105 protein-coding genes and 1 pseudogene (1 of these 106 only partly in view) are annotated in these 115,056 nt (G+C 72.5%); 37 read left to right on the top strand and 69 right to left on the bottom strand.

Annotated elements, in window-relative coordinates:
* Both QSK30_RS03065 and QSK30_RS03060 read left to right on the top strand, forming a co-directional pair.
* Positions 1-421, top strand: partial view of a lycopene cyclase family protein gene (locus QSK30_RS03065; RefSeq protein ID WP_285499316.1) — the final stretch only. Its footprint begins 698 nt before the window's first position; the window shows 421 of its 1,119 coding nt (coding positions 699-1,119); its start codon lies off the left edge, out of view; it ends in the stop codon at positions 419-421.
* 108 nt (positions 422-529) lie between these two features.
* Positions 530-2,227: an EAL domain-containing protein gene (locus QSK30_RS03060; RefSeq protein WP_285499315.1), complete on the top strand. Its 1,698-nt coding sequence runs from the start codon at positions 530-532 to the stop codon at positions 2,225-2,227.
* A 272-nt stretch (positions 2,228-2,499) separates the two neighbouring features.
* On the opposite strand, the gene QSK30_RS03055 is transcribed toward QSK30_RS03060, so the two are convergent.
* The 14 genes from QSK30_RS03055 to QSK30_RS02990 all read right to left on the bottom strand — a co-directional run bounded on the left by QSK30_RS03055 (position 2,500) and on the right by QSK30_RS02990 (position 19,597).
* Positions 2,500-5,181 (bottom strand): ATP-binding protein, encoded by a 2,682-nt coding sequence (locus tag QSK30_RS03055; RefSeq protein ID WP_285499313.1) that lies wholly within the window; start codon positions 5,179-5,181, stop codon positions 2,500-2,502.
* Between the two features lie 95 nt (positions 5,182-5,276).
* Positions 5,277-7,406, bottom strand: coding sequence for a M4 family metallopeptidase (locus QSK30_RS03050; protein WP_285499311.1), 2,130 nt, complete (start codon positions 7,404-7,406; stop codon positions 5,277-5,279).
* Positions 7,407-7,558: 152 nt separating this feature from the next.
* Positions 7,559-9,388: a glutamine--fructose-6-phosphate transaminase (isomerizing) gene (gene glmS / locus QSK30_RS03045; RefSeq protein ID WP_285499309.1), complete on the bottom strand. Its 1,830-nt coding sequence runs from the start codon at positions 9,386-9,388 to the stop codon at positions 7,559-7,561.
* 24 nt (positions 9,389-9,412) lie between these two features.
* Positions 9,413-9,682, bottom strand: a complete 270-nt coding sequence (locus QSK30_RS03040; protein ID WP_285499308.1) for a hypothetical protein — start codon at positions 9,680-9,682, stop codon at positions 9,413-9,415.
* A 60-nt stretch (positions 9,683-9,742) separates the two neighbouring features.
* Positions 9,743-10,282 (bottom strand): G/U mismatch-specific DNA glycosylase, encoded by a 540-nt coding sequence (gene mug / locus QSK30_RS03035; RefSeq protein WP_285499306.1) that lies wholly within the window; start codon positions 10,280-10,282, stop codon positions 9,743-9,745.
* A gap of 657 nt (positions 10,283-10,939) precedes the next feature.
* On the bottom strand, positions 10,940-11,281 hold the full coding sequence (locus QSK30_RS03030; RefSeq protein WP_285499372.1) for a metal-sulfur cluster assembly factor: 342 nt from the start codon (positions 11,279-11,281) through the stop codon (positions 10,940-10,942).
* Positions 11,282-11,619: 338 nt separating this feature from the next.
* Positions 11,620-12,063 (bottom strand): Fe-S cluster assembly sulfur transfer protein SufU, encoded by a 444-nt coding sequence (sufU, locus tag QSK30_RS03025; protein ID WP_285499305.1) that lies wholly within the window; start codon positions 12,061-12,063, stop codon positions 11,620-11,622.
* The gene (locus tag QSK30_RS03020) at positions 12,063-13,340 is read right to left on the bottom strand and encodes a cysteine desulfurase (protein WP_285499303.1); all 1,278 of its coding nucleotides are present in this window, start codon (positions 13,338-13,340) and stop codon (positions 12,063-12,065) included. Before QSK30_RS03020 ends, sufU begins: the two co-directional genes overlap by 1 nt.
* A 51-nt stretch (positions 13,341-13,391) precedes the next feature.
* On the bottom strand, positions 13,392-14,159 hold the full coding sequence (gene sufC, locus QSK30_RS03015) for a Fe-S cluster assembly ATPase SufC (protein ID WP_285499301.1): 768 nt from the start codon (positions 14,157-14,159) through the stop codon (positions 13,392-13,394).
* A gap of 65 nt (positions 14,160-14,224) precedes the next feature.
* A complete protein-coding gene (locus tag QSK30_RS03010; RefSeq protein ID WP_285499300.1) occupies positions 14,225-14,539 on the bottom strand; it encodes a non-heme iron oxygenase ferredoxin subunit in 315 nt (104 codons plus the stop codon).
* Positions 14,536-15,714, bottom strand: coding sequence for a Fe-S cluster assembly protein SufD (sufD, locus tag QSK30_RS03005; RefSeq protein ID WP_285499298.1), 1,179 nt, complete (start codon positions 15,712-15,714; stop codon positions 14,536-14,538). The genes QSK30_RS03010 and sufD overlap by 4 nt, the downstream gene beginning before the upstream one ends.
* Positions 15,715-17,160 (bottom strand): Fe-S cluster assembly protein SufB, encoded by a 1,446-nt coding sequence (gene sufB / locus QSK30_RS03000; protein WP_285499296.1) that lies wholly within the window; start codon positions 17,158-17,160, stop codon positions 15,715-15,717. It abuts the gene before it with no gap.
* Complete coding sequence (locus tag QSK30_RS02995) at positions 17,157-17,909, bottom strand: helix-turn-helix transcriptional regulator (protein ID WP_285499294.1); 753 nt, start codon at positions 17,907-17,909, stop codon at positions 17,157-17,159. The genes sufB and QSK30_RS02995 overlap by 4 nt, the downstream gene beginning before the upstream one ends.
* A 14-nt stretch (positions 17,910-17,923) precedes the next feature.
* Positions 17,924-19,597, bottom strand: coding sequence for a hypothetical protein (locus QSK30_RS02990; RefSeq protein WP_285499292.1), 1,674 nt, complete (start codon positions 19,595-19,597; stop codon positions 17,924-17,926).
* A 125-nt stretch (positions 19,598-19,722) separates the two neighbouring features.
* On the opposite strand from QSK30_RS02990, the gene mptB reads away from it, so the two are divergent.
* The 3 genes from mptB to QSK30_RS02975 are packed head-to-tail and all read left to right on the top strand — an operon-like array spanning position 19,723 to position 23,050.
* On the top strand, positions 19,723-21,336 hold the full coding sequence (gene mptB, locus QSK30_RS02985; RefSeq protein ID WP_285499290.1) for a polyprenol phosphomannose-dependent alpha 1,6 mannosyltransferase MptB: 1,614 nt from the start codon (positions 19,723-19,725) through the stop codon (positions 21,334-21,336).
* An 11-nt stretch (positions 21,337-21,347) separates the two neighbouring features.
* Positions 21,348-22,274, top strand: a complete 927-nt coding sequence (locus tag QSK30_RS02980; RefSeq protein ID WP_285499289.1) for an ABC transporter ATP-binding protein — start codon at positions 21,348-21,350, stop codon at positions 22,272-22,274.
* A 59-nt stretch (positions 22,275-22,333) separates the two neighbouring features.
* Complete coding sequence (locus QSK30_RS02975) at positions 22,334-23,050, top strand: ABC transporter permease (RefSeq protein WP_285499370.1); 717 nt, start codon at positions 22,334-22,336, stop codon at positions 23,048-23,050.
* Positions 23,051-23,148: 98 nt separating this feature from the next.
* Here QSK30_RS02975 and QSK30_RS02970 read toward each other — a convergent pair whose 3' ends face one another.
* Genes QSK30_RS02970 through QSK30_RS02960 form a run of 3 tightly spaced genes read right to left on the bottom strand, consistent with a single transcriptional unit; the run spans position 23,149 to position 25,203 of the window.
* Positions 23,149-24,255: an MAB_1171c family putative transporter gene (locus tag QSK30_RS02970; protein WP_285499288.1), complete on the bottom strand. Its 1,107-nt coding sequence runs from the start codon at positions 24,253-24,255 to the stop codon at positions 23,149-23,151.
* Positions 24,245-24,784 (bottom strand): ImmA/IrrE family metallo-endopeptidase, encoded by a 540-nt coding sequence (locus QSK30_RS02965; RefSeq protein WP_285499287.1) that lies wholly within the window; start codon positions 24,782-24,784, stop codon positions 24,245-24,247. Before QSK30_RS02965 ends, QSK30_RS02970 begins: the two co-directional genes overlap by 11 nt.
* A complete protein-coding gene (locus QSK30_RS02960) occupies positions 24,781-25,203 on the bottom strand; it encodes a helix-turn-helix domain-containing protein (protein ID WP_285499285.1) in 423 nt (140 codons plus the stop codon). Before QSK30_RS02960 ends, QSK30_RS02965 begins: the two co-directional genes overlap by 4 nt.
* A gap of 339 nt (positions 25,204-25,542) precedes the next feature.
* Here QSK30_RS02960 and QSK30_RS02955 point away from each other — a divergent pair, with 339 nt between their 5' ends.
* Complete coding sequence (locus tag QSK30_RS02955) at positions 25,543-26,511, top strand: COX15/CtaA family protein (protein WP_285499284.1); 969 nt, start codon at positions 25,543-25,545, stop codon at positions 26,509-26,511.
* A gap of 357 nt (positions 26,512-26,868) precedes the next feature.
* Here QSK30_RS02955 and QSK30_RS02950 read toward each other — a convergent pair whose 3' ends face one another.
* Positions 26,869-27,177: a hypothetical protein gene (locus tag QSK30_RS02950; protein ID WP_285499282.1), complete on the bottom strand. Its 309-nt coding sequence runs from the start codon at positions 27,175-27,177 to the stop codon at positions 26,869-26,871.
* A 151-nt stretch (positions 27,178-27,328) separates the two neighbouring features.
* Between QSK30_RS02950 and QSK30_RS02945 the strand changes: the two genes are divergently transcribed.
* Positions 27,329-28,300: a quinone oxidoreductase family protein gene (locus tag QSK30_RS02945; protein ID WP_285499280.1), complete on the top strand. Its 972-nt coding sequence runs from the start codon at positions 27,329-27,331 to the stop codon at positions 28,298-28,300.
* A 17-nt stretch (positions 28,301-28,317) separates the two neighbouring features.
* Here the strand turns inward: QSK30_RS02945 and QSK30_RS02940 are convergent, their stop codons facing one another.
* Entirely contained in the window at positions 28,318-28,785 is a 468-nt protein-coding gene (locus QSK30_RS02940; protein ID WP_285499278.1) for a MarR family winged helix-turn-helix transcriptional regulator, read from the bottom strand.
* A gap of 91 nt (positions 28,786-28,876) precedes the next feature.
* Here QSK30_RS02940 and QSK30_RS02935 point away from each other — a divergent pair, with 91 nt between their 5' ends.
* Positions 28,877-30,961: an MMPL family transporter gene (locus QSK30_RS02935; RefSeq protein ID WP_285499276.1), complete on the top strand. Its 2,085-nt coding sequence runs from the start codon at positions 28,877-28,879 to the stop codon at positions 30,959-30,961.
* Between the two features lie 102 nt (positions 30,962-31,063).
* Here the strand turns inward: QSK30_RS02935 and QSK30_RS02930 are convergent, their stop codons facing one another.
* Entirely contained in the window at positions 31,064-31,672 is a 609-nt protein-coding gene (locus QSK30_RS02930; protein WP_285499275.1) for an FKBP-type peptidyl-prolyl cis-trans isomerase, read from the bottom strand.
* 173 nt (positions 31,673-31,845) lie between these two features.
* Here QSK30_RS02930 and QSK30_RS02925 point away from each other — a divergent pair, with 173 nt between their 5' ends.
* The 3 genes from QSK30_RS02925 to QSK30_RS02915 all read left to right on the top strand — a co-directional run bounded on the left by QSK30_RS02925 (position 31,846) and on the right by QSK30_RS02915 (position 34,212).
* Entirely contained in the window at positions 31,846-32,850 is a 1,005-nt protein-coding gene (locus QSK30_RS02925) for a hypothetical protein (protein ID WP_285499273.1), read from the top strand.
* A gap of 5 nt (positions 32,851-32,855) precedes the next feature.
* A complete protein-coding gene (locus tag QSK30_RS02920; protein ID WP_502871782.1) occupies positions 32,856-33,491 on the top strand; it encodes a hypothetical protein in 636 nt (211 codons plus the stop codon).
* Between the two features lie 67 nt (positions 33,492-33,558).
* Positions 33,559-34,212, top strand: coding sequence for an HD family phosphohydrolase (locus tag QSK30_RS02915; RefSeq protein WP_285499269.1), 654 nt, complete (start codon positions 33,559-33,561; stop codon positions 34,210-34,212).
* Between the two features lie 58 nt (positions 34,213-34,270).
* Here QSK30_RS02915 and QSK30_RS02910 read toward each other — a convergent pair whose 3' ends face one another.
* Together QSK30_RS02910 and QSK30_RS02905 are read right to left on the bottom strand one after the other, a co-directional pair.
* The gene (locus QSK30_RS02910) at positions 34,271-34,882 is read right to left on the bottom strand and encodes a peptidoglycan-binding domain-containing protein (protein ID WP_285499268.1); all 612 of its coding nucleotides are present in this window, start codon (positions 34,880-34,882) and stop codon (positions 34,271-34,273) included.
* 317 nt (positions 34,883-35,199) lie between these two features.
* Positions 35,200-36,147, bottom strand: a complete 948-nt coding sequence (locus QSK30_RS02905) for a heme o synthase (RefSeq protein WP_285499267.1) — start codon at positions 36,145-36,147, stop codon at positions 35,200-35,202.
* A 306-nt stretch (positions 36,148-36,453) separates the two neighbouring features.
* On the opposite strand from QSK30_RS02905, the gene tkt reads away from it, so the two are divergent.
* The 10 genes from tkt to QSK30_RS02855 all read left to right on the top strand — a co-directional run bounded on the left by tkt (position 36,454) and on the right by QSK30_RS02855 (position 46,523).
* The gene (gene tkt, locus QSK30_RS02900; protein WP_502871781.1) at positions 36,454-38,571 is read left to right on the top strand and encodes a transketolase; all 2,118 of its coding nucleotides are present in this window, start codon (positions 36,454-36,456) and stop codon (positions 38,569-38,571) included.
* Complete coding sequence (tal, locus tag QSK30_RS02895) at positions 38,568-39,677, top strand: transaldolase (protein WP_285499265.1); 1,110 nt, start codon at positions 38,568-38,570, stop codon at positions 39,675-39,677. The genes tkt and tal overlap by 4 nt, the downstream gene beginning before the upstream one ends.
* A gap of 30 nt (positions 39,678-39,707) precedes the next feature.
* Complete coding sequence (locus QSK30_RS02890; RefSeq protein ID WP_285499263.1) at positions 39,708-41,333, top strand: phosphoglucose isomerase-related protein; 1,626 nt, start codon at positions 39,708-39,710, stop codon at positions 41,331-41,333.
* Positions 41,330-42,862 carry a glucose-6-phosphate dehydrogenase gene (zwf, locus tag QSK30_RS02885; RefSeq protein WP_285499262.1) on the top strand — a complete coding sequence of 511 codons (1,533 nt, stop codon included), beginning with the start codon at positions 41,330-41,332 and terminating at the stop codon, positions 42,860-42,862. The genes QSK30_RS02890 and zwf overlap by 4 nt, the downstream gene beginning before the upstream one ends.
* On the top strand, positions 42,859-44,085 hold the full coding sequence (gene opcA, locus QSK30_RS02880) for a glucose-6-phosphate dehydrogenase assembly protein OpcA (protein WP_285499260.1): 1,227 nt from the start codon (positions 42,859-42,861) through the stop codon (positions 44,083-44,085). The genes zwf and opcA overlap by 4 nt, the downstream gene beginning before the upstream one ends.
* Entirely contained in the window at positions 44,082-44,810 is a 729-nt protein-coding gene (gene pgl, locus QSK30_RS02875) for a 6-phosphogluconolactonase (protein ID WP_285499258.1), read from the top strand. Before opcA ends, pgl begins: the two co-directional genes overlap by 4 nt.
* 206 nt (positions 44,811-45,016) lie before the next feature.
* Positions 45,017-45,403, top strand: a complete 387-nt coding sequence (locus tag QSK30_RS02870) for an STAS domain-containing protein (protein WP_285499256.1) — start codon at positions 45,017-45,019, stop codon at positions 45,401-45,403.
* 108 nt (positions 45,404-45,511) lie between these two features.
* Positions 45,512-45,739: an RGCVC family protein gene (locus tag QSK30_RS02865; RefSeq protein ID WP_285499255.1), complete on the top strand. Its 228-nt coding sequence runs from the start codon at positions 45,512-45,514 to the stop codon at positions 45,737-45,739.
* A gap of 11 nt (positions 45,740-45,750) precedes the next feature.
* Positions 45,751-45,909: a DUF6307 family protein gene (locus tag QSK30_RS02860; protein WP_285499253.1), complete on the top strand. Its 159-nt coding sequence runs from the start codon at positions 45,751-45,753 to the stop codon at positions 45,907-45,909.
* Positions 45,910-46,043: 134 nt separating this feature from the next.
* Positions 46,044-46,523: a DUF5994 family protein gene (locus QSK30_RS02855; protein WP_285499252.1), complete on the top strand. Its 480-nt coding sequence runs from the start codon at positions 46,044-46,046 to the stop codon at positions 46,521-46,523.
* A gap of 874 nt (positions 46,524-47,397) precedes the next feature.
* On the opposite strand, the gene QSK30_RS02850 is transcribed toward QSK30_RS02855, so the two are convergent.
* The 5 genes from QSK30_RS02850 to QSK30_RS02830 form a co-directional block, all read right to left on the bottom strand.
* Positions 47,398-48,870, bottom strand: a complete 1,473-nt coding sequence (locus QSK30_RS02850; RefSeq protein WP_285499250.1) for a glycoside hydrolase family 130 protein — start codon at positions 48,868-48,870, stop codon at positions 47,398-47,400.
* Positions 48,855-49,880, bottom strand: a complete 1,026-nt coding sequence (locus QSK30_RS02845; protein ID WP_285499249.1) for a hypothetical protein — start codon at positions 49,878-49,880, stop codon at positions 48,855-48,857. The genes QSK30_RS02850 and QSK30_RS02845 overlap by 16 nt, the downstream gene beginning before the upstream one ends.
* Positions 49,877-51,010 carry a glycosyltransferase gene (locus tag QSK30_RS02840; protein WP_285499247.1) on the bottom strand — a complete coding sequence of 378 codons (1,134 nt, stop codon included), beginning with the start codon at positions 51,008-51,010 and terminating at the stop codon, positions 49,877-49,879. The genes QSK30_RS02845 and QSK30_RS02840 overlap by 4 nt, the downstream gene beginning before the upstream one ends.
* 196 nt (positions 51,011-51,206) lie before the next feature.
* Positions 51,207-51,770: a GNAT family N-acetyltransferase gene (locus QSK30_RS02835; RefSeq protein ID WP_285499245.1), complete on the bottom strand. Its 564-nt coding sequence runs from the start codon at positions 51,768-51,770 to the stop codon at positions 51,207-51,209.
* Positions 51,770-52,699: an acyl-CoA desaturase gene (locus tag QSK30_RS02830; protein ID WP_285499243.1), complete on the bottom strand. Its 930-nt coding sequence runs from the start codon at positions 52,697-52,699 to the stop codon at positions 51,770-51,772. Before QSK30_RS02830 ends, QSK30_RS02835 begins: the two co-directional genes overlap by 1 nt.
* A 575-nt stretch (positions 52,700-53,274) precedes the next feature.
* Between QSK30_RS02830 and QSK30_RS02825 the strand changes: the two genes are divergently transcribed.
* Together QSK30_RS02825 and QSK30_RS02820 are read left to right on the top strand one after the other, a co-directional pair.
* Positions 53,275-53,994 (top strand): hypothetical protein, encoded by a 720-nt coding sequence (locus QSK30_RS02825; protein ID WP_285499241.1) that lies wholly within the window; start codon positions 53,275-53,277, stop codon positions 53,992-53,994.
* 211 nt (positions 53,995-54,205) lie between these two features.
* A complete protein-coding gene (locus QSK30_RS02820) occupies positions 54,206-54,583 on the top strand; it encodes a VOC family protein (protein ID WP_285499239.1) in 378 nt (125 codons plus the stop codon).
* Positions 54,584-54,593: 10 nt separating this feature from the next.
* On the opposite strand, the gene QSK30_RS02815 is transcribed toward QSK30_RS02820, so the two are convergent.
* Entirely contained in the window at positions 54,594-55,424 is an 831-nt protein-coding gene (locus QSK30_RS02815; RefSeq protein ID WP_285499237.1) for a patatin-like phospholipase family protein, read from the bottom strand.
* A gap of 357 nt (positions 55,425-55,781) precedes the next feature.
* The gene (gene lexA, locus QSK30_RS02810) at positions 55,782-56,444 is read right to left on the bottom strand and encodes a transcriptional repressor LexA (RefSeq protein WP_285499235.1); all 663 of its coding nucleotides are present in this window, start codon (positions 56,442-56,444) and stop codon (positions 55,782-55,784) included.
* 141 nt (positions 56,445-56,585) lie between these two features.
* On the opposite strand from lexA, the gene QSK30_RS02805 reads away from it, so the two are divergent.
* A complete protein-coding gene (locus QSK30_RS02805; RefSeq protein WP_285499233.1) occupies positions 56,586-58,988 on the top strand; it encodes a Xaa-Pro dipeptidyl-peptidase in 2,403 nt (800 codons plus the stop codon).
* A 67-nt stretch (positions 58,989-59,055) separates the two neighbouring features.
* On the opposite strand, the gene QSK30_RS02800 is transcribed toward QSK30_RS02805, so the two are convergent.
* Together QSK30_RS02800 and QSK30_RS02795 are read right to left on the bottom strand one after the other, a co-directional pair.
* Positions 59,056-60,759 (bottom strand): carboxypeptidase-like regulatory domain-containing protein, encoded by a 1,704-nt coding sequence (locus QSK30_RS02800; protein WP_285499231.1) that lies wholly within the window; start codon positions 60,757-60,759, stop codon positions 59,056-59,058.
* A gap of 184 nt (positions 60,760-60,943) precedes the next feature.
* The gene (locus QSK30_RS02795; RefSeq protein WP_285499229.1) at positions 60,944-61,825 is read right to left on the bottom strand and encodes a DUF4394 domain-containing protein; all 882 of its coding nucleotides are present in this window, start codon (positions 61,823-61,825) and stop codon (positions 60,944-60,946) included.
* Positions 61,826-62,141: 316 nt separating this feature from the next.
* Here QSK30_RS02795 and QSK30_RS02790 point away from each other — a divergent pair, with 316 nt between their 5' ends.
* Together QSK30_RS02790 and QSK30_RS02785 are read left to right on the top strand one after the other, a co-directional pair.
* A complete protein-coding gene (locus QSK30_RS02790; RefSeq protein ID WP_285499227.1) occupies positions 62,142-62,639 on the top strand; it encodes a hypothetical protein in 498 nt (165 codons plus the stop codon).
* Positions 62,623-64,599: a M48 family metalloprotease gene (locus QSK30_RS02785; protein WP_285499225.1), complete on the top strand. Its 1,977-nt coding sequence runs from the start codon at positions 62,623-62,625 to the stop codon at positions 64,597-64,599. Before QSK30_RS02790 ends, QSK30_RS02785 begins: the two co-directional genes overlap by 17 nt.
* A gap of 27 nt (positions 64,600-64,626) precedes the next feature.
* Here QSK30_RS02785 and QSK30_RS02780 read toward each other — a convergent pair whose 3' ends face one another.
* The 3 genes from QSK30_RS02780 to QSK30_RS02770 form a co-directional block, all read right to left on the bottom strand.
* A complete protein-coding gene (locus QSK30_RS02780; protein ID WP_285499224.1) occupies positions 64,627-65,091 on the bottom strand; it encodes a thioredoxin family protein in 465 nt (154 codons plus the stop codon).
* Positions 65,092-65,234: 143 nt separating this feature from the next.
* A complete protein-coding gene (locus QSK30_RS02775; RefSeq protein WP_285499222.1) occupies positions 65,235-65,594 on the bottom strand; it encodes a rhodanese-like domain-containing protein in 360 nt (119 codons plus the stop codon).
* A gap of 92 nt (positions 65,595-65,686) precedes the next feature.
* Positions 65,687-66,637 (bottom strand): LysR family transcriptional regulator, encoded by a 951-nt coding sequence (locus QSK30_RS02770; protein ID WP_285499220.1) that lies wholly within the window; start codon positions 66,635-66,637, stop codon positions 65,687-65,689.
* A 246-nt stretch (positions 66,638-66,883) separates the two neighbouring features.
* Here QSK30_RS02770 and QSK30_RS02765 point away from each other — a divergent pair, with 246 nt between their 5' ends.
* Genes QSK30_RS02765 through QSK30_RS02755 form a run of 3 tightly spaced genes read left to right on the top strand, consistent with a single transcriptional unit; the run spans position 66,884 to position 69,798 of the window.
* On the top strand, positions 66,884-67,558 hold the full coding sequence (locus QSK30_RS02765) for a tRNA-dependent cyclodipeptide synthase (protein WP_285499219.1): 675 nt from the start codon (positions 66,884-66,886) through the stop codon (positions 67,556-67,558).
* Complete coding sequence (locus tag QSK30_RS02760) at positions 67,555-68,841, top strand: purine-cytosine permease family protein (protein ID WP_285499217.1); 1,287 nt, start codon at positions 67,555-67,557, stop codon at positions 68,839-68,841. The genes QSK30_RS02765 and QSK30_RS02760 overlap by 4 nt, the downstream gene beginning before the upstream one ends.
* Before the next feature lie 9 nt (positions 68,842-68,850).
* The gene (locus QSK30_RS02755) at positions 68,851-69,798 is read left to right on the top strand and encodes a LysR family transcriptional regulator (RefSeq protein WP_285499215.1); all 948 of its coding nucleotides are present in this window, start codon (positions 68,851-68,853) and stop codon (positions 69,796-69,798) included.
* Between the two features lie 193 nt (positions 69,799-69,991).
* On the opposite strand, the gene QSK30_RS02750 is transcribed toward QSK30_RS02755, so the two are convergent.
* Positions 69,992-71,416 (bottom strand): M1 family metallopeptidase, encoded by a 1,425-nt coding sequence (locus tag QSK30_RS02750; protein WP_285499213.1) that lies wholly within the window; start codon positions 71,414-71,416, stop codon positions 69,992-69,994.
* A gap of 170 nt (positions 71,417-71,586) precedes the next feature.
* Here QSK30_RS02750 and trxB point away from each other — a divergent pair, with 170 nt between their 5' ends.
* On the top strand, positions 71,587-72,495 hold the full coding sequence (gene trxB, locus QSK30_RS02745) for a thioredoxin-disulfide reductase (protein WP_285499212.1): 909 nt from the start codon (positions 71,587-71,589) through the stop codon (positions 72,493-72,495).
* A gap of 96 nt (positions 72,496-72,591) precedes the next feature.
* Here the strand turns inward: trxB and QSK30_RS02740 are convergent, their stop codons facing one another.
* The 3 genes and pseudogenes from QSK30_RS02740 to pabB all read right to left on the bottom strand — a co-directional run bounded on the left by QSK30_RS02740 (position 72,592) and on the right by pabB (position 77,544).
* Positions 72,592-73,605, bottom strand: a complete 1,014-nt coding sequence (locus QSK30_RS02740) for a glycerophosphodiester phosphodiesterase family protein (RefSeq protein WP_285499368.1) — start codon at positions 73,603-73,605, stop codon at positions 72,592-72,594.
* A pseudogene (locus tag QSK30_RS02735) lies at positions 73,591-74,646 on the bottom strand (glycerophosphodiester phosphodiesterase family protein); the annotation flags it as partial. The pseudogene QSK30_RS02735 and the gene QSK30_RS02740, both read right to left, overlap by 15 nt.
* Before the next feature lie 825 nt (positions 74,647-75,471).
* Positions 75,472-77,544 carry an aminodeoxychorismate synthase component I gene (gene pabB, locus QSK30_RS02730; RefSeq protein WP_285499210.1) on the bottom strand — a complete coding sequence of 691 codons (2,073 nt, stop codon included), beginning with the start codon at positions 77,542-77,544 and terminating at the stop codon, positions 75,472-75,474.
* A gap of 145 nt (positions 77,545-77,689) precedes the next feature.
* On the opposite strand from pabB, the gene QSK30_RS02725 reads away from it, so the two are divergent.
* The gene (locus QSK30_RS02725) at positions 77,690-79,018 is read left to right on the top strand and encodes a sensor histidine kinase (RefSeq protein ID WP_285499209.1); all 1,329 of its coding nucleotides are present in this window, start codon (positions 77,690-77,692) and stop codon (positions 79,016-79,018) included.
* 844 nt (positions 79,019-79,862) lie between these two features.
* Here the strand turns inward: QSK30_RS02725 and QSK30_RS02720 are convergent.
* The 20 genes from QSK30_RS02720 to QSK30_RS02625 all read right to left on the bottom strand — a co-directional run bounded on the left by QSK30_RS02720 (position 79,863) and on the right by QSK30_RS02625 (position 97,337).
* Entirely contained in the window at positions 79,863-80,204 is a 342-nt protein-coding gene (locus tag QSK30_RS02720; RefSeq protein WP_285499208.1) for an RNA polymerase-binding protein RbpA, read from the bottom strand.
* An 86-nt stretch (positions 80,205-80,290) separates the two neighbouring features.
* Complete coding sequence (gene secG, locus QSK30_RS02715) at positions 80,291-80,524, bottom strand: preprotein translocase subunit SecG (protein WP_285499206.1); 234 nt, start codon at positions 80,522-80,524, stop codon at positions 80,291-80,293.
* Positions 80,525-80,735: 211 nt separating this feature from the next.
* A complete protein-coding gene (gene tpiA / locus QSK30_RS02710) occupies positions 80,736-81,521 on the bottom strand; it encodes a triose-phosphate isomerase (RefSeq protein WP_285499367.1) in 786 nt (261 codons plus the stop codon).
* Complete coding sequence (locus QSK30_RS02705) at positions 81,521-82,708, bottom strand: phosphoglycerate kinase (RefSeq protein ID WP_285499203.1); 1,188 nt, start codon at positions 82,706-82,708, stop codon at positions 81,521-81,523. The genes tpiA and QSK30_RS02705 overlap by 1 nt, the downstream gene beginning before the upstream one ends.
* 14 nt (positions 82,709-82,722) lie before the next feature.
* The gene (gap, locus tag QSK30_RS02700) at positions 82,723-83,727 is read right to left on the bottom strand and encodes a type I glyceraldehyde-3-phosphate dehydrogenase (RefSeq protein ID WP_285499201.1); all 1,005 of its coding nucleotides are present in this window, start codon (positions 83,725-83,727) and stop codon (positions 82,723-82,725) included.
* Between the two features lie 433 nt (positions 83,728-84,160).
* Complete coding sequence (gene whiA, locus QSK30_RS02695; protein ID WP_285499199.1) at positions 84,161-85,147, bottom strand: DNA-binding protein WhiA; 987 nt, start codon at positions 85,145-85,147, stop codon at positions 84,161-84,163.
* 67 nt (positions 85,148-85,214) lie between these two features.
* On the bottom strand, positions 85,215-86,180 hold the full coding sequence (locus tag QSK30_RS02690; protein ID WP_285499197.1) for a gluconeogenesis factor YvcK family protein: 966 nt from the start codon (positions 86,178-86,180) through the stop codon (positions 85,215-85,217).
* Positions 86,177-87,061 carry an RNase adapter RapZ gene (gene rapZ / locus QSK30_RS02685; RefSeq protein WP_285499195.1) on the bottom strand — a complete coding sequence of 295 codons (885 nt, stop codon included), beginning with the start codon at positions 87,059-87,061 and terminating at the stop codon, positions 86,177-86,179. The genes QSK30_RS02690 and rapZ overlap by 4 nt, the downstream gene beginning before the upstream one ends.
* Entirely contained in the window at positions 87,058-89,019 is a 1,962-nt protein-coding gene (uvrC, locus tag QSK30_RS02680) for an excinuclease ABC subunit UvrC (RefSeq protein ID WP_285499194.1), read from the bottom strand. The genes rapZ and uvrC overlap by 4 nt, the downstream gene beginning before the upstream one ends.
* A gap of 158 nt (positions 89,020-89,177) precedes the next feature.
* A complete protein-coding gene (locus tag QSK30_RS02675; RefSeq protein ID WP_285499191.1) occupies positions 89,178-90,242 on the bottom strand; it encodes a GDSL-type esterase/lipase family protein in 1,065 nt (354 codons plus the stop codon).
* Between the two features lie 234 nt (positions 90,243-90,476).
* Positions 90,477-91,007: a Rieske (2Fe-2S) protein gene (locus QSK30_RS02670; RefSeq protein ID WP_285499190.1), complete on the bottom strand. Its 531-nt coding sequence runs from the start codon at positions 91,005-91,007 to the stop codon at positions 90,477-90,479.
* Between the two features lie 109 nt (positions 91,008-91,116).
* Positions 91,117-91,464: a type II toxin-antitoxin system PemK/MazF family toxin gene (locus QSK30_RS02665; protein ID WP_285499188.1), complete on the bottom strand. Its 348-nt coding sequence runs from the start codon at positions 91,462-91,464 to the stop codon at positions 91,117-91,119.
* On the bottom strand, positions 91,451-91,705 hold the full coding sequence (locus QSK30_RS02660) for a DUF8778 family protein (RefSeq protein WP_285499187.1): 255 nt from the start codon (positions 91,703-91,705) through the stop codon (positions 91,451-91,453). Before QSK30_RS02660 ends, QSK30_RS02665 begins: the two co-directional genes overlap by 14 nt.
* A gap of 33 nt (positions 91,706-91,738) precedes the next feature.
* Entirely contained in the window at positions 91,739-92,170 is a 432-nt protein-coding gene (locus tag QSK30_RS02655; RefSeq protein ID WP_285499186.1) for a PH domain-containing protein, read from the bottom strand.
* On the bottom strand, positions 92,167-92,664 hold the full coding sequence (ribH, locus tag QSK30_RS02650) for a 6,7-dimethyl-8-ribityllumazine synthase (protein ID WP_285499185.1): 498 nt from the start codon (positions 92,662-92,664) through the stop codon (positions 92,167-92,169). The genes QSK30_RS02655 and ribH overlap by 4 nt, the downstream gene beginning before the upstream one ends.
* Entirely contained in the window at positions 92,661-93,935 is a 1,275-nt protein-coding gene (locus QSK30_RS02645; RefSeq protein ID WP_285499183.1) for a bifunctional 3,4-dihydroxy-2-butanone-4-phosphate synthase/GTP cyclohydrolase II, read from the bottom strand. The genes ribH and QSK30_RS02645 overlap by 4 nt, the downstream gene beginning before the upstream one ends.
* A complete protein-coding gene (locus QSK30_RS02640) occupies positions 93,928-94,548 on the bottom strand; it encodes a riboflavin synthase (RefSeq protein ID WP_285499182.1) in 621 nt (206 codons plus the stop codon). Before QSK30_RS02640 ends, QSK30_RS02645 begins: the two co-directional genes overlap by 8 nt.
* 13 nt (positions 94,549-94,561) lie before the next feature.
* Positions 94,562-95,590 (bottom strand): bifunctional diaminohydroxyphosphoribosylaminopyrimidine deaminase/5-amino-6-(5-phosphoribosylamino)uracil reductase RibD, encoded by a 1,029-nt coding sequence (gene ribD / locus QSK30_RS02635; RefSeq protein ID WP_285499181.1) that lies wholly within the window; start codon positions 95,588-95,590, stop codon positions 94,562-94,564.
* A gap of 48 nt (positions 95,591-95,638) precedes the next feature.
* On the bottom strand, positions 95,639-96,304 hold the full coding sequence (rpe, locus tag QSK30_RS02630; RefSeq protein WP_285499366.1) for a ribulose-phosphate 3-epimerase: 666 nt from the start codon (positions 96,302-96,304) through the stop codon (positions 95,639-95,641).
* Between the two features lie 103 nt (positions 96,305-96,407).
* Positions 96,408-97,337: an FAD-dependent oxidoreductase gene (locus QSK30_RS02625; protein WP_285499179.1), complete on the bottom strand. Its 930-nt coding sequence runs from the start codon at positions 97,335-97,337 to the stop codon at positions 96,408-96,410.
* Positions 97,338-97,399: 62 nt separating this feature from the next.
* Here QSK30_RS02625 and QSK30_RS02620 point away from each other — a divergent pair, with 62 nt between their 5' ends.
* From QSK30_RS02620 to QSK30_RS02605, 4 genes are all read left to right on the top strand, one after another.
* Positions 97,400-98,059: an MOSC domain-containing protein gene (locus QSK30_RS02620; RefSeq protein WP_285499178.1), complete on the top strand. Its 660-nt coding sequence runs from the start codon at positions 97,400-97,402 to the stop codon at positions 98,057-98,059.
* Entirely contained in the window at positions 98,056-98,520 is a 465-nt protein-coding gene (locus tag QSK30_RS02615; protein WP_285499177.1) for an NUDIX hydrolase, read from the top strand. The genes QSK30_RS02620 and QSK30_RS02615 overlap by 4 nt, the downstream gene beginning before the upstream one ends.
* A 188-nt stretch (positions 98,521-98,708) precedes the next feature.
* On the top strand, positions 98,709-100,358 hold the full coding sequence (locus QSK30_RS02610; protein WP_285499176.1) for a peroxidase family protein: 1,650 nt from the start codon (positions 98,709-98,711) through the stop codon (positions 100,356-100,358).
* Between the two features lie 46 nt (positions 100,359-100,404).
* Positions 100,405-101,103: a DNA alkylation repair protein gene (locus tag QSK30_RS02605; RefSeq protein WP_285499175.1), complete on the top strand. Its 699-nt coding sequence runs from the start codon at positions 100,405-100,407 to the stop codon at positions 101,101-101,103.
* A gap of 61 nt (positions 101,104-101,164) precedes the next feature.
* Here the strand turns inward: QSK30_RS02605 and QSK30_RS02600 are convergent, their stop codons facing one another.
* The 6 genes from QSK30_RS02600 to pheS all read right to left on the bottom strand — a co-directional run bounded on the left by QSK30_RS02600 (position 101,165) and on the right by pheS (position 107,464).
* Positions 101,165-102,799: an alpha/beta hydrolase gene (locus QSK30_RS02600; RefSeq protein ID WP_285499174.1), complete on the bottom strand. Its 1,635-nt coding sequence runs from the start codon at positions 102,797-102,799 to the stop codon at positions 101,165-101,167.
* Between the two features lie 235 nt (positions 102,800-103,034).
* Positions 103,035-103,190, bottom strand: a complete 156-nt coding sequence (locus QSK30_RS02595) for a hypothetical protein (protein ID WP_285499173.1) — start codon at positions 103,188-103,190, stop codon at positions 103,035-103,037.
* Positions 103,145-103,507: a hypothetical protein gene (locus QSK30_RS02590; RefSeq protein ID WP_285499171.1), complete on the bottom strand. Its 363-nt coding sequence runs from the start codon at positions 103,505-103,507 to the stop codon at positions 103,145-103,147. The genes QSK30_RS02595 and QSK30_RS02590 overlap by 46 nt, the downstream gene beginning before the upstream one ends.
* A complete protein-coding gene (locus QSK30_RS02585; protein ID WP_285499169.1) occupies positions 103,459-103,806 on the bottom strand; it encodes a hypothetical protein in 348 nt (115 codons plus the stop codon). The genes QSK30_RS02590 and QSK30_RS02585 overlap by 49 nt, the downstream gene beginning before the upstream one ends.
* A 74-nt stretch (positions 103,807-103,880) precedes the next feature.
* Positions 103,881-106,397, bottom strand: a complete 2,517-nt coding sequence (pheT, locus tag QSK30_RS02580; protein WP_285499167.1) for a phenylalanine--tRNA ligase subunit beta — start codon at positions 106,395-106,397, stop codon at positions 103,881-103,883.
* Complete coding sequence (gene pheS, locus QSK30_RS02575) at positions 106,397-107,464, bottom strand: phenylalanine--tRNA ligase subunit alpha (protein ID WP_285499166.1); 1,068 nt, start codon at positions 107,462-107,464, stop codon at positions 106,397-106,399. Before pheS ends, pheT begins: the two co-directional genes overlap by 1 nt.
* Before the next feature lie 277 nt (positions 107,465-107,741).
* Between pheS and QSK30_RS02570 the strand changes: the two genes are divergently transcribed.
* Entirely contained in the window at positions 107,742-109,538 is a 1,797-nt protein-coding gene (locus QSK30_RS02570) for an HSP90 family protein (RefSeq protein ID WP_285499165.1), read from the top strand.
* Positions 109,539-109,550: 12 nt separating this feature from the next.
* On the top strand, positions 109,551-112,337 hold the full coding sequence (locus QSK30_RS02565; protein ID WP_285499164.1) for a tetratricopeptide repeat protein: 2,787 nt from the start codon (positions 109,551-109,553) through the stop codon (positions 112,335-112,337).
* A gap of 60 nt (positions 112,338-112,397) precedes the next feature.
* Here QSK30_RS02565 and QSK30_RS02560 read toward each other — a convergent pair whose 3' ends face one another.
* From QSK30_RS02560 to infC, 5 genes are all read right to left on the bottom strand, one after another.
* A complete protein-coding gene (locus QSK30_RS02560; protein WP_285499162.1) occupies positions 112,398-112,586 on the bottom strand; it encodes a hypothetical protein in 189 nt (62 codons plus the stop codon).
* Positions 112,587-112,790: 204 nt separating this feature from the next.
* Positions 112,791-113,618 carry a TrmH family RNA methyltransferase gene (locus QSK30_RS02555; protein WP_285499365.1) on the bottom strand — a complete coding sequence of 276 codons (828 nt, stop codon included), beginning with the start codon at positions 113,616-113,618 and terminating at the stop codon, positions 112,791-112,793.
* Complete coding sequence (gene rplT / locus QSK30_RS02550) at positions 113,615-113,998, bottom strand: 50S ribosomal protein L20 (protein WP_285499161.1); 384 nt, start codon at positions 113,996-113,998, stop codon at positions 113,615-113,617. The genes QSK30_RS02555 and rplT overlap by 4 nt, the downstream gene beginning before the upstream one ends.
* Before the next feature lie 68 nt (positions 113,999-114,066).
* Positions 114,067-114,261, bottom strand: coding sequence for a 50S ribosomal protein L35 (rpmI, locus tag QSK30_RS02545; protein ID WP_285499160.1), 195 nt, complete (start codon positions 114,259-114,261; stop codon positions 114,067-114,069).
* 92 nt (positions 114,262-114,353) lie between these two features.
* A complete protein-coding gene (infC, locus tag QSK30_RS02540; protein WP_285499364.1) occupies positions 114,354-114,965 on the bottom strand; it encodes a translation initiation factor IF-3 in 612 nt (203 codons plus the stop codon).
* Positions 114,966-115,056: the final 91 nt, after the last annotated feature.

The raw sequence follows: 115,056 nt of genomic DNA, 5'->3' as shown, positions 1-115,056 counted from the left end.
CGCGACGCCCCGCCTGCACCGGGGCTCGGTGCCCTTCGGCGCGGCGGCCGGGATGGTCCACCCGGCGACCGGATACAGCGTCGGCGACTCGCTGGCCACCGCCCCCGCGGTCGCCCGAGCCCTGGCCGACGCCTGGCCGCGCGGCCCACGGGCGGCCGCGGACGCGGGCCGGGCGGCGGTGTGGAGCCCCGCCGCGCGCACCGTGCACCAGATGCGGTTGCGCGGGCTGCACGCGTTGCTGGCGCTGCCGCCGGAGCACCTGCCGGAGTTCTTCGGGGCGTTCTTCGACCTGCCCGACGAGCAGCAGCACGCCTACCTGAGCGGCCGGGAGGACGTGCGCGGCACGGCCCAGGCGATGCTGGCGATCTTCCGCGCCGCGCCGTGGGGAATTCGCTTGAAGCTCGCCACTTCTCGCCAATAACCACCGGGATGACCGCCGTACGCACTGGCCCCGTTATCCCGAACACACCTTGATGAACAGATGGTGACCAGCCATCACGGAATCGTGGGGACCAGGCACGATGGCGGGGTGACCGTCGCACCGGACGTCAGCTTCGCCTTCCAACCGATGCTCAGCACCCGAACCGGTGAACTCATAGCGGTCGAGGCGCTCGCGCGCCCCCAGGCCGGTGGGATCTACGACCTGCTGCGCGCCGCGGGCAAGGCGGGCAGGCTGGTCGAGACCGACATCTCCCTGGCCAGCCGGGCCGTGCTCGCCGCGCCACGACACCAGCCACCGGTCCCCGTGCACGTCAACATCGTCGCGGCCACCGCCACCACCCCCGACGACCTGATGCGCTTCCTGCGGCCCGCGCTGGCGCAGACCGGCCGCGGCCCGCAGGACATCGTGCTGGAGATCACCCCGCCGTTCAGCCGGGTGCACCGCGCCGAGCTGATCCGCGGCCTGGGCACCCTGCGCGACAACGGGTTCCGAATCGCCTTCGACGCCGTCGGCGACGGCGACCTGCCGCTCTCGCTGCTCGCCGACGTCGGCCCGGACCTGGTCAAGATCGACGCGCACCTGATCGAGGGGCTGCCCGACGACGTGGCCGCGCTCGCCGTGGTCGAGTGCCTGGCCCAGTACTGCACCCGCACCGGCACCCGGCTCGGCGCGGTCGGCGTCGAGTCCGAGGAGCAGCTGCTCTGCCTCAACCGGCTCGGCGTCCGGCTGGCCCAGGGCAACCTGCTGGCCAGGGAGAGCCGCGGCGGCGGGATCGCGCTGCCGCTGCCCCGACCGGTGGCCGAGATCATCGAGCTCAACGCCACCACCGGCGCGTCCTCGATCCCGCTGGTGTCGGACTTCCTGCGGCCCGCCACGGTGATGTCCACCGAGACCACCGCCGAGGACGTCCGGGACACCTTCGCGGGCAACCCCACGATCAGCGGGATCGTGCTGGTCGACGCCGAGGGCAGGCCGACGCACAGCCTGCAGCGCAGCCGGTTCCTGCTCGCGGTCACCGGCCTCTACGGCCACGCGCTCAACGCCCGCAAGCCCGCCGCCCGGCACGCCGACCTGCCGCGCACCATCCGCGCGGACGCGACCTGCCTGCAACTGCTCGACCTGGTCGGCGACACCGAGTGGGACCACCACGGCGACGAGATCGTGGTCGTCGACGCCGACCGCGCCTGCGTGGGCGTGGCCCGGCTCTCCGAGGTCGTGCGCGGGGTCGCCGAGGCCAAGATCGAGCAGGCGGCGGCGCTGAACCCGCTCACCCGGCTGCCGGGCAGCGAGACCGTCGACCGCGAGATCGACCGCCGGATCGAGCGCGCCGAGATGTTCGTGGTGGCCTGGCTGGACGTGGACGCGTTCAAGTCGGTCAACGACACGGTCGGCTTCGCCGCGGGCGACGACCTGATCCGGCACATCGGCCGGGCGCTGTCCGACGCCGAGCGCGAGCTGCCGGGCACCCGGGTGGCCCACGTGGGCGGCGACGACTTCCTGGTCGTGGCCGACCTCGACGAGATCACCAACCTGGCGGCGCGGCTGGTCGACCGGCAGTGGGTCACCGACGGGATGGCGGTCAGCGTGTCGCTGGCGTCGCTGGTCTGCGGGGTCGGCTCGGTGACGTCCTACCGCGACGCCTCCCGACTGCTGGCCCCGCTCAAGCGGGAGGCCAAGGCGGTACCGGGGTCGAGCTGGGTGCTGGGCAGACCGGGCACCGACCGGTTCGAGGTCCTGCGCGGCCACGGCCTCCGGCACCACCCGCAACACGCCAGGGTCAGCTAGCCGGGTCCGATGTGGACGCGGGCAAGAGCACTTCCCTGTCCTCTCCTCCGTTCCTGTCCTCGCCTCCATTCCTCACCTCCGCTCTTGCCCTCTCCTCCGTTGCCGGCTCTTGTCCTTTGGTCTTCGTCCTCTTGGTCTCCGTCCGCCAATCCCCTCCGCCAAACTTTCATTATCTTGATAGCTAATAATTCAAGTCCGATAATGCAGTCAGGAAAAGTCTTCTCCCTGGGAACAGCGCGAAGAGGACTACCGGCTCGCCAGGCTCCGGGAGGTCAGGGCGTGAGGTCGGCGCGGTTGCGGACGCCAAGCTTGCGGTAGAGCCGGGTCAGGTTGGCCTCCACCGCCTTCACTGACAGGTGCAGCGCGGTCGCGATCTGGCGGTTGGTGGCCCCCTCGCGCAGCTGGGCCAGCAACTGCTCCTCCAGTTCGGACAGCGGCGCGTCTGCGGTGTCCAATTTGGACAGTTCGGCCTCGGTGCGCTCGATCCACGGCAGACACCCGGTGGCCGCGAACCGGCGCAGGGCCTCGCGGAGCGCCTCGCGGGCGGCGGCCCGCCTGCGCGCCCGGCGTTCCAGCACGCCCAGGGTGAACCAGGCGCGGGCGGGTTCGAGCGGGTACGGGTGCGCGTCGGGGAGCCGCGCGCGCAGCGTGTCCGCGGCGCCGCGGACGTCACCGGTCACCGCCGTCAACACGGCCTCCGCGCGGTCCAGGCCGAGGGTGACCACCGTCCGGTTCTGCGTCCGGGTGCGCTCGCGGGCGTCGCGCAGCACCTCGGCCGCCCGCTCCGCGCTGCCCGACCAGGCCAGCGCCTCGGCCAGGTCGGCGTCGACGAAGAACTGCGCCGGGTCGGTGTACCCGTTGTCCCGCAACGTCCGCAGGCAGTCCCCCAGGAAGACCGCCGCGGCGGCGTAGTCGCCGCGGATCAGCTCGATCCGGCCGCGCAGGCCGGTCGCGTAGGCCAGCCACTCGCCGTCGCGGGCCTGCGCGTCGGCCGCGACCGCGGTCTCCAGCAGGCTCGCGGCCTCGGCCAGGCTACCGGTGTTCATCTCCGCGATCGCGCGCATGGTCAGGCCGACCCCGGGGTGCTGGTCGACGTCGGCCCGCAGCTGGGCGCCCAGCAGCGCGGTCCGCCGCACGTCGGCGCAGCGGCCGGTGCGCTCGTAGGCGGCGGTGAGCGAGTACAGCACGGTGATCAGGTCGCGGATCCGGCCCGCCGCCTCGGTCTGGTGCCGCATCCGCTCCAGCAGGTCGACCGCGCGCAGGGTCTCGCCGCGGCGCAGGCTCATCACCGCGAGGTACATCCGGGCGAAGACCACCGTCTCCGACAGCGGCTGCCCGCTGGTCAGCCGCTCCAGCCGGGCCAGCAGGTCCGACTCCACCCCGGGCCCGGCGGTGGCGCTGAACGGGATCCGGATCTGCAGCGAGCGGATCGCCAGCGTGGGGTCGTCGGCCCGGCCCGCCAGCCGGTCGGCCTCGTCGAGCTGCACCTGGGCCTCGGCGATGTGCCCCAGGTGGGTGTTCAGCTCGGCCCGGCGCAGCAGCACCGAGGTGCGCAGCGTCGGGTCGTCGCCCGCGTCGGCGTCGATCTCGTCCAGCAGCCCGGCGAAGCGCAGGATGTCCCGGCCGGCCAGGTCGAAGAGCAGCAGCCGGGCCCAGGCCCGGGTCGGCCCGGTCGCGGTGCGCTCGACGGCGCGGCACAGCTCGGCGGCGGTCGCGGTGAGCCCGGCCTCGGTGGCCGCCCGGGCGGCGGCGAGCAGCCGGTCGGCCCGCGGCCCCGGCGCCGGGGTCCGGTGCGCGGCCAGGCGCAGCAGGTCGGCGGCGGTCCCCGGGGCACCGCGGGCGATCGCCAGCGTGGCGGCCTCGACCAGCTCGGCTGCGATGGGCGCGTCCGGCCTGCCGGTGGCCAGCGCGCGGTGCCTGGCCCGCTCGATCCGGTCGGTCACCAGCTCGGCCATCCGGGCGTGCGCGGCGCACCGCTGCCGGGGCGTGGCCGCCGCGGCCACGATCTCGCCGAGCAGCGGGTGGCTGAACCGCAGCGCGCCGTCCCGGTCGGCCACCAGCACCCCGGCCCGCTGCGCGGCGGCCAGGCCGGGGTCGCCCAGCGGCACCAGGTCCAGGCCGGGCCGGATCGCCACGGTCACCAGCCGGAGCACGTCCCAGGCGGCCTCGGGCAGGTCGGCGAGCCGGTCGCTGACCAGCTCGCGCAGCCGCCCCGGCACCGGCAGCGGGTCGTCCGCGGCGACCGAGCCGCCGTGCCGGACCAGCGCCCGGCCCAGTTCCAGGGCGTAGAACGGGTTCCCGCCGCTGGCCTGGGCCACCCGGGCGATGGTCTCCGCGGGCAGTTCGCCGTCGAGCCGGGTGCGCACCAGTTCGGCCACCGCGGCGTCCTCGATGCCGGGGACCTCGATCTCCAGCACCGGCGCGGGCACGAGGTCGGCGCGCTCGGGGGCGCCATCGGTCCGCTCGGCCACCAGCACCCGCACCGGGTGCCCGGCGAGCCTGCGCGCGGCGAAGGCGAGCACCTGCGCGCTGGCCGGGTCCAGCCACTGCGCGTCGTCGACCACCAGCAGCACCGGCTCGCGGGCGGCGAGCGCGCGCACCAGGTCGACCACCGCCAGCCGCAGGGCCAGCGGGTCGACCGGGTGTTCGGGAGCCGCGCGCAGCAGCGCGGTGTCCAGCGCGGCCCGCAGGTGCGGGGCCAGCGTGGTCGCGGGTTCGCCGAGCACCTTGGCGAACAGGTCGAACAGCGCGACGTGCGGCAGGTCGCGGTCGGCGGCGGCCGGGCAGGTGCGCAGCACGAGGTCGATCCCGGAGTCGGCGACCAGCGTGTCCAGCAGCAGCGACTTGCCGATGCCCGCGGGCCCGTACAGCAGCACACCGGTGCCCTCCGCGAGCGCGGCCCGGCACCGGGTGACCACCTGGTCCCGGCCGAGGGCCGGGACGACTCCCGCCATAACTGGGAAACCTACTCGCCCGGGCGGACAGTCGGAGCCCCACGCGGTCCCGCCACCCTCCCGGCGGTGTCGCCCGCCGGGAGGGTGCGGGGCCGTCAGCCGAGGCTGACGTCGTCGAGCAGGAAGTTGGTCGCCAGGTAGGCGTCCTCAACCCCGGAGAACCGCAGGGTCACCGTCTGGCCGCGGTAGGCGGACAGGTCCAGGCTGCGCTGCACGTACGAGGTGCCCGCGTTCGCGTTGGAGTAGGTGACCCGGGTGGTGCCGTTGACCTGCACGCGCAGCACGTCGTACGCGGTGCTCCCGGTCTCGGCGGTGGTGATCTTCAACCAGTACCGCAGCGTGGGCGCCGCGGTGTTCGGCACGGTGACCCGCTGGCTGATCGCCTCGCTGGCGGTGGCGCCGTTGCCGAGCAGCCAGGCGTAGTAGGAGCCCGACCGCGGCGCCTGCTGGGTGCTGTTGGTGACCACGGCCGACTCGCTCCAGCCCGACTGCCCCGACTCGAAGCCGCCGTTGGTGATCGCGTTGCCGCTCGGCGGGTTGGTGGTCGTGGTGGGCGGGTTCGAGGTGGTCGGGTTGCCCGAGGTGGTGCTGGTCGGGCGGGTGGTGCTGGTGGTGGGCGGCGGCAGGGCGGTGCCGACGCTGACCGCGGCCCACGCGACGCTGACGAGGTAGCGCTCCTGGCTGCCGGTGCCGTAGAGGTCCGCGGCGGCCTGCAGGGTCGCGGTGCGCGCCCCGGCGTAGTTGGTCGTCGAGGTCATGTACGTGCTCAGCGCCCGGTAGAAGACCGCCGCCGCCTTGTCCCGGCCGATGCCCGCGAACGTGGTGCTGTTGCAGGTGCCGCCGGTGTGCGACAGACCGCCGATGGTCTTGCTACCGGTGCCCTCGGAGGCCAGGTAGAACCAACGGTTGCCGATGCCCGAGGAGTAGTGCACGTCGACCTGGCCCGCGGTGCTGCGCCAGCAGCCGAGGCTGTTGCCGTCGGCGGCGGGGTTGTCCATCCGGCGGAAGTAGCCGCTGGGCATGCGCAGCTTCTCGCCGATGTAGTAGTCGGCCGGGTCGCTGGCGTTGTTCGCGGAGAACTCGACCATGGTGCCGAAGATGTCGCTGGCGGACTCGTTGAGGCCGCCGGACTCCCCGGAGTAGTTGAGGTTGGCCGTGGCGGCGGTGACGCCGTGGGTCATCTCGTGGCCGACCACGTCGATCTGGGTCAGCGGGGTGTTCTGGTTGGTGGAGCTGCCGTCGCCGAAGACCATGCAGAAGCAGCTGTCGTCGTAGAAGGCGTTGAGCAGGCCCGATCCGATGTGGACGTACATCGTGTGGCCCTGGCCGTTGTTGCGGATGCCGTTGCGGCCGTAGGTGTTCTTGTAGAAGTCCCAGGTCTTGGCCAGGCCGTAGTAGGCGTCCACCGCGATGGTCTGGCGGTTGCTGAGCTGGCCGTTGCCCCACACGTTGTCGGCGTCGGTGTAGGCGGTGGCGCGCGCGGACGGGCTGTTCTCCGAGCCGCCGTTGCCGTCGAGCACCCGGGTGTTGCCGCGGGTGGTGTCGGTCAGCGTGTAGCCGCCGGAGGCGCTGCTGGTGCTGATGTCGACCGTGCCGACGTGGTAGCCGTTGCCGGTCGCGCGGTGGCGCTTCTCGTAGCGGTCGAGCAGTCCACCGGTGCTCGCGTCGGTGACCACGACCTCCGCGCCGCCGCCCTCGACGGTGGTGCGGTAGGCCAGCACGGGCTTGCGGTTGACCGCGTAGACGACCAGCTCGGGCTTGGCCGCGCCGGTCTTGTTCTCCTCGGTCAGCGCCGGGGCCGCGGCCGCCGCGCTCACCGCGGCGATCTTGGGCGTGACCGACGGGACGTCGATCCGCTCGGTGGTCGCCTTGTCGATGGTGGCGATCCGGCCGTCGGCGGCCCGGTGCACGACCAGGTCACCGCCGACCACGGGCAGCTTGTCGAAGGTGCGGTCGTAGCGGACGTGCCGGGTGCCGTCCTGGTCGACGACCACGTCCTTGGCGACCAGCTTCTCCTTGCCGCCCAGCCCGAGGGCCTGGGCGGTAGCGGCTGCCTCGCCGCTCGCCCGGTCCAGCTCGGCCGAGCGCTGCTGCGGCGTCAGTGCCCTCGCACCGCGCGCGGACTGCTCTTGGGCGGCACCGGCCTGGGTCACGGTCACCCCGATGACCACACCCAGCACGGTGACCGCGGCGGTCGCGACGGCGACCACCCTCTTTCGTGACATCTCGTGTCCTCCACCCGGCCCGGGCAGGGGAACCAGCAGTCCACGATGGAGTGAAACCGTGGTTGTCGGGCCGTGCGGCGAAACTAAGAGTCACCTTGTTTAAACTGAATACACCGCGACCAAGGCAAGGGTTGGTCAAGGGTCCGCAAAGGTCACTCCACAGTGACGCTCTTGGCCAGGTTGCGCGGCTTGTCGATGTCGCGGCCCAGCTCGGCGGCGATGTGGTAGGCCAGCAGCTGCAGCGGGACGGTCAGCAGGATCGGGTCCAGCTCCGGCTCACCGCGCGGCACCCGCAGCACCTCGTCGGCGAGGCCGGCGGGCAGCTCGGCGTTGGTCACCGCGATCACCGGGCCGCCGCGGGCCTTGATCTGCTCGATGGTGCCGATGTTCTTGGCCAGCAGGTCGTCGTCGGGCACGAGCACCACGCTGGGCATGTCGGCGTCGATCAGCGCGAGCGGGCCGTGCTTGAGCTCGGCCGCCTGGTAGGCCTCGGCGTGCACGTAGGAGATCTCCTTGAGCTTCTGCGCCCCCTCCCGGGCCACCGGCCAGCCGCGCACCCGCCCCAGGAAGAACATGTGCCGCGCGTGCGCGTAGCGCTTGGCGACCTCGCGGACCCGCTCGTCGTCGGCCAGCACCTCCTCGATGCGCTCGGGCAGCGCGCGCAACCCGGTCACCACGCGCAGACCCGCGGCCGCGCTGAGGTCGCGGACCCGGCCCAGCAGCAGGGCGAGCATCGCGAACGAGACGGTCATGTTGGTCAGCGCCTTGGTCGAGGCCACCGAGACCTCCGGGCCGGCGTGCAGGAACACCCCGCTGCCGCACTCGCGGGCGATCGCGCTGCCCACGACGTTGACCGCGCCGATCACCCGGCCGCCCTTGCGCCGCAGCTCCTGCACGGCGGCCAGGGTGTCCAGTGTCTCGCCGGACTGGCTGATCGCCACGTAGAGGGTGTCCGGGTCGACGACCGGGTCGCGGTAGCGGAACTCCGAGGCGGGCTCGGCATCGGCCGGGATCCGGGCGAGCTCCTCGACCAGCGTCGCGCCCATCTGGCCCGCGTAGTAGGCCGAACCGCAGCCGAGGAACTTGACCCGGCGCACCGCGCGCAGCGCCATCGGGTCCAGCCCGAGGCCACCGAGGTGGGCGGTGGCGAACCGGTCGTCGAGCCGACCGCGCAGGGCGCGCGCGACCGCCTCGGGCTGCTCGGCCATCTCCTTGCGCATGAAGTCGCTGTGGCCGCCGAGCTCGTAGTCGTCGGCGGCCAGCTCGACCGTGGTCGGCTCCTTGCTGGTGCGCCGGGCCTCCAGGGTGGAGGTCCGGTAGCCGCCGGGGTGGACCGTCGCCAGCTCGCCGTCGTCGAGGAAGACGACCCGCTGGGTGTGGTGCACCAGCGCGGCGACGTCGGAGGCGACGAACATCTCGCCGTCGCCGACACCCAGCACGATCGGGCTGCCGTTGCGGGCCACGACCAGCTCGTCCGGGCGGGTCCGGTCGAGCACGACGAGCCCGTAGGTCCCCTCGACGTGGCGCAGCGCGGCGCGCACGGCGTCCTCCAGGGAGTCGGCGGCGGCCAGCTCGGCGGCGATCATGTGGGCGAGCGCCTCGGTGTCGGTCTCGGACACCAGCTCGACGCCGCGGGCGGTGAGCCGGGCGCGCAGCTGCTCGGCGTTCTCGATGATCCCGTTGTGCACCACAGCGATCCGCCCCTCGGTGTCGAGGTGCGGGTGGGCGTTGCGGTCCGAGGGCTCACCGTGGGTGGCCCACCGGGTGTGCGCGATCCCGACCGTCGCGGGGTTCGGCGGCGACTCGGCGAGCCGGTCGCGCAGGTCGCGCACCCGTCCCGCGGTCTTGGTGACCCCGACCTTGCCCCGGCGCAGCACGGCGACCCCGGCGGAGTCGTAGCCGCGGTACTCGAGCCGGTGCAGGCCCTCCACGAGCACGGGGGTGGCCTCGCGCGTCCCGGTGTAACCGACGATCCCGCACATTGGCAGGGCTCCTTCACTGGCTGGCTAGCCGTAGACGACGCGGCGCAGCTGGCGCTCGCTCAGGACCGGCGCGGCCACCGGCCGGGCGGCCAGCTCCTCGGCGAGCACCGCCCAGATCGCCGCGTTGCGGTGGTGACCGCGCCGCAGCTCGGCGTGCCTGCGGCGGACGTAGGACTCGACCGGCTCACTGAAGTACGCGACCACGTCGGCCACGACCCGCGCCGCGACGGCCGGTGGCAGCCCGGTGGTCCCGGCGACGTGCCGGACGAGGTCCGGCGGAGGTGACTCGGTCACACCAGACACTGGCACCCGGGGACCGGGGGTGCAACATCCCTGCCCGGAATCGGGCAGGAATCAGACGGAGTCGGCCAGGATCTTGAACTCAGCGGCCAGCGCGGCGAGTTGGTAGTGCGCGTTGAGGCCGCTGGGATTGGGCAGCACCCACACCCGCGCGGACTCGATCAGCTCCGCCTGCGCGCCGACGACGGCCTTGGGGCAGGCGAACGCGGTCCGGTAGGCGGTGACCCCGACGATCGCGACGACCTCGGGTTCGTGGGTGGCCACCAGCCGGCGGAGCCGGGCGCCGCCCGCGGTCAGCTCATCCGCGCCGAGCTCGTCGGCCCGGGCGGTGGCCCGCGCCACGAGGTTGGTGACCCCGAGACCGAAGGAGGGCAGGAGGTCCTGCTCGTGCGGGAAGAGCTGCCGGGGGGTGAACCCGGAGAGGTGGAGCGCCGGCCAGAAGCGGTTGCCCGGCCGGGCGAAGTGGTGACCGGTGGCGCCGGAGTAGAGGCCCGGGTTGATGCCGCAGAAGAGCACGCGAAGACCGGGGCCGATCACATCGGGGATGGTGCTGTCCTGGGCGGCGGCGAGCTCGTCACGAGTGGGTCGGGGCACGCTCCCATGGGAACAGAAGTCGATCACCACCGCCACCGACGAAGGTGCGGGTCGACGCCGGAACAAACCGACCGCGCTGCTTTTCGGGACCGCCCGCCGGTGCGCCGTTCACCGCGGATCGAGCCTTCGGTGGTTGATTTTCCCTTGGGGTGGAAGGGTTTTGTCCGGCGCGACCCTTGGGAGCGCTCCACCGGGCCGCGCCTCCTCCGGAGGTCGTTGCGCTTGTCGTTCTTTTTCTCGACCTTCTGACGACTGCACATTATCTTGATAATAAATAGTGATAGGAGGATAATGCGATCGAGAGGTGGAGAGGTGGAGAGGTGGAGAGGTGGAGAGGTGGAGAGGTGGAGAGGTGGAGAGGTGGAGAGGTGGAGAGGTGGAGAGGTGGAGAGGTGGAGAGGTGGAGAGGTGGAGAGGTGGAGAGGTGGAGAGCCGGAGAGGTGGAGAGCCGGAGAGCCGGAGAGGTGGAGAGCCGGAGAGCCGGAGAGCCGGAGAGCCGGAGAGCCGGAGAGCCGGAGAGCCGGAGAGCCGGAGAGCCGGAGAGCCGGGCAGGTGGAGCCCGGGTGCAGTGGAACCGGAGACGCGCGGCGGCCCCGACCGGTGGGGCTGGTCGGGGCCGTCGCGGACTTCGTGGGCTGGGTGCCCTGGTGCTGGGTGCTAGACGGTGAAGCCGAGGGCGCGGAGCTGCTCGCGGCCGTCGTCGGTGATCTTCTCGGGGCCCCACGGGGGCATCCAGACCCAGTTGATCCGGAAGTCGTCCACCAGGCCGCCGCTGGTGAGGGCGGTGCGGGTCTGGTCCTCGATCACGTCGGTCAGCGGGCAGGCCGCCGAGGTCAGCGTCATGTCGATCGTCGCGGTGTTGTCCGCCTCGACCCGGATGTCGTAGACCAGGCCGAGGTCGACGACGTTGATGCCGAGCTCGGGGTCGACTACGTCGCGCATGGCCTCCTCGAGGTCGTCGAGGCTGGGGAGGTCGGCGCGGGGGGCCTGGTCGGTCATGCCCGCGGCGCCGCGCTGGACCTCGGTGGAGTCGGCCGGACCGGCGGGCTGCGCCGAGTCCGCGGGCGCGGCCGCGCCGGCAGACTGCGCCGACTCGGCGGGCACGACCGAGTCAGCGAGCGACTCGGTGGGCTGCGCCGAACCGGTGGGCGTGGCCGGAGTGGGCTCGGCCGCGCCGGGCTGGGCCGGGGCGGCCTTGTCCACTGCCTCGTCCGAGGCCGCGGCCGCGGTGGGCTCGGCGGCGGTCGGCTCGGCGGGGTCGGGGGTCCCGGTCGGCTGGGGCCCGCCGACAGCTCGATCGGCCTCGGCCACGGTGCCGCGCTGGGCGGATTCCTCGCTCATGTCGTCTCTCCTCCGGCGCGGGCGACCGCGTCCTTGAAAGCCATCCAGCCCAGCAGCGCGCACTTCACGCGCGCCGGGTACTTGGCCACGCCCGCGAAGGCGATGCCGTCCTCCAGCACGTCCTCGTCCGGCTCGACCGCGCCGCGGCCCTGCATCAGCTCGACGAACGCGTCGAGCTTGGTGAAGGCCTCCGCCACCGAGCGGCCGACGACCAGGTCGGTCAGCACCGACGTGGACGCCTGGCTGATCGAGCAGCCCTGCCCGTCGTAGGAGACGTCGGCGACCTGGTCGCCGACCAGCCGGACGCGCAGCGTCACCTCGTCGCCGCAGGTCGGGTTGACCTGGAAGGACTCGGCGTCGTACGGGTCGCGCAGGCCGCGGCCGTGCGGGTTCTTGTAGTGGTCCAGGATGATCTCCTGGTACATCTGCTGCAGCTGCATCACGCCACCCCGAAGAACCGCTTCGTCTCCCGCACACCGGCCAGGAAGGTGTCCACCTCGGACAGGTCGTTGTACAGGTAGAAGCTCGCCCGCACCGACGCCGGGACGCCGAGCCTGCGGTGCAGCGGCCACGCGCAGTGGTGGCCGACCCGGACGGCGATGCCCTGGTCGTCGAGGACCTGGCCGACGTCGTGCGGGTGGATCCCGTCCACCACGAAGGACACCGCTCCCCCGCGCGCGTGCCCGTCGACCGGCCCGAGCACCCGGATCCCCGGGATCTCGGCCAGCCCGTCGAGGGCGGCGACGGTGAGCAGGTGCTCGTGCGCGGCGATCCGGTCGGTGCCGACCACCGACAGGTAGTCCACGGCCGCGCCCAGCGCCACCGCCTGCGAGGTCATCGGGGTGCCCGCCTCGAACCGCTGCGGCGGGGCCGCGAACGTCGTGCGGGTCATATCGACCATCTCGATCATCGACCCGCCGGTGAGGAACGGCGGCATCGCGGCGAGCAGCTCGCGGCGGCCGTAGAGCACGCCGAGGCCGTACGGGCCGAGCATCTTGTGGCTGGAGAACACCGCGAAGTCCACGCCCAGCGCCCGCAGGTCGACCGCGGAGTGCGGCACCGACTGGCAGGCGTCGAGCACGGTCAGCGCGCCGACCTGGCGGGCCCTGGTCACCAGCGGCTCGACCGGGTTGACCGTGCCGAGCACGTTGGACTGGTGGGTGAACGCCACCACCTTGGTCTGGGCGTTGATCAGACCGTCCACATCGGACAGGTCCAGCCTGCCGTCGTCGGTGACGCCGAACCAGCGCAGGGTCGCCCCGGTGCGCAGCGCGAGCTGCTGCCAGGGCACCAGGTTGGCGTGGTGCTCCATCTCGGTGACCACGATCTCGTCGCCGGGACCGAGCACGAACCGGGCCGACTCGGGCCCGGCGGTCGAGGCGTTGCCCATCGCGTAGGCGACGAGGTTGATCCCCTCGGTGGCGTTCTTGGTGAACACCAGCTCGTCCGGGTCGGAGCCGACGAACGCGGCGATCCGGGCCCGGGCCGACTCGTAGGCGTCGGTGGCCTCCTCGGCCAGCTGGTGCGCGCCGCGGTGCACGGCCGCGTTGTGCTGCTCCAGGAACTCGCGCTCGGCGTCGATCACCTGCCGGGGCCGCTGCGCGGTGGCCCCGGAGTCCAGGTACACCAGCGGCTTGCCCTCGCGCACGGTGCGGCCGAGGATCGGGAAGTCGGCGCGCAGCGCGGCGACGTCCAGCGGAGCGGTCACGGCAGTCACCTGACCGGCACCCCCTTCATGGGTTGAGAGTCCTCTACCAGTGCGACGCGGTCAGACGCCCGCTGCTTCCGCGCCCGCGTACTTCACGTAGCCCTCGGCCTCGAGCACGTCGGCCAGCTCGGGGCCGCCGGACTCGACGATCCGCCCGCCCGCGAACACGTGCACGAAGTCGGGCTTGATGTGGCGCAGGATGCGCGTGTAGTGCGTGATCAGCAGGACACCGGCCTCGCCGGAGGCCTTGAACCGGTTGACCCCGTCGGAGACCACGCGCAGCGCGTCCACGTCGAGGCCGGAGTCGGTCTCGTCCAGGATGGCGATCTTCGGGTTGAGCAGCGCCAGCTGGAGGATCTCGTGCCGCTTCTTCTCACCGCCGGAGAAGCCCTCGTTGACGCTGCGCTCGGCGAAGGCGGGGTCCATGTCCAGCTCCTTCATCGACTCCTTCACCTCCTTGACCCAGGTGCGCAGCTTCGGCGCCTCGCCGCGGACCGCGGTGGCCGCCGTGCGCAGGAAGTTCGACGTGGACACGCCGGGGACCTCGACCGGGTACTGCATGGCCAGGAACAGGCCCGCGCGGGCGCGCTCGTCCACGCTCATCGCCAGCACGTCCTCGCCGTCGAGGGTGATCGAGCCGGAGGTCACCTCGTACTTGGGGTGCCCGGCGACCGCGTAGGACAGCGTCGACTTGCCGGACCCGTTCGGGCCCATGATCGCGTGCGTCTCCCCTGCCCGGACGGTCAGGTCGACGCCGGAGAGGATCTCCTTGGCGCCGTCGTCGGTCGCGACCGAGACGTGCAGGTCCTTGATCTCCAGGGTGGCCATGGTGGTTCTTCTCCTGTGGTGCGGGAAGTCGGTGCGGGAAGTCGACTCAGGTGGTTCAGACGGGTTCAGTTCAGGGTGCGGGTGACGTCGACCAGGACGTCGTCGCCGTCGACGGTCACCGGGTAGACGGCGACCGGCTCGGTGGCGGGCGGCGAGGAGGGGGCGCCGGTGCGCAGGTCGAAGCACGACCCGTGCAGCCAGCACTCCAGGCCCTTGCGGGTCAGCTCCCCCTCCGACAGCGACAGGGTGGCGTGCGTGCACTCGTCGCGCAGCGCGTGCACCTGCCCGCCCTGGCGCACCAGCACCACGGCGACGTCGTCGACCTCGACGGCGAACGGCTTGCCGTCGTCCAGGTCGGACAGGGCGCACGCGCGGGTCATACGCCGACGGCTTCCAGTTCGGCCTCGATCGCGGCCTCCAGGCGCTCGCGCACCTCGGGGACCTGGATCTTCATCAGCAGCTCGTGGAAGAAGCCGCGCACGACCAGCCTGCGCGCCTGGTCCTCGGGGATGCCCCTGGCCTGCAGGTAGAACAGCTGCTCGTCGTCGAACCGGCCGGTGGCGCTGGCGTGGCCCGCGCCCGCGATCTCGCCGGTCTCGATCTCCAGGTTCGGCACCGAGTCGGCGCGCGAGCCGTCGGTGAGCAGGAGGTTCCGGTTGAGCTCGTAGGTCTGCGTGCCCTCGGCGGCGGCCCGGATCAGCACGTCGCCGATCCAGACGGTGTGCGCGCCCTCGCCCTGCAGCGCGCCCTTGTAGACCACGTTGGACGTGCAGTTGGGCACGGCGTGGTCGACGAAGGTGCGGTGCTCGAAGTGCTGCCCCGCGTCGGCGAAGTAGAGCCCGTTGAGCTCCACCTCCCCGCCCCGGTCGGCGAACGCCGCGGTCGGCGAGACCCGGACGAGGTCGCCGCCGAGGGTGACCACGGTGTGCCGCAGCAGCGCGTCGCGGCCGATCCTGGCGTGCTGGGCCGAGACGTGCACCGCGTCGTCGGCCCAGTCCTGGATGGACACCACGGTGAGCTTCGCGCCGTCGGCGAGCACGAACTCCACGTTGTCGGCGTACACGCCCGACCCGCGGTGGTCGAGCACGACGACGGCCTCGGAGTACAGCTCCGCGCGGATCTGCAGGTGCCCGTAGGCGACCTTGCCCGCGCCCGGACCGGTCACCGTGACCAGGACGGGGGCGGGCGAGCGGACCTCCGCGGCCACGGTGAGCACGGTGGCCTCGGTGAACGAGCTGTACGCCTGGGCCGCGACCCGGTCGGCGGGCACGCCGCCCGCGCCGAGCCGGGGGTCGGTGCGGGGCACCGACTCCGCGGTGACCTCGGCGGGCGCGTCGACCACGACCGAGACCGACCCGGTGGCGGCCGCGCCGGTGTGCAACCCGGCGAGCCGCTTCATCGGGGTGAAGCGCCAGATCTCCTCCCGACCGGACGGGACCTCGAAGGCCCCGACGTCGTAGGAGGTGAACCACTCGGCCCGGGAGGACTCCGGGACCACGGCCCCGTGCGAGTGGGACTTGTCCCGCTGGACGGCGGGCTGTGCAGACGCGGTCATTTAACCGACCGCTCCTTCCATCTGGAGCTCGATGAGGCGGTTGAGTTCGAGCGCGTACTCCATGGGCAGCTCGCGCGCGATGGGCTCGACGAACCCGCGCACGATCATGGCCATCGCCTCGTCCTCGGTCAGGCCGCGCGACATCAGGTAGAACAGCTGGTCGTCGCTGACCTTGGAGACCGTCGCCTCGTGCCCCATGGACACGTCGTCCTCGCGGATGTCGACGTAGGGGTAGGTGTCCGAGCGGCTGATCGTGTCGACCAGCAGCGCGTCGCACTTGACCGTGGACTTCGAGTGGTGCGCCCGCTTGTTGACCTGGACCAGGCCGCGGTAGGAGGTGCGGCCACCGCCGCGGGCCACCGACTTGGAGATGATCGTCGAGGACGTGTGCGGTGCCATGTGCACCATCTTGGCGCCCGCGTCCTGGTGCTGGCCCTCGCCGGCGAAGGCGATCGAGAGGACCTCGCCCTTGGCGTACTCGCCCATCAGGAACACGGCCGGGTACTTCATGGTCACCTTGGAGCCGATGTTGCCGTCGACCCACTCCATGGTGGCGCCCGCCTCGGCCTTGGCCCGCTTGGTGACCAGGTTGTAGACGTTGTTCGACCAGTTCTGGATGGTCGTGTAGCGGCAGCGGCCGCCCTTCTTGACCACGATCTCCACGACCGCCGAGTGCAGCGAGTCCGAGGAGTAGATCGGCGCGGTGCAGCCCTCGACGTAGTGCACGTAGGCACCCTCGTCGACGATGATCAGCGTGCGCTCGAACTGGCCCATGTTCTCGGTGTTGATCCGGAAGTAGGCCTGCAGCGGGATCTCGACGTGCACGCCCTTGGGGACGTAGATGAACGAGCCGCCCGACCACACGGCGCCGTTGAGCGCGGAGAACTTGTTGTCCCCGTGCGGGATCACCGAGCCGTAGTACTCCTCGAACAGCTCCGGGTGCTCCTTGAGCGCGGTGTCGGTGTCGAGGAAGATGACACCCTGCTTCTCGAGCTCCTCGTTGATCTTGTGGTAGACCACCTCGGACTCGTACTGCGCCGCGACACCGGAGACCAGGCGGGCCTTCTCGGCCTCCGGGATGCCCAGCTTGTCGTAGGTGTTCTTGATGTCCTCGGGCAGGTCCTCCCAGGACTGGGCCTGCTTCTCGGTGGAGCGCACGAAGTACTTGATGTTGTCGAAGTCGATCCCCGAGAGGTCCGAGCCCCAGGTGGGCATCGGCTTGCGGTCGAACAGGCGCAGGGCCTTGAGGCGGGACTCGAGCATCCACTCGGGTTCGCTCTTCTTGGCCGAGATGTCCCTGACCACGGCCTCGGACAACCCGCGCTGGGCGGTGGCACCCGCGGCGTCGGTGTCCGACCAGCCGTACTCGTATCGCCCGAGCGTCGCCAGGGTCTCGTCCTGGGTGAGCTGGGGTGTGGTGGTTCGCTGCTCGGCAGCGGCAGTCATAGGGACTTCCCTCCATCCGGAACATGTCGTGCCTCGGTGCCGGTGCCCTCGGCGGACGGCACGTGCGTGGTGCACGCCGCGTCCCCGCGGGCGATCGTGGCCAGCCGTTGCACATGGGTGCCCAAGAGCTCGGCGAACGCCGCGGTCTCGACCTCGCACAGCTGGGGGAACTCCGCCGCGACGTGCGCCACCGGGCAGTGGTGCTGGCAGAGCTGCTCCCCCGAACCGACGCTGCGGGTCGAGGCGGCGTACCCCTCGCTGCTCAGGGCGACGGCCAGGGCCTTCGCCCGCAGCGCGGGGTCTCCCGGCGCGGTGACCGCGTCCCGGTGCCGGTCGACCAACGTGGCCACCCGGCGCTCGGCGAACGCGCGCACCGCCTGCTCCCCCCCGCTCTCGGCGAGGAAGCGCAGCGCGGCGATCGCGAGGTCGTCGTAGGCGTGCCCGAACCGCGACCGACCGGCCTCGGTGAGCAGGAAGAGCTTCGCCGGCCGTCCGCGGCCCCGGCTGCCGAGGCGCGGGGCGTCACGGGTGTACGCCTCCCCGTCGGCGACCAGTGCGTCCAAGTGCCTGCGGACGGCGGTGGGGCTCAGGCCCAGCGCCTCGGCGATCGCGACCGCCGTGACCGGTCCCCGCTCCAGCAGCAGCCTGGCCACGCCCTGGCGGGTGCGGCCGTCGGCCTGCTGCCCGGCCGCGGCGGGACCGGTGACGGTCTCCTCCGGGGTCCGCGGAGCGGGGGCGGTCTTTTTCACAACACAAGTGTGTCTTATTTCGAGCCGGGCCGCAAAGACGGGGGGTCCGGGCGGTGACCGGGCTCACTCCGGACTCCCGCCAAGGCCCGCTGGACCCGGGTTTCCAGGGCCGCGAGCGTGTGGCACAGGGGGATGGGCGACCGTTGGTCGTCTTCTCGGCCGAGGAGACGGTACCGGGGTAATGTGCGCGCTCGTGCGAGCAGGTCGCGTGCCCGCGCGTCATCCCCGGCCTCATGTGCCACCAGGGCCGCCAACGTGGTCAGGTAGCGCCTACGGCGGGGGTCCTCCAGCTCCACGGACCTGAGCAGTTCACCCGCCTCGCGGTACCGGCGCGTCGAACGGGCGCAGTCCACCGCGAGGTCGACCGCGCGCAGCAGCCGGTCCTCGCGGCGGGGCTTCGAGTACCCGGCTACAGCCGCCGTGGCCAGCTCGAACCCGGTCGCCGCGTCGTTGCCGCGGCGGGCCACCGCCGCTCTGTGCAGCCGTATGTCCTCGACCGCGAGGGCGTGTGCGGCACGGCGAGGGCTGTCCGGCGGGGACTCGGCCGCCGCGGCGCCCGCCAGTTCCACCGCGCGGTCCGCGAGGCCGAGCAGGGTCGCGCTGTCGGCTGCGTGGTCGGTGGTGTCGGGCCCCGCGCCCGGCGGGTTCCAGACCTGCAGGGCTTGGATCGCGAGCGCGCCCAGCGCGTTGGGCAACCAGAGGGTCCGCGCCGCGGCGGAGTCGGCGACCCACTGCCGCAACACCAGCTCACGGCGGTCTTCATCGAGCTCGGGTAGGGCAGCCGCGATGGCGAACCACCGCCCGTCGTGCACCGAGCGGGTCATCCGCACGGCGCTCACCGCGGCGACGACGGCCAAGGCGGCCGTGGGCAACACGGCAGCCGGAACCGGGTGGAAGACACCAGCGCAGAGCACGAGCGCGGCGACCACCGCACCGGCGGGAACCGCGAGCCAGGCGACCGCGGCGAACACCAGAGCCGAGGCCAGGGGCACCCGGGCCCACTGCTCCGCGATGACCGCCCCGAACGGCCCGGCGGCGACAGCGGCCAGCGCCAGCAACCCCCCGACCTCGGCGATCCGCAGGTCACGGGTCCGGGCGCGGAGCAGCGACCCGCGGTGGGCGTCGACCGCCAGCAGCCAGCCGACCAGCGCCACCACGCCGACCACCCGCAAGAGGTGCTCCCACCACGCGGCACCGGGCATCGGTACGAGCAGCAGGCCGACCGGCGGGACACCGGCGAGGAGCAGGGCGCCGACCGCCCACCGGCGGCCCACCAGGTCCCGGTCGGTGGCGGTGGCGATCGACCGGGCGATCGGTCCCCGGGCGGTGCGCCAGAGAACCCGCACGGCGTACCCGACGACCAGCGGGGTGGCCACCCAGGTGAGGTAGCCCGCGCCCGGGTGGGCGAACGCGGTCACGGCCGCGATGCCCGCGACGAGCCCGCCACCGGCCAGGCCGACCAGCAGCGCGGCGGCGGCGACCCCGGCCACCAGGACCGCCGGGGCGGCCGCGACCCAGGCGTTGATCCACTCCTGTCCGGCGCCCACGGCGATCGCGACCGCGAGCTCCCCCCAGGCGGCCCAGCCGTGGCGGGGGGCGACCCAGTCCAACTCGTGCAGCCGCCGGGCGAAGAAGACCACTCCCACGACCACCAGCAGCGCGCCCGACAGCGTTGTCGGTTCCGACATGACCACCCCAATCCCCAGGCTCCGGTTCGATCATGCCGTGCGCCGGTCTCCCGCAGGTCGGAAAGGGGTTGGTAAGGACGTTGTGGACCTGGGCGGCGGGGCGCCCCGCTACCCTTCCGGACGTGGTGGTCGGAGAAGTGAGGCGGCGCTCGACGCGCACCCCGTGGCCCAGCGGGGTGGAGTCGGGTCCGCTCGACGCCACCGAGCGCAGGCAGCTCGACGTGGTGCGCCGGTTCGGCACGGTCGGCTCGCTGCTGCTGGCCATCGGCTCGCTCGGCGCGGGCGCGGCGCCGGTGTTCAACCCGGTGTTCCGGATCCCGGTGCTCGGCCTGTTCAGCCGGATGACCACCGTCTCGCTGGCCTTCGCGTTCACCGGCGTGTTCATGATCGTGCTGGCCTGGCTGGCGCTCGGACGGCTCTCGCGGCCCGGCCGCGAGCGGGCGGTCTCGGTGCCGCAGATGGCCCGCACGCTGGTCATGTGGATCGCGCCGCTGGTGTTCACCGTGCCCAGCTTCAGCCGCGACGTCTACAGCTACCTGGCGCAGAGCGAGATCGTCGCGCTCGGCCAGGACCCCTACACCGTCGGCCCGGCGCAGGCGCTGGGGATCAACCACCCGCTCACCCAGGGCGTGCCGACCATGTGGCGGGAGACGCCCTCGCCGTACGGGCCGCTGTTCCTGACCCTGGGCAAGGCGGTCAACTGGCTCACCGGCGACCACGTGGTGATGGGGGTGGCCGCGCACCGGCTGCTGGCCCTGCTCGGCCTGGCGATGATCGTCTGGGCGCTGCCCCGGCTGGCCCGCCGGTTCGGGGTGAGCCCGGTGAGCGCGCTGTGGCTGGGCGCGGCGAACCCGCTGGTGCTCTTCCACCTGGTCGTCGGGGTGCACAACGAGGCGCTGGCGATCGGGCTGATGCTGGTCGGCTTCGAGCTGGCGCTGAGCCGGATGCCGCGGGTCACCCCGGACGGGCCGTTCCCGCCGTGGCAGCGCGGCGAGCTGTTCTGGTACGCCGTGGGCGCCGCGGTGATCACCCTCGGCGCGGCGGTGAAGATCCCCGCCGCGCTGGCGCTGGGCTTCCTCGGGGTGATGATCGCCCGCCGGATGGGCGGGCGGTGGAAGCACCTGTTCCAGGTCGCGGGCGGGCTGTTCGTGGTGTTCGCGGTGGTGCTCAGCGCCACCTCGTTCGGCAGCGGGCTGGGCTACGGCTGGGTCGCCACGCTCAACACCGCGGCGACGATCAAGAGCTGGATGGCCCCGATGACCGCGCTGGGCTTCGGCGCGGGCTGGCTGGGCATCCTGCTCGGCCTGGGCAACCACATCGACGCCGCGATCACGGCGGGCAGGCTGGTCGGCTCGGTGATCGGGCCGCTGATCGCGGCCAAGCTGCTGCTGGACAGCTTCCGCTGGAAGCTGCGCCCGCTCACCGGCCTGGGTGTCGGGCTGGGCGCGGTGCTGGTGTTCGGCGCCACCGTGCAGCCCTGGTACCTGCTGTGGGCCGCGGTCCCGCTGGCCGCGGCGGCGGGCAACACGCGGTTCCGCACCGCGGCGATGGTCGTCAGCGCCGTGCTGGCGGTGGCCCTGGGCCCGACCGGGTCCACCTTCGACGGTCGGGTGTTCGTGCTGCCCTACGCCTACATCGGCGCCATCGTGGTCACCGCGCTGGCGGTGGCCGCGGTGTGGCGGCACGTGCCGCGGGCCGAGCGGGCGCCCGGCGCGGCCGTGACGCCGGGCACGCCTTAGGCTTCGCAACCGTGAGTGCGCCCGCCGTCGAGGTGTCCGACCTGGTCTTCAGCTACGGGTCGACGACGGCTGTGGACGGTGTTGACCTGCGACTGGAGCGGGGCGCGGTCCTGGCCCTGCTCGGCCCCAACGGCGCGGGCAAGACCACCACGGTCGAGGTGTGCGAGGGATTCCTGCGCCCGCGCGCGGGGCTGGTGCGCGTGCTCGGCCTCGACCCGGTCGCCGACGGCGCCCACCTGCGCCCGCGCATCGGCGTGATGCCCCAGGGCGGTGGTGCTTACCCCGGCGTGCGCGCGGCCGAGATGCTGCGCCTGGTGGCCGCGTGCGCGGCGAACCCGTTGGACCCGGCCTGGCTGATCGACGTGCTCGGCCTCGCGGGCTCGGCGCGGACCCCGTACAAGCGGCTCTCCGGCGGGCAGCAGCAGCGGCTCTCGCTGGCGTGCGCCCTGGTCGGCCGCCCGGAGCTGGTGTTCCTCGACGAACCCACGGCGGGCATGGACCCCCAGGCCCGGCGCCTGGTGTGGGACCTGGTCGGCGCCCTGCGCGCGGACGGCGTGAGCGTCCTGCTGACCACGCACCTGATGGAGGAGGCCGAGGCGCTGGCCGACCACGTGGTGATCATCGACCACGGCCGGGTCGTCGCCGAGGGCAGCCCGACCGAGCTGACCGCCGACCGCCCCGACGACCAGCAGCTGCGCTTCCGGGCCAAGTCCGGGATGGACACCGCGCTGCTGCTGGCCGCGCTGCCGGAGGGCTGCCGGGTGAGCGAACCGCTGCCGGGTTGGTACCTGGTGTCGGGCACCGTCGACCCGCAGGTCGTCTCCACGGTCACCGCGTGGTGCGCGCAGCAGGGCGTGCTCGCCGAGGAGCTCCAGGTCGGCAGGCGCAGCCTGGAGGATGTCTTCCTGGACCTGACCGGACGGGAACTGCGCTCGTGAGCGACCGCTTCGCCCCAGGCACCTTCACCCCGGCCCCCGGCGCGGGCAAGCCACTGCGGATGCTGCTGACCCACGCCCGCACCGAGGCGATGCTGACCCTGCGCAACGGGGAGCAGGTACTGCTGACCCTGCTCATCCCACTGGCGCTGCTGGTGGGCCTCAGCGCCCTCAAGGTGATCACCCTGCCGGAACCGAGGGTCGACTCGGTGACCCCGCGGGTGTTCGCCCTGGCGATCATGTCCTCCGCCTTCACCGGCCAGGCCATCGCGCTGGGCTTCGACCGGCGATACGGCGTCCTCAAGCGCCTCGCCGCCACCGCCCTGCCGAGCTGGCTCCTGGTAGCAGGCCGAGTACTGGGCTGCCTCGCGGTGGTGGCACTGCAACTGGTGGTACTGGCCGTGGTCGCCGCCCTGCTGGGCTGGAACCCCGCCCTGACCGGTCTGCTGTGGACAGTCCTGCTGGTGGTCCTGGGCACCCTCGCCTTCGGCGCCCTGGGCGTACTGCTGGGCGGCGCCCTCAAGGCCGAGGTCGTCCTGGCCCTGGCCAACGTCGTGTGGTTCGTCCTGCTGCTGGCAGGCGGCATCGTCCTGACCACGGACGCACTGCCCGCGGGCATGGCCGACATCGTGCGACTACTGCCCTCGGCGGCCCTGACCGAGGGCCTCACCCAGGTGTTGGTGAACGGCACCGCCCCCGCACTGTCCACAGTGGTCACATTGCTCGCCTGGGGCGCGGGCGCCGGGCTCCTGGCCACCAAGACCACAAAACTGGTCTAGCCCGGCCCGATCCCGCACCACCCAGTAGCAACACCCCCTCCCACCGCTTTTGGGCAGTACTCCTCACCCACCCGCCCAATCCGGCCCCACCCACCCAACTAGCCCACAGCAGACCCGGGCGAGGACACAGCAGCACCCCAACACACAGCCACCCGCTCCAACCAGGCAACCTCATCGGCAAGCACCAAACCCCCCTCCCGAACACCACCACCCGACGCCCCGCCCGGCGTCCCAGCCCGCTTCGCGGCAAGCGCCGCCCGCAAGGCGGCCGCCTCCCCGGCCGGCCCCGACGCAGCCCCCAGATACCCGCGCAACGCCGCCCGCCCGTCCCAGATCTCGATCACCCGCCGGTACAACCGGTACTCCATGTCCCACCACGGCACCGACGACCGCAGCTCGATCGACGGCGTGGCCTCCCGCAACGCCAGCCACAACGGCTCGAGCCGCCGGTAGGACCGGTAGTGCGCGACCCACTGCCGCACCGCCACAACCCGGGGTGCCCAGGCGGGCAACGTGATCCCCACGACCCCCGTGCAAACCCCCAGCGCCAACAACGACAGCTCCGGATAGCGCTGGTCCCACGGCAGGGAGGAACCCGTCATCGCCACCACGATGTAGGCGATCCGGTGCACCGCCCAGACCGTCGACAGCACCCCGCCCACCGTGAAGACCACGAGCCCGCGCCGCAACCACGGCCGGTCGGCGATCCGCGCCCACCGCAGCGTCAGCCGCGAGCTCAGGACCAGCACCACCGCCACCCCGGCGACGAACACCAGGTTCGCCCCGGCGGCCAGCGGCTGCTCTGCCCACCGCACGCTCGCCCAGTCCGGGGACTCCACCGCCCGCGCGACCGCCCAGGCGACAAGTAGCAGAACCGCCCCGGCACCGGCCACCGCCGCCCGGCCCAAGATCGCCCGGGGACGCGCGGCAGGCGCGTGCGTACTGCTGACGTAGAACACCTGCATCGCCAACAGCCCCGCGAACACCACCACGTGCTGCACCGCCCACCCGGCCCCTGGCGAAGCGCGGTCGAGCAGGACGCCCACCGGTTGGTAGCCCACGACCAACGCCACCGCGAGCGCCAGCAGCCCCACGCACAGCCCCCACACCCCGGGTCGCGGGGCGCGCACCAGGTCGGCGCACTTGTAGCCGAAGGCCACCAGCACCACCACGATCACCACCAGGTGCAGGTGCTCAGCCGACACCGGGATCACGCTCCATCACCCGGGCGAACCGGTCCACCACCGCCGCCTCCGCGGCGGGCAGGGCGCGCCGGGGCGCGACCAGCTCGCGGCCCGCCAGCTTCCAGATCAGCGAGGCGGCCACCTCGGCCTCGTGCTCGTGCTCGTCGTCGTAGCCGGTCCGGTGCAGCACGCCCATCCGGTGCAGCAGCGCGGCCGGGACGTCCGGGGTGATCACCGGGCCCAGGCCGGTGCCGGTGTGCCCGAGCAGCATGTGGCCCAGCTCGTGGCAGACGATGTGCTCGGCGCGCAGGGCCGGGCTGTCGGCGTCGTAGACGATCACGTCGACGGTCGGGCCCGCCAGCCAGGCACCGTCCGGCGCGCCCGCGGGCAGCCTGGTCGGCACCAGGTGGATGGGCCTGCCGCGGTGCGCGGCGACCCGGTCGCAGAACTCGGCCAGGTCCCACGGCCGGGGCACGCCGACCTCGGCGAGGACCGCCCGCACCCGGGCCCGGAGCCGGGCGTGCGCGCGCCGTCGAGCCAGGGACCTCAAGCCCGCTCCGGCGGCTTCCCGGCGCGCTCGATCTCGCACACCCGGTTGGCCATCTCCAGGATCGCCGCCCGGCCCGCCTCGGAGAGCTCGCCCGCGCGCATCGCGATCGCCCGGATCTGCGCGTCCCGCCAGGCCGCGACCAGGTCGAGCTGCTCGTCGATCCGGGCGGACTCGGCGTCGTCGGAGAAGTAGCCGACCGGGACGCCGAAGAACTTCGCCAGCGCCGCCAGGTGCCGGAAGCTGGGGTTGTCCCTGGTTCCCCGGCGCCAGGCCGAGATGGCGCTGTGCGAGACGTCGACACCCTGCTCGTCGCGGATCGCCGCGGCGATCTCCTCGTTGGTGAACGGCCCCCGCCCCGCCGGGTGGACCGCGGCCACCAGACGGTTCAGCTTGCCGGACAGACTGGTCCCCGCCCCCATGACACCCCATTTCCGGTGGCGTTCGACACCTGTCGAGCGCGAGCACCGGCTATTGCACTACTGTTGAAACCCCTACACGCGGAGTATAGAGTCTCTTCCCGCGGGTAGTGGACACTACCGCCGGACGGGTCGTGGGGGGATGGACCCGTCCGGCGGTAGCCCACGCGGAAGGCGGTGGGGGAGTCCGCCCTCCGCCACGCAGTGTAGTTCGTCGTGATCGCTGCGTGGAGTCCTTTCGCGACCATGGCCACAGTTTCGGCGATCCCCGGCGATGAGAGCCACGGCACGCTAAGGACGACCGGCCCGCGACTCCCAGTCACCCGGTCCTACCATCAGCCCGTGCCGCTGGAATCGCTCAAGACCCGCATCGACACCCTCCTGGACCGGGCACCCGCGCCCACCGTGCGGTTGCGGCGCGCGGTCGCGATCGCGGTGGTGGCCACCCAGGCGCTGATCGCCGTCACCGGCTCGGTGGTTCGGGTGACCGGCTCCGGCCTCGGCTGCACCACCTGGCCGCAGTGCCAGCCGGGCAGCCTGGTCCCGGTGGACCACCCGGAGTTCGCCGCGCTGCACCAGTGGATCGAGTTCGGCAACCGCCTGCTCACCGGCGTCGTCGGCATCGTCGCCTTCGCCGCGTTCGTCCTGGCCTACGCCACCCGCCCCCGCCGCAAGCACTACCTGCGACTGGCGTTCCTCATGCCCGCGGGCGTCGTCGTGCAGGCGATCTTGGGCGGCGTGACCGTGCGGCTGGACCTGCTCTGGTGGACCGTCGCGGTGCACTTCATGGTCTCCACGATCATGGTCTGGCTGGCCGTCCTGCTGGTCCACGCCATCGACGAGGGCGACGAACCACCGGTCCGCCGAGGCCCGGCGGGACTGTCCGGGCTCCTGCTGGCATCCATCGTGGTCCTGGTCGGCCTCCTGGTCGCGGGCACCATGGTCACCGGCGCGGGCCCACACGCGGGCGACCCGAAGACCCCGAGGCTCGACATCCCAGTCGAAACCCTGGCCCACGTGCACGCGGCCTTCATGTTCGTCTACCTAGGCCTACTCCTGGCGGCGGGCGTCCTCCTGCGCACCGGCAACAGCACGCCACAACTCTGGCGCCGATACGTGGTGCTGATCGCCGTGGTGATCGCCCAGGGCTCGCTCGGCTTCATCCAGTTCTGGACGGGCGTACCCGAACTCCTGGTGTCCCTACACGTCCTGGGCGCCACCGGCGTGATCATCGCGACCGCCACCCTCTGGTGCGCCACCCGCACCCGCGCCATCGCACCCAACAGGATCCCCACCCCCGCTGGAACGTGACAGGATCCCGCCCCCACCCGCCAAACTGCAGCGCAAACGCCGACCCGCTGGTACGCAACAAGATCCCAGCCCCGCTGGAACTCAAGGCCCGCTACGGATGCTCGATCTAGTGGACTCGCTTCGTGTGGGGGGAGAGCACCGCTAAACTTGCCGTGTGGTGGGGATGCCCTTCACCCGCCCTTTTTTCACCACCGCGGTGCTCTAGGGGCCCCACACGAAGCGAGTTCACTAGATCGAGCCCCGCTCGAAACCCGGGCAACGAAAAGCAGCAAAACCCACCAGACCGAGCCCACCCTCGCGACCCGGGCAACGAAGACGGCAACGCGCAAACGCACTCAACCCCGAGCAGCCAGCGAGCTAGCCGCGCACCCGCGCCGCCATCTTGCGCCGATGCCCAGCCCCGATCTTCGTAGCGGCGACCGTCTCCCGGTCCCACTCCCCCGCCTCAAGCCCCTCAACCCGCTCCACCAACGCGGCCCCAACTTCCACGCCGGCCACGATCACATCACCCAGAGCGCCATCAGCGCCCACGAGCACGACCCGCGCCCCGGCCCGTCCGATGTTCTCCACCACCGCCCGCGCGGGCTTCCCGTGCGCGGCCACGAACGCGGCAGCCGACCGTTCGGCCTTCACCGGGACCTGCGGGGAATCGCTCTCATCAGCCACGACCCGAGCTTAGGGCTCACCCGTGCGGGCCACCCGGCGACCGTGAGCCGGGCCACTCCTGCATCCTGGGACACGGCCGGGGCGGGAACAGCCGCCCCGGCGCCGTGGTTGGCCCGGGCGAGAACGTCCGACAGCGCAAGAGGAGACGACCGTGCCCAAGGCAGTGCTGGTGTCGCGCAACGGTGGCCCCGAGGTCCTGGAGTACGCGGAGGTGCCCGACCGGTCCCCCGGCGCGGGTGAGCTGCTGGTCCAGGTGGCCGCCGCCGGGGTGAACTACATCGACACCTACCAGCGGTCCGGGCAGTACCCGGTTCCGGTGCCGTTCGTGCCCGGCCTGGAGGGGGCGGGCACCGTGCGGTCGGTCGGCGCGGGCGTCGACGGGTTCGCCGTCGGCGACCGGGTGGCCTGGACGTCGGTGCCGGGCGGTTACGCCGAGCAGGTCGTGGTGCCCGCCGCCTCGGCGGTGCCGGTGCCCGAGGGCGTCGACGACGAGACCGCGGCGGCCACGCTGTTGCAGGGGCTCACCGCGCACTACCTGGCCGTGTCGACCTACCCGGTCCAGCAGGGCGACACCGTGCTCGTGCACGCGGCGGCCGGTGGGGTCGGGCTGATCCTGGTCCAGCTGGCCAAGGCGCGCGGCGCGCGGGTGATCGGCACCGTGTCCACCGCCGCGAAGGAGGAGCTGGCCCGCGCCGCGGGGGCCGACGAGGTCATCCGCTACACCGAGGAGGACTTCGCCGCCAGGACGCGGGAGCTCACCGGCGGGGAGGGTGTGGCCGCGGTCTACGACGGGGTCGGCAAGACCACGTTCGACGGCAGCCTGTCGGTCGTGCGCCCGCGCGGCTACCTGGTGCTCTTCGGCGCGTCGAGCGGACCGGTGCCGCCGGTCGACCCGCAGCGGCTCAACCAGGCGGGGTCGATCTACCTCACCCGGCCGTCGCTGGCGCCCTACATCGCCACGCCGGAGGAGCTGCGGTGGCGCACCGACGAGCTGTTCGGCGCGATCGCCACCGGCGCGCTGAAGATCACCATCGGCGGGCGGTACCCGCTGGCCGAGGCCCAGCGGGCACACGAGGACCTCCAGGGCCGCCGCACCACCGGGAAGCTGCTGCTGCTCCCGTAGTCCCCCGTGTTGGCACTTCAGTCCTCGGTGTCGGGGGCGCGGACGGCCGCCGCGCCCCCGACACCCAGAGCGGTGATCAAGTCCACCAGCTGGAGCCGGAACGCCTCGTAGTCGCGCACCGCGCCGAGCACCTGCGGGTCCTCGCGTTCGGCGCGCAGGGCCTCGCGGTGCACCGCGCGCCCCGCCTCGGTGGTGGCGACCAGGGTGCGGCGGCGGTCGACCGGGTCGGTCTCGCGCTCGACGAACCCCGCCCGGGCCAGGCGCTCCACGGTGCGGCTCATGGTCTGGTCGGTGACCTTGGCGCCGTGCGCGAGCGCCCGCTGCGCGCGCGGCCCGTCGGCGAGCAGGTGCAGGGTGATCAGACCGGCGTGGGTCAGGCCGCGGGCGGCCAGGAACTCCTGCCAGGAGTGCTCCACCAGGCGGGCGGCCACCGACAGCAGCCTGCCGGTCGGCCAGCTGGATACCGCGTCGGTGTCACCGCTCACCGGACGCCCTCCCGAGTTGCATCGTTAAGCCTGCTGAACAATGATCTGGCCAGCACGTCCGCCGCTCCCGCGTCGAGAGGCCAGCCCCGCCATGAACGACAACCGTACCGCCGGCTCCCGCGCGGCGCGCCTGCTCTGGCCCGCTCTGCTGATCATCGCGTGGCTGGTCGTCGGCGGCATCGGCGGACCGCTGCAGGGCCAGCTGTCCACGGTCCAGCGCAACGACAACGCCGCGTTCCTGCCGTCCTCGGCGGAGTCCACCCGGGTCAGCGAGCTGCAGAAGTCCTTCGCGGACAGCAACGCCCTGCCCGCGGTGCTCGTCTTCGAGCGCGCGAGCGGACTGACCCAGTCGGACAACGACGCGATCGCCACCGCGTTGGGCAAGGTCGGCGAGCTGCCCGGGATCGGTCCGGTGAGCAGGCCGCAGGCGTCCACACAGGACACCCCCGCGCGGGCGGCGCAGGCGGTGGCGCTGCTGCCGAACAACGGCAAGCAGCTGCGCGCGCTGGTCACCGACATCCGTGCCCAGCTGGGCGAGCTGCCCGAGGGCCTGTCCGCGCACGTGACCGGGCCCGCCGGGCTGATCGCGGACTTCACCGAGGCCTTCGGCGGCATCGACGGCCTGCTGCTGCTGGTGACGGCCGGGGTCGTCGCGCTGATCCTGATCGCGGTCTACCGCAGCCCGATCCTGCCGGTCGTGGTGCTGCTGACCGCCGGGCTGGCGCTGTGCCTGGCGGTGCTGGCGGTCTACCTGCTGGCGAAGAACGACGTGCTCACCCTCAACGGCCAGAGCCAGGGCATCCTGTTCATCCTGGTCTTCGGCGCGGCCACCGACTACTCGCTGCTGCTCATCGCCCGGCTGCGCGAGGAGCTGCGGCGGCACGAGACCAAGGCCGAGGCGATGCGGGTGGCGCTGCGCGCCGCCGCCGGGCCGATCGCCGCCTCGGCGGGCACCGTGATCGCGGGCCTGCTCTGCCTGCTGCTCTCGGACCTGCGCTCCAACTCCAGCCTCGGCCCGGTGGCCGCGATCGGCATCGCCGCCTCGCTGGCCGCCGCGCTCACCTTCCTGCCCGCGGTGCTGGTCCTGTTCGGCCGCACCGCGTTCTGGCCGTTCCGCCCCGAGTTCGGCAGCACGGACAAGGCGAGCGGCGGGATCTGGGGCCGGGTCTCGGCACTGGTCGGTCGGCGGCCGCGGCTGATCTGGGTGGTGAGCACGCTGGTGCTGCTGGTCGGGGTGGCGTTCCTGCCGCAGCTCAAGGCCGACGGGGTCGCGCAGAGCCAGATCTTCCTGACCAAGGTGGACTCGGTGACCGGGCAGGAGACCCTGGCCCGGCACTTCCCCGGCGGCACCGGCTCGCCCGCCGTGCTGGTCACCGCGGCGGGCAGCGCCGACCAGGTCGTCCGGCTGGCCAAGGAGACCGAGGGCGTGGCGGACGCGGCCGTGCGGGTCGACGGGGCCGGGCCCAAGGTGGTCGACGGCCGGGTCGAGGTCACCGCCGTGCTGCGCGACGCCGCCGACAGCGCCGCCGCGCTGGACACCGTGCAGCGGCTGCGCGACCGCACCCACGACGTGGGCGGCACGCTCGTCGGCGGACCGACGGCCAACCAGCTCGACGTGCGGACGAACTCGCTGCGGGACCGGACGGTGATCATCCCGGTGGTGCTGCTGGTGATCTTCCTCATCCTGGCGCTGCTGCTGCGCGCGCTGCTGGCCCCGCTGCTGCTGATCGCCACCGTGGTGCTCTCCTTCGCCGCGACCCTGGGGGTGAGCGCTGTGGTGTTCAACCACGTCCTGGACTTCCCCGGCGCGGACCCGAGCGTGCCGCTGTTCGCGTTCGTCTTCCTGGTGGCGCTGGGGATCGACTACAACATCTTCCTGATGACGCGGGTGCGCGAGGAGGCGCTGCGGCACGGCACCCGGGAGGGCGCGCTGCTCGGCCTGCGGGTGACCGGCGGGGTGATCACCTCGGCCGGGGTGGTGCTGGCGGCCACGTTCGCGGCGCTCTCGGTGCTGCCGATCCTGTTCCTGGCCCAGATCGCGTTCCTGGTGGCCTTCGGCGTGCTGCTGGACACGCTGCTGGTGCGCTCGCTGCTGGTGCCCGCGCTGACCGTCGACATCGGACGGAAGATCTGGTGGCCGAGCAAGCTGGACCAGCACAGCGGGTCGGCGGCTTGAGGTTGGCCGCTTGAGGTCGACGGAGCGAGCTCACGGTCGGGAGACAGGCACGGCGCGCCCCGGTGATCGGGGCGCGCCGCGTGGGAGAACGGGTGCGGGAGGTCAGCTGACCTCGACCGCGTCGACGACGAACACCAGGGTCTCGTTGGGCTCGATGCCGTTGCCGCCCTGGCCGTAGCCCTTCTCCGGCGGGACCACCAGCAGCCTGCGGGTGCCCTGCTTCATCCCGATCAGGCCCTCGTTCCAGCCGTCGATGACCTGGGCCTGGCCGACGTTCTCCAGCGGGAAGGGCTGGCCGCGCTTCCACGAGGAGTCCTTCTCCTCCTTGTTCGACCAGGTGACCAGCACGTAGTGGGTCTGCATGGTCGAACCGGCCTTGACCTCGGCGCCGGTGCCCACCACCAGGTCCTTGCTCAGCAGGGCCTTCGGCGGCGAGCAGGTGTCCGGGACGGTGATCGTCGGCTTGCTGCCCGGGGCACCGTCGACCTTGATGTCCGCGACCGTGCACTCCGGGCCCGCCGGGGTGGAGGCGGCGGGCTTCGTGGTGGTGGGGGCGCTCTTGGTGGGGGCCGCGGCGGAGCTCGCGGGCGCCTCCTTGACGCTCACCGTGGAGCCGCCGACCGGCAGGGTCGAGGCCTGCTCGGAGTTCGCACACGCGGCAAGGCCCAGGCCCACCGCCGCCACGATCATGATCTTGCCGACATTGCGCATGGCCCCGGAGCTTAGGTGGCCCGGTCCGCGGGCCGGCGTCCGGTCTACCCCCCGTGGTTCCCTCACCCGATATTCGCAATCCATTCACCGCCGGTGCGGCGTAAAGTGACTGTGCGCGCCCGTTCGGATACTTTTCGCGTCCTTACGGGCGTCCGTCGAGGAGGTGACGCGCCGTGCCCGCGGACGCCAAAGGCCTCCGCACTCACCCGATCCAGGAGATCTTCTGGACGCGCACCGGACTGCTGCTGGCGGTCCTGGTGGTGGTGTCGGGAGTCTCCATGTGGGCGTCGAGTGCCGTCGACGCCGGAACGGCGAAGAACCTGCTCACCGCGCTCGGCACCGGGACGATGGTATCCGCCGTCGTCGGGTTCGGGCAGACCCTGCTCACCGCGGGCGCCGCGCAGCGCGCCCTGGTGGCGCCGGTGGTCGAGGAGAGCAGGCGCGCGCTGCGCGAGCTGTCCGCCGAGTACCGGTCGCTGAACCAGGAGTTCTTCCCCACGCACGTGTTCGAGGCGAGCACCGACCCCGATCCGGCGTTCAACGCGCTGATCATGGACGACCTGCGGCGCACCCGGCAGCTGCTCTTCCGCGGCTTCTCCGGGCGCTACGCGGCCGCCCGGCTGCTGCTGTCCCCCTCCGGCTGGGAGGTGCGCGCGGTGCTGGCCGACCCGGGTGAGCGCGGCGCGATCAGCGGCCGGGCCCGGCACCTGGCCCGGCACCAGGGCGCCAGCGCCGACTACGAGCGGATCCAGGCGACCCTGCACGAGGAGATCCGGATCGGGCTCGTCGGGCTCTACCTGGCCCGCGCGCGGTGCGACTCGATCGACGTCACGGTGATCGCCGACCCGCCGCTGGACCGGGTGGAGCTCTTCGACGACAGCGTGTGGATCACCCTCTACAGCGCGGTGGCGGGCGCCCCGTCGCTCTACCCGCGCACGCTGCGCTTCTCGGAGGGCTCGTTCATCTACGGCATGCAGCGCGCCGAGTTCGCCCGGGTGCACGCCGCGCGTGGCGCGCCCCGCTTCCTGATCACACCGGACACCAGCCGGGAGGAGTTCCTGGCGCAGTTCGCCACGATCACCGGCACCCGGCTGACCGACGCGCAGTTCGCCGACCTGCAGGCCCGGTTCCACGCGTTCCGCCAGGAGTTCTCCGCCAAAGCCGAGCTTGAGAGCTGATGCCCGTGTCCACCGTGGTCCCCGCCCTGTCCGACCTGGCCGAGCGGATGCGCGAGCTAGACCTCACCCGGCGCCGGTGGGCCGCCGCGCACGCGGGTGTCGAGTCCTGGGTGGACGGTGCGGTGCTGCGCGCCGTGCTGCGCAGGCACCTGGTGGACCTGGACCAGCGGCGCGCCGCGGCGCTGGTGGCCCGCTCCCGGGAGACCACCACGCACTTCGCCTGGTGCCTGCGCGACAACGACGACGAGCCGTTCACCTTCTGGCTGCACGAGTACAAACCGCAGCGGGACTGGCGGCCCGGCTACGCCGACTCGGTGCACAACCACCGGTACCACTTCTGCACCGCCATCCTGCGCGGCGGCTACCGGCACGAGCGGTTCAGCACCACCCTCGACCCGGGCACCGGGCTGATCGCCGCCGCGACCCGGACGCACACCCACGACTGCGTGGTCGGCGAGTCCGGGTTCCTGATGGCCGAGGAGTTCCACCGGATCCCGTGGGCGGTGGACGGCACGATGACGTTCCTGGTCAAGTCCCGGCCGGTGAGCCGGTGGAGCCTGTCCTACGACCCGGCGACCGGCGTCGGGCACCGGCACGTGCCGGTGGAGGCGCGACTGGAGGAGCTGACCAGGCGGATCTGACCCCCGGCCGACGCCGTGGCCTCTACCATCACCCCACCCGTTTGTCCAACGGAAGGGGAAGGTCGACATGTCCACAGCCATCGTGGGTGCGGTCGAGCAGGAGTCCATCCGGCACGTGGAGCGGCGGGTGCGCGCGCTGTGCACGCGGTACGCGCGCAAACTGCCCTTCCACGGGTGGCACCACGTCAGCTTCGTGCGCGACAAGGCGGTGGAGTTCGCCGCGCTGAACGGCTCGGACGTCTCGGTCGTGGAGACCGCGGCCCTCGTGCACGACGTGAACTACCTGGTGCGCCGCAACTCCACGGCGGCGGCGGGCAGCGGCCTGCGGATGGCCGTGCTGGCCGGTGCCGGGGTGCCGCGGCCGGTGGCCGACTGGATCGACGCACTGGTCGACGAGGCCGAGATGCGCACCCGGCACCGCGACATCTCCCGGGAGGCGCAGGCGCTCAGCGACGCGGACACGCTGTTCAAGGCGCTGCCGGTGACCCCGGTGGTGCTGGCGCACAAGTACCTCGCCGAGAACGGGGTCAGCCTGCGCGAGCTGGCGGACAAGATCGTCGGCGAGCAGCGCGACGCGCACGACGAGGGCTTCTACTTCTACTCCCCCGCCGCCGCGACCGCGTACTCCCGCTGGGCGACGGCGAACCTGGAGCTGTGGCAGTGCATCAAGGAGTCGCTGGACGACCCCACGGTCGAGCGGCTGCTCACCGCGGTCGGGTGAACGGCCGCGGGGCGGGCACGGACCTGCGTCCGTGCCCGCCCCGCGGGTCCCCCTGTTGCTAGCAGCCCCAGTGGCCCGAGACCGAGACGACCTGGTAGAGCGCGGCCCAGGTCTTCGGCCCGACGATGCCGCTGTCCTTGATCCCCACCCGGCGCTGGAAGTCGCGCACCATGGACTGCGTGCGCGGTCCGTAGTACTGCTCCTCGAAGCCCTGGTACGGGTGGATCCGCTGCAGGGCGTTGATCAGGTGGAAATACGGGTCCTGATCAGTGCTGCCCGGCGACAACTGCGGCTGGTCCGGCGTCGGCCCGTTGCCGGTGGCGTTCTGGTTGAGCGTGCCGACCAGTGCCTGCCACGTCTTCGACCCGACGATCCCGCTCGGGTTGATCCCGTTCCTGCGCTGGAAGTCCTGGACCGCCGCGAGCGTGTTGTCCGCGTACAGGCCGGTCCCGTTCAGCGCGTAGCCCCGGTCCCGCAGGTTGAGCTGCAGGCCCAGGACCAGGTCACCGCTCTGCCCAGGGCTGACCTGCGGCAGGGTGGCGGCGTACCGCGTCGACGAGCCGGTCGGCGAGCAGGCCGACGCGGTCCCCGCGCCCGCGACCCCCAGCAGCGCGGTCAGCACAATGGTGATGAACGCCAGAATCCCGGCGCGCTTCCCCCTCTTGTTCATTCTTCTTCTCTCCCCAGAGAATAGATATTCGTCGCGAGGTCCATTTCGGCCTCACACCAGAAGAGACGCGCGGCCCCACCGGAAGTTGATCACAGTAAGGACACGAACGGAACCGGTCGCGGAGCCGACCGGCAATGGGCCACAAAGCGGCGGGACGGGCGCGAACCGAGGTACCCGGAGCGAGCACGGCGACGGGGTCCACGCACCAATGGCCCCAGCACAGCGCACCGCGCACCGGACGAGGGAGACGCACGCGGAGACGGCCGTGCGGGGAGTCGATCAGGGGCCTGCCGCGGGTGCGGCAGGTCGGCGTCGCCTCAGAACGGCCAGCCGGTGACCGGCAGGGCGAGCGCCGAGTCGACCGCGAGGGCGACGAACACCAGGGTCAGGTAGGTGTTCGACAGGTGGAACAGCTTCATCGGGTTGCTCGGCTCGTCCCGGCGGACGGCGCCGTTGAGCTTGTGCGCGAACACCAGGAACCAGACGCCCGCGAGCACGGCGAAGGTCGTGTAGACCCAGCCGGTCGCCGGGACCAGCAGCAGGGTCCACAGGACCATCACCCAGGAGTAGACGACGATCTGCTTGGCGACGTGCTGGGGGGTGGCCACCACCGGCAGCATCGGCACGCCCGCGGCGGCGTAGTCGTCGCGGAACTTCATCGCCAGCGCCCAGAAGTGCGGCGGGGTCCAGAAGAAGATCACCCCGAACATCACCAGCGCGGGCCAGCCGACGTCGCCGGTGACCGCCGACCAGCCGATGACCACCGGCATGCAGCCCGCGGCCCCGCCCCAGACGATGTTCTGCGACGTCCGTCGCTTGAGGATCATCGTGTAGACCAGGACGTAGAACAGGATCGCGCCCACCGCCATCGCGGCGGCCAGCAGGTTCGTGGTGGCGTAGAGCCAGCCGAAGGAGAGCACACCCAGGACCACGCCGAAGACCAGCGCGTTGCGGGTGGGCACCGCGTGCCGGGCCAGCGGGCGGGCGCTGGTGCGCTTCATCACCGCGTCGATGTCGGCGTCGACCACGCAGTTGAGCGCGTTGGCGCTGCCCGCGGCCATCGTGCCGCCGATGAGGGTGTTGAGCACCAGCCACGGCGACGGGATCCCGCGGGCGGCGAGCAGCATGGCCGGGACCGTGGTCACCAGCAGCAACTCGATGATGCGCGGCTTGGTCAGCGCGACGTAGGCCCCCAGCACCGCCTTGACGTCACGGCGGGGTGGGGTCGGGCGGGTGTCGGCGGGCACGGGGATCACCGACGACATCTCGCTCCTCTTGGTCTGCGGCGGACCCGTGTAACCCAGGTCACCGCGCTCGCGTCCACGCCGCGGCGGTGGTCGCGGCACTCGGAAATGTTAGCCGCGCGCCATCTGGGTACCCGTATCGGGTGGCGTGGTGTCGCGCCCGGACAGTCGGAGATCACACCCCGGTCGTCCGGCGACTACGCTGGCCACCGGACCAGCGATGACACGCGGATCGGTCCATGTCCCCGCCTTCCGGGATCGATCTAGCCCGGATAGGGAAGACTGGGCCCGACAATCCGCCAGACGTGGAAGTGGGAGCTCAAGTCAGTGTCCGTCAGTAGTGAAGTGCCCGCCGAACTGACCGAACTCACCCGCGCGACGCTGCCGTCGGACTGGACCGACCTGGACAAGCGCGCGGTCGACACCCTCCGGGTCCTGGCCGCGGACGCCGTGCAGAAGGTCGGCAACGGCCACCCGGGCACCGCGATGAGCCTCGCGCCGCTGGCCTACGCGCTCTACCAGCGCGTGATGCGGCACGACCCGAGCGACCCGCACTGGATCGGCCGCGACCGGTTCGTGCTCTCCGCGGGCCACTCCAGCCTGACCCAGTACCTGCAGCTGTTCTTCTCCGGCTACGGCCTGGAGATCGAGGACATCCAGGCGCTGCGCACCTGGGGCTCGAAGACCCCGGGGCACCCGGAGGTCAACCACACCAAGGGCGTGGAGATCACCACCGGCCCGCTGGGCCAGGGCCTGGCCTCCGCGGTGGGCATGGCGATGGCCGCCCGCCGCGAGCGCGGCCTGTTCGACCCCGAGGCCGCGCCGGGCGAGAGCCCGTTCGACCACCACGTGTTCGTGATCTGCTCCGACGGCGACATCGAGGAGGGCGTCACCTCCGAGGCCTCGTCGCTGGCCGGCCGCCAGGAGCTGGGCAACCTCACCGTCGTCTACGACGACAACAAGATCTCCATCGAGGACGACACCACGGTCGCGCTCTCGGAGGACACCGCCAAGCGCTACGAGGCCTACGGCTGGCACGTCCAGGTCGTGGAGGGCGGCGAGAACGTCAGCGGCATCCTCGACGCGCTCGAGGCGGCCAAGGCCGAGACGGCCCGCCCGTCGTTCATCCTGCTGCGCACGATCATCGGCTTCCCGGCGCCCACCCTGATGAACACCGGCAAGGCGCACGGCGCCGCGCTGGGCACCGAGGAGGTCGCCGCGGTCAAGCGCATCCTCGGCTTCGACCCGGAGCAGACCTTCGTGGTCGAGCCCGAGGTGCTCAAGCACGTCCGCGAGGTCGTCGCCCGCGGCGAGGCCGCCAAGGCCGAGTGGCAGCAGGGCTTCGACGCCTGGCGGGCCGCCAACCCCGAGCGCAACGCGCTGCTCGAGCGCGCGCAGGACTACCGGCTGCCCGAGGGCCTCGACGACGCGCTGCCCAGCTGGGAGCCCGACGCCAAGGGCGTGGCCACCCGCAAGGCCTCCGGCGAGGTGCTCAACGCCATCGGCGACCTGCTGCCCGAGCTGTGGGGCGGCTCGGCCGACCTGGCCGAGAGCAACAACACCACGATCAAGGGCGCCGACTCGTTCGGGCCGCCCTCGGCCGCGACCAAGCACTGGAACACCACCCCGTACGGGCGCACGCTGCACTTCGGCGTCCGCGAGCACGCCATGGGCTCGATCCTCAACGGGATCGTGCTGCACGGCCCCACCCGCCCGTACGGCGGCACGTTCCTGGTGTTCAGCGACTACATGCGCCCGGCGGTGCGGCTGGCCGCGCTGAGCGGGCTGCCGGTCACCTACGTCTGGACGCACGACTCGATCGGCCTCGGCGAGGACGGCCCGACCCACCAGCCGGTCGAGCACCTGGCCGCGCTGCGCGCCATCCCCGGCCTGGTCGTGCTGCGCCCCGGCGACGCGAACGAGACCGCGGCGGCCTGGCGGGCGGTGCTCGGCCAGCACGAGCACCCGGTCGGCCTCGCGCTCACCCGGCAGAACCTCCCGGTGCTCACCGGCACCAAGGAGCTGGCCCGCGAGGGCGTCGCCAAGGGCGGCTACGTGCTCGCCGACACCGAGGGCGAGCCCCGGGTCGTGCTGATCGGCACCGGCTCGGAGCTGCAGATCGCGGTCGAGGCGCGCGAGGTGCTGGCCAAGGACGGCATCGCCGCCCGGGTCGTGTCGATCCCCTCGATCGAGTGGTTCGACGCGCAGGACCAGTCCTACCGCGACTCGGTGCTCCCGCCGTCGGTCAAGGCGCGCGTGGTCGTCGAGGCGGGCATCGCCCAGCCGTGGCACCGGTTCGCCGGGGACGCGGGCGAGATCGTCTCGATCGAGCACTTCGGCGCGTCCGCCGACTACCAGACCCTGTTCCGCGAGTTCGGCATCACCACCGAGGCCGTCGTGGCCGCGGCGCACCGCTCGATCGACGCGACCGGAGGCAGCAAGTGACCGACAACCTCAGGACCCTTTCCGAGGCGGGCGTCTCGATCTGGCTCGACGACCTCTCCCGCGAGCGGCTGAACTCGGGCAACCTGGCCGAGCTCATCCGGGACAAGTGGGTCGTCGGGGTCACCACCAACCCGACCATCTTCGCCGCCGCGCTGGCCCACGGCGAGGCCTACGACGAGCAGGTGCGCGAGCTGGCCGCGAGCGGCGCCTCGCTCGAGGCGGCCGTGCGCGCGCTGACCACCAGCGACGTGCGCGACGCCTGCGACCTGTTCCGCGACACCTACCAGGGCACCGACGGCGTCGACGGCCGGGTGTCGATCGAGGTCAGCCCGACGCTGGCGCACGACAGCGACGCGACCACCGCCGAGGCGCAGGAGCTGTGGAAGACCGTCGACCGGCCCAACCTGCTGGTCAAGATCCCGGCCACCGAGGCGGGCCTGCCCGCGATCACCGCCACCCTGGCCGAGGGCATCAGCGTCAACGTGACGCTGATCTTCTCGGTGGAGCGCTACCGCGCGGTCATGGCGGCCTACATCGCCGGCCTGGAGCAGGCGAAGGCGAACGGGCACGACCTGGTCACCATCCACTCGGTGGCGTCGTTCTTCGTGTCCCGTGTGGACACCGAGGTCGACCAGCGGCTGGACGCGATCGGCACCGACGAGGCCACCGCGCTCAAGGGCAAGGCGGCCGTGGCGAACGCGCGGCTGGCCTACGCGGCCTTCGAGGAGACGTTCCAGGGTGAACGTTGGGAAGCACTGGCCGAAGCCGGGGCCAACAGGCAGCGTCCACTGTGGGCGTCGACCGGGGTGAAGAACCCGGACTACTCCCCCACGCTCTACGTGGACCAGCTGGTCGTGGCCGACACGGTCAACACGATGCCGGAGAAGACCCTGCACGCGGTCGCCGAGCACGGCAAGATCACCGGCGACACGGTGACCGGCCGGGCTGGCGAGGCGCAAGAGGTCTATACCAAACTGTCCGCAGTCGGCATCGACGTCGACGAGGTGTACCTCGCCCTCGAGAACGAGGGCGTGCAGAAGTTCGAGAAGTCCTGGACCGAGCTGCTCGAGACGGTCCGCGGTCAGCTCGAGAACGCCAAGAGCTAACGGGATACCCAGGAGAGGCTGACGCCGCAGATGGCAGAGCACCCCGGAGATGTCGCAGTAACCATCGTTGACGAGCGGCTCGCCGAGGAGGCCGCGCCGCTCGTCCGGCAGCTGGTCTCCGACCAGGTGGCCTCGAAGCTCACCGCGCAGGACCCCGCGCTGTGGGGTCCCGACGCCGAGTCCGAGGCGGCCGTCCGGCTCGCCTGGACCCGGCTGCACGAGACGTCCCGCCCGCTGCTCGCCGAGATCGACGCCCTGCGCGCGGAGTTCCGCGCGGAGGGCGTCGACCGGTTCGTGCTGGCGGGCATGGGCGGGTCGTCGCTGGCCCCCGAGGTGATCACCGGCACGGCGGGCGTGCCGCTGGTCGTGCTGGACACCACCGACCCCGGCCAGGTGGCCGACGCGCTCGCGGGCGAGCTGTCCCGCACCGCGCTGGTGGTCTCCTCCAAGTCGGGGTCCACTGTGGAGACCGACAGCCACCGCCGGATCTTCCTGGAGGCCTTCGCCGAGGAGGGCATCGACGGCGCGTCGCGGATCGTCGTGGTGACCGACCCCGGCTCGCCGCTGGAGCGGACCGCCACCGAGGCGGGCTACCGGCGGGTCTTCCAGGCCGACCCGAACGTGGGCGGCCGCTACTCGGCGCTCACCGCGTTCGGCCTCGTGCCCGCCGGGCTGGCGGGCGCCGACGTGGCCGCGCTGCTGGACGACGCCGCCGCCGCGGCGACCGTGCTCGCCCAGGACAGCGAGGACAACCCCGCGCTCGTGCTGGCGGCCGCCCTCGGTGCCGCGCACGCGCGCGGCGCGGAGAAGGTCGTGCTGGCCGACACCGGCTCGGGCATCAAGGGTTTCGGCGATTGGGCCGAGCAGTTGGTGGCCGAGTCCACCGGCAAGCAGGGCACCGGACTGTTGCCGGTGGTGGTGGAAAGCCCCGAGGCGCCCGGTTTCGCCGACGCGGGCGACGACGCGACCCCGGTCGCGGTGGGTGAGCCCGGTGGTGCCGCGAAGGTGGCCACCGCGGGCACCCTCGGCGGCCTGATCCTGCTGTGGGAGTACGCGACCGCGGTGGTGGGCAGGCTGCTGGGCATCGACCCGTTCGACCAGCCCGACGTGGAGGCGGCGAAGAAGGCGGCGCGCGCGCTGCTGGACTCCCCCGGCTCCGAGGGGTCCGCACCGTCCTTCGTGGACGGTCCGGTCGAGGTGCACGCGGCCGAGGGCCTGCTGCCCGAGGGCACCGACAGCCTGGTCGGCGCGCTGCACGCGCTGATCGCGGCGGCACCCGCGGCGGGCTACCTGTCGATCCAGGTCTACCTCGACCGGCTCGACGACGCCTCCGCGGTCCTGCTGCGGCCGGAGCTGGCGCGGCGCACCGGGCTGCAGACCACCTTCGGGTGGGGCCCGCGGTTCCTGCACTCGACCGGCCAGTACCACAAGGGCGGGCACCAGAACGCGGTGTTCCTCCAGGTGACCGGCGCGGTCGAGACCGACCTCGCGGTGCCCGAGCGGCCCTACACGCTCGGTGTGCTCCAGCACGCGCAGGCGCTCGGCGACGGGCAGGTGCTCCTCGAGCACGGCAGGCCCGTGCTGCGCCTGCACTTCACCGACCGCGCCGCGGGCCTGGCCCGCCTGGTCGAGACCATCGCGGAGGTGGGCAGGTGACCCGCTCGTGGACCAACCCGCTGCGCGACGAGCGGGACAAGCGGCTGCCGCGGATCGCCGGGCCGTGCGGCCTGGTGATCTTCGGCGTGACCGGTGACCTGTCGCGCAAGAAGCTGATGCCGGCGATCTACGACCTGGCCAACCGCGGTCTGCTACCGCCGGGCTTCTCGCTGGTCGGCTTCGCCCGCCGGGACTGGGCCGACCAGGACTTCGGCCAGGTCGTCTACGAGGCGGTCAAGCAGCACGCGCGCACCCCGTTCCGGGAGGCGGTGTGGGACCGGCTGGCCGAGGGCTTCCGGTTCGTGCAGGGCACCTTCGACGACGACGACGCGTTCGACCGGCTGGCCACCACGATCAAGGACCTCGACGAGATCCGCGGCACGGCGGGCAACCACGCGTTCTACCTGTCGATCCCGCCGGGGGCCTTCCCGGTCGTGACCAAGCAGCTGGCCCGCTCCGGCCTGGCCAAGCCCGAGGGCCCGGACCAGTGGCGGCGGGTGGTCATCGAGAAGCCGTTCGGCCAAGACCTGAGCACCGCCAAGCAGCTCAACAAGGTCGTCAACGACGTCTTCCCCGAGGACTCGGTGTTCCGCATCGACCACTACCTCGGCAAGGAGACGGTGCAGAACCTGTTGGCGCTGCGCTTCGCCAACCAGCTCTTCGAGCCGATCTGGAACGCCAACTACGTCGACCATGTGCAGATCACCATGGCCGAGGACATCGGCCTCGGCGGTCGCGCGGGGTACTACGACGGCATCGGCGCCGCCCGCGACGTGATCCAGAACCACCTGCTGCAGCTGCTCGCGCTGACCGCGATGGAGGAGCCGGTCTCCTTCCGCCCCAAGGCGCTGCGCACCGAGAAGATCAAGGTGCTGGAGGCCACCAAGCCGGTGGGGCCCTTCGCCGAGACCACCGCGCGCGGGCAGTACACCGGTGGCTGGCAGGGCGGGCAGAAGGTGCCCGGGCTGCTGGAGGAGGAGGGCTTCGACAAGGCCTCCACCACCGAGACCTTCGCCGCGATCACCCTGGAGGTGAACACGCGGCGCTGGGCCGGGGTGCCGTTCTACCTGCGCACCGGCAAGCGCCTCGGCCGGCGGGTCACCGAGATCGCCGTGGTGTTCAAGCGCGCGCCGCACCTGCCCTTCGACGACACCTCCACCGAGGAGCTGGGGCAGAACGCCCTGGTGGTGCGGGTGCAGCCGGACGAGGGCGTGACGCTGCGGTTCGGCTCCAAGGTGCCGGGCAACGCGATGGAGGTCCGCGACGTGTCGATGGACTTCAGCTACGGCCACTCGTTCACCGAGTCCTCGCCGGAGGCCTACGAGCGGCTGCTGCTCGACGTGCTGCTCGGCGAGCCGTCGCTGTTCCCGGTCAACCAGGAGGTCGAGCTGTCCTGGGAGATCTTGGAGCCGGTGCTCAAGTACTGGAAGACCGCGGGCAGGCCCGAGGGCTACCCGGCCGGGACCTGGGGTCCGGACTCCGCGGAGAAGATGCTGGCCAGGACAGGCCGTCACTGGAGGCGACCGTGATCATCGACCTGCCCTCTACGACCACCTCGCAGGTCAACTCGAAGCTGGTGCACATCCGCGAGCAGGGCGGGGCGACCGCGCTGGGCCGGGTGCTCACCCTGGTGATCGTCACCGACGACGGGGCCAAGACCGAGGACGCCATCGACGCGGCCAACGACGCCAGCCGCGAGCACCCCTGCCGGGTGATCGTGCTGGCCCGCGGCGCCCGCAAGGCCGCCGCGCGGCTGGACGCGCAGATCCGGGTCGGCGGTGACGCGGGCGCCAGCGAGGTCGTGGTGCTGCGGCTCTACGGCGCGCTCGCCGACGAGGGCGCCAGCTGCGTCATCCCGCTGCTGCTGCCGGACGCGCCGGTGGTGGCGTGGTGGCCGTTCGAGGCACCCGCCAGGCCCGCCGACGACCCGATCGGGCGGCTGGCGCAGCGCCGGATCACCGACTCGGCCGCCGACCGCAACCCGATCAAGGCGCTGGAGGTGCGGCAGAAGCACTACGCCGACGGCGACACCGACCTGGCCTGGACCCGGCTCACCCTGTGGCGCGCGGTGCTGGCCGCCTCGCTGGACCTGCCGCCGCACGAGAAGGTGCTCTCGGCCACCGTCACCGGTGAGGGCGACTCCCCGTCGACCGACCTGCTGGCGGGCTGGCTGGCGGCGCGGCTGCGGATCCCGGTGAAGCGGGCCAAGGCCGCCACCGGCCAGGGCATCGTCTCGGTGGAGCTCGACCGGCGATCCGGGGCGGTGCAGCTGGTCCGCCCGGACGGCAAGGTCGGCAGCCTCACCCAGCCCGGCCAGCCGGTGCGCCGGGTGGCGCTGCAGCGCCGGGAGATCCGCGACTGCCTCGCCGAGGAGCTGCGCAGGCTCGACCCGGACGAGATCTACGAGGAGACCCTCAAGGGCCTGGCCAAGATCTCCCGCGGTCGGGTCCCGGTGAAGGTCAAGGCACCCGCCCCGGCCGAGGCCGACGAGCCCAAGCCGTCCGCGGCCGAGGCCAAGGCGACGGCCGCCGCGGACGCCAAGCCCGCTCGGGCCAAGTCGGCCACGGCGACCAAGTCGACTGCCACCGCGAAGTCGAGTACGACGGCGAAGTCCGGCACGGCAACGAAATCCAGTGCGGCTACGAAGTCGGGTACGGCGGCGAAGGCGACCTCGGCGGCGGCCAAGTCGAGCGGTGGCACGGCGAAGGCACCGGCGCGCAAGCCCGCCAAGAGCGGCAAGGGCACCGCGTGAGCGAGCCCGAGGTCGTCGTGCACGACGACGCCGACGAGTTGGCGACGGCGACCGCCGCCCGCCTGGTGACCGCCCTGGTGGCGGCCCAGGCGCGGCGGGGGTCGGTGTCGCTGGTGCTCACCGGCGGGCGCATCGGCATCGCGGTGCTCGAGCGGCTGCGCGCGCACCCGGACCGCGACGACGTCGACTGGTCCACAGTGGACATCTACTGGGGCGACGAGCGGTTCCTGCCCGCCGGGCACCCGGACCGCAACGAGACCCAGGCGCGGGCCGCGCTGCTCGACCACGTGCCCGCCACCCGGGTGTTCCCGATCGCGCCGTCGGACGGCCCGTTCGGGGACGACCCGGACGCGGCCGCGCGGGCGTACGCGGACCTGTTGGCCGACGTGTCGTCGTTCGACGTGTTCCTGGTCGGTGTCGGGGAGGAGGGGCACACCCTGTCGGTGTTCCCGGACTCCCCCGCGGTGCACGAGCGGGAGCTGTCGGTGGTCGCCGTGCGCGACTGCCCCAAGCCCCCGCCCACCAGGGTGAGCCTCACCCTGGCCACGGCCCGCCGCGCCACCGACCTCTGGCTGGTGACCGCGGGCGGCTCGAAGGCCGACCCGGTGGCCGCGGCCCTGTCCGGCGCCGACGAGGTGGCCATCCCGGCGGCCGGGGCCCGCGGTACCGAGCAGACCCTGTGGCTGCTCGACACGGCGGCGGCCGCGAAGCTCCAGCAGCCCTGAGTCCGATAGCGCGGAGGGGGTCATCCCGGTCACGGGGTGGCCCCCTCTGGCGTTTGCCTGGGCTCGGCACACGGGTGAGTGAACATGTAATGCGTTCGGATCGGCCAACTCTGGTGTTTGGCGTGGTACAACAATGTCAGCACCTCCGTCGTCGGTAGCCCCCGGTGAGTCGCACCGGCCGCGGCCGCGGCGCAAGGAAGTCCGCCATGACTGGCACCAGCGACGCCGCACCACGCAAGCCAGGCCCCCCGCCGACCGACCCCGGCCCGCGCCACCCGGTGCGGGTCAGCACGCTGCCCTCGACCGGCCCCACGACCGTCGTCGCGCTCGCGGGTGAGATTGACAGCGCGACCACACCGGATCTGCGCACGCGACTGGCGGCGCTGTCCGGGGACCTGATCGTCGAGCTTTCCGAGGTGTCTTTCCTCGGTGTGGCCGGGCTGGTCCTCTTCCTGGAACTGGGCGAGAGCCTGCGCGCCGCGGGCGGATCCCTGCGACTGGCAGGCGTTCCACCGCACGTCGCGCGGCTCATCGCGCGCACAGAGGGCCGCCACCTGCTCGCTGCCCAGGTGGGCGCACCGGCACAGGGGTAGGGTCGGAGAACGGGGACATGTCGTCGAGCCCCGGATTCAGGTAGGCGCCACCGCTGGCGCACCACGGAGTCCGGCCGACGGGTTCGGCCGGAGGCGGGAGCGCCGAGAATGAGCTCGAAACTGTCCACTTCAGACGACCAGGCGCACACGGGCTTGGACCACCCCCCGCAAGGCGCTGTCGCGCAAGCGGAATCCGGGTCACCCCCCGAGACCGGGACCGACGCGTCCTGCGTCGCGTGCCCGCACGACTGGGCGGACCACGACCGGATCTCCGCCCGCTACTGCACGGCGACCGCGGCGGGCGAGCAGACGCGCGGTTGTGTTTGCAAGAAATAGGGAGAAAACGCATGTCCAGCACCACCAAGTACGTCTCCGGCTACGACCGTCGCGTGAACCTCGTCAAGGACATCTTGGCGACCAACTCCAAACTGGGCGACAAGACCTCCACCGACCTGGCCCGACGCGTCCTGGGCGCACTCGACGGCATCCCCGAGAAGGTGCGGTAACAGTTCGATCTGGACAATCGGTGTAGGGTCGGGAGTACCGAGGGTTTGTCGAGCGCGGGCGGTCAAGCCCCCGCCGCCTTGGGCGCACCAAGGAGCCCTGCCGACTCGCTCGGCCGGAGGCGGGAGCGCCGAGAATGAGCTCAAACCTGCTCAGTCCCACCAACAACACCAACAACACCGGTGACGACAACGACACCAGCGCCGCACGGTTCACGCTGAAACAAGGCGCCCCCACCCGCGGCCACGTCGACGGCGCTTGGTGGCCGAGGTCCTCGGACCCGGCCACCGAGCTGCCCGCACTGATCACCGAGTTCGCCCCGATCACCCGGATCTCCTACAACCTCGACGCCTGGGACCAGGTCGAGCGCAGGATCACGGTGGCGGGCAAGATGGTCCGACTCGAGGGCTTCCACAGCGCACAGCCGGACATCGTGGTCCTGATCAGCCCGAACCGCACCAGGATCCGCCTCTTGGTCATCCCGCCGAACACGGACGCAGACGCCGCACGGGCAACGTTGTCGGCAGCGTCCACATCGGACGATTCAGCCACGGTGGAGCAGATCCTCAAGGACAACGGGATAACCGGCCACTCGTCCGCGAACAACAGCCTCTAGTCTCGCAGGCCAAACCAGCCCAACCCCCAAGGCCATGGCCTAGCCCTGGCCCTGGCCACCCGGCCCCTACCCCTACCCAGCCGACCCCCGGATCTCCCACCACGATCCGAAGTCTTCGGTCCGACCCAAATCCTTCGTCTCCAGTCTCTTATCTTTCATCCTTGATCTTGAAGTCCCTAAATCCTGACCCCGCTGGTACGCAACACCCGCTACGCCAGTGCTCGATTGGGTGGACTGCCTTCGTGTGGGGGGAGGCGACCGCTAAACTTGACCAGTGGTGGGGATGCCCTTCTCCCCACGCTTTTTCCCCACGCGGTCGCCTAGGGGCCCCGCGCGAAGGCAGTCCAGCCAATCGAGCCTCCGCTTTACTCGGGCAGCTCGGACGGTGTGCCGCACACCGACCTACGGTCGACCATGTTGGCGGCTCATCGCTTGGGCTGCCCGAGGAAAAGACGAGGGGCTCGATCTAGTGAACTCGCTTCGTGCGGGGCCCCTAGAGCACCGCGTTGGAGAGAAAAGGGCAGGGTAAGGGCATCCCCACCCACGGCAAGTTTAGCGGCACTCTCCCCCCACACGAAGCGAGTCCACCAGATCGAGCATCCGTAACGGGACATGCGTACCAGCGGGGTCGGCCTACCCGCTGCGGTTGGGCGGTGGGAAGGGGCGGCCTTTCGCTGCGGTTGGGTGGCTGAGGGAGCGGCCTTTCACTGCGGCTTGGCGGGGTCGGGATTCTGTTGCCCACCAGCGGGGTGGGGTTCCGGGTACGTTCCAGCGGGGTCGGATTTTCTTGCGTACCAGCCACGAGGCTCCTCAGTCCATTCAGGACAATGCGATTCCCGGCTGCGGTCGTGGGTCGTGGCTCGTGGCTCGTGGGTCAGCTGTCGGTTTGGACCATGGCCGCCAGTAGGTCGCGCAGGGAGACCGTGGCCAGTGCGATCGAGGAGTCGCTGGTGCCGTAGGGGATCACCAGGGTGTTGCCGTAGAGCAGGCTTCCGCATGAGTAGACGACGTTGGGCACGTATCCGTCGCGTTCGGTGGCCGCCGGTAGCAGGAGGGGCTCTGGCAGTGTTGCCACGACTCTTTCCGGGTGTACCAGGTCCAGCAAGATCGCCCCGATCGAGTAGACCCGCATCGGACCGACGCCGTGTGTCAGGACTAGCCAGCCGTTCGGGGTTTCTATTGGGGGGCCGCAGTTGCCCACCTGGACCAGTTCCCAGTCCCGGGCGGGGACGTGGACCGGTGTCGACTCGGTCCAGGACCGGACGTCCGTGGACGTCCCGACCGCCGTGCTCTCTCCGTCGCCGCGGGAGAGGGCGGCGAATCTGCCGTTGATCTTGCGGGGGAACAGGGCCATGCCCTTGTTGGCGGCTGCCGAGCCGGTGAGCTGGGAGATGTGGAAGGTGCGGAAGTCGTCGGTCTGGATGAGTTGGGGGGCCACCTGGGAACCGTCGTAGGCCGTGTAGGTGGCGTAGTAGGTCCGGGTGCCGTCGTCGTCGGTGAGGCGGACGAAGCGGGCGTCCTCGATGCCGTGCCGCTCGGCCGGGCTGGCGGGCCAGAGGACCCGTTCGCTCAGGTCGGTGTCCTCGGGGAACTGGACCGCGTAGTGGCAGGCGGCGATCCAGCGGATCAGCTCCGCCGTCCTGGGCGCTTCCTGGCGGGCGGCCAGGCGCGGGTGCAGGGTGCCCAGCAGCAGGTCGAGTTCGGCGCCGGTGAAGTTGTCGGGCAGGTAGCGGTTCAGCGCGGCCGAGGTCTCGTCGTCCTGGCCTAGTTCGGCGAGTTTGCGCAGGACCAGGTGCTTGCGCAGAGTCGCGTCCTGGTGGGTGCCGGTGGTGCGGAAGTCGGCGGGCTGGTCCAGGGTGATCGTGCCGCCGGGGGCGATGGTCCCGGTGCGGAAGCCGACCGAGGACAGGTGGCCCTCGCCGATGCCGCGCACGCTGAGCACGAACCGCAGGCCGCCGGGCAGCACGCCGGTCTGGTCCGGGTGCGCGACCATCGACGGGTTGCACAGCGCGGCCCCCTCCACGGAGTACTCGTGGGTGAAGTAGGCGCCGATCAGCAGCCTGCGTTCCTCGGACAGCTCCTCGGTCGCGGCCAGCCGGTGGCTGACGCCGGCGAAGTGGTCGGCGAAGGTGGCCCGGATGTCGCGGTGCCTGCGCTCGAACAGGCGCGTGGTCCGGTTGAGCGCCTCCAGCACGGTCGGCTCGTCCAGCGCCATCACCCGGCGGATCACGGCGGCGGACCGGGACTCGTGCTCCGGTCGCTCCTCCCCCGGCACGAACAGCTTGGTGATCACCCGGCGCGGGTCCGGTGGGAGCCGCAGCGGGGTGCGCGTCACGAGGATGCCCATCCGGTCACCCCCGGGAGGTCGGCGTGCTGGCGGGTGGCGAGCAGGGCCAGGGTGGACTCGGCCCCCTGGTTGGCGTTGCGGCCGGCGCGCTCCAACCCGTCGTGGCCGCCGCCGGTCCGCGGGTCGCGCAGCGGGGTGCCCGCGTCGTTGTCACCCTCGAACCAGGCGATGGCGCGGCGGACGCCGACCAGCCAGGCGCGGTCGCCGGTCAGCTCGTACGCGCGGGCGCAGGCGTCGGCGAGGGCGGCGACCTCGATCGGCTGCTGGTCGAACCCGGGGCGCGGCTCGCCGGTCCGCCAGCCGCCCGCCGGGATCGGCGACAGGTGGGCGTCCCTGGTCTGCACCGCGAGCAACCAGCCCAGCATCCGCAGCCCGTCGTCGCGGACGCGCCGGTCGCCCGCGAAGTCGCCCGCGGCGATCAGCGCCTCGGGCAGCACGGCGTTGGCGTAGTACAGGCGGGCCTCCGGCCACGGCCAGTCCGGGTCCGGGCCGGGTCCGCCGACGTAGCCCGCGAGGTCGCCGAGCAGCTTGCCCGCCAGGTCGTGGTCGGGCAGCACGCGCACGATCTCGGCGGCGCCGAGCGCGGCGAAGGCCATCGCGCGCACCGAGGTGGGCCGGTGGTGCGCGCTGGCCTCGAAGCAGTCCAGCGCGGCCGAGCGGACCCACGGCCCCGGTCCGCGCGCGGCGGCGGTGCCCAGGCCCCACAGGGCGCGACCCCACCAGTCGCCCAGGCCGGGCTTGTCCCGCCAGCGCCGGTCGGGTCCGAGCCGGTTGTGGAAGCGGCCGTCGTGGGCCTGCGCGTGCGCGGTGAACGCCAGGTAGCGCTCCATCAGCGTGCCGAGGGCCGGGGGCAGGTGCGGTTCCCGGCACAGCACGACCAGGCCGCGGGCGACGTCGTCGAGGCAGTAGCCGTGCTCGCGGCGCGGTAGGGCGCCCCGCGCGTGCTCGTACAGGCCGGTGTCGTCGCTGAGCCTGCGCAGGTGGGCGAAGTTCGGTCTGTCGGGGTTCACCTGGTGGTCGCGACTCGAACGGTCAGCAGGACGTCGGCCACGGCGCGGTAGTGGTCGGCGACCGCGTGCCAGCTCAGCTCGGGGGCCAGCCGCTCGGCCCGCTCGGTCATCCCGGTGGCGAGTCCCGGCTCGGTCAGCACCCGGCGCAGGGCCGCCGCGATCGCCGTCGGGTCGCGGTGCGGGACCAGCAGACCCACCCCGTCGGCCAGCAGTTCGACCGCGTGCGGGAACTCGGTGGCGACCACCGGTACCCGGGCGGCGACGGCCTCGATGAGCACCCCGGAGGTGACCTGCTCGGTCGAGTCGTAGGGCAGCAGGACCACGTCGGCGCGGCTCACCAGCTCGGCCAGGGCGCCGACCTCGAGGTAGGTCGGGTCGAACTCGACCAGGTCGCCGACGCCCGCCGCGTCCGCCCGCTCGCGCAGGCCGTCGCGGTAGGTCTCGCCCTCACGGGCGAGCACCTTGGGGTGGGTCTGGCCCGCCACCAGGTAGCGCGGGTTCAGGTCGCGCAGCTCCGGCAGGGCGGAGATGCCCCACTCGATGCCCTTGCCCTGGCCCAGCAGGCCCCAGGTCAGGATCAGCGGCCGGTCGCCCGCGCGCTCGCGCACGGGCGGCTCGATGTCGAGCGCGCCGTGCGGGATGACCAGGACCTCGTCCGGGCGGTCGACCGCGTAGCCGGTGACCAGCCGGTGCCGGGCGGCCTCGGACATGGTGACGATCGTGTCGGCGTGCCGCACGACCTCGTCGAGCACCCGCCGCTGCCCGGGGGTGGGCATGGTGAGCACGGTGTGCAGGACGACGACCACCGGGACGCGCAGCCGGGACAGCACGCCGAGCACGTCGGCGCCGTCGGGCCCGGCGTAGATGCCGTACTCGTGCTGGACGATCGCGACGTCGCAGCGGTTGAGCGCCTCGGCGGCGGCCCGGACCCCGCCGGGGGCCATCCGGTGCACCACCGGGGACTCCAGCGCGACGGCGGGCTCCTTGCCGCTCTCGGGCAGGACGCGCACGACGTGGCCGCGGCTGTCCGGGGTCACCTCGGTCAGGTGGTGCAGCAGGGCCACGGTGAAGGTGGCGAGTCCGCACTGGGTGGGCGGGTAGGTGCTCAGGAAGCCGTAGGTTCGAGCCATGGAGCGGACCCTCCGGGTCGGCCGAGAATGGGTGGGGCGGCGCGGCGGGCCGTGCCCGCCGCGAGGACCTTGTCCGGCCGGGACGCCCCTCGGTGGCGCCCCTGGTGGGTAGATCAAGACCGCCGGTGGGTCAGTCCTGGGATCAGGTCGGTGGATCGGAACGCGGGCGGCCCGGGGCTCGGGTGGCCCGGCGGGCTCAGCGGCCGCCGGGCCCGGGCGGGCGCTGCCCGAGGGGGGCCAGCCGGTCGAGGTCGGCCGGTCGCAGCCGGAAGACCTGCAGGTCCAGGCCGAAGTACTTGCCGGTCTCCCCGACCCACTGCATACCGTTGCGGCGCACCGTCGCGGCCGCGCGGACGTTGCCGGGGCGGACCACGGCGAAGATCTCGTCGACGCTCTGGCTGAACGCCCAGCCCGCGAGCGCGTGCGTGCACTCGGCGGCGTAGCCGTGGCCCCAGGCGTCCGGGTGCAGCTGCCAGCCGATCTCGACGTCCTCGTCGCCGGGCGGCAGCGGCAGCAGGACCACCCCGCCGATCACGTGGCCGTCCGACCGGCGCACCACGGCCCAGCGCCCGGTGGGCGGGGTGAGCCGCTCGTCCTCGGCCATCCACTGCTGCAGCAGCAGCCGCATCGCGGGCAGGTCGCCGACCCGGTCCATCGCCGGGCTGAGCCAGCGCGCGACGTCCGGGTGGCTGTAGACGGCCAGCGCGTCCTCGGCGTCGTCGAGCCGCCAGGCCCGCAGGGTGAGGCGCTCGGTCTCCATCACGCCCGGTTCGCCAGCCGGGCCAGCCGCCGCGGTCGCGGCCAGCGGACCTGCCAGGCCCAGCCCAGCCGCTCGAAGGCCCAGATGACCCGGGCGGAGACGTCGAGCTGGCCGCGGTCGACACCGTGCCGGGCGCAGGTCGGGTCGGCGTGGTGGGAGTTGTGCCAGGACTCGCCCATCGACAGCACGGCCAGCGGCCAGAAGTTGGTCGACCGGTCGCGCGAGGTGTAGGGGCGGTCGCCGACCATGTGGCAGATCGAGTTCACCGACCAGGTCACGTGGTGCTGCAGCGAGATCCGGGCGAGGCCGCCCCAGAGGAAGCCGGTCAGCGCGCCCCACCACGACATGGTGATCAGGCCGCCGAGCAGCGCGGGCGCGCCCGCGGTGATCGCGACCCAGAGCGGGAAGAGCCGGTCGACCGTGCGGATGTCCTTGTCCGCCACCAGGTCCGGCGCGAACCGGTCGACGTTGGTGGTGTCCCGGCCGAACAGCCAGCCCATGTGCGCGTGCCAGAAACCCCGGGCCAGCGCCGCGGGCGAGGTGCCGAACAGCCAGGGCGAGTGCGGGTCGCCCTCGCGGTCGGCGAACGCGTGGTGGCGGCGGTGGTCGGCGACCCAGCCGATGACCGGCCCCTGCGCCGCCAGCCCGCCCGCGACCGCGAGCGCCACCCGCAGCGCCCGCTTGGCCTTGAACGCGCCGTGGGTGAAGTAGCGGTGGTAGCCGATGGTCACCCCGAGGGTGGAGACGGTGTAGAAGACGGCGGCGATCGTGAGGTCGACCCAGCTCACCCCCCAGCCCCAGGCGAAGGTGACCGCACCGACCAGCGCCGCGAACGGGATGATCAGGAACGCCCGGATGGTGACCAGCTCACCGCGCGTGCGGGGCTCGGCGAGCAGCGGTTTGGGTGGGGTGGCGAGGAAGGTGCTCATCGGTACGACCTGAGTCTTCGAAAGTGCGGCGGCCCCCGCGCGCTCGCGCGGGTCGTCTAGGCGCTGTCCGGTAAGTCTGGTGCGCGGGATTCGTGATCCGCGTGGCTCCTGGCCGCGCGGACGGGAAGCCGCTCGTACCTGGTCGTACTCGCGCTTGCCGTCCGTGCGGCCAGGGGCCGCGCGGGCGCGGATAGCGCGTACCGGACTTGCCGGACAGCGTCTAGGTAGGTGGACGGGACCGCGGGCAGGGTCCGAGACCGCAGCTCTCAGCCCAACCGTACACGCGGCAGCGGCAGGCGACCGTCCCGCCGACCGGGCGGTCGGGGTCGCCGACCGGCGGACGGTCCGGCGGACTAATTCCCGACACTTTCCGAACAGGTCCACACGAGATGACCGGGGCCGAGCGGCTAAATGTGACGCCCTCGACAAACAATGGGCCGCGCGCGCCAGCGGAATACCGACGCGAGCATCGGTGAGTCGGGTCACCCGAAACGCTCACGGATAACTGCTGCGGTTTTGAGCGCATCCCCGGGATACTTCGGTTGCTCACCTTCCCTCCCGAGGAGGAAATGAACATGGCGATTTCAGCGGAGCCCCCGGACAACGAACCCGGCGCGCACGAGCGCCAGGCCCGGGTGGCCACGATCCGCGGGTTCCTGCTCAACCGCTGGATGCTGGGGGTGTGCGCGGCGGGCGTGGTGGTGGCGATCGTGTTCGGCGTGCTCACCCTGCGGGACCCGGACGCGCCACCGCCGTCGGTCTCCGGGTCCGGCGGGGTCGGGGTGCAGGGCGACGGCAACACGGTGAACGTGCCGTCGGGCAACTGCGCCCAGGTCACCGGCGGCAACTGCACCGTGCAGATCCAGCAGGCGGCCCAGGCGGTGCAGGCCGCGGCGAGCAGCGCGGGCGACGACGACGCGGAACTGAAGAAGAACCTGCGCCAGGCGCCTGGGAACGACCAGCCGCCAACGGGTTCGGCGCCCTACCCGTTCGTGGTGGTCGACACCGCGAACCTGGGCGCGTTCGCCCGGGACGCCAACACGGTCAAGGCCAACCGGATCGGCAACGCGGGCAACCGCGCCCTGGTGTGGGCCGACTGCCTGGCGACCACCGACTATACGCCAGGGGTCACCGGCGACAACGCCGTCGGACCGCTGTGGCTGCGGATCCGGTGGAAGCCGCTGCCCTCCGGCATCGACCGCGGGCTCTCCGAGCCGAGCGAGCAGCGGACCGCGTGGATGTACCGGGGATTCCTCGAACCGGTCGGGCACAACGGCAAGATCCCGGCCTGCTAGCGAGCCCACCACGCGGCCGGAAATCGGTTCCCCCTTCGACGGCGAATTCCTTGGCGCGGCTCGAACAATTGACCAGGATTTGTCACGGTGGCGAAAACAGGAAAGCGGAACCGTGGCTGCCGGGCTCGACCTCGACGTGACCGGAGGCGGCGCGCACGGTCCACACGCGCGGGCCGTACGGTCAGGGGGCATCCGAAACGGGAGGACCACCATGGGACGACCAGTCGTGCACTTCGAGGTCATCGGCACCGACCCGGCCGGGCTCCGCGACTACTACGGCGGGCTGTTCGGCTGGGAGTTCGACACCACCGGCCCGGTCGCGCCCGCGGTGTCCGACCAGGGCGACTACGGCTTCACCGACACCGGGGCGGCGGGCGGGATCCCGGGCGGGGTGGGCGGCGGCCCCGGCTTCGACAGCCACGTGGTCTTCTACGTCGGCGTACCGGACGTGGAGGAGGCGCTGCGACGGGCCGAGAGCCTGGGCGGCACCCGCCGGATGGGTCCCGAGCGGGCGCCGGACCGGGACCTGGTCGTCGGTCAGTTCACCGACCCCGAGGGCAACCTGATCGGTGTCGCGGGCCCCGCCTGAGCGCGCGGGCTCAGCTCCAGTCGATCTCCAGCCGCTTGCCCTGCGCCCGGCCCGCCTCGACCGCGGGACCGCGGGTGGCCGGGTCCAGCGGGTTGGCACCCACCGCGGCCACCGACGCCGCGTCGGGTTCGACGACGGCGACGACGGCACCCGCCGACCGCAGCTCGGCCAGCACCGCGTCCAGGGGCTTCTCGGTCGGCATGAGGGCGGTCCGACCCAGCGGTGCCAAGATCAGCACCCGGTCGGCGCCCGCCGCGTAGTCGGCGTTCTCGTTCGAGCGGACACCGCCGTCGACGTACCGCCTGCCCTCGATGGTCACCGGCGGCCACACGCCGGGAACCGCGCAACTGGCCGCCACCGCGTCCGCCAAGCGCACGCCGGAGGCGGCGTCGAAGACCCTGGGTTGCCCGGTCTCGGCGTCCACGGCCACGATCCGGGTCTCGGTGGCGGGCCACCGCGGGGAGGGCAGCCGGGACTCGACCACCGCGAGTCTGTCCTTTTCGGACACTGTGGCCGCGTGCAGCGCGAACGCGCCGATCGCTTGGCGCAGCTCGGTGTACCCCTTGCCCGCACTCAGGATCTCGGTCATGGTGGCGGCGTAGGTGTCCAGGTCGACCTCGGCGGCGATCTCGGGGTTCTGGGCCGCCGGGTTGGCTTGGCGCTCGTAGAGCTCGGTCAAGGCGGTGCCTAGTTGAGCGGCCAGGGTGGCGCCCGCGGAGGTGCCGATCACCAGGTCTGCCGTGGTGGCGTCTCGGCCGGAGTCTGCCAGGCCGGTGAGGACGCCGGTCATCCAGGCGATGCCGCCTAGGCCGCCGCCGCCTAGTACTAGTGCCTCGGTCATGAGCTGACCGTACTGGGGGTGAGCTCGTTGGGCGCGTTGACTCTGGGTGTCCCTGCTTCCCCTACGCCAATTGTGACTACGGGCTTGGTGGGCTTGTCAAGGCGGGAAAGATGCCTTGACAAGCCCACCAAGCCCGTGTTTTGGGCTGCGTATGGGATGCAGGGGCGGGAGTGGTTGCCGGGAGTCGGGTGTGCTGCCGGGCGCGGCTTTGGGGTGCCTGCCGGGGGCGACCTCGGGGGCGTTCCTGCCGGGGCGGCTTCGGGGGTGTGCCCGCGGGTGCGGCTTTGGGGGTGTGTCCACAGAGGAATGTCATTGTGGTTGGCAGCTTGGTGCGGGAGGGATGGGTCTGGCGCTACCTCAGACGCTGCGCAGGACCGACACCACGGTTCCCAGGATCACGGCCCGGTCGCCGTCTATGACCTCGTAGGCGTCGTTGCGGGGTTCCAGGAAGACGTGTCCGCCGGTTCGCCGGTACACCTTCACGGTGGCCTCGTCGTCGATCATCGCGGCCACGATCTGGCCGGAGTGCGCCTCGGACTGCTGGCGCACCACCACGACATCACCGTCGCAGATGGCCGCGTCGACCATCGAGTCCCCTCGCACCCGCAGCCCGAACACGTTGCCCCTGCCGACGAACTCGCGCGGTAGTCGCAGAACCTCGTCGATGTGCTCGTCCGCCGCGATCGGGGTTCCCGCGGCGATGGTGCCCACCACGGGGACCTGGACCGACTCGTCGACCGGGCCCGACGAGGAAGCGTTGTCGTGCAGGAAGGCGCGCACGTCGATCGGTCGCGAGACCGCCGTCCCCCGACGCAGGAAACCCTTCTCCTCCAAGGCCGCCAGGTGCTTCGACACCGATGACGACGAGCGCAGCCCGACCGCGTCGCCGATCTCCCGGGTGCTGGGCGCGTACCCGTGCCGCAGCGCCCAGTCCCGGATGGTGGCCAGGATGAGTTGCTGGCGCCGCGGGAGGGCGGAGGTGTTCAGGTCCTCGAACGGGTCGAGCTGGTAAGCGGTCACCCGCCGAATAGTAGGGCGAGGCCCCGCTCCACTGTTAACGGTGACCCCTGTTCACTGTTAAACGCGGGTGCCACTCAGCGGATTGACTGCGGGGGCGGGGTGGGGCTGGCTGGTACTCCACAAGAACGAAGGAGCCCACGCATGCGGTCCCTGCCCCGTGCCGTGTTGGTTGCCGTGCTCGTCGTCGGTGGTGGTGCACCCATGGTGACCGCCGCGGCGCAGGCACGCGAGAGCACAGCCACCGCCGTCGCCATGGTCGAGGAGCGGGTCTACGTCGAGACGACAGTGGACACCGACAACAACGGCCGCCTCGACCGGGTCGCCATCGACATCGCCCGTCCCGACGGTGCCACGCGCGTTCCCGTGGTGTTCGAGCACAGCCCGTACGTCAAGGGGCTGAACTCGCCACCCAACTACAACACCAACGTCGACCGGTTGCCGCAGGAGGGCCTGTTCGGCGCCGCTGCCGGCCGGCCCGGTGGCGCGACCACCCGGCGGGCCACGCCCGACCTGCCCGGCTGGTACGACGGCTACTTCGTGCCCAAGGGCTACGCGGTGGTCATGGGCCAGAGCATCGGCACCGGCGACTCCGATGGCTGCCCGACCACCGGCGACCGCAACGAGACCCTCGGCGCCACCGCGGTGATCGACTGGCTCAACGGCCGCGCGAAGGGGTACAGCGCCTCGGGTTCCGAGGTCAAGGCGACCTGGAGCACCGGCAACGTCGGCATGATCGGCATCTCCTACAACGGCACCCTGCCCAACGCGGCCGCGGCCTCCGGGGTGCCCGGGCTCAAGGCCATCGTGCCGATCGCGGCGATCTCGAGCTGGTACGACTACTACCGCGCCAACGGCCTCGTCGTCTCCCCCGGCGGCTACCCGGGTGAGGACGCCGACGTGCTGGCCAAGGCCGTGGTCGGCAACGCCACGCGCTGCGCCGGGCAGCTGGCGAACATCACCCGCGACCAGAACCGGGTCACCGGCGACTACACCCCGTTCTGGCAGCAGCGCGACTACGTCCACGACGCGGACAAGGTGCGCGCGGCGGTGTTCGTCATGCACGGCCACTCCGACTGGAACGTCAAGGGGACGCAGTACGCCCAGTGGTGGGAGGCGCTGAAGGCCAACAACGTCCCGCGCAAGATCTGGCTGCACAACGGCGGCCACGGCGCCCCGTCGCGGTCGGACTACCAGGCGACCGTGCTGCGCTGGTTCGACTACCACCTCAAGGGCATCGACAACGGGATCATGACCGAGCCCAAGGCCGACGTGCAGCTGGCCAACGGCAGCTGGCAGCAGTTCGCCGACTGGCCGGACCCGGCCGCGCGCGAGGCGGTGTTCCGCCTCGGCGCCACGTCGGCGACCGCGCCGGGCACGTTGTCGCTCAACGGTTCGGGCGGCACCACCAAGCAGACGTTCGTCGACAACGGACGGTCGACGACCGCGACCACGCTCGTCGCGAGCCCGGACAGCGCCAACGGGAGCAGGCTCGTCTACCGCGGTGACGCGCTGACCGCGCAGGCCAAGCTGTCCGGCGTGCCGAGGGTGACCTTGCGCGCGGCGGTCGAGAACCGCAAGGACGCCAACCTGACCGCGTTGCTGGTCGACTACGGCGGCTCGTCACCGGTGATCGTCACGCGCGGCTGGATCGACCCGCAGAACCGCGACAGCGCCACCGCGGGCGCGGCCATCGTCCAGGGCCAGGAGTACGACTTCACGTTCAAGATGCAGCCCAAGGACTACGTCTTCGCCGCCGGGCACCGCATCGGTCTCGTGGTGATCTCCACCGACTACGACTACACCCTGCGGCCCACGGCCGGGACGTCGCTGCGGGTGGCGCCCGCGCAGAGCACGCTGACCGTGCCGTTGACCGGGATCTCCCAGCCGGGCAACGACTTCTCGGTCGCCGTCACACCGACGACGGGCACCACCGCGCCCGGCGGGTCGACCACCGCGACGGTGTCGACCACGACGACGAGCGGCAGCGCGCAGTCGCTGACCCTCACGGCCACCGGCCTCCCGGCGGGCGCCACCGCGACGTTCGCGCCCGCGACCGTCACCTCCGGGGCGTCGGCCACGCTGACGGTGGCCACCTCGACGACCACTCCCCCGGGCACCTACCCGGTGACGGTCAAGGCGCAGGGCACCACCGCGAAGACCGCCGCGTACTCGCTCGTGGTCAGCGGTGGCGGTGGCGGGTGTTCGGCCTCCAACACCACACCGGTCGCCATCACCGACCTGGCCACCGTGGAGAGCGCGCTCACGATCTCGGGCTGCGCGGCCACGCCGTCGACCACGAGCACGGTCGACGTGGACATCCAGCACACCTACCAGGGTGACCTCGTGGTGTCCCTGGTGGCGCCGGACGGCACGGCGTACGTCCTGCACAACCGCGCGGGCGGCGCCACGGACGACATCGTGCGGTCGTTCACGGTGAACCTCGCGGGCGAGGCGCCGAACGGGACCTGGAAGCTGCGGGTGCAGGACGCGGGGCCGGGCGACACCGGGACACTGCGCCGGTGGGGGTTGAACCTCGCCCCTTAGCCGACTCCGAGCGGTGGGCCCGATTCGTTCGGGCCCACCGCCGCGGGAGGCAAACAGTCCACTGTGGTCATTCAGTCGAACGGCCCGACACCCTCCTGCGGTGCCACGCCAGCACGAACGCTCCACTGAGGACAGCGAGCACGCCACCCGCCGCCAACCAGATGACGTCCGCCCCGGTCTCGGCCAGTGCGGACCGCGCCTGCGCCACCGGTGCGGGCGCGGGCGGCGTGGCGGTGGGCACGGGCGTCGGGGCGGGCGCGACCGGCGCCGGGATCACGTAGATCACGTGGAAACCGCCGTTGGAGCCCGATTCGCCCGTGCGGACACTCAGCTGGGTGCCCTCGTACATGCTCTCGATCTTCCACGGCCCTACCAGCCGCACGTCGTAGGCGTCAGCGGGGACGTCCGCGAAGGCGGCGCCGCCCGCGGCGTTGGTCGTCGCCTTGGTCACGAGCCTGCCAGTACCCTCCTCCAAGAGCTGGACCTCCACTCCCGCGACCGGTGTGCCCGGCCGGGTCGGGCCGCAGCGCTGCGGCGGCCCGCAGCGCGGGCTGTTCTCGGCGACCTGGAGCACGCTGGCCGTGACCAGGGGAGCGACGCCACCGGGCACCCTGGTGAAGCCGCGCGCCGACGCGGCGCCGAAGATCTCCGGCGGGATGGTGAACTCGCAGCGGACCTCCTCCCTGCCGTAGTCGAAGCCGTAGTGCGAGATGACGACCGTGCCCTCGAAGCGCGCGGTCGCCCCGGGTGGCACCGTGACACCGGTCGCCAGGGCACCGATCGAGATGGTCTCGGGCTCCCAGGAGGTGCACTTCCCACGCAGCCCGGTGAGCGGGGCGGACCCCTTGTTCGTCAGGGTGATGGTGAACCGCGCCAGGTCGCCAACGGCGTGGTTGGGCTTGGCGAACGCGAGCGACGCCGTGAGCGACTCCGCGACCGGTCGGGCGCCCCGCAGCACGACGTCGACCTCGTGGCCCTGCTCGACCACCACGGTCAGCCTGACGACGAGCCAGTCGCGGCTCTGCGTGAACACGGCGTACTCGCCCACCGGCAGGTCTGGGAAGGCGAACCGGCCTTGCGCGTCGGTGGTCGCCTCGTGCCACTCGAACGGCTTGCCGCCGTAGGCCACGACCGGAGCCAGGGCGAGGGCCTCGCCCGGGTCGCGCACGCCGTCGCGGTCGGCGTCGCCGTAGAGCACGCCGGTGAGACCACCCCGGACGATGACGAGAGCGGCCGTGGTCGTCGCGGCGTTGTCGGCCGGGTTGGCGTCCTGCTCCGCCGAGTGCACGACCACGGAGAGGGTGAGCGAGGTGGCCTGGGCGTCGGTCTCGATACCCGCGTCCGAGGTGGCCGCCACCCGCTCCCCCGGCGCCAGGGGAACCCCCGGGCTGCGCCCGAGGTCGCCCCAGGACAGGGACAGCCCCTTGGCCAGCTTGGTCGCCACCCGGACACCGGTGGCGGCGACCGGGCCCGCGTTCACCACCGTCACGGTCGCGACGACCCGGTCTCGGGCGTCGTAGGAGGGTTTGTCGAACGCCACGGTGATCCGCAGGTCCGGCCGTTCATCGGCCTTCGTGACCACGCTGGTCGGTGGAGTGGTGACCTCGGTGGTGGGTTTCTGTTGTGAGGGTTCCGGTGTGGTGGTGGTGGCTGACTGACCGGGCTCGGTCTGGTGCGCGGACGCGGGCCCGGCCGACAGTCCCGCGCAGACGGTGACGATCAGGGTCAGCGCGCCCGCGGTCGCGCGCAGGAGTAGAGCGGAACGGCTCATCTGAGCCTCCTCGGTGATCCAGCTCCGGAGCCCCGACATCCTTTGCGGACACGAGAACCGCGTCGAGCGGTCCATTACGAGGAAAGACGCGCCATCGGGCGCCCGCGTTGGTCAGGGTCGCCCGAATGGACCAGTTCCGGCGCGCGTGACGGAGGAGCCCGGTCCCCCGTCACGCACGGCGCGGTCAGCCGGTGAAGGCGAGGCCGACCGGTGTCGCGGTGCGCAGCAACGGGCTGAGGACACGGGCGCGGCCGGTGGCGAGGTTGACGTCCACCAGGTACGACACCCCGAGGCCAAGGAGGCCGCGGCCCCGCACGGCCGCGACGGCGCGGTAGTCGGACGGGTTGTACGGGCCCGCGGACGCCGCTCCCCTGATGTCGAATCCGAGCACGGTCGAGACGTCGACGCCGAGGCGGCCGACGGTGGACAGCCTGCCTGTGTTCGGGGAGACCACCGGTGTGGCACCGGGGGCGCTGCCCTGCAGGACCAGGGTGTCCCGGGCGGCGTCGATGTCGTAGAGCGCGGTGCTGGTCGCCCCGGCGACGCTGTTGGTGTACCCGGCACCGCCGACGGCCGGGGTGCGGCCCTGTCCCGGGTCGCCGGTCGCGTAGGCGAGGGTGCCGTCGGTGCCCGCGAGCGCGCCGGTGTCGGGCACCAGGCGCAGGTTCTGGCCGCGGTCGGTGACCACCCGCACGCGGTCGACGACCGGGTTGAAGTCGAAGCCGATCGCCTTGCCGGACAACGCGACCGGGGTGCCGACCTTGGCGGCGGACCCGGTGCCGCTGTCGACGGTGTAGAGCTGGCCGTTCGCTGAGAGGGCGTAGAGCGTCTTGGTCGCCGGTCGGACATCGATGCCAATGAGCCGGTCACCCGAGGCGACCCCGCGGACTCTGACGGCGCGGGTGGGCAGCAGCGGCTTTCGGGTGTCGTAGGTGCTCAGGACGCCGTCGGTGCCGAGCACGAGCAGGTCGCCGGTCGCCTGGTCGCCCGCCGACGCCGTCCCGGCGCTCAGCAGTGCCGCCGCGAGGGCGGCGGCGGTGGCGATGGCCGCGGTCTTGCCGTACATGGTGTCTCCCTGGAGTCGACGTGGTCGAGGCCGTGCGCACGGCATTCGGACGGGAGCGGGTCCGCGGTCGACAATTCACCCGATCGGGGACAAATCTCCTCGTCGCCGGAACTCGGACCGGGCGCCCGCCCCGCCGCGCGGCGGTGATACATCCGGGTGAAACGGCCGCGCGGTGCGGTGCGGCAGGCGGTGCGCCCAGGAGCATGGGCGTGCCGCGGGACCTCGGCTCCACCCTGCACGGCACCGGGACTACCGCGACGCGCACCGACGCCGTGATCACCACTGTGATCACCCCGCGATCCCGAAGGTGGACTCGATGGTCGAGAGAAAACCGTTGCCCCCGAACGATCCGCTGCCCGCCGAGGCCGTCGACCTCGCGCGAGCGGTGGTGGCCGCGCACCACGGGGGCGAGTTGGAGGTCTTCGACGACGTCCTGGCCGACTTCACCGCCGACCCCGAGCACACCGTGCGCGGCGTGCGCCTGAACGCGCCCGTGGGCATCGGTGTGGACCTGCTCGCCATCACGCCGTACGTGCTCGCCGCGGTCGGCGGTGTGGTGCTGGAGAAGGGAACCGAGCACGCCTACGACGCGGTGCGGGGATGGCTGGGGCGGGCGTGGGCGCGCAGGCGCTCCGGCGCGGCCGCCGAACCGGCGCCGAAGCCGGCGGACGTCGAGGCCGAGCAGGTCAGGGTGACCATCGTGCACGACCTGACCGCACTCGACGCCGACCACGCGCTGGCGGCCGAGATCGCCCGGCAGGTGGTCACGGAACTGTTGGCGGACAAGGGAAACAGGCATGACCCTGTCGAGTGAGGCAGATCCACGCGACCAGCCAGCGGTCGAGCGGGCGCCCGCTGCCGGTCTGGTGGAACCGGGGCTGACGCGGGCGCGGTACGGGCTGCTGATCCTGGTTCCACTGCTGGCGGCGGCGGTGTCGGGCAACCTGCTCGTCGGCCAGTTCTTCGGGCAGCGGTGGATCGAGGTCCTGCAGGCCTGCTACCGCGCGCCGCGCGGCCCCGATCCCATGGCGGTGGCCGGGATCCGCGCGGCCTGCGTCGCCGACGTCGAGCGGCTGCGGGTGCTCTGCGCGGTGGGGTGCGGGGTAGTGGCCTTGGCGGTGGGTCTCGCGCTGGTGCGGTGGTTGCCCGCGCGGATGTACCGGCGGCTCGGCAGGCTCCGGCCCGCGGGCGAGCGGTGGCAGACCATGGCCCGCGACGCCGTGCGGTCGCTGGGTGGACAGGCGACACCGCGGGTGGTGTTCGGCTCGCGCTGCCGGGAGGCGTTCACCGTCCAGGTCGGTGGCGAGGTGCGGATCGTGCTGCCACACGGGGTGCTGCGGCTGCCGGAGGACGAGGCGGTCGCCCTGGTGCGGCACGAGTGCGCGCACATCGTCGCCGGTGATCTCCGCCGGGTCTGGCTGACGGCGGGCGTGTGGTGGGCGACCCCGGTGATCCTCGTGCTGCCGCTGCTGGTCGACGCCGCGCGTGCCCTGCTGCCCGAGAGCGGGTTCCACGCGAGCACGCTGCGGAGCGGGATCGACGCCGAGTACCTGATCCGGTCCGCCCTGGTGCTGGCCCTGGTGTGGCTGGTCGCCCGCGGTGTGCTCCGCTCCCGTGAGCACCAGGCCGACCTCGTCTCCGCGCACGGCGGGCACGGCACCGCCCTGGGCGCCCTGCTCGCGCGGGCGCCTGCGGCACCGGCCGGGCGGCTGCGGCGGTTCCTCGCGCTGCACCCGCCCGCCGACCGCAGGCTCGCGGTGGTCGCGGGCCGGGACCCGGGCCAGGCCCGCGGGGTCGAGGGCTTCGCCTTCGGCGCGCTGGCGGGCATCGTGCTGCTGGTGACGGCCTTCTTCATCAACCCGGTGGTGCCCCCGGGCACCGACCCCACCCTGGCGACGGCCGCGATCTCGCTGATCCCCGGGCTGCTGCTGGGTTTCGCCTGGGGGACGGCGGTGTGGCGGTCGGCGGCCGCGGACGATCGGCGGCCGTGGCACCACCGGGTCGTCGGCGCGCTCGGCCTGCCCGCCGGGGCGCTGGTGGGGCTCTCGCTCGCCCCGACCGGCAACGGGGCGCCCTGGCACGAGGACGGGGTGTTGCAGTGGGCCACCACGTCCATCGTGCTGGTGGGCACCGCGGCTCTGTGCGCGGGCGTCGCGGCGTTGCGCGGCCGCGGCGAGGAGCCGACCCCGGGGTGGATCGGGGTGCTGATCGCGGTCCTGTTCGTCGGCGCCATCACACCGGTGCAGGGGGTCGTGGTACTGGTTGGCACCGGCGGGTGGGAGCTCGTGGTGCCGTACCTGACCCTGGTGCCGCTGTGGGTGGCGCTGGCCGGGCAGGCGGTGGCCGCGGGGGCGGCGTGGTGGTGGAGCCGCGGCCGGGGGCTCCGGCTGCTGGCGCTGAGCGTCGCGGTGGCCGCGGTGACCGCCGCGCTCCGGCTCCTGCTCGCCGAGCCGCTCACCCTGGCCAACGCCGACGCGCAACTGCGGACCGACGCCCTGGTGGCGGCGGGAGCGGGCGCCGGGTGCTTCGCGCTGCTGGCGCTGACGCGCGGCCGGGTCGGCCCGGGACTCGGTCTGGCGGCGTCGTGGACCACGACGGTCCTGGTGGCCGCCACCCTGATGCTCAAGTTCGAGCACTCCTGGGACGTGGCCTACTACTACCTGGTGCCCGCGCTGAGCGCCCTGGCCGTCGCCTTGCTCGTCCTGGCCACCCTGGTAGTCCTGTTCGGACACGTGGGCCACCGCCGAGACGACCGGGTACCGGCTGTCCACTAAGGACAGCCGGTACCCGGCGCGGGCGGATCAGCCCTTGGCGAGCTGGGTGTTGATCCACTGGCGCACGCCCTGCTCACCCGGGAAGCCCACGCTGCGCGAGTTGGCCAGTTCGGCCCCCTTGCGGATCGGGACCATGGTCGGCAGGTAGCGGATGCGGTACTGGGTGGACAGTGAGCGCTGCTGGTCGGTGTCGACCGAGCCGATCAGGATCCGGTCGCCGTACTCGGTGGCCATCCGCTCCAGCACCGGCTTGAGCTGCCTGCACGGGCCGCACCAGGTGGCGCCGAAGTCGAGGATGACCAGCTTGGTCTTGGAGATCTCCATGACCTGGGCGATGTTGGCCGAGGTGACGACCATGACCTCGCCCGCGGCCACCGCGGCGTGCTCGGTGGCCGGGGCGGCCGAGGCCGGAGCGGCGAAGCCTGCCGACAGTGACACGACCGCGACGGCCGCGCAGAGCGCGGACCGCAGCAGGGTTTTGATCGGGGACACGTGCTACCTCCCTGGAATCGTTCTGGGACAGGTGGAACCGGCGGGCGGGGTGCCCGCCGCGGTGGAGCAGCTCGCCGACAGGGGCGGCGAACGCGGTGGGGTCGGCCGGGTGCCTGCAGCGCTCCGGCGACCGGTGCGGGCGGCTAGCCGACCTCGGCGCCGCGGGTGGTCTCGCCACCCGCGCTCACCCAGTCCTCGATGCCCTCGCGGTACTTGCGCACGGTGGTGTACCCCAGGCGGAGCAGGTGCTCGCCCACGAGTTCGCTGTTGCGGCACGGGGTGTTCGCGCAGTACACCACGACCGACGCGGCCTTGTCCGGCAGCACCGTCGGGGCGTAGCGCTCGGTCAGCTCGGCCGCCTGCTCGTACGGGAATCCGGGAATGTTGACAGCGCCCGGGATGTGTTCCTTCTCGTAGTACGCCACCGGCATCGTGTCGACCACGACGACGGTGCCGTCGAGCATTTCAGCGCGCAGTTCCGCGCGGGTGATGAGTGGCAACATCGGGAATCCTGTCGGGCTGGGGGAAGTGACGCTGGTTTCAGTCTCGCCCGGACACCCGGGCACACCAAGTGCCGCTTTCCCCTGTCACCGCCTTATCGGCCCACCGACAGCTCGGAATCCGCGAGCCACTGCCGGTAACCGGCGTTGCGGTCCGCCAGGTCCCAGTACGACTTGATGACCGCCGCGCGCAGCGATCCGCCCGCGATCTCGGCGAGCGGGCTGTCGCGGCGCCACAGCAGGATGTGCGCGACGGTCATCGGGGTCCCGGCGAGCGGGCGCACCGCCACGCCCGGCCGCTGCGGGCGGGTGGGCTGGACCAGGCAGACCCCGTGCCCGCCCGCGACCAGCTCGTCGCGGGAGGTGTCCACGTCGTGCGCGATGCGCGGGCTGAAACCGTGCGCCAGGCACATCTCCCGGAACACCACCCGGCAGCCCTCGCCGCAGCTGGAGACGATCCAGTCCTCCTCGGCCAGCTCGGCCAGGTCGACCACCTCCGCGCCCGCGAGCCGGTGGTCGGCGGGCAGGGCCACGAACGAGGGCTCGCGCACCAGCACGTCCGCGGTCGTCTCGGCGGGCACGATCAGCGTCCGCGGCCCGCACATCATCACCAGCGCCAAGTCGATGCTGCGCTTGAGGACCTGGGCGAGCAGCCGGGCCCGGGAGGTGTCCGCGCGGGTGCCGACCGACGAGCCGGGCAGCTCGCGCAGCAGGCAGTCGATCAGCGCGGTGGTGATCGCGCTGTCGTTCCAGCCGATCCGCACCCGGCCGTTCGGGGTGCCCTCGCGCGGCCGGAAGTCGCGCTCGAGCTCGTCGAAGGCGGGCACGATCGCCTCGGCGCGGGCCAGCACCAGCATGCCGACCCGGGTCGGGCGCACCCCGCGCCGGTCGCGCTCGAACAGGTCGCAGCCCACCGCCTCCTCGATGCGGCGCAACTGGTGGCTCAGCGCGGGCTGGGCCAGGCCGAGCTCGACGGCGGCCCGGTTGAGGCTGCCCGCGCGCGCGATCGCGCACAGCACGCGCAGGTGGCGGACGTGGAGTTCCATGGCAACCATTTAGGGCGCGCGGGCGAGCCGTGTCACTAGCCTGGACCTACCCGACAGTTGCCACACCACCGCCGCGACGGGCATCTTCGACGGGGTCCACTGGAATCACTCACCCGCGGACAACGAATAACGCGTCGGCATAACGCAACGACATTACCCCGCTCGGGGTGGCCGAACTCAGAATCGTCCAATGCTTCCGCCGCTCGGGAGCATTCCCTGCGATTGTGAGCTCGACAAGGAGTCGTCATGGTGATGGCTGCCCCGCTCACCGAGTCCTGCGCCCGCCCGCTCGCGTCCCGCGAGCACGTGTGCATCGGTGTGAGTCCCTTCAACAGCTATTTCAGCGTGCAACGGATCGCCGACCTGGCGCGGTGGGCGCGCCGGTCGTTCGACTCGTTCCAGTTCTTCGTCCCCGACCGGGTCGCCGCGCACACCCTGCGCGCGCTGGGCTACCCACCCGAGCGCGCCGAGCACAAGGCGGCGCGGCAGGGCCAGTACGTGCACAACAAGATCTGCCGGGCGCTCGCCGAGGTCGGGATCACCGACGTGGCCGGTTACATCCTGGACTCGGCCACCCTGCTGGGGAACAGCGCCTACCAGCGGCTGAGCCTGCGGGTACACACCGAGTTCGCCGACAACCCGGAGTTCGCCGAGCAGTGCATGCAGGCGAGCGGCTGGGTGCTGGAGAAGCGCCTGCCCGCGGGCACCCCGGCCACCCGGGAGCAGCTGACGCACGCGGTGCGCTACTTCCTGGCCGAGATCCCGATGTTCCTCGACACCGTCGCCATCGCCGGGGTGTCCAGCTCGGTGTTCGCCTACCACCAGCGGGTGGGGTTCCTGGAGCGGCTCTACCAGCACGAGCTCGCGCTGACCCCGCACCCGGCCCAGGGTTTCGTCGTGCTGACCGAGGAGGAGCTGTGAGCGCCGACCACGACGACTACTCGCTGCGCCGGGTACCCGAGTCGAGCAAGGTGTCCTGGGTGACCGTCGCCGTGCAGCGATTCGGCCAGGTCTCCTCGTTCCACCAGTTCCTGCTCGGCGCGGTGCTCGGCTTCGGGATGACCTTCACCGACGCGCTGCTGGCGATCACCCTGGGCTCGGTGATGCTGGAGGTGATCACCGTGCTGATCGGCGTGGCGGGCATGCGCGAGGGGCTCTCCACCTCGGTGCTGGCCCGCTGGTCCGGGTTCGGCACCCGCGGCTCGGCGCTGGTCGGGCTGCTGGTGACGGTGAGCCTGGCGGGGTGGTTCGGCGTGCAGAACGACGTGTTCGCGCACGGCCTGCACGCGTTGATGGGCGGCCCGCCGGTGTGGGTGTGGGCGGTCATCGGCGGGGTGGCGGTCACCCTGATCGTGGTGCGCGGGTTCGCCGTGATGGCCTGGACGGCGTACCTGACCGTCCCCGCGTTCCTGCTGCTCGCGGGGTGGGCGATCGTCGGTGAGCTGCGCGGGCACCCGTTGGCGGAGTTGGTGTCCTCCCCCGCGCCCGGCCCGGCGCTGTCGCTGGCGCAGGGCACCACGCTGGTGGCGGGCGCGTTCATCATGGGCGCGGTGATGACCCCGGACATGACGCGGTTCAACCGGACCGTGGGCGACGTGGTCAAGCAGACCGTGCTGAGCGTGACGCTGGGCGAGTACCTGATCGGTCTCACCGGGGTGCTGCTCGCGCACTCCGCGCGCAGCTCCGACATCGTCGCGGTGATCACCTCCAGCTCCGGCATGCTGGGCACGCTGATCCTGGTCACCGCGATCATGAAGATCAACGACTGGAACCTGTACTCGGCCTCGCTCGGCCTGGTCAACACCGTGCACGTGCTCGCCGGGCGCACGGTCAGCCGCGCGCGGGCCACCCTGGTCCTCGGCGCTGTTGGCACAATGCTGTCCGCGGTGGGTATCTTGGACTACTTCACGACTTTCCTGACCTGGATCGGGGTCGTCACACCGCCGGTGGCGGGGATCGTCATCGCCGAGTACTTCGTGGTGCGCACCTGGAGGGCGGAGTTGGCCAGAACACGGGAAGTCGGCGAACTGCCCGCGGCCGCGCCGAACTGGGTCCCGGCCGCGCTGGTCTGCTGGGTGCTGGGCACCGCGGTCGGCGCGCTGCTCCCGGTGGGCATCCCGACGGTCAACTCCGTGGTCGTCGCGTTCGTCGCCTACGCCGCGCTCGGCACGGCTTGGCGCCGGGCCCCGGTGGCGACCGGATAAGCGCCCGCGATGGAGCTGGACACACACCACCTGCGCCTGGTGCGGGCCATCGGCGAGACCGGCAGCCTGTCCAAGGCCGCGGTGCTGCTGGGGATCAGCCAGCCCGCGGTGAGCACCAAGCTCAAGCGGTTGGAGGCACTGCTCGGACAGCGGTTGTTCGAGCGGTGCCCCTCGCACTCCGTCGTGCCGACGCCGACCGGGGAACTGCTGCTGCGCCGGGTGTCGGCGGTGCTGCCGCTGATGGAGGACCTGCTGCACGACATCGAGCGCGGCCCCCGACCAGACGGCCGCGCCCGGTTGCGGATGGGCTCGGTCCTGGCGCCCGCGGTCGACCGGATCCTGACCATGGTGGGCGCGCTGCACCCGGCGGCCGAGGTCTCGCTGCTCAGCGAGGAGTGCGGGGAGCTGCTGGTGTCCATGGTGGCCCAGCGGCGGCTGGAACTGGCCGTGGTCAAGGACTACCCCGGGTTCGAGATCAGCGCGCCGGACGAGGTCGACACCCTGGTGATCACCCACGACCCCACCGTGGTGCTGCTGCCGCCCCGGCACCCGCTGGCCGGGCGCGGGCAGGTCGACCTGGCCGAGCTGCGCGGCGAGCGGTGGGTGCTGCCGCCGCCGTCGTCGACCCGGTTCCACGAGTACTTCCGCACCGCGTGCCGGGCCTGCGACTTCGTGCCGAACGTGGCGCACATCGTGGACTCCTGCGTGGTCACCGTGCTCACCGTCGGCACCGGCGCGGTCGGGCTGAGCCAGGGCGTGTGCGGCACCGGCGGCGACGTGGTGCGCAGGCCGCTGGCCGACCAGTCGCTCGACCGCCGCTTCGTGCTGGTCTGGCGCCGGGACAGCCCGCTGGCCGAGCACGCGAGCGCGCTGGCCGAGGCGGTCCGCACCTCCTACCGCGCCCGGCTGCGCGACGCACTGGCGCGGTACCGCTCCTGCGGCCCCGGCGACGCCTGAGCACGACCGACTTCCGCCGAGGTGGGTGATCGGGGTCGGTCCTGAGCGTGCGGCCAGGCCGGTGGCGAGCAGGACCTGCACCCGACTTCCCCCGGACACGCCTGTGGGGGCTCCCCGCCGGGAGCCCCCACAGGCCTCGGGAAACGGCGGCCCGGACGGGGGCCGCCGCCGACTCCTGCCGTCCACTGTGGAACTAGCGGGCGGGCGGCACAACCGTGGGGGGCACCGTGGTGCCGTCCACCCAGGCGGCGAAGAAGTCGTGCAGGTCCTGGTCGGCGACGGCCTCGGTGTAGAGCTCCCAGTCGTGCCAACCCTGCGGCCAGTTGTCGTTGATCTCCGGGAAACCGCGCAGCACGGCCAGGAACGCGTCCTCGCCGATCTGCTTGCGCAGCGCGTGGACCATCAGCACGCCCTTGTCCGAGACCGAGAGCTCCCGGCCCCTGCCCGGGTCGGAGAGCTTGCGGTTCCAGAACGCGGGCGAGGCCGAGCGGAACGCGCGCTGGTAGCGGTCCTCGATGTCGACCCCGGCCCGCTCGGCGTCCCACATCCACACCGTGTAGCGGGCGAAGGACTCCACGAGCGGGAGGTCCTTCCACATCTTGATGCCCACCCGGTTCCCCCACCACTGCGCGGCGGTGGCGTACATGACGTCGTCCGCGCACGCGGTCGGGCCGAGCACCGGGCGACCCTGGGCGGGGAAGGTGTCGGGCAGGTAGTCGGCGACGTAGACCCCGCCCGCGGTGCCCTGCGGGTAGTCGCCCAGCTTCGAGGTGAGGAACTCCACCGCCTTGGGCAGCGCGGCGGCGAGCGCGGAACCGTTGGGCGAGTAAACCGAGGTCGCGTGGGTCGCGCGGACACCACCGGGCAGGGCGGTCTCGGTCAGCCGGTAGGGACCGACAGCCAGCATCAGCGCGTTCGGCGAGATCGGCCGGTCCTCGGTCCAGGTGGTCGTGGCGGCGGTCTGGCTCGACCGGACCCCGTTGGAGACCACGGTGTACCCGGCGGGCGCGGTGACGCTGACCCGGAACGTCGCCCGGTCGACGGAGGTGTCGTTGAGCGGCAGCCAGGTCAGGGCCGAGTGCGGGGCGCCGACGGCGAAGACGCCGCCGAAGTGCGAGCGCCGCCACCCGGTGACCCCGGACTCGGTCCGGATCGGGGTGGGCGAGCCGAAGTAGTCGACCACGACGGTGAACGCGGCACCCTCGGCCAGCACCGCGGCGGGGGTGATCACCAGCTCGTGCTCCTTGGCCCGGGTGAAGCGGGCGGGCGCACCGTCCACAGTGACCGAACGGACGGTGAGCCCGCGCAGGTCGAGGTTGAAGCGGCTCAACTGCTGGGTGGTGGTGGCCCGGATGGTGGCCTTGGCGGCGATGACCTCGCGGCGGGGGTCGTAGTCGAGGGCGACGTTGTAGTCGCCGACGTCGTACCCGCCGTTGCCGTCCTCGGGGTAGTACGGGTCGACACCGAGCACGACACCGTTGGGGGCGACGTGGACGTAGCCGTCGGTGCCGACCGTCGACGGCTGCCCCTCGGCGGCGCCCACCGCCAGGGACGATCCCGCCGTGACGGCCAGACCGAGGGCGGCCGCGGCCCGCCATCTCTTGCGCGGCAGTGCCATGTTGGGGACTCCATTCGTGTGCAGGGATGCCGTGGAGTCTTCTTCGGCCCGGCGGACCCGGGCACTGCCAACATCCCCTGTCGGCGGGTTATCGCGCGCGGGCGCATAACCCGGCGGCATACCCGGTAGGCACTGGCCGCGCCCCGGTGACGCGCGCCACGGTTGGCGGTATGGACGAGGTCGTGGTGATCGGGTCGGGTCCGGCGGGCTACACCGCCGCGCTGTACCTGGCACGGGCGCAGCTGGCGCCCCTGGTGTTCGAGGGGACGGTGTCCGGTGGCGCGCTGATGACCACCACCGACGTCGAGAACTTCCCCGGTTTCCCCGCCGGGGTGATGGGACCGGACCTGATGGGCGCGCTGCGCGAGCAGGCCCTGCGGTTCGGCGCCGTGCTGCGCACCCGCGACGTGGTCGACGTGGACCTGTCGGGCCCGGTGAAGACCGTGGTGGCCGACGGCGTCCGGCACCGGGCGCGCGCCGTCGTCCTCGCCATGGGCGCCCAACCGAGGTACCTGGGGGTGCCGGGTGAGGCCGCGCTGCTCGGCCGGGGTGTGTCCTCGTGCGCCACCTGCGACGGCTTCTTCTTCCGCGGCCAAGACGTCGCGGTGGTCGGCGGCGGCGACTCGGCGATGGAGGAGGCCCTCTTCCTGACCCGCTTCGCCCGCTCGGTCACCGTGGTGCACCGCCGGGCGGAGTTCCGCGCGTCGGTGATCATGCAGGAGCGCGCCAGGGCGAACCCGAGGATCACCTGGGTCACCGGGACGACGGTGTCCCAGGTCCGCGGCACCGACTCGGTGACCGACGTGGTCCTGGCCGACGGCCGGGTGCTGCCGGTGACGGGCCTGTTCGTGGCGATCGGGCACTACCCGCGCAGCGAGCTGGTCAAGGGCCAGCTGGAGCTCGACGAGGACGGCTACGTGCGGGTGCAGTCACCGACCACGCACACCGGCCTCGCGGGTGTGTTCGCGGCGGGCGACCTGGTGGACCGCCGCTACCGGCAGGCGATCACCGCCGCCGGCTCCGGCTGCGCCGCCGCCATCGACGCCGAGCGCTGGCTCGCCGAGGACCGCACCGGGTAGTCCGGGCGGCGGTGGCCTTCCCCTGGGCGGGGGAAGGCCACCGATTTCCCCGGAACCCGCACTGGTGCGGGGAAGGGGCGCTAGCGCGGGTGATCCCTACCGCAGGCCGTTCTTCCGCGCGACCGCGACCAGCAGGTCGGGGTCGTCGGAGATCAGGCCGTCGACACCGAGGTCGATGACGCGCTGCATGGTGGGCTCGTCGTCCACGGTGTAGGGGACGACCTTGAGGCCCGCGCGGTGCAGGCCCGCGACGTCCGGGCCGTGGAAGTAGCTCGGGTCCTGCCGCAGGTACCAGTCCGGGCTGACCACAGTGGACTGACGGGGGTCGTGCACCTGCCAGTTGGCCGACACCGTGTCCGCGCCCGACTGCCGCACCAGCCTGCCCAGGTCGCGGGTCCGCCACCAGTCCAGGCCACCGGTCCACGGCGACTTCACCGACGGGTCACCGTAGACCGCCCGCAACGAGCACTCGTCGGCGATCGACGCGCACTCCTGCGGGCCGTACTGCCACACCAGCGCCACCGTCGCCAGGCGCGGCTCGATGCGCTTGGACAGCTGGATGGTGCGCCAGTCGAACGACTGCAGGGTCACCCGCCGGGTGAAGCCCGCGCGGGCGATCTCGCCGACGACCTTGCGGGTGAACACCTCGTAGCGGACGGTGTCGTTCGCGGTGGGGCTGATCTTGGTCTCGATGTTGAGACCGATGTCCGCCCGCCCGCTCGCCCGCACCGCGGCGAACACCTCGGCCAGCGTCGGGATCCGCTCCCCCGGGACCGCCTGCTGCCGGGGGAAGTCCGGCAGCGTCTTGGAACCGCAGTCGATCGTCTTGAGCTGCGCCAGCGTCAGGTCGCGCACCAGCTTGCCGACGTAGGGGAACTCCGGGTCACCCACCCGGACCGGCGCGGTGTCGACGCAGTGCGAGCCGTTGACCGCGCGGTCGTGCAGCACGACGACCTGGCCGTCCTCGGTGATCCCGGTGTCGAGCTCCAAAGTGGACACAGCGGGGTTCGCCAGCGCGTAGCGGAACGCCGCCAGGGTGTTCTCCGGCCGCACCGACCGGGCACCGCGGTGGCCCTGGACGTCGAACGGCGAGGCGTAGGCCCGCGGCAGCCGGAAACCGCGCTGCGCCAACAGGGTGCGCAGCCGGTCGGGGTAGTCGGTGATCAGGCCGTCGACCCCGTCGTCGATGAGCTTGGCCATGGTGGGCACGTCGTCGACGGTCCACGGGATGACCTTGATACCGTTGCGGTGCGCCGAGCGGACCAGCTCCGCGGTGACGTAGGGCCGGTAGCCCGGGTCGTTCACCGAGCCGCCCTGCGGGAAGCCGTGCACCGGCGAGAAGGCACTGGCACCGAAGGACTTCACCGCCTTGATCGGATCGCCACCGAAGTCGTCGATGTCCAGCCCACCCAGCCACGGCGACTTGCCGGGCTGACCGGTCTGCAGGAAGTCGTAGTTCGTCAACGCCACCAGCGGCAACCGCGGCGCCACCTGCCGCATCCGGATCAGGGCACCCCAGTCGAAGCTCTGGACACTCACCCGGTCGGACACACCCGCGTCCCGGATCTCACGCGCCGTCACCTGGACGAACTGCTCCCGCGGCGCGGTCTCCTGCGGGGCACCCGCCTCGACCTTGGTCTCCACATTGAACCGCACGTCATCGGCACGGTAGCGCTTGGCGAGCGCGAACACCTCGCGCAACAACGGGATCCGCTGACCGGGCGAGAGCTCCTGCTTCGGGAAGTCCGGCAGCCGCTGCGAACCGCAGTCGAGCGTGCGCACCTGGGCCAGGGTCAGGGTGTTGACGTACTTGCCGACATAGGGGAACTCGGTGTCCCCCGCGGTGACCGGGGCGGTGTCGCGGCACTTGCGGCCGTCGACCTTGCGATCGTGGGTCACCACGGCCTGGCCGTCCTCGGTGATCTGCACGTCCAGCTCCAACGTGCTCACCCCGAGCCGAAGGGCATTGCCGAACGAGCTGAGACTGTTCTCCACCCGCAGACCGATACCACCGCGGTGGGCCTGCAGATCGAAGTCACGACGCGGGTGATGCCCGGCCGGGTCGGCGGTCGCCGCCAGCGGCACGGCGGTCAGGCAGGCGAGCGCGGCGACCACCGCGGCACCGGCCCGTAACGACAAGGATGGGGTCATGGCCGGATCGTGGCCCCCCGAGAGAGACAACCCGTGACGTCTGGATGTCGGCCAGCCGAACGACTAGAGCGCGGCCAACAGCACGGCACCACGAAGCGCGGCACGAGGACTTCTCTAGTCCTGACATCCCCAAATCCCGAATCTCTAAATCTCTAAAAGCCGAGCCCGCTGGTACGCAACACCCGTTACGTTTGTGCTCGATTGGGTGGACTGCCTTCGTGTGGGGGGAGAGCACCGCTAAACTTGCCGTGTGGTGGGGATGCCCTTCACCCGCCCTTTTTTCACCACCGCGGTGCTCTAGGGGCCCCACGCGAAGGCAGTCCAGCCAATCGAGCCCCGCTCTTACTCGGGCAGCTCGGAGGGTGTGCCGCACACCGACCTACGGTCGACCTTCTACGGCGGCTCATCGCATGGGCTGCCCGATTTACAAGCAGGGCTCGATCTAGTGAACTCACTTCGTGCGGGGCCCCTGGAGCACCGCGGTGGAGAGAAAAGGGCAGGTAAGGGCATCCCCACCCACGGCAAGTTTAGCGGCACTCTCCCCCCACACGAAGCGAGTCCACTAGATCGAGCATCCGTAACGGGCATTGCGTACCAGCGGGGTCGGCCTCACCGCTGCGGTGTGCTGGGGGACGGGACTCTCCTGTGTGCGGGCGGGATCGGGGATCCTGTTGCGTTCCAGCGGGGGCGAGAGCTTGTTGCGTTCCAGCGGGGTCGGCCTATCCGCTGCGGTACCAGCGAGGGCGGGAACCTGTTGCGTTCCAGCGAGGTCGGCCTATCCGCTGCGGTTTGCTTGTGGGACGGGATTCTCGTCCGTTCCACGTCCTAGCCGCCTGTCGCCGGGACCCGGCCAGGGAACTCGGCGTCGAGTAGGTCGAGCATTGTGGTGGCCTTGACCGCCGTCTCCTCGAACTCCGCCGCCGGGTCTGACAGGGCGATCACTGCGCCGCCCACTCCGAAGGAGACCCGGTTTGGTCGGGCCACCAGTGTGCGGATCACGACGCTCAGGTCGGCGGCGCCGGTGAGGGAGAAATAGCCGATGGCGCCGGAGTAGATGCCGCGTGGGCCGCGTTCGAGGTGGTCGATGATTCGCATGGTGCGTTCTTTGGGTGCGCCGGTCATCGAACCGCCGGGGAATGCCGCGCGGACGCAGCGGACCGCTGAGACGCCCTCGGCGAGTTGGGCGCGGACCGTGCTGACCATTTGGTGGACCGTCGCGTAGGTCTCGACCTCGAAGAGCCCGGACACGTGCACCGAGCCGATCTCGGCGTAGCGGCCGAGGTCGTTGCGGACCAGGTCGACGATCATCAGGTTCTCCGCGCGGTCCTTCTCCCCCTCGGCCAGGTCGTGGCGGAGTGCGGTGTCCTCGTCCGGTGTGCGTCCGCGTGGGCGGGTCCCCTTGATCGGGCGGGACTCCACGGCGCCGTCGGCGGTGATGGAGAGGAAGCGCTCGGGCGAGGTGCTCAGCACCGACAGGCCGCCGAAGCGCAGCAGTGCGCCGAAGGGTGCGGGGCTGGCGCGGCGCAGGTAGCGGTAGGCCTGCCACACATCCATGGTCGCGGGCGCGGTGAGCTGGTTGGTGAGGCAGACCTCGTAGGTCTCGCCGTCGCCGATGGCGACCTGGCTGCGGGCGATCATCGTCAGGTAGTCGTCCCGGTCGTGTCGCGCCGTGAGCGGGCCGGCCACGACGCCGGTGTCGACCGGGGCGGTGGGGGCCGGGCCGGCGGCCAACGCGACCAGCCTGGCGGCTGTGTCGCTCTGCCACTGGCGGGCCGCCGGTTCGTCACCGGCCAGCGCGAGCAGGTAGACCTCGCCGGTCGCGTGGTCGAAAACCAGTGCGCGGTCGGCGAAGACGAGTTGGGCGTCGGGGTCCTCGGCGCGGTGGGCGGCCTGGCCGCCGCACTCCGCCTTGAGCTCGTAGCCCAGGTAGCCGACCCAGCCCAGGGCGAAGCCGAACGGCAGGTCCGGGACCGCCACCGGGCGCGCGGCGAGGTCGGCGTCGAGCCAGGACAGGAACTCGCCGTGGACCAGTTCGCGGCCGGCGGCCGAGGTGATCGTGACGGTGCCCGCCGCGACATCGGCCGTGGCGATCCGGGCGTGTGGTCCGCTTGCGTCGCCGAGGAAGGAGAACCGGCCGCCCGCCGCGCTGTCCAACCAGAACGCGTGCGGGGAATCCCGGTAGACCGCGGCGAACGCCTCCTCCGCGGTGACAGCGACGGTGAGCCGCTCGACCAAGACCCGCGCGAACGGTTCGACGGGGGCCGGGGGCGCGATGGGCAACTGCGCCGGGGCGGACACGACTACCTGCCCCGGGTGGTCGGACCACCACTGCCGGGTCAGGCGGGCGAAGTTGGCCAACAGGTCGGTCCCGTGCTCGGTGCACACCGACTCCGGGTGGAACTGCACGCCCCACGCGGGGCGTTCGCGGTGGCGCACGCCCATCAGGACGCCGTCGTCGCTCCACGCCGTCGCCTCGAGTTCGGCGGGCAGGTCGTCGACGGCGAGCGAGTGGTAGCGCACGACCCGCATCGGCGAGGGCAGGCCGGCGAACAGGTCGCGGCCGTCGTGGTGGACCGCGGAGAGCCTTCCGTGGCGCACCTCGGGGGCGTGCGCCACCCGGGCACCGGCCAGCAGGCAGAGTCCCTGGTGGCCGAGGCAGACCCCGAGCAGCGGCTGCCGGGCGGCGGCGAGCACCGCGCGGCTGAGCCCGATGTCGCGCCACACGCCCGGGTGCCCGGGGCCGGGCGAGATGACCACGTTGTCGAAGTCGACCAGACCGCCGATGTCCCAGTCGTCGTCGTTGCGGACCACCGTGGGACGCGCGCCACTGAGCGCCGCCAGACCCTGGTAGAGGTTGTAGGTGAAGGAGTCGTGGTTGTCGATGATGAGCGTGCGCAATCGAGTGGACTCCTCTCCCTGCTCCGATCGGGGACCGAGCGTTTGCTCGCGCACAGTTGTTGACCACGCGCCGTCCCGCGGCCGGTGTTGTCTGTCTTGATGGGTGACGACACCGTGCAGCACGTCGCCGCAGGAAGGGCGATCCATGCCACAGCGCCAGAGCGGGCAGGCCCAGGACCGGGAGAATGCTACAACCCAGGACGGGCTGCCCCGCCAGCGAGCGGGCGCGCACGACCGGTCTGAGCTGCGCGAACACTCGGCAACCGAGGAACGAGGAGGTACCGCGCTGGTCGCGCCCCTGATCACCCCGGAGCGGGTGGTGCCGGTCCGGCACCGGGTCCGGCTCCCCGGCCTGCGGTTGCCCCGCGGGCTGGCCGGGCTGCGCGCGAGCCAGCGGGCCCGCGACGTGTCCTCCGACGTGCTCGCGGTCGTGGTGGCCGCGCTGGACGTGTGGCTGGTGATCCCGCAGACCGCGCCGGTGTACTCGATCTGGCTGTGCTGGCTGGCGGTCCCGGCGATGCTGCTGCGCAGGCACGTGCCGTTCGTGGGGGTGCTGATCACCATCCCCGGCTTCTTCGCGGGCTGGTCCCAGCTCGCGGCGATGATGGCGCTGGGCGCGCTGGCCAAGCGGCACCTGCTGAGCTGGCGCACCGTGGTCGGCGCCGTCCTGGTGGGACTGTGCCGGTTCATCTTGTGGCCCTGGTCGGAGTTCCTCGAACTGGGCTGGCGGCAACACTTCCTGGACGTGATCTACGGCGTGCTGGTCGCCGGGATGCCGGTGGCCATCGGGATGTTGATCACAGTGCGGAAGGAGCTGTCCACCCGGATCCTGCAGCTCGCGCGCAGCCGCGAGCGGGAGAAGCGGCTCTACGCGGCCACCGTCCGCTCCGCCGAACGCGCCAAGCTCGCCCGCGAGATGCACGACGTGGTGTCCCACCAGGTCACCCTGATCGCCATGCAGGCGGGCGCGATGCAGGTTGACGTGCGCGACCAGGCCACCCGTGAGGCCGCCGAGACCATCCGGACGCTGAGCACGCGGACGCTGGAGGAACTGCGCGAACTGGTGGGCGTGCTGCGCTCCGGCGTGGACGACGACGAGGCCCAGCCGGGCCTGGAGGACATCCCGGAGCTGGTGCACGGCAGCGACGTCCGACTGGCCATGGACGGCTGTCCGTCCAATCTGCCCGGCCCGGTCTCCCGCGCGGCCTACCGGACGGTGCAGGAGGCGCTGACGAACGTCCGCAAGCACGCCGCGGGGGCTCGGGCGTCGGTGCGGGTGCGGGCCTCGGCGGACGCGCTGGTGGTGGAGATCAGCAACGACCGACCGCGACGGCTGTCGGCGGGGTTCCCGTCCGGCGGGCACGGGTTGTTGGGGCTGCGGGAGCGGGCGGGGTTGCTGGGTGGCAGCTTCGACGCCGGCCCGACGCCGGAGGGTGGGTTCTCGGTGCGGGCTCGGTATCCGTTGTCGGTCTAGCCGCTTTGTGGGTTTGCGGCTGTTTCCGCGCTGGGTTTGCGGCTGGGTTCTGCGGTGGGTTTGCGGCTGGGTTCTGCGGTGGGTTTGCGGCTGGGTTCTGCGGTGGGTTTGCGGCTGGGTTCTGCGGTGGGTTTGCGGCTGGGTTCTGCGGTGGGCTCGATGGGGTGGTGTGGCTTTGTTCGGGGCCCCTAAGAAAAGAGGCGCCGGGGTGAAGCGGGTGGGAAAGGGATCACCCACGCCGGGACCAGGCTAGCGCCTCTTTTCTCCCCGAACAAAGCCACACCACCCCATCGAGCAGGAACGTTGCCGGGCTGCGGAGTGCGGGACTTCCTTCTCCTGCACCATGTTTGTCTGCCACGCGATGGTTTCCGGCTACCTGGATCTTGCGATGATCATCGGGTTCTTCGTGCCGCTTTCCGCGCCTTGGCAGCCCTACTGCCACCTCCATGCCCCACCTTCCTGCCCCTCGTCCCTGCCCTGAATTCGTCGCACTCCTTGTATCCCCTCCCTACCCTGCTTCCCTTCTCGGCTTCCCCTGCTCCTGCCTCGCCGTCCCTGCATTCCCCCACCTTCCCTGCCTGCCCTCTCCACCCCTGTCCTTCTTGCTTGCCCTACCTTCCCGCCTGCCTCACCCTCCCTTGCCGCCTTCCGTACCCCTGCTTGTGTTCTCCTGCCTCCCTCCTCCTTCACCCTGTCCGCTCGCCTTGCTCTCCTCCTTTCCTCCCTTGCCTCCCAGCTTCCCGCTTCCTTCCCCCTTCCCTCCCCCACTTCCCATCCCCTTTTGCGCGCGAAAAAGCCCCGGCTCTCGTGGAGAACCGGGGCCTTCTACCGCTGTTCCTGGGGCTCAGCCCTCGCGTCGGGCGCGGAGCTTGGCCAGGGCCTCGGCGAGGATGGCCTCGCCGTCGGCGTCGGAGCGGCGTTCCTTCACGTATGCCAGGTGGGTCTTGTAGGGCTCGTTGCGGGGCGCCTTCGGGGGCGCCTGCTCGTCGAGACCCGCCGGGAGGCCGCAGCGCGGGCAGTCCCAGGACTCCGGCTTCTCCGCGTCCAGCGCGAAGGACGGGCGCGACTCGTGCCCGTTCGCGCACCAGTACGACACCCGCTGCCGAGGAGCGGACTCCCCGCGCTCGGACTCTCCCATGGGACCAGCACCGACCCGGGTACCCCGGATCGCGTTACCACCGGCCATCGATGTTCACACCCCCACCACGTGGTTCGACGCGGGCGCAGCCGCGTCACTTTCGAGAGGCCGTCGACCCGCCACTGGGCGCCGCATCAGCCGATTTTGACCAGCAGGCCGAGGCCGATGACGCAGATGACCCAGACCGCCGCGGTGAACAGCGTGACCCGGTCGAGGTTCTTCTCGACCACGCTGGAGCCGGACAGGCTGGACTGCATGCCGCCGCCGAACAGGGAGGACAAACCGCCACCGCGGCCGCGGTGCAGCAGCACCAGAAGGATCAGCAGAAGGCTGGTGGCGATCAGAACGATCTGCAAGGTGAGAATCATGCGGTCCTCGCTGTTGAACGGTTGAGGCCCCAGGTTACCCGGTGATGTTCACAGGTTCGAGCACCGCCCCGGCTTCGCGGGCGCCGTCCGATTACCAGATTTCCTCGATTCGCGCACGCCGGGGCATACGCACGTGCAGCTGCATGATCCACAAATGCGGTGGGGGCGTCGGGGACACCAGTCCCCAACGCCCCCACCTGCGGAAACCTCGCTACGGCAGCGGACCGCCCGCAGCCATGGCGCACAGCTTGGTGAACTCGTCGGCCTGCAGGCTGGCGCCGCCGACCAGGGCGCCGTCCACATCCTCCTGCGCGACCAGCTCGCCGATGTTGCCGGATTTCACCGATCCGCCGTAGAGCACGCGGACCCCCGCGGCCACGTCGGCGCCGTACTTGTCGGCCAGCGTCGCGCGCAGCGCGGCGCACACCTCCTGGGCGTCGGCCGCGGTGGCGACCTTGCCGGTGCCGATCGCCCAGACCGGCTCGTAGGCGACGACGACCTTGCCCGCCTGCTCGGCCTTGAGCCCCTTGAGGCCCGCGACCAGCTGCTCGGTGCAGTGCTCGACGTGCGTGCCCGCCTCGCGGACCTCCAGCGGCTCGCCCAGGCACAGGATCGGGGTGACCCCGTGCTTGATCGCGGCCTTGACCTTGGCGTTGACCAGCTCGTCGGTCTCGCCGTGGTACTGGCGCCGCTCCGAGTGGCCGACCGTGACGTAGGTGCAGCCCAGCTTCGCCAGCATCGGCCCGGAGATCTCGCCGGTGTAGGCGCCGGAGTCGTGGCGGGAGATGTCCTGGGCGCCGTAGCGCAGCAGCAGCTTGTCGCCGTCGACCATGGTCTGGATCGAGCGGATGTCGGTGAACGGCGGCAGCACGGCCACCTCCACCTTCGCGTAGTACTTCTCCGGCAGCGAGAACGCGATCTTCTGCACCAGGGCGATGGCCTCGAGGTGGTTGAGGTTCATCTTCCAGTTGCCCGCGATCAGGACCTGGCGCGCCATCATGCCTCCAAGATCGCGACGCCGGGCAGTTCCTTGCCCTCCAGGTACTCCAGCGACGCGCCGCCGCCGGTCGAGATGTGCGAGAAGCCGTCCTCGGGCAGGCCGAGCAGGCGCACGGCCGCGGCCGAGTCGCCGCCGCCGACCACCGAGAACGCCGCCGAGTCCACGATCGCCTGGGCGACGCCGCGGGTGCCCTCGGCGAAGGGGGCCAGCTCGAACACGCCCATCGGGCCGTTCCAGAACACCGTGCCCGCCCCGGCGAGGATGGCGCCGTAGCGCTCCACGGTGATCGGGCCGATGTCCAGGCCCTTCCAGCCCTCGCGGATGTTCGCCGCGAGCACGGTGTGGGTGTTCGCCTCGGCGGAGAACGCGTCGGCGATGACCACGTCGGCCGGGAGCACGATCTTCTCCGGGTACTCGGCCAGCAGCCGCTTGCAGGTGTCGATCATCTCGGCCTCGAGCAGCGAGTCGCCCACGCCCAGGCCCTCGGCGGCCAGGAAGGTGAAGCACATGCCGCCGCCGACCAGGATCGCGTCGACCTTGGGCAGCAGCGAGGAGATCACCGCGAGCTTGTCCGACACCTTGGACCCGCCGAGCGCCACCACGTAGGGCCGCTCGGCGCCGTCGGTGAGCCGCTTGAGCACCTCGACCTCGGCGAGCACCAGGCCACCGGCGTAGGCGGGCAGCCGGGTGGCCACGTCGTAGACCGAGGCCTGCTTGCGGTGCACCACGCCGAAACCGTCCGAGACGAACGCGTCGGCCAGCGCCGCGTACTCGTCGGCCAGGGCGCCGCGCTCGGCGGCGTCCTTGCTGGTCTCCCGGGGGTCGAAGCGCACGTTCTCCAGCAGCGCGACACCGCCGTCGGCCAGGCCGGCCACGGTGGCGCGCGCGGAGGCGCCCACCACGTCGTCGGCCAGCGCGACCGGGCGGCCGAGCAGCTCACCCAATCGGGCGGCAACCGGTGCCAGCGAGTACTTGGCCTCCGGCGCGCCCTTGGGGCGGCCCAGGTGCGCGGCCACCACGACCCGCGCGCCCGCGTCGGCGAGCGCGCCGATCGTGGGCAGCGAGGCGCGGACCCGGCCGTCGTCGGTGATCTTGTCGCCGTCCAGCGGGACGTTGAGGTCGGCGCGCACGAGCACGCGCCGACCGGACACGCCCTCGGCGAGCAGGTCGTCGAGAGTCTTCACGTGCCTTGTCCTTCTTAGAGCTTCGAGGCGACGAGCGCGGTGAGGTCGGCGAGGCGGTTGGAGTAGCCCCACTCGTTGTCGTACCAGCCGACGACCTTGACCAGGTTGCCGGTGACCTTGGTCAGCGGCGCGTCGTAGATGCACGACGCCGGGTCGGTCACGATGTCGGAGGAGACGATCGGGTCGGTGTTGTAGCGCAGGATGCCGTTGAGCGGGCCGTCGGCGGCGGCCCGGTAGGCGGCCTGGACCTCGTCGAGGGTGACCTCGCGGCCGAGGGTGACGGTCAAGTCGGTGGCCGAGCCGGTCGGCACCGGGACGCGCAGCGCGTAGCCGTCGAGCTTGCCCTTGAGCTCGGGCAGCACCAGGCCGATCGCCTTGGCGGCGCCGGTCGAGGTGGGCACGATGTTCAGCGCGGCGGCGCGGGCGCGGCGCAGGTCGCTGTGCGGGGCGTCCTGCAGGTTCTGGTCCTGGGTGTAGGCGTGGATCGTGGTCATCAGACCGCGCTCGACGGTGAACGCGTCGTGCAGCACCTTCGCCAGCGGGGCCAGGCAGTTGGTGGTGCAGGAGGCGTTGGAGATCACGGTCTGCGAACCGTCGTACTTGTCCTCGTTCGCGCCGAGCACGACGGTCAGGTCCTCGCCCTTGGCGGGCGCGGAGATGATGACCTTCTTGGCGCCGCCCTCGTCGACGTGCTTGCGGGCGTCGGCGGCGTTGGTGAAGAAGCCGGTGGACTCGACCACGACGTCGACGCCGAGGTCCTTCCAGGGCAGCTTGCCCGGGTCGCGCTCGGCCAGCGCCTTGATCGTCTGGTCGCCGACCTGGATGCCCTCGGCGGTCACCGAGACCTCCTGCGGCAGCCTGCCCAGGATGCTGTCGTACTTGAGCAGGTGGGCCATGGTCGCGACATCACCCAGGTCGTTGAAGGCCACGATCTCGATGTCGTGGTCGCTGGCCTGCACGGCGCGCCAGAAGTTGCGACCGATCCGACCGAAGCCGTTGACACCTACGCGAACCGTCACCTGTGTCTCCTCGTCCTAGCGACTGGTTGCCCGGACCCCGCGGGCCCGGGGACTCCGCCCCACCCGAAAACCCTAGCGTTCACCCGGGCGCGCGCAGGTCAGCAGGTCAGCGGTCTCTCTTTATCGAATCAGATCGCGATGCCCGGCGCCAGGGGCGCCGCCCGAGGCGACGCGCGGCTCACAGCGGAAGGCGCGGGGAGGGGTGGCGACGGCCACGGAACCCGGGCGCGGCGGCGGGGAAACACCCCCGGAACAGCGGAGTGGGGTTCGCCGGCTCCCATGCCGGGCGAACCCCACTCCGTCTCCCCCTACGGGTGCCCCTCCCCCAAGCGGCACCCGCCCTCCCGTCAGACAGGAGTCACGGCGGGGCCGCCGGGATACCGCGTGAGACCCAGCTCACAGTAATTCTTTGGTGGGTTATTCCCCACCCGCCTCAGGCGTCCGCCTCGAGCATGTCCGGGGTGACCGCCGACTCGGTGTCCGGCATACCCATGTCCTTGGCCCGCTTGTCGGCCATCGCCAGCAGCCGCCGGATCCGGCCGGCGACCGCGTCCTTGGTCATCGGCGGGTCGGACAGCTGGCCGAGCTCCTCCAGCGAGGCCTGCTTGTTCTGCAACCGCAGCTCGCCCGCCGCGGTCAGGTGCTCCGGGGCGTCCGGGCCGAGGATCTCCATCGCCCGCTGCACCCGCGCGGCGGCGGCGACCGCGGCCCGGGCCGAGCGGCGCAGGTTCGCGTCGTCGAAGTTGGCCAGCCGGTTGGCGGTGGCGCGCACCTCGCGGCGCATCCGGCGCTCCTCCCAGGCCAGCACGCTGGAGTGCGCGCCGAGCCTGGTCAGCAGCGCGCCGATGGCGTCGCCGTCGCGCACGACCACCCGGTCGGCGCCGCGCACCTCGCGCGACTTGGCCTGGATGCCCATCCGGCGGGCGGCGCCGACGATGGCCAGCGCGGCCTCCGGGCCCGGGCAGGTGATCTCCAGCGCGGACGAGCGGCCCGGCTCGGTGAGCGAGCCGTGCGCCAGGAACGCCCCGCGCCACGCCGCCTCGGCGTCGCACACGCCGCCGGAGACGACCGGGGCGGGCAGGCCGCGCACCGGACGGCCGCGCGGGTCGAGCAGACCGGTCTGGCGGGCCAGGCCGTCGCCGTCCTTGACCACCCGCACCACGTAGCGGGTGCCCTTGCGCAGGCCGCCGGAGGTGATCACGTGCACGTCGGCGTGGTGGCCGTAGAGGTCGTGGATCTCCTTGCGCAGCCTGCGCGCGGCCGAACCGGTGTCCAGCTCGGCCTCGACCACGACCCGGCCCGCCACGATGTGCAGCCCGCCCGCGAACCGCAGCAGCGAGGACACCTCGGCCCGACGGCAACAGGTCTTGGACACGGCCAGCCTGCTCAGCTCGTCCTTGACAGCGGCGGTCATCGCCACAGGGTCCTCCTCTCCCGGCCCGGGTGCGGGCATCCGGGGTACATCCCATCACGACCCGCGCGCGGGCTCAGCGTCCCCTCACCGACGTGATCGCCCGCCCCAGGCTCGCGGCGAGCGCGGTCGGGTCGTGCCGGTCGGGGGTGGCCCCGGCCGCGACCGGGTCCAGCCAGGTCCCCGCGCCCAGCGCCGCAGCCGCAGCTCGGAGCCGGTCCGGGGTGGCGACCGAGTCCGCGTCGGCGATGACCGCGTCGACCCGCAGCCGGGGCGCGTGCTCGCAGAGCACGTCGAGGTGGCGCTCCGGGGAGAAGCCCGCGGTTTCCCCCGGTTGGGGGACAAGGTTGAGCACGACGACCCGGGCGGCCGCGGTGCTGACCAGCGCCTCGTGCAGCTCCGGGACGAGCAGGTGCGGCAGCACGCTGGTGAACCAGGAACCCGGGCCGAGCAGCACCACGTCGGCCTCGAGCACCGCCGCCACGGCCTGCGGGCAGGCGGTGGGCTTCTCGGCCCGGTGGTCGGCGGGCTGCAGCCGGATCCGGCGGACCCGGCCGGGGGTGGTGGCCACCGCGACCTGGCCGCGGATGCGGCGCACCGTGCTCGGGTCCTCCTCCAGGCCGGTCACGTCGGCCTCGATGTCGAGCGGGTCGGTGGACATCGGCAGCACCCGACCGGTGACGCCGAGCAGCCGCGCGGCCTCGGCCAGCGCCTCGACCGGGTCGCCGAGGACCTCCAGCAGACCGGCCAGCACCAGGTTGCCGATCGCGTGCCCGGCCAGCGCGCCGGTGCCGCCGAAGCGGTGCTCGAACACCGACCGCCACGGCCCGGCCTCCCCGGCCAGCGCGGTGAGCGCCTTGCGCAGGTCGCCAGGGGGGAGCAGGCCGAGCTCGCGGCGCAGCCGCCCGGAGGAGCCGCCGTCGTCGGCCACCGTGACCACGGCGGTGACGTCGTCGGTGAGCAGCCGCAGCGCGCTGAGGGTGACGTGCAGGCCGCGCCCGCCGCCGAGCGCGACCGCCTTGAGCGGGGGGGCCGCGCTCACTCGCGGCCCAGGTCGCGGTGCACGACCTTGACCGCCATGCCGTCCTCGTCGGCCAGCCGCCGGGACAGCTCCTCGGAGATGGCCACGCTGCGGTGCTTGCCGCCGGTGCAGCCGATGGCCAGCGTCAGGTAGCGCTTGCCCTCGCGCCGGTAGCCCGCGCCGATCAGGCGCAGCAGCTCGTGGTAGCGGTCGAGGAACTCGTCCGCGCCCTCCTGGCTGAGCACGTAGTTGCGCACGTCGGTGTCGCGGCCGGTCTGGTCCTTGAGCTCGGGGATCCAGAACGGGTTGGGCAGGAAGCGCACGTCCATCACCAGGTCGGCGTCCATCGGCAGGCCGTACTTGTAGCCGAAGGAGAGCACGGTGACCCGGGTGGCGGTGCTGGCGTCGGAGCCGAACGCGTCCTCGATCTTGGCGCGGAGCTGGTGCACCGAGAGGGTGGAGGTGTCCAGGACCAGGTCGGCCTCCTCGCGCAGCGGGCGCAGCAGCTCGCGCTCGGCGCCGATGCCGTCGATCAGCCTGCCCTCGCCCTGCAGCGGGTGGCCGCGGCGGACCTGCTCGAACCGGCGGACCAGCACGTCGGTGGTGGCCTCCAGGAACAGCACGCGCGGCCGGTAGCCGCGCGCGTCCAGGTCCTTGATGATCGCCGAGAGGTCCTCGGTGAACGCGCGGCTGCGCACGTCCATCACGACCGCCACCTTCGTGATCGCGCCCCTGGCCTGCGAGCCCAGCTCGACCATGGTGGAGATCAGCTCCGGCGGCAGGTTGTCCACGACGAACCACCCCAGGTCCTCCAGGCACTTGGCCGCCGTGCTGCGGCCCGCCCCGGAGAGTCCGGTGACGACCGCGACCTCGATGCCCGGTCCGTGCGCTTCGGTGCTCACTGCTGTCCCTCTGTCGGTTCGGCCGCGGACTCCCCCGCGAGCGCGCTGTGCACTGCCTGTGCCGTGCCCGGGCCGATGCCCGGCACCGCCCCGATCTCCTCGACCCCCGCGGCCCGGAGCCGCTTGAGCGAGCCGAAGTGCTTGATCAGCACCGCCTTGCGGGTCTGGCCGAGGCCGGGGACCTCGTCGAGCACCGAGACGGTGAGCTTCTTCGACCGCTTCTGCCGGTGGTAGGCGATGGCGAACCGGTGCGCCTCGTCGCGCACCCGCTGCAGCAGGTAGAGCGCCTCGCTGGTGCGCGGCAGGATCGCCGGCTCCGGCTCGGCGGGCAGCCAGACCTCCTCCAGCCGCTTGGCCAATCCCACCACGGCCACGTCGGTCACGCCCAGCTCGGCCAGCACGTCGGCGGCGGCGTTGGCCTGCGGGCCCGCGCCGTCGACCACCAGGAGGTTGGGCGGGTAGGCGAACCGGCGCGGCTTGCCGGTGTCCGGGTCGACGCCCGGGTTCGGGCCCTGGGCCGCGGCGTCCGCGCCGTGCCGGGCGAACCGGCGGCGGACCACCTCGGCGATCGAGGCGACGTCGCCCTCGGTGGCCGCCTCCCGGATGGCGAAGCGGCGGTACTCGGACTTGCGGGCCAGGCCGTCCTCGAAGACCACCAGCGAGGCCACCACGTCGCTGCCCTGGATGTGGCTGATGTCCACGCACTCGATCCGCAGCGGCGCGGTGTCGAGGCCGAGGTTGTCCTGCAGCTCCTGCAGCGCGGCCGAGCGGGCCGTCAGGTCGCCCGCGCGGCGCAGCTTGTGCTGGGTGAACGCCTCCTTCGCGTTGCGCTCCACGGTCTCCATCAGCGCCCGCTTGTCGCCGCGCTGCGGGACGCGCAGCTGGACCCGGGCGCCGCGCAGCTCGCTGAGCCAGTCGGCGATCGCGGGCGCGTCCTCGGGCAGCTCCGGGACCAGCACCTCGCGCGGCACCGGGCTCGCCTCGGCCACGCCGGTGTCGTCGAACTCGGCCTGGTCGCCGTAGAACTGGCTGAGGAACCGGTCGACCAGGCCCGCGGCGGGGCTCTGCTCGTCGGCGTCGTCGATCCGGTCGATCACCCAGCCGCGCTGGCCGCGCACCCGACCGCCGCGCACGTGGAACACCTGGACGGCGGCCTCGAGCTCGTCGAAGGCGAAGGCCACCACATCGGCGTCGGTGCCGTCGCCGAGCACCACGGCCTGCTTCTCCATCGCCCGGCGCAGCGCCCCGATGTCGTCGCGCAGCCGGGCCGCCCGCTCGAACTGCAGGTCCTCGGCGGCGGCGGACATGTCCTTCTCCAGCCGGCGGACCATCGCGTCGGTGCGGCCGGAGAGGAAGTCGCAGAAGTCCTCGACGATCTCCCGGTGCTCGGCCGCGCTCACCCGACCGACGCACGGCGCCGAGCACTTGTCGATGTAGCCGAGCAGGCAGGGCCGCCCGATCTGGCCGTGCCGCTGGAACACGCCCTTGGAGCAGGTGCGCGCCGGGAAGACGCGCAGCAGCAGGTCGAGGGTCTCCCTGATGGCCCAGGCGTGCGCGTACGGGCCGAAGTACCGCACGCCCTTCTTGCGCGGACCGCGGTAGACGTGCAGCCGCGGGTACTCCTCGTTCACCGTGACAGCCAGCACCGGGTAGGACTTGTCGTCGCGGTAGCGGACGTTGAACCGCGGGTCGAACTCCTTGATCCAGTTGTATTCCAGCTGCAGCGCCTCGACCTCGGTGGACACCACGGTCCACTCGACACCACCCGCGGTGGTCACCATCTGGCGGGTGCGCGGGTGCAGCGAGGAGATGTCGGCGAAGTAGGAGTTCAGCCTGCCGCGCAAGCTCTTCGCCTTGCCGACGTAGATCACCCGGCCACCAGGATCACGGAACTTGTACACGCCAGGCGCGTCCGGGATGGTGCCGGGAGACGGTCGGTAGGTGGACGGGTCGGCCACGGTGACAACCCTACGGGCGCCCACCGACAACGATCGCGGCCGCCCGCCCCCAGCGGTCGGGCGAACGGGTGGAACCCCGTGGCCCCGCTCGGGGTCGGGCCCGGTGGTCGACCACCCGCCCGGGGCGGGGCGGGTGGTCGACCGGGCCGGACCGGGCCTCAGGCGACCGCGTGGAGGTTGCCGTCGGCGCCGACCAGGCAGCGGGCGGACTGGGAGCCCGAGGTGACGAACTCGGTGACGCAGCGGCCGAGCTGGGCGTGGCCGGTGGCGTTGGGGTGGAAGGACTGCTGGGCCATGTGGATGCCGACCGCGTCCAGGCCGCCGTAGGCCCAGGCGTAGGGGTCGACGGTGATCCGGTTCTGCCACTCCCCGCTCTTGTCCGCGTTGCCGCTGCACGCCTCGTGGCCCTCGGTGGCGCGGGAGAAGTCCAGGAAGGACACCCCGGTCCGGGCCGCCACGCCGCGGAAGGCGTCGCCGAACTGCGGGACCGCCTCGGTGCGGCCGTAGGCGGCGTCGGCCAGGCGCAGGGGGCAGCCCTGGGGGCCGTGGGCGATCTCGTCCATCTTCTCGGTGACCGGGGAGGCGTACGAGGTGACCACGACCCGGTAGGAGCCGTCGGCGTAACCGGCCTGGCGCAGGGCGCTCTTGATGTCGTTGACGGCCACCTCGACCTTGGGCGCCATCGCCGCGAGGCGCTGGGGCCACTGGGTGCGCAGGGTCGCCGCGCAGCCGGAGCCGAACGGGTTGAGCCACTTCTTGATGCAGCCCACGATCGAGTCGGTGAAGGCCGGGTCGTCGTTGGCGCCGACCTGGAGCACCACCGCGGTGACCCGGTTCGCCCTGGCCACCTCGATCAGCCTGCGGGCCTGGGAGCCCTCGGTGTAGTGCGTGGTGTCGGCCAGCGAGACGTTGGCCGCGTTGGCGCCCGAGCAGGCCAGGTTCACCGTGCGCTGGGCGAGCGCGGTCTTGTGGATCAGCGCGTTGGGCGAGCGGTGGCACCAGTCGCCGTTCTCGCCGCGGGTGCCGGGCTCGTAGTCGCCCGCGCCCTCGCCCGAGATCGCGCTGTCGCCCAGCGACACCACGGCGGTGGGCCGGTCGTCCAGGCCGATCGCGGGGCCGGACGGCCCGGCGGGGACCGGTGGCGTGGCGCCCGCGGGCGGCACGGCGAGCCCCAGCGCCGCCACGGCGGCGACGGCGAGGCCCAACAAGCGGGTGGACGGCATGGCGGGCCTCCGGGTCTGCGGTGAGCGGTTGGTCCTGACCCAACCACCGCTGATCCGGTGAATCCATAACCCGAACGGCCGCACTCCCGGGCCATCCGGAGCACCCCTAATCCTAGGGGTTCCCCCTGGTCGGAGGCACTTTTCGCGGCCTCCGACCAGGGTTGGGAACACGGTCGGCCGAGCACTCAGCCCGAGTACTCGGCCCACCGCTCAGCCGAGAACTCAGCCCAGAACTCAGCCAAGAACCACGTTGTCACCGCTGACCTTCACCGCGATGGTCTTGAGCCCGGTCTGCGCCTGGCCGCTCTTGCGGTCGCCGGTGGACGCGTCGAAGGTGCTGAAGTGCCGCGGACAGGTGATCACGCCGTCCTTGGGCGGGTCGACGGTGGCGCCCTGGTGCGGGCAGGTGGGGTCGAAGCCCTTCACCGTGCTGCCCGCGCGGACCAGCAGGACCTTGCCGCCGGACGGGTTGTCGACCAGCACGCCGCCACCGTCGGGGATCGCCGACAGGGTGCTCAGGGCGCCGGTCGTACCGCCGGTGGACCCGCCGGTGGAGCCACCCGTGGTGGCACCGCCGGTCGTACCCGCCGCGCCACCGGTGGTCGTGCCCGCCGAGCCGTTCGACGAGCCGGAGTCGCCGCAGGCGGCGACCAGCGCCCCAGGGGCGACCAGGGCCACCATCAGTCCGCACAGCACCTGGCGCCTGCTGCGCGCCTCGGGCTCGTGGACCGCCGCAGGTCGAGTGGTGGGATCGACAACAGTCACGCTTGGCCTCCTCGGGATCAGTTCAGGGATACACCGGGGGCTACGTGGGCGCGCGGCGGGTGGTTCACCCGTTCCGGGTATTCACAGGGAGCGCACAGGGTTGGCGGGCTCAGAGCCCCAGGTGCACCCGCAGCGCCTCGTCGACGTCCTTGAGCAGCGCGGGCGGCACCCGGCCGAGCCGCCTGCGCACCCGGCCGGTGGCGATCGAGCGCACCTGCTCGGCCTGCGCCTTGGAGTCGGCGAGCAGGCCGCAGTCGAGCCCGGGCAGCAGGACCTGGAACGGGAAGACCCGCGCGGTGTTGGAGGTGATCGGCACGACGGTGACCACGCCGCGACCGGTGCGCTGGGCGACCTGGTTGGCGGCGTCGTTGCTGACGATCACCGCCGGGCGGACCTTGTCGGCCTCCGAGCCCCGGCTCGGGTCCAGGTCGACCAGGTGGATGTCACCTCGTCGCATCGACCCGGCCGCTCGACCCGTCGGCGGCGGTGGCGTCCCAGAGCGGGGCGTCCTCGGCGGCGTCCCACTCAGCGAAGGCCTCGGCGTACTCCTCGCGCATCGACGACTCGCGCAGCAGGCCGATGGCGATCTGGATGACCGAGGACCGGTTGACCGCCGCCACGTGCACCACGTCCACCCGTGACGAGTACTCGTCGATGAAGCGGACGTCCTCCTCGGGCAGGCTCACACTGAGTTTCATGGCGCGATGCTACCCCGGGTGGGACCGGGGGTGCTACTCGGCGGGCGCGGTCGCGGCCCGGTGGAGCTTGCGCAGCTCGCGGATCGCCGCCACCGCGCGGTCGCCGTCGAGCGCCTGCACGGCCATGACCGGCACGTACTCGTCGTCGGGCAGCTCCAGCCGGGCCCACGCGGCGCCGTCGGGGAAGCTGATGCCGCGCACCTGCGACCACGGGTAGGTGGTGCTGCCCAGGAGGTTGCGGACGCGCACCCCGGCCGCGTCGGCGGTGATCTTCGGCCAGGTCATCCAGAGCGCGCCGCAGGCCAGCAGCACGCCGATGCCCGCCATCGCGACCTGGTCGGACACCTGGAAGAACACGCCGGTGGAGGTGCGCCGCAGCAGCACCGCCACGACGGTGAACACCGCGATGAACAGCACGGCGAGCGCGCCGGAGAACACCCGCACCCGGCGCGGCCGCGCGATCACTGGAACCCCTGCTCGGTCCACGGCTGGCGCAGCCCGCGCACGACCAGGGCGGTCTCCAGCGCGGCGGCGCACGCCTCGTAGCCCTTGTCCTCGGCCGAGCCGGGCAGGCCCGCGCGGTCGAGGGCCTGCTCCTCGGTGTTCACCGTCAGCACGCCGTTGCCGATCGGGGTCGACTCGTCCAGGGAGACCCGGGTGAGGCCCGCGGTGACCGCGTCGCACACGTACTCGAAGTGCGGTGTGCCGCCGCGGATGACCACCCCCAGCGCGACCACGGCGTCGTGGTGGCGGGCCAGCTCCTGGCAGACGACCGGCAGCTCCACCGCGCCGGGCACGCGCACCACCGTCGGCTCGACGATCTCCGCCTCCTGCGCCGCCACCAGCGCGCGGGCCAGCAGCTGGTCGGTGATCTCGGCGTGCCAGCGGGTGGCGACCACCGCCAGCCGGACGCCGGGGCACCGCGGCACCCCGGCCGCCGGGCGACCCTGCCCGCTCATGCCTTGTCCTCCCCGGCCACCTCGGCCGCCACCGCCGCCGCGGTGCCCTCGTACTGCTCGAGGTTGCCCAGCTCGTGGCCCATCCGGTCGCGCTTGGTGCGCAGGTAGCGCAGGTTCTCCGGGTTCGGCCACACCGACAGCGGGACCCGGTCGACCACGGCCAGGCCGTAGCCCTCCAGGCCGACCCGCTTGGCCGGGTTGTTGGTCAGCAGCCGCATCGAGCGCACGCCCAGGTCGACCAGGATCTGCGCGCCGGTGCCGTAGTCGCGCGCGTCGGCGGGTACGCCCAGGGCCAGGTTGGCGTCCACGGTGTCCGCGCCGTCGTCCTGGAGCTGGTAGGCCTGCAGCTTGTGCATCAGGCCGATGCCGCGGCCCTCGTGCCCGCGCATGTAGAGCACCACGCCGCGGCCCTCGGCGGCGACGGCCTCCAGGGCGGCGTCGAGCTGCGGGCCGCAGTCGCAGCGCAGCGAGCCGAACACGTCGCCGGTGAGGCACTCGGAGTGCACCCGGACCAGCACGTCGCGGCCGTCGGCGATGTCGCCGTAGACCAGGGCGACGTGCTCGATGCCGTCGAGCAGGCTGTCGTAGCCGACCGCGCGGAAGGTGCCGTGCGCGGTCGGGATGCGCGCCTCGGCGACCCGGGCGACCTGCTTCTCGGTGCGCCGCCGGTAGGCGATCAGGTCGGCGATGGTGATGATCGTCAGGTCGTGCTCGGCGGCGAAGACGACCAGCTCGTCGTAGCGGGCCATGTCGCCCTCGTCCTTCTGCGAGACGATCTCGCAGAGCACGCCCGCGGGCCGCAGCCCGGCCATCCTGGCCAGGTCGACCGCGGCCTCGGTGTGCCCGGGCCTGCGCAGCACGCCGCCCTCCTTGGCGCGCAGCGGGACCACGTGCCCGGGCCGGTTGAAGTCCTTGGCGGTGGCCTCCGGGTCGGCCAGCAGCCGGATGGTGTGCGCGCGGTCGGCGGCCGAGATGCCGGTGCTGACGCCCTCGCGGGCGTCGACGGTGACGGTGTAGGCGGTGCCGCGCGCGTCCTGGTTGGTGTGGAACATCGGCGGCAGGTCGAGCCGGTCGCAGTCGGGCTCGGTGAGCGGCACGCAGATGTAGCCGGAGGTGTAGCGGACCATGAAGGCCAGCAGCTCCGGGGTGGTCTTCTCGGCGGCGAAGATCAGGTCGCCCTCGTTCTCGCGGTCCTCGTCGTCGACCACGACGACCGCCTTGCCCGCCGCGATGTCGGCGATGGCCCGCTCGATCGCTTCGCAGTCACTCACCGGAGGTCCCCTTCCTCGGCGCCAGGTGCGGCGCGGCCAGCCTCTCCACGTACTTGGCGATCACGTCGACCTCGAGGTTCACCGGGTCGCCCGGCGCGCGGACGCCGAGGGTGGTGGCGCGCAGCGTCTCCGGGATCAGGCTCACGCTGAACCAGTCCGGGCCCACCGCGACCACGGTCAGCGAGACGCCGTCGACGGTGATCGAGCCCTTCTCCACCACGTAGCGGGCCAGCTCGGCGGGCAGGCTGATGGTGACCAGGTCCCAGTGCTCGGACGGCTCGCGGGAGACGAGCGCCCCGGTGCCGTCCACGTGCCCCTGCACGATGTGCCCGCCGAAGCGCTGCCCGACGGCCGCGGCCCGCTCCAGGTTGACCTGGTCGCCCGCGGCGATCCCGGCCAGGCTGCTGCGGACCAGCGTCTCGCGCATGACGTCGGCGGTGAACCCGCCGTCGGCGAGGTCGACGACGGTCAGGCAGACGCCGTTGACCGCGATCGAGTCGCCCCGCTTGGCGTCGCTGGTGACCAGCGGCCCGGCGATGGTGACCCGTGCGGCGTCGGCGAGGTCCGCCACGGCGACGACCTCACCGCGCTCCTCCACGATCCCGGTGAACACCGGTGGTTCCTCCTCAGTTCCGCGCCGGGACGGCGGAGATCCGCACGTCCGGTCCGCTCATGGTGGCCTCTTCGACCACCAGGCGGTGTGCCTCGGTGATGGTCGACACGCCGGATGCGCCTAAGGCCACAGGCCCGGCCCCGAGCAGGGCGGGCGCGACGTAGGCCAGCACCCGGTCGACCAGGTCCGCCGCGACGAACGCCCCGGCCAGCGTGGGGCCGCCCTCCAGCAGCACGTCGACCACACCGCGCGCGGCGAGCGCGGCCAGCACCTCGGCCGGGTCGCGCGTGCGCAGGAGCAGCGTCTCGGCGGTGCCGTCGAGGACTTGGGCGTCCGGCGGCAGGTCTGTGCGTCCCACGACAACCCGCAACGGTTGTCGGGCCGCCGGTGTTCCATCCTCGGCGCGCGCGGTCAGCGCGGGGTCGTCGGCGAGCACCGTCGCGGTCCCCACCACGACCGCGTCGACCGCGCGGCGCAGGGCGTGCACCTCGGCGCGCGAGGTGGCCGAGCTGATCCAGCGGCTGGTCCGGTCGGCCGCGGCGACCCGGCCGTCGAGGGTGGCGGCGTACTTCCAGGTGACGTGCGGGCGCCCGGTGCGCGCGTGGTGCAACCAGGCGCGCAGTGGCCCGCGCTCGACCTCGGTGGCGAGCAGACCGCCCTCGACGGACACCCCCGCGTCGGCGAGCACGCGCGCGCCGCCCGAGGCGACCGGGTTGGGGTCGGCCACGGCGTAGACCACCCGGGCAACGCCCGCGGCGATCAGCGCGTCGGTGCACGGCGGGGTGCGGCCGTGGTGCGCGCAGGGCTCCAGGGTGACCACGGCGGTGCCGCCGCGGGCCCGCTCCCCCGCCGCGCGCAGCGCGACCACCTCGGCGTGCGGGCCGCCCGGGGGCTGGGTCGCGCCCGCGCCGACCTCGGTGCCCGTGACGTCGAGCAGGACGCAGCCCACCGGCGGGTTGGGGCTCGTCGTACCGCGAGCCGCCGCCGCGCGAGCCACCGCGGACCGCATCGTCGCGGCCAGGCTGTGCTCCACGTCGGACATTCTCCCAGGGGGTGCGCGCCCGTTCCCAGCGGGTGGGAGCGGCGCGGCTCAGGCGGTGAAGCGGTGGTTGGCCGCGCTCGCCTGCGCGCGCAGGGCGGCGACGGCCTTGGCCGGGTCGTCGGCGCCGTAGACCGCGGAGCCCGCGACGAAGCAGTCCACACCCGCCTCGGCGGCCCGCTCGACGGTCGCGGCGTTGATCCCGCCGTCGATCTCCACCAGCAGGTTCAGGTGACCGGTGTCGACCAGGCCGCGGACGGTGCGGACCTTGTCGAGCACCTCGGCGATGAAGCCCTGCCCGCCGAACCCGGGCTCGACCGACATGACCAGCAGCGTGTCGAACTCCTTGAGCACCTCGACCCAGGGCTCCAGCGGGGTGCCCGGCTTGATCGACAGGCCCGCCTTGGCCCCGGCCGCGCGCAGGTCGCGGGCGATGCGCACCGGGTCGGCGGCCGCCTCGGCGTGCACGGTCACGTTGTGCGCGCCGGCCTCGGCGTACCCGACCGCCCAGCGGTCCGGGTCGGAGATCATCAGGTGGCAGTCCATCGGAATGTCGGTCACCTTGAGCAGCGACTCGACGACCGGCAGGCCGAGGGTCAGGTTGGGCACGAAGTGCGCGTCCATCACGTCCACGTGCACCCAGTCGGCGCCGTGGATGGCGGCGAGCTCGTCGGCGAGCCGGGCGAAGTCGGCGGACAGGATGCTGGGGGCGATCATCGGGGCGTGCGACACGGGGCGCGAGTCTAGGGGCCGCCCGGACAGGTCCGGCGCTGGGGATTCGTGATCCGCGCGGATGGCGCCCGCCGGACCGCGCGGCGAGTCAGAGCAGGGCCAGCACCGCGTCCGCGCTCCCCCAGGAGTGGCACACGCCCATCCCGCCGTGGCCGTAGTTGTGCACGACCAGCGCCTCGCCGAGCCGCTCGGCGGCCAGCCGGGGCGTCGGCCGCCAGGGCCGCAGGCCGACCCGGTGCTCGAGCACCGGCGCGTCGGCGAGCAGCGGCTCGACGGCCGCGCACCGGGTCCGGATCCCGGCGGCCACCTCGGGGTCCGGTGAGCGGTCCCACACGTCCGGCCGGACCACCCCGCCGAGCACGACGTGGTCGCCGTGCGGGAAGAACGAGGCCCACTCCCTGGCCCGGGTGGCCTCGACGTAGTACTCGGTCAGGCCGGGGTTCTCGACCACCACGTGCTGGCCCCACCACGGCCGCAGCTCATCGTCGCCGGTCAGCTCCCGGGCGCCGACCCCGGTGCAGTTGACCACGACCGGCGCCGCGGCGGCGGGCTCGGCGAGCGAGGCGACCCGGCGGAGCTCCACCTCGGTGCCGGTCCGCGCCAACCGGGTGACCAGGTACTCCAGGTAGCGCGGCATGTCGACGACCGGGACCGTGGTGCGCAGGCCGACCAGCATCCCCGGGGCCAGCTCCTCCGGCCCGCAGATCCGCACCTCGGGCAGCCGGTCGACCCACGGCGGCGGCTCGGCCTGCAGGTCGGAGGACTGCATGCCCCGGCACAGCCGCACCCCGCTGGTCGGGTCCTCGGCGAGCAGGGTCAGCTCGGCCTGGGTGGCGTAGGCCCAGGTCCGGCCGGGGTCGGCGAAGTCGGGACCCCACAGCGCGGCGGCGACCGCGGAGGTGGTGCGCTCGGGCGGCTCGGCCGCCCACACCCGCACCCGGGCCCCGCCCTCGGCGAGCCGGATCGCGGTGCTCAGCCCGATGACCCCCGCCCCCACCACCAGCGCCTCGGTTCCCATGCGGGCACGCTACTGGAGGAATGTGATCCGCGTCGCGCACCCCGGTTGAGTAGGTTCGGCCCATGCCTGCCGCAGCCGTGATCGAGTCCGTCAACGTCGGCGTCCCACGCCCGATCCCGGCCAAGGCCGGGGCGAGCGCCATCGACAAGCGCCCGGTCGCCGGGCCGGTCCAGGTGTCGGTGCCCGCGGCGGGCCGGAGCGGGCTGGCGGGCGACTCGATTTGCGACACCGACCACCACGGCGGCGCGGACCAAGCCGTCTACGCCTACGCGCGCGAGGACCTCGCGTGGTGGTCGGGCGAGCTAGGCGCGGCGTTCGGGGCCGGGGCGTTCGGGGAGAACTTGACCACGGCCGGTCTCGACGTCAACGGCGCGCTGGTCGGGGAGACCTGGCGGGTGGGCGCGGACCTGCTGCTGCGGGTGACCACGCCGCGGATCCCGTGCCGCACCTTCGGGGTGTGGCTGCGGCGCTCGGGCTGGGCGCGCACGTTCACCCGGGCCGCACGGCCGGGGACCTACCTGAGCGTGCTGCGCCCGGGGGCGGTGCGCGCGGGCGACACCGTCGAGGTGGTCGACCGCCCCGACCACGGGGTGACGGTGGCGATGGTGTTCCGGGCGATCACCCTGGAGGCCGACCTGCTCCCCCGGCTGCTGACCGCCGAGCACGACCTGCCCCCGGAACTCGTCGACACCGCCCGCAGACGCGCGGGGGTGTCCCGGTGAAGCAGACGACGCGGGTGGCGGCCTACGCGGTGTGCGTCGAAGAGGACAAGATCCTGCTCGCGCGGTGGGTGGGGCGCACGGGAAAGAAGTGGACCCTGCCCGGCGGTGGTCTCGACCACGGCGAGGACCCGCTCGACGCGACCGTGCGGGAGGTGTTCGAGGAGACCGGTTACACCGTGGAGGTGGACGCGCTGCTGGGCATCGACACGGTGCGCAGGCGCTTCACCAAGACCGGGCTGCGCAAGGCGCTGAGCCGCTCGGGCGGGGCGACCGACTGGCACGGCATCCGCGTCGTCTACACCGCCCACGTGGTCGGCGGGGAGCTGCGCTTCGAGGAGAACGGCTCCACCGACATGGCCGCCTGGGTCGACCTGGCCGAGGTGTCCACTTTGGACCGGACCGAGCTGGTGGACGTCGCCGTCACCCTCTCGAGGGAACGCCCGCCGCGCGGTCGGGTGTAGCGGTGATATTTAAATAAATAGCGGGATATCGCCATCCCGCTATTTCGGCACACCCGCCCCCGCTCCTCGGGTAGCCTCGGTCGCAGGGGGACGGATCGCTTGGGGGAACGGGTTTCCTGGGGAGGGAGCCCGCGGTCCGCACCCCGTGTTCACCGGACGCGTCCGGAACCGGACAGGGGGATTCACAGATGAGAGAACACGCACGCAGCAGTTTCTTCGTCGTGGGCGAGGGCGTGCTGGAGACCGACGACCAGGGCGAACCGCGCACCCGGCAGCCCACCAGCGCCGAGGAGCTGCGCCGGTTCCGGTTCTCCCGGCTCGGCCCGAAGGGCCCGCGCACCGACGAGGACCTGCGGGTCGCCCTGGCCACCGCGATCACCGACGCGGCGGCCCAACCGGACTCGACCGTACCGGCCGGGTTCACCTACCTGGGTCAGTTCGTCGACCACGACCTGACCATGGACCGCACCGAGACCCAGCTCGGCACCGACCTCACGGTCGACGAGCTGGTGCAGGGCCGCTCACCCGCGCTCGACCTGGACTCGCTCTACGGGCGCGGCCCGGGCGACCGCGACGACCGGCGGTTCTACGCCGAGGACCGGGTCAAGCTCAAGGTGGGCACCACCGCCGCGGTCACCGTCCCGGACGAGCGGGTCAACGTGGACCTGGCGGGCTTCGACCTGCCCCGGGTCGGCGGTATCGGGGGCACCGCGGCCGACCGGCGCGCGGCGTTGATCCCGGACCCGCGCAACGACGAGAACCTGGCGGTGGCCCAGACCCACCTGGCGTTCATCCGGTTCCACAACCGGGTGGTCGAGCAGCTGGCGATCACCGGCGTCGGCGAGCGGCGGCTCTTCGAGACCGCCCGCGAGCAGGTCGTCAAGCACTACCAGTGGCTGTTGCGCACCGACTTCCTGCCGCGGGTGGTCGACCCGGCCGTGGTCGAGGACGTGTTCGCGCACGGCAGGCGCTTCTTCGAGGCGCACGGCCACCACGGCGGCCACGGCGGGCGGCCGACCATGCCGGTGGAGTTCGCGGTGGCGGCCTACCGGATCGGGCACAGCATGATCCGCTCGGCCTACCAGTGGAACCGGGTGTTCAGCGGCACCGGGCCTGCGGGCGTCGCGTCGCTGCTGCAGCTGTTCACCTTCAGCGGCACCAGCGGCAACTTCCGGCCCGGCTCCGGGCTGCCCGACCTCGACGACCCGAACGCCGCGGGCCTGGAGCGGCTGCCCACCAACTGGATCGTCGACTTCCGCAGGCTCTACGACTTCACCGAGGCCGGGCGGCCGGACCTGGCGGTCCCGCCGGGCGCGGGCAACGTCACCAAGCGGATCGACTCGCTGCTGGTCGACCCGCTCACCCAGCTGCCCGCGGGCAGCTTCGGCGGCCGCGGCACCGAGGTCCCCGCCATCGAGCGCAACCTGGCGTTCCGCAACCTGACCAGGGCCGAGATGGTGGAGCTGGCCAGCGGGCAGCAGATGGCCGAGCTGTTCGGCGTCGAGCCGCTGACCGCGGCGCAGATCCTCGAGGGCGACTCCGGCGCCGCGCTGGCCGACCTCACCGAGGAGCAGCGCGACGCGCTGGTGGCGGCCACCCCGCTGTGGTTCTACGCGCTGCGCGAGGCCGAGCTCAACGGCGGCCTGCTGGGGCCGGTCGGCGGCCGGGTCGTGGTGGAGGTGTTCCACCGCGCGATGGAGGGCAGCAGGCACTCGATCGTGCGGGAGCCGTCCTGGCGCCCGGCGCTCGGGCCGGACTCGACCACGTTCCGGATGACCGACCTGCTGCTGTTCGCCTTCGAGGGCAAGCTCGACCTGCTCAACCCGCTGGGCGACTGACCACACCGGACAGCGGACGGCCGGTCGGGGGCCGTCCGCTGTCGGTGTGCGCCGGTACGGTGGCCGGGTGGACCTGGTGGCGGCGGCGCGAGCGGGGTTGGCCGAGGCGGGCGACCCCGTGCGGGCCGGGGAGATGCAGCGGTACATGAAGTCGGACATGCCCTTCCGGGGCGTGGCCAAGCCCGCGCGGGCCGCGCTGACGAAGTCGCTGTTCGCGGAGTTCGACCTGCCCGACCGGGAGTCCTGGCTGGCCGCGGTGACCGCGCTGTGGCGGGCGGCCGAGTACCGCGAGGAGCGCTACGTCGCGCTGGACCTGCTGGGCCACAAGCGGTACACCCACTGGCGCGACATCGACCTGCTGCCGCTGCACGAGGAGCTCGTGGTCACCGGTGCGTGGTGGGACCACGTCGACGAACTGGCCAACCGGCACGTCGGGCCGCTGCTCGCGGCGCACCGCGCCGAGCTCACGCCGGTGCTGCTCGACTGGGCGGTCGACCCGGACCGGTGGAAGCGGCGGGTGTCGGTCATCTGCCAGCTCGGCGCCAAGGACGAGACCGACACCGACCTGCTGGCCGCGGCCATCGAGGCCAACCAGGACGACCCGGACTTCTTCCTGCGCAAGGGGATCGGCTGGGCGCTGCGCCAGTACGCCCGGGTGGAGCCGGGCTGGGTGCTGCACTTCGTCGACGCCCACCCCGGCCTGTCCCCGCTGTCGCGCCGGGAGGCGCTCAAGCACCTGTCCTGACACGGGACCGGGCGGGTGTCCGTTACGGACACCCGCCCGGCCTCGGTGCGACGGCGAACGACTAGCCGCGCGCGCCGACGATCAGCTTCTGCAGGTCGGCGCGGGTGATGTCACCCGGCACCGACGGTGCGGCCGCCACCTTGCGCTGCTGGGCCACCGCGGCGGGAACCGGCACGGGCACCGGGTCGCACTGGGTGTCCGAGCGGCGACCCGGCTTGCGGGCCGGGAGCTTGCCGGAGGCCAGGTAGTCCGCGATCAGGTTGTCGGTGCACGCCACGCCGTTGAGCGAACCGGAGTGGGTGGTGCCGCCGACGCCCTCGATGAGGACCGACTTGGGGAACCGGCTGCGCAGTTCCAGGCTGCCCTCGTACGGCGTCGCCGCGTCGAGGGTCTCGTCGATCAGCAGGATCGGCGGCGCCTTGGAGCCGTCGACCTGGACCGGCTTGCCGACCTTGCCGCCCCAGTTGATGCAGGGCGCGTTGAACCAGGCGTTGCCCCAGGTCTCGAACGGGGCGCGCAGGAAGGTCAGCCAGTTGTCGACCTGCCAGCGGCTCCACTGGGTGGGCCACTGCACGTCGGTGCACTGCGTCGCCAGGTACATGGCGAAGCCGTTGTCGGTGCCCGGCCCCTGACCGTTGGAGGCGTCGTAGAGGGCCTTGAGCCCGGCGTAGTCACCGTTGTTGACCCACGCCGAGAACGCGTTGGCCACGTCCTCCCAGCCGAACACGTAGTACCCGGCCTGCAGGAAGATGTCGGTCCACTCGTCCGGGCCGATGATGCCGCCCGCCGGGTTCTTGATGAACTTGAGCTGCTCGGCGTAGAACTTCGCCTCGACCGCCTTGCCGGACTTGCCCAGGTGGTAGACGCTGTCGTACTTGGCCACCCAGTCGAAGTAGATCTTGATGTTCCGGTCGAAGGCGACGTCCTGGTCCAGGTTGGCCTGGTACCACACCTTGCGGGCGTCGACGTTGCCGTCGAGCACCATCCGGCGCACCCGCTCCGGGTACAGGGTCGAGTAGACCTGCCCGAGGTAGGTGCCGTAGGAGAAGCCGTAGTAGTTCAGCTTGTCCTGGCGCAGCGCCTTGCGGATCACGTCGATGTCGTTGACCGTGTCGGTGGTCTTGACGTGGTCGAGCAGCTCGCCACCGGCGGTGTCGCAGGCCTGGGCGTAGCCCTTCGAGCGGTCCAGCCAGGTCTTCTCCAGCTGCTTGGTCGCCGGCACGTAGTACGGGCGGTTGTAGCTGAAGTAGTTGCCGTCGCAGGACAGCGCCGGCTGGCTGGAGCCGACCCCGCGCGGGTCGAAGCCGATCCAGTCGTAGGCCAGGCCCGCGTCGTTGGGCACGAACTCGCCCAGCACCGAGAGGGTGAGGCCGGACCCGCCGGGACCACCGGGGTTGGTGACCATGATGCCCTGGTACTGCTCGGCCGGGACCTTCGCCTTGATCCGCGACACCGCGAGCTTGATCTTGGTGCCCGCGGGCTTGGCGTAGTCCAGCGGGACCTCGAGGAACCCGCACTCCGCGCCGCGCCGGGCCAGGCCCGGGCTGGCGCACACGCCCCACGCGATCGGCGCCGGGTCGTAGCTCACCTGGTTCGGCGCGGGCTTCGGCTGCGGCGCGGCCTGCACGCCCGGTGCCAGCACGACACCGCCGACCACGAAGCCCGCCGCGGCGACCGCCGCAACGATTTTCTTCACATTGCCCCTTTTCGTCACGCTATGTCCGGAACGGGTTCCGTGACGGACCGCACGATGCTGCCCCGAAACGGCGGGAATGTGAATACCGACAGGCCGATTTTTGCGATTGCGAAACGGTATTCCATGGCGTCCGGCGAATATGACCATGAAAGGCGCGAATTGCACGGCGGGTCGTCGTAGCCCGTTCGGCTCACGACAGTCGCGTGTGGATCAACCGGGACCGGCGGCCGCCGCCTCAGCGGAGCGCGACCAGGGTGCGGCCGCGCTGTTCGAGCGGGGTCGTGCCGAGCGGGCCGACCCGCACCGGGCCCGGGCGGTCGCCCCGGTCGACCGGGATCGTGCTGGTCACCGCGCCGGTGGCCGGGTCGAGCGCGGCCAGTCCCGCGGGCACCGGGACAAGCACCCGGTCGCCGACCGCGACCCCGGCCCGAGCGCGCCCGTGATCGTCCACATCGGACGCGGGTCGACCGTGCCGAGCGCGGTGGTCGCCGATCCGGGGAACCAGCGGATCGCGTCGTCGCCGATCTCGGTGACCGCGGCGCGTTCGCCGGTGAGCCCGCCTAAATCGGGCACCGGGTATTCACCGGACCGCATACCGCCCTCGCCAAGGACCAGCACCCGGGCCGGATCGGGGACCGCGAGCGCGACCCAGTTCGCCGTCACGGCGAGGACCTGGGCGCCGGGCGGGATCTCGACCGCGTAGACCACCTGCCCTCGGGGTCCAGTGGCGGGACAGAGTCGAACGCGGCCACGCGCACAAGAGCTCGGTCGCGCGCGTAGCGCCAGCGGACCACCCCGGTGACCGGGTCGCGGCCGAGCAGCTCGTGTCCGCCCGCGGTGACCACGGTGGGCCCGGCCAACGCGGGTCGCGCGGTCGCTGGGCTCTCCGCGCGCCAAGCCTCGGTGAGCGCCACCGGGACCCGCGTGAGCGGCGCGGGCGGTACCGGCGCCGTGCCCGACGGCTCGCTGGTGGTCGTACGGAAGTCGCCGCCGCGGAAGAAGAGCACGGCGGCGGGACACCGCCGCGACCGTGATGACCGCGAGGGTCGCCCAGTCGCGGCGGCGGGTGAACGACCGCCGCTCAGCCGCGCAGGGCGGCCCCGTGCCGCTCGGCGGCCGCCGCCACGGCGGTGTCCCGCGCGGCGGTGGCCTCCTCCACGGTGAGCGTGCGGTCCGGCGCCCGGAAGCGCAGCGAGTAGGCCAGCGACCGCTTCCCCTCGGCGACCTGCGCGCCGGTGAACACGTCGAACAGGCTCAGCTCCTCGAGCAGGTCGCCACCACCCGCGCGCAGCGTGCGGGTGAGGTCGGCGGCGGGCACCTCGGCGGGCACGACCAGCGCGACGTCGAGCAGGACCGGCGGGTAGGGCGAGACCTCGGGCACCACCCGGCGCTCGACCAGCGGCAGCAGGTCCAGGTCCAGCTCCATCGCGCAGGTGCGCTTGGGCAGGCCCAGCGCCTCGACCACCTTCGGGTGCAGTTCGCCCGCGTACCCGACCGGGAAGTCGCCGACGCTGAGCCGCGCGCAGCGGCCCGGGTGCCACGGCGCCAGGTCGCCCGCGCTGACGGTCAGCTCCACCCCGGCGGCCTGGGCCACCGTGCGCGCCGCCTGCACGGCGTCGGCCCAGCCCGCCTGCTCGCCCTGACCCCACCAGCCGGGGCGCTGCCGGTGGCCCGCGAGGACCACCGCGACGTGCACCGGCTGGTTGGGCAGCGCCGCCTTGAGCGCGGCCACCTCGGCGTCGTCCGGCCGCCCGGCGACCCCGACCTCGGGCATCGGGACCTGCTGGGCGCGCGGCAGCACGACCTGCCCGATGTGGAACAGCGCCAGGTCGCGGGCGCCGCGGGAGACGTTGCGCACCACCGTGTCCAGCAGGCCGGGCAGCAGCGTGGTGGCCAGCGCGGGGCGGTCGGCCTCCAGCGGGTTGAGCACCTGGACGGTGTTCCGGCGGACGTCGTCGTCGGCCAGGCCGAGGGCGTCGAACACCGAGGGGGCGACGAACGGGAACGGCAGCACCTCGACGTAGCCCTGCTCGGCCAGCGTCCGCGACACCGCGCGGCGCCTGCGCTGGGCGGCGGTCAGGCCGCGGCCGGGCGGCGCCGGGGGCAGCAGCGACGGGATGGTGTCGTAGCCCTGCAGCCGCAGCACCTCCTCGACCAGGTCGGCGGGCTGGCTCAGGTCGGCGCGCCAACTCGGCGGGACCGCGGTGACGATCGGCGTGCCACCCTCGTCGGCGTCGATCTCCAGGCTGCAGCCGATCTGCTGCAGCCTGCGGGCGGTGACCCCGCGCGCGTAGTTCACCCCGGCCACCCGGTCGGGCAGGTTCATCGCCATGGTCACCGAGGGCTGCTGGGCCGGGCTGCCCACGTCGGTGCGGCCGGGCTGGATGCCGCCCTCGCCGTACTGGCGCAGCAGCCGCGCGGCCCGCTCCAGGGCGACCGGCGGCAGCGCCGGGTCGACGCTGCGCTCGTAGCGCTTGGCCGCCTCGCTGGGCAGCTTGTGCCTGCGCACCGCGCGGGCGATCGAGGCCGGGTCCCAGATCGCGGCCTCGAGCAGGATGTCGGTGCTCTCGGCGCGGACCTCGGTGCTCGCCCCGCCCATCACCCCGGCCAGCGAGACCGGCCCGGACTCGTCGCAGACCACCACGTCGTCGGGGTCCAGCGCCCGCTCGACGTCGTCGAGCGTGGTCAGCCGCTCCCCCGCCCGCGCCCGGCGCACGGTGATCCCGCCGCGCAGCCGCGAGGTGTCGAAGGCGTGCATCGGCTGGCCGAGCTCGAGCATCACGAAGTTGGTGATGTCGACCGCCAGCGAGATCGACCTGATGCCCGCGAGCATCAGGGTGCGCCGGATGAACCACGGCGTCGGCGCGGTCGGGTCGACCCCGGTGACCCGGCGGACGGCGAACCGGGCGCAGGCGCCCGGGTCCTCGATGGTGACCGGGACCGACTCGCGCTCGGCGGCGGGCACCTCGATCGCCGCCGGGTCGACGAAGTCCAGGTCCAGCGCGCAGGCCAGTTCCCTGGCCAGGCCACGCAGCGAGAAGCAGTAGCCGCGGTCGGGGGTGAGCGAGAGCTCGATCACCGAGTCGGTGAGGCCGAGCAGCTCGATCGCGTCGTCGCCGGGGGCGATGTCGTCCTCGTCGGTGGCCGTCGGCAGCACGAGGATGCCCGCGTGCTCGTCGCCCAGGCCCAGCTCGCGGGCCGAGCAGATCATGCCGTTGGACACCCGGCCGTAGGTCTTGCGCGCGGCGATGGTGAAGTCGCCGGGCAGCACCGCGCCGGGCAGCGCCACCACGACCAGGTCGCCCTCGGCGAAGTTCGTCGCGCCGCAGACGACCTGGGTGGTCTCCGGCGCGCCGCCGTCCTCGGCCTCGTCGATCTCGACCGTGCAGAACCGGATCGGCTTCTTGAACTCGGCCAGCTGCTCGATCTCGGCCACCCGGCCGACCACGAGCGGACCGGTCACCGGGCCGAGCGGACTGACCTCCTCGACCTCCATGCCCACCCGAACGAACGCCTCGGCGATCTTGTCCGGGGACAGGTCGCGGTGCGCGCCGGTGAGGTCGAGCTGTCCCAGGAGCCAGCTGATGGGGATGCGCACTACGCCTCCGTGCCGAAGGGAAGGGTGAACCGGACGTCGCCCTCGACCATGTCGCGCATGTCCGGGATGCCGTTGCGGAACTGCAGGGTCCGCTCCAGGCCCATGCCGAAGGCGAAGCCCGAGTAGACCTCGGGGTCCACCCCGCAGGCGCGCAGCACGTTCGGGTTGACCATGCCGCAGCCGCCCCACTCGACCCAGCCCGCGCCGCCCTTCTTCGCGCTGAACCACACGTCCAGCTCGGCGGAGGGCTCGGTGAACGGGAAGAACGACGGGCGCAGCCGCACGTGCGCCTCGGCGCCGAACATGGCCTTGGCGAAGGCGTCCAGGGTGCCCTTGAGGTGGGCCATGGTCAGCCCCTTGTCGACCGCGAGACCCTCGACCTGGTGGAACACCGGGGTGTGCGTGGTGTCCAGCTCGTCGGTGCGGAAGGTGCGGCCGGGGCAGACCACGTAGACCGGCAGGTCGCGCTCGATCAGCGAGCGCACCTGGACCGGTGAGGTGTGCGTGCGCAGCACCAGGCCGGATCCCTCGGGCGCGACGTAGAAGGTGTCCTGCATCGTGCGCGCGGGGTGGTCCTTCTTGAAGTTCAGCGCGTCGAAGTTGAACCACTCCGCGTCGAGCTCGGGACCCTCGGCGACCTCGTAGCCCATGCCGACGAACACGTCGGCGACGCGCTCGGACAGCGCGGTGATCGGGTGGCGCGCGCCCCGGGGGAAGCGGTCCCACGGGAGGGTGACGTCGACCCCCTCGTCGCGCAGGACCCGCTCGTCCCGCTCGACCTGCAGCTGCAGGCGGCGCTCGTCGAAAGCGGCCTTGACCTGCGTCTGGGCCTCGTTGACCCGCTTGCCCGCCTCGGAGCGCGCCTGCGGCGGCAGCGCGCCGATCTCCCGGCGGGCCTGCAGCAGCGGTGACTTGTCACCGAGGTGGGCGGGCTTGACCGCGGCGAGCGCGTCGAGGTCGGCGGCGGAGGAGAACTCCTCGCGCGCCTTCTCGACGGCGGCCTGGAGGACGTCCGGCGCGAGCGCCGCGACCTCCTTGGGGTCGTACGAGTCGTTGGCTCCGGACATGGTTGGTGGACAGCTCCCCGGGTCCCTCTTGCGAAACAGGCGGCGCACCCGGCGACGCGGGTGAGCAGGGTCGATCCTAGGTGATCGCCGGATCGGCCCGACACCGAGTTGCGCGGTGCGGGATGATCAACCCCCACCGACCCGGTTCGCCCGTGTGGCCGCGCCCGTTCGCGCGGCCGGGTGAAGGCCGGGCCGCTGTCATAGGACACCTGTACTGTGACGACGGTCCGGACCGGCCCCGCAGGGCGCCGCCCACTCTCCCGCGCAGAGGTTCACCTTGGCCCAGACATTCGGTGTCAACCTTCGCGGCGTCATCGACCTGCTCAGCCAGCACCTCTACAGCAGTCCCCGCGTCTACGTGCGCGAGCTGCTGCAGAACGCCGTGGACGCGGTGACCGCGCGCGGTCTGACCGATCCGGGCGCGCCCGCCCGGATCGTGCTGGAGTGCCCGGAGCACACCGGTGACGGCACCCTGCGGATCCACGACAGCGGCATCGGCCTGGCCGAGGACGAGGTGCACACGCTGCTCTCGACGCTCGGCGGGACGTCCAAGCGCGACGAGCTCGGCTTCGCCCGGCGCGACTTCCTCGGCCAGTTCGGCGTCGGCCTGCTGTCCTGCTTCCTGATCGCCGACGAGGTCCGGCTGGTGAGCCGCTCGGCCACCGGCGGCCCGGCGGTGCGCTGGGTGGGCCGCGGCGACGGCACCTACACCGTCGAGGTCGACGACTCCGCGCGCGCCGAGGTGGGCACCACGGTCACCCTGCTGCCGCGCCGCGACTGCGACCACTGGGCCGAGTACGAGACGGTCGCGCCGCTGGCCGCCGAGTTCGGCTCGGTGCTCCCCTACGACGTCCGGGTCGTGGGCGCGACCGGGTCGCGGGTGATCACCGCGCCCGCGCCGCCGTGGGTGCGCGCGCCGGGCGAGGACGTCGACGACCACCGCGAACGGCTGTTCGCCTACTGCCGCGAGACCTTCGGCTTCGAGCCGTTCGACGCGCTGCCGCTGGAGTTCGGCGCGGTCGGGCTCACCGGGGCGGCGTTCGTGCTGCCCGCCGGGGCGCACCCGAGCGCGAAGCAGTCGCACCGGGTCTACCTCAAGCGGATGCTGGTCGGCACGGCCATCGAGGGCCTGCTCCCGGACTGGGCCTACTTCGTGCGCTGCGTCGTGGACACCTCCGCGCTGCGCCCGACGGCCAGTCGCGAGGCGCTCTACGAGGACGAGACGCTGCTGGCGGTGCGCGACGCGCTGGGCGAGCGGCTGCGCGACTGGCTGGTGCGGATGGCGGCCACCGACCCCGAGCGCGCCGGGCAGCTGCTCGCCGCGCACCACATGGGCATCAAGTCGCTGGCCCTGGTCGACGACGAGCTGCTCGGGCTGGCCGAGCGCTGGCTGCCGTACGAGACCACCCGCGGCGCGATGCCGCTGCGCCAGTTCCGCCGCGCCCACCCGACCGTGCTCTACACCCCCGACGTCGACGAGTTCCGCCAGCTGGCGCCGGTCGCCGCCGCGCAGGGCATCGGGCTGGTGAACGCGGGCTACGCCTACGACACCGACCTGCTGCGCAGGCTCGCCGAGCGGGACGGCCCGGACACCGCCCGCCGGGTGGAGCCGCGCGAGCTGCTGGCCGCGCTGGGCAGGCCGGACGCGCGCACCGAGGCCGCCCTGGCCGCCGCGGTCGAGGTCGCCACGACGGTGCTGGCCGACCACGACTGCGAGCCGACGCTGCGCGAGTTCGACCCGGTGTCGCTGCCCGCGCTGCTGGTCGCCGACGCCGACGGCGCGCGCAGGCGCGACGCCGCCGCCGCGGCGGCCGACGCCGATCCACTGTGGAGCGAGCTGCTCGGCAGGCTGGTCGACGACGGCTCCGGCGCCGCGCAGCGCCTGGTGCTCAACACCCGCAACCCGCTGGTGGCCCGGCTCGGCGAGGTGGCCGACGCCGCGCTGCTGGAGTCGGCGGTGCGGGCGCTCTACGTGCACGCGCTGCTGCAGTCGCACCGGCCGTTGCGGCCCAAGGACACCGCCGCCCTCACCGGGTCCTTCCTGGACCTGCTCGACCGCGCCATCGGGCGCTGACCGGAGGCCCCCGTGGCAGACGAGGACGACCCGCGCGACCGGCTCGCGCACCTGTTGCACGAGGCCGACGACCTGCCGCCCGGGCTGGGCAAGTGCGAGTCGCTGGAGCGGGCGGCCCGCGGCGCCGACGCCGCGGGCGCCACCGAGCTGGGCGTGGCGGCGCGGCTGCTGCTGGTCAACGCCTACCGAGAGATCCGCCGCTACGACCTGATGCTGACCCCGTTCGCCTGGCTGCGCGCCACCGAGGGGCGCCACCCGGAGGCCTTCGACGAGTGGGCGGTGCACCAGTTCACCTGGATGCACAAGTGGCTGCCGACCGGGCTGCTCGGCGACCCGCGGTTCTCCCTGGCGCAGATCACCGCGCTGGTCGACCAGCTCGAGCAGCGCTACCGGCTGCACGGCTATTCCCCGCACCCGGTGCACGACAAGCGGCGCGCGCTGGCCCACCACATCGGCGACACGGCCGCCGCCGACGCGCACTTCGCCGCGTGGCGGGCCGCCGAGCCGGACGAGATGAGCGACTGCGCCGCGTGCGTGGTGGACAGCCAGGTGGGCTACTTCGTCTCCCGGGAGCGCTACGAGGACGCCATCGTGGTCGCCCGGCAGGTGCTCGACGAGCCGTCCGACTGCGCCGAGCAGCCGCACGGCGTGCTGGCCTCGCTGATCGAGGCCTACCTGGCCACCGACCGGCTCGACGACGCGGCCCGGGCGCACCTGCTGTCCTACCGGGTGGTGCGCGGGACCCCGCAGGGCCGCTCCGCGCTGCACGCGCACCTGCGGTTCTGCGCGATCACCGGCAACGCCTGCCGCGGCTTGGAGATCCTGGGCGACAACCTCGACGTGCTGGTCGACCCGCCGAGCCCCAAGGTGCTGCAGGACTTCGCCGCCGCGGCCGCGCTGCTGCTGAGCCGGGTGGACGACCGGGCCGAGCGGGTGTTCGCGGTGGGCGAGCGGGAGTACGACGGCGAGGCGCTGCGCGCGCACTGCGCTTCGGTGGCGCGCGAGACCGCGGCCGAGTTCGACCGCCGGAACGGGACGGACGCGGTCAGCGTGCGGGTGGCCAAGACGCTGACCACCCCGGACGTGGCCACGGTCCTGGTCGCGGTGCCCGAGCAGCCCACCCCGGCGGACGGGGCGGGCCCGGACGACGCGCCCGCCGACCCGGTGGTGATCGCCGAGCGGGCGTGCGCGGCCTTCGACGGCGGCGCGATGTTCACCGGCTCGGCGCTGCTGAGCAGACTGCCCGCCGACCTCGACGTGCTGCTGCCCGAGGGGCTCGCCGCCCGGGTCGCCGCGCACCGGACCCGGCTGGCCAGGTACGACTCGGCGCGCGCGGTCGCCGACGAGCTCACCGCGGTGCTCGACCGGCTGCTGGCCGCGGGCGAGCACACCGCGGCGGCGCGGGCGCACTCCACGCTGGCCGACGTGCTGCTGGTCCTCGGCGAGCACGACCAGGCGCGCGCGCGGGTGGCGGCGGCGATGGCGCTGGGCACCGAGCACGGCGACCCGGTCAGCGTGCTGCACGCGCACCTGACCGCCGCCGGGCTGCACCCCGACGACCCGGCGGCCGCGACGGCCGAACTGGACGCCGCCGAGCGGATCGCCACCGAGAACGCCCCGGAGCGCCTCGGCGCGGTGCTCAACTCCCGGGCCGAGGCGCTGGCCGAGCGCGGGGAGACCGCCGAGGCGCTGGTGGTCGTCGAGCGGCTGCTGGGCCAACCGTGGCCGGAGTCGACGCGGTACCGGCTGTCCGACCACCGGGCCGACCTGCTGGTGGCACTGGGTCGCACCGCGGACGCGGTGCGGGCGCGCCAAGAGCACGTCGCGCTGGTGCGCGAGGTGACCGGTCCCTGGGTGGCCGACGCGCTGCTCGAGTTGGCCATGCTGGTCGACCAGGCCGGGATCCCGGGCGAGCACCTCGACACCCTGCTCGAGGCGGTCGCCGCGGCGCGCAGGCACCTGGCGCCCGCCGGGGTGGCGCGGGCCTGCCTGCACCTCTCGGCGGCCTACCTCACCACCGGCCGCGACCTGGAGGCCGCCGAGACGCTGGAGGAGGCGCTGCGGCTCATGCCGCCGCGGTTCGACGGGCCGCTCTGCGAGATCCGCTACCGGTTGGCGCTCGCGTGCCGGAACCTGGGCGAGCACCAGGCGGTCGCCGATCACCTGGTCGCGGTGACCGCGCTGGCGGGCGAGGACGACCCGGGCATGGCCGCGCACGTGCGCCACCAGCTCGGCAACGCCTACCTGCAACTGGGTTCGCTGGACGAGGCGGCCGCGGCGTTCCGCGAGTCGGCCCGGCAGTGGCTGGTGGCCGACGCCCCGGTGGCCGCGAGCGAGTCGCTGGTGAAGCTGGCGCACGCCCGCGGCCTGGCCGACCTCGGCGCCGGACTGTCCATCTTGGACGAGGCGGCGACCCTGGTGGCCGACGAGACCGAGGAGGGCACCCTGGACCAGCTCGCCGACGTGGTCGGCTTCCGGGCCGCCCTGCTGGCCCACCACGCCCACTACACCGACGCGCTGGCGGCGAACTCGCGCGCCGAGGAGTTCGCCGTGCGGCTGGGCAACACCGAGTGGCACGCCTTCCTGGCCTGCCGGGCAGCCCGGCTGCAACTGGACCTGGGCGCCCCGGCCGCCGCCGAGTCCGAGGCACGCCGGGCGGCGGCCCTGTTGGACGGGGAGTCGGACGAGGCCACGGTCGGCGCGGTGCTCGGCGCGCTGGCGCGGGCGTTGGAGGAGCAGGGGAAGCCGGTGGAGACCGACCTCGTGGTGCGCGGCCTGACCGAACGCCTCGACACCTGAGCCCAGCGGCCCCTGTGCGGCATGGCGGGCCGGGCGCGACCACGGCGCGGTCGTGGGTGATCACCAGCAGGGGCTGGGCCACGCGCAACCCGTGGAGCACACACCCACCTGGGTGAGCGCGTCCTGCCCGGTGGTCGGCTCGTCGACGATGATCACCGGGCGGCGACTCCTGGGCAGGAACCGGCCGCCGCCGGAAAGCTGGTGCGGTAGCGGTTGGGCGGCTCGACCGGGGACCACGACACTGTCCACTTCGGATGGTGCGCCGGCTCGATCGGGTGAACCCAGCGGACTCGAGTACGGCGGCCTCGGCTGGCTCCACCTGGGTGCCGTCTACGTGGCAGAACCGTTCTACGGCGTCCGGCCAGCCCATGCAGGCGATCGGTGTCGGAGCGGGTGTGGACCAGTGGTGGCGCGCGGATCGAGTCCGCCTCCGTCCGGTGCGGACGGTCGGGATCAGCGGCGGTGGGCGCGGGCGCTGGCGTAGAGGCAGACCGCCGCGGCGGTGGCCAGGTTCAGGCTCTCGGCGGCGCCGTGCAGCGGCACCTTGACCACGTCGTCCACTTCGGACAGCAGGTCGGCCGCCAAGCCGTGCGCCTCGCTGCCGAACACCCACGCGGTGGGGGCGGCGAGGGCGCCGGAGTCGATGACGTCGTCGAGGTCGGCGCTGGCGTGGCCGTCGGCGGCGACCAGCCGCAGGCCCGCGGCCCGGCAGGCGGCGAAGACGGCGGCGGTGTCGCGGGAGCGGGCCAGCGGCAGGTGGAAGACACTGCCGGTGGAGGCGCGCACGCACTTGCCGTTGTGCGGGTCGACGGTGTCGCCCGCGAAGAGCACCGCGGCGGCACCGGCGGCGTCGGCGACCCGGGTGACGGTGCCCGCGTTGCCGGGGTCGGACACCCCGGCGAGCACCGCGACCAGCCGCGGCGTGCCTGCCAGCGCGTCCTCGAGCGGGCGGTCGAGCAGGTCGCACACGGCGACCAGGCCCTGCGGGGTCACCGTCTCGGAGAGCCCGTCCAGCGCCTTGTCGGTGGCCTCGGAGATCGGCACGCCGGCGCGGTCGGCCGCGGTCACCAGGTCGAGGTTGCGGGTGGCGGCGGTGGCGGTGACGAACAGCTCGTGCACCACGCCGTGCGCCAGCGCCTCGCGGACGGCCTGGGCGCCCTCGGCGAGGAAGCGCCCGGCCCGGTCCCGACCCGCGCGCCGGGTCAGGGCCCGAGCGGCGGCGACCCGGGGCGTGCGCTCGGTGAACGCCTCCGCCCCGGGTCGCCGGGAAACCGTGCTCAGGAAGCGGCCTCGGCCTTGCCCTGGACGCCCGCGTTGACCCGGGCGATCTCGACCAGCGCGGTGAACGCGGTCGGGTCGCTCACGGCCAGCTCGGCGAGGATCTTGCGGTCCACCTCGACACCGCCGACGCGCAGGCCCTCGATGAAGCGGTTGTAGCTCATCCCGTTCTGGCGGGCCGCGGCGTTGATCCGCTGGATCCACAGCTTGCGGAAGTCGCCCTTGCGGGCCCGGCGGTCCCGGTAGGCGTAGTTGAGCGAGTGGAGCACCTGCTCCTTGGCCTTGCGGTAGAGCCGCGAGCGCTGGCCGCGGTAACCGCTGGCGAGCTCGAGAGTCGTGCGGCGCTTCTTTTGGGCGTTGACCGCCCGCTTGACGCGTGCCACGGATCCGTCCTGTCGATCTTGGGGGCGCGGGTCAGCGCGCCCGAGTGGTCATGGGGTGGGGGTGGGCCTCAACGGCCGAGCAGCCGGTTGAGCCTGCGCACGTCGACCTTGGCGACCTCTTCGGTGCCGGACAGCCTGCGGGTGAGCGTGCTCGACTTCTTCTCCAGCTTGTGGCGGAGGCCCGCCTGCTGACGGCGCAGCTTGCCCTTGCCGGTCACGCGGATGCGCTTGGACGTACCGGAGTGCGTCTTCATCTTCGGCATTGTGCTCGATCCTCGTCTCGTGCCGCCCGGGCGCGTGCGCGCGCACGGGCGGCCTTCGGGGTGTTGTCTCGACCGGGGAGACCCCGGTCCGGTCACTCCTCGGTGGAGCTCTCGCTCGGCTCTTCGGAGTCCGCGTCCGCCGAGGTCGCCTTCGGCTTCGGCTTCAGGTTCTTGTGCGGCGCCAGCACCATGATCATGTTGCGGCCGTCCTGCTTGGCCGACGACTCGACGAAGCCCAGCTCCTCCACGTCCTCGGCGAGCCGCTGCAGCAGCCGGAACCCCAGCTCGGGGCGGGACTGCTCGCGACCGCGGAACATGATGGTGACCTTGACCTTGTTCCCGTGCTCGAGGAAGCGCACGACGTTGCGCTTCTTGGTCTCGTAGTCGTGGGAGTCGATCTTCGGCCGGAGCTTCTGCTCCTTGATGACGGTGAGCACCTGGTTCCGCCGGGACTCGCGGGCCTTCTGCGCGCTCTCGTACTTGAACTTGCCGAAGTCCATGAGCTTGCACACCGGCGGGCGCGCCTGCGGGGCGACCTCGACGAGATCAAGATCCGCTTCCTGCGCCAGGCGGAGGGCGTCCTCGATGCGGACGATCCCGACCTGCTCGCCGTTGGGTCCGACGAGTCGGACCTCCGGCACGCGGATGCGGTCGTTGATGCGTGTCTCCGTGCTGATGGGGCCTCCTTGGTCCGTGTTTGCGATCCCCGCCCGCCCGGGTGGGCGAACGCGTCGCACGCTGGTGGCGTACGACGTGCGCGGCACGTGAGGTCCCCAAAAAACACCACAGGCCCCG

Origin of the sequence: Actinokineospora sp. NBRC 105648 (assembly GCF_030269645.1) — a bacterium.
Taxonomy (GTDB): Bacteria; Actinomycetota; Actinomycetes; order Mycobacteriales; family Pseudonocardiaceae; genus Actinokineospora.
Note: the sequence above shows the minus strand (reverse complement) of the source record. Positions and strands in the feature narration are given on the sequence as shown.

Bases quoted from the DNA above. Each gene is read 5' to 3' on its own strand.
- QSK30_RS03055 (WP_285499313.1), bottom strand. From the start codon at position 5,181: ATGGCGGGAGTCGTCCCGGCCCTCGGCCGGGACCAGGTGGTCACCCGG.
- QSK30_RS03050 (WP_285499311.1), bottom strand. From the start codon at position 7,406: ATGTCACGAAAGAGGGTGGTCGCCGTCGCGACCGCCGCGGTCACCGTG.
- glmS (WP_285499309.1), bottom strand. From the start codon at position 9,388: ATGTGCGGGATCGTCGGTTACACCGGGACGCGCGAGGCCACCCCCGTG.
- QSK30_RS03030 (WP_285499372.1), bottom strand. From the start codon at position 11,281: ATGACCGACCAGGCCCCCCGCGCCGACCTCCCCAGCCTCGACGACCTC.
- sufU (WP_285499305.1), bottom strand. From the start codon at position 12,063: ATGCAGCTGCAGCAGATGTACCAGGAGATCATCCTGGACCACTACAAG.
- sufC (WP_285499301.1), bottom strand. From the start codon at position 14,159: ATGGCCACCCTGGAGATCAAGGACCTGCACGTCTCGGTCGCGACCGAC.
- QSK30_RS03010 (WP_285499300.1), bottom strand. From the start codon at position 14,539: ATGACCCGCGCGTGCGCCCTGTCCGACCTGGACGACGGCAAGCCGTTC.
- sufD (WP_285499298.1), bottom strand. From the start codon at position 15,714: ATGACCGCGTCTGCACAGCCCGCCGTCCAGCGGGACAAGTCCCACTCG.
- sufB (WP_285499296.1), bottom strand. From the start codon at position 17,160: ATGACTGCCGCTGCCGAGCAGCGAACCACCACACCCCAGCTCACCCAG.
- QSK30_RS02990 (WP_285499292.1), bottom strand. From the start codon at position 19,597: ATGTCGGAACCGACAACGCTGTCGGGCGCGCTGCTGGTGGTCGTGGGA.
- QSK30_RS02975 (WP_285499370.1), top strand. From the start codon at position 22,334: ATGCTGCTGACCCACGCCCGCACCGAGGCGATGCTGACCCTGCGCAAC.
- QSK30_RS02960 (WP_285499285.1), bottom strand. From the start codon at position 25,203: ATGGGGGCGGGGACCAGTCTGTCCGGCAAGCTGAACCGTCTGGTGGCC.
- QSK30_RS02935 (WP_285499276.1), top strand. From the start codon at position 28,877: ATGAACGACAACCGTACCGCCGGCTCCCGCGCGGCGCGCCTGCTCTGG.
- QSK30_RS02930 (WP_285499275.1), bottom strand. From the start codon at position 31,672: ATGCGCAATGTCGGCAAGATCATGATCGTGGCGGCGGTGGGCCTGGGC.
- QSK30_RS02915 (WP_285499269.1), top strand. From the start codon at position 33,559: ATGTCCACAGCCATCGTGGGTGCGGTCGAGCAGGAGTCCATCCGGCAC.
- QSK30_RS02910 (WP_285499268.1), bottom strand. From the start codon at position 34,882: ATGAACAAGAGGGGGAAGCGCGCCGGGATTCTGGCGTTCATCACCATT.
- QSK30_RS02905 (WP_285499267.1), bottom strand. From the start codon at position 36,147: ATGTCGTCGGTGATCCCCGTGCCCGCCGACACCCGCCCGACCCCACCC.
- QSK30_RS02890 (WP_285499263.1), top strand. From the start codon at position 39,708: ATGGCAGAGCACCCCGGAGATGTCGCAGTAACCATCGTTGACGAGCGG.
- QSK30_RS02870 (WP_285499256.1), top strand. From the start codon at position 45,017: ATGACTGGCACCAGCGACGCCGCACCACGCAAGCCAGGCCCCCCGCCG.
- QSK30_RS02865 (WP_285499255.1), top strand. From the start codon at position 45,512: ATGAGCTCGAAACTGTCCACTTCAGACGACCAGGCGCACACGGGCTTG.
- QSK30_RS02860 (WP_285499253.1), top strand. From the start codon at position 45,751: ATGTCCAGCACCACCAAGTACGTCTCCGGCTACGACCGTCGCGTGAAC.
- QSK30_RS02855 (WP_285499252.1), top strand. From the start codon at position 46,044: ATGAGCTCAAACCTGCTCAGTCCCACCAACAACACCAACAACACCGGT.
- QSK30_RS02850 (WP_285499250.1), bottom strand. From the start codon at position 48,870: ATGGGCATCCTCGTGACGCGCACCCCGCTGCGGCTCCCACCGGACCCG.
- QSK30_RS02840 (WP_285499247.1), bottom strand. From the start codon at position 51,010: ATGGCTCGAACCTACGGCTTCCTGAGCACCTACCCGCCCACCCAGTGC.
- QSK30_RS02835 (WP_285499245.1), bottom strand. From the start codon at position 51,770: ATGGAGACCGAGCGCCTCACCCTGCGGGCCTGGCGGCTCGACGACGCC.
- QSK30_RS02830 (WP_285499243.1), bottom strand. From the start codon at position 52,699: ATGAGCACCTTCCTCGCCACCCCACCCAAACCGCTGCTCGCCGAGCCC.
- QSK30_RS02825 (WP_285499241.1), top strand. From the start codon at position 53,275: ATGGCGATTTCAGCGGAGCCCCCGGACAACGAACCCGGCGCGCACGAG.
- QSK30_RS02820 (WP_285499239.1), top strand. From the start codon at position 54,206: ATGGGACGACCAGTCGTGCACTTCGAGGTCATCGGCACCGACCCGGCC.
- QSK30_RS02815 (WP_285499237.1), bottom strand. From the start codon at position 55,424: ATGACCGAGGCACTAGTACTAGGCGGCGGCGGCCTAGGCGGCATCGCC.
- QSK30_RS02805 (WP_285499233.1), top strand. From the start codon at position 56,586: ATGCGGTCCCTGCCCCGTGCCGTGTTGGTTGCCGTGCTCGTCGTCGGT.
- QSK30_RS02800 (WP_285499231.1), bottom strand. From the start codon at position 60,759: ATGAGCCGTTCCGCTCTACTCCTGCGCGCGACCGCGGGCGCGCTGACC.
- QSK30_RS02795 (WP_285499229.1), bottom strand. From the start codon at position 61,825: ATGTACGGCAAGACCGCGGCCATCGCCACCGCCGCCGCCCTCGCGGCG.
- QSK30_RS02790 (WP_285499227.1), top strand. From the start codon at position 62,142: ATGGTCGAGAGAAAACCGTTGCCCCCGAACGATCCGCTGCCCGCCGAG.
- QSK30_RS02785 (WP_285499225.1), top strand. From the start codon at position 62,623: ATGACCCTGTCGAGTGAGGCAGATCCACGCGACCAGCCAGCGGTCGAG.
- QSK30_RS02775 (WP_285499222.1), bottom strand. From the start codon at position 65,594: ATGTTGCCACTCATCACCCGCGCGGAACTGCGCGCTGAAATGCTCGAC.
- QSK30_RS02770 (WP_285499220.1), bottom strand. From the start codon at position 66,637: ATGGAACTCCACGTCCGCCACCTGCGCGTGCTGTGCGCGATCGCGCGC.
- QSK30_RS02765 (WP_285499219.1), top strand. From the start codon at position 66,884: ATGGTGATGGCTGCCCCGCTCACCGAGTCCTGCGCCCGCCCGCTCGCG.
- QSK30_RS02755 (WP_285499215.1), top strand. From the start codon at position 68,851: ATGGAGCTGGACACACACCACCTGCGCCTGGTGCGGGCCATCGGCGAG.
- QSK30_RS02750 (WP_285499213.1), bottom strand. From the start codon at position 71,416: ATGGCACTGCCGCGCAAGAGATGGCGGGCCGCGGCCGCCCTCGGTCTG.
- trxB (WP_285499212.1), top strand. From the start codon at position 71,587: ATGGACGAGGTCGTGGTGATCGGGTCGGGTCCGGCGGGCTACACCGCC.
- QSK30_RS02725 (WP_285499209.1), top strand. From the start codon at position 77,690: ATGCCACAGCGCCAGAGCGGGCAGGCCCAGGACCGGGAGAATGCTACA.
- QSK30_RS02720 (WP_285499208.1), bottom strand. From the start codon at position 80,204: ATGGCCGGTGGTAACGCGATCCGGGGTACCCGGGTCGGTGCTGGTCCC.
- secG (WP_285499206.1), bottom strand. From the start codon at position 80,524: ATGATTCTCACCTTGCAGATCGTTCTGATCGCCACCAGCCTTCTGCTG.
- tpiA (WP_285499367.1), bottom strand. From the start codon at position 81,521: ATGGCGCGCCAGGTCCTGATCGCGGGCAACTGGAAGATGAACCTCAAC.
- QSK30_RS02675 (WP_285499191.1), bottom strand. From the start codon at position 90,242: ATGCCGTCCACCCGCTTGTTGGGCCTCGCCGTCGCCGCCGTGGCGGCG.
- QSK30_RS02665 (WP_285499188.1), bottom strand. From the start codon at position 91,464: ATGCGACGAGGTGACATCCACCTGGTCGACCTGGACCCGAGCCGGGGC.
- QSK30_RS02660 (WP_285499187.1), bottom strand. From the start codon at position 91,705: ATGAAACTCAGTGTGAGCCTGCCCGAGGAGGACGTCCGCTTCATCGAC.
- ribH (WP_285499185.1), bottom strand. From the start codon at position 92,664: ATGAGCGGGCAGGGTCGCCCGGCGGCCGGGGTGCCGCGGTGCCCCGGC.
- ribD (WP_285499181.1), bottom strand. From the start codon at position 95,590: ATGTCCGACGTGGAGCACAGCCTGGCCGCGACGATGCGGTCCGCGGTG.
- rpe (WP_285499366.1), bottom strand. From the start codon at position 96,304: ATGATCGCCCCCAGCATCCTGTCCGCCGACTTCGCCCGGCTCGCCGAC.
- QSK30_RS02625 (WP_285499179.1), bottom strand. From the start codon at position 97,337: ATGGGAACCGAGGCGCTGGTGGTGGGGGCGGGGGTCATCGGGCTGAGC.
- QSK30_RS02620 (WP_285499178.1), top strand. From the start codon at position 97,400: ATGCCTGCCGCAGCCGTGATCGAGTCCGTCAACGTCGGCGTCCCACGC.
- QSK30_RS02610 (WP_285499176.1), top strand. From the start codon at position 98,709: ATGAGAGAACACGCACGCAGCAGTTTCTTCGTCGTGGGCGAGGGCGTG.
- pheS (WP_285499166.1), bottom strand. From the start codon at position 107,464: ATGTCCGGAGCCAACGACTCGTACGACCCCAAGGAGGTCGCGGCGCTC.
- rpmI (WP_285499160.1), bottom strand. From the start codon at position 114,261: ATGCCGAAGATGAAGACGCACTCCGGTACGTCCAAGCGCATCCGCGTG.